Annotated in this window: 93 protein-coding genes and 1 riboswitch (2 of these 94 only partly in view); of the genes, 41 read left to right on the forward strand and 52 right to left on the reverse strand. The window is 72.6% G+C overall.

The window, feature by feature from the left end; genetic code table 11:
- Both E0F75_RS15715 and E0F75_RS15720 read right to left on the reverse strand, forming a co-directional pair.
- Positions 1-78: the 5' portion of an enhanced serine sensitivity protein SseB gene (locus E0F75_RS15715; RefSeq protein WP_187623136.1), read on the reverse strand. 663 nt of this gene lie to the left of the window's left edge; the window shows 78 of its 741 coding nt (coding positions 1-78); its start codon is at positions 76-78; its stop codon lies beyond the left edge, outside the window.
- A gap of 275 nt (positions 79-353) precedes the next feature.
- Complete coding sequence (locus E0F75_RS15720) at positions 354-1016, reverse strand: AAA family ATPase (protein WP_187623137.1); 663 nt, start codon at positions 1014-1016, stop codon at positions 354-356.
- Between the two features lie 151 nt (positions 1017-1167).
- A riboswitch (glycine riboswitch) is annotated at positions 1168-1266 on the forward strand.
- Positions 1267-1439: 173 nt separating this feature from the next.
- Here E0F75_RS15720 and gcvT point away from each other — a divergent pair.
- The 4 genes from gcvT to E0F75_RS15740 all read left to right on the forward strand — a co-directional run bounded on the left by gcvT (position 1440) and on the right by E0F75_RS15740 (position 5873).
- On the forward strand, positions 1440-2564 hold the full coding sequence (gene gcvT / locus E0F75_RS15725) for a glycine cleavage system aminomethyltransferase GcvT (protein ID WP_187623138.1): 1125 nt from the start codon (positions 1440-1442) through the stop codon (positions 2562-2564).
- 77 nt (positions 2565-2641) lie between these two features.
- Positions 2642-3019, forward strand: a complete 378-nt coding sequence (gene gcvH, locus E0F75_RS15730; protein ID WP_187623139.1) for a glycine cleavage system protein GcvH — start codon at positions 2642-2644, stop codon at positions 3017-3019.
- Between the two features lie 25 nt (positions 3020-3044).
- Positions 3045-4313, forward strand: a complete 1269-nt coding sequence (gene glyA / locus E0F75_RS15735) for a serine hydroxymethyltransferase (protein WP_206706126.1) — start codon at positions 3045-3047, stop codon at positions 4311-4313.
- Between the two features lie 189 nt (positions 4314-4502).
- Positions 4503-5873 (forward strand): L-serine ammonia-lyase, encoded by a 1371-nt coding sequence (locus E0F75_RS15740; protein ID WP_187623140.1) that lies wholly within the window; start codon positions 4503-4505, stop codon positions 5871-5873.
- Between the two features lie 114 nt (positions 5874-5987).
- On the opposite strand, the gene E0F75_RS15745 is transcribed toward E0F75_RS15740, so the two are convergent.
- Together E0F75_RS15745 and E0F75_RS15750 are read right to left on the reverse strand one after the other, a co-directional pair.
- Positions 5988-6227, reverse strand: a complete 240-nt coding sequence (locus tag E0F75_RS15745) for a hypothetical protein (RefSeq protein WP_187623141.1) — start codon at positions 6225-6227, stop codon at positions 5988-5990.
- Positions 6228-6408: 181 nt separating this feature from the next.
- Positions 6409-7731, reverse strand: a complete 1323-nt coding sequence (locus tag E0F75_RS15750) for an FAD-dependent monooxygenase (protein ID WP_187623142.1) — start codon at positions 7729-7731, stop codon at positions 6409-6411.
- Between the two features lie 220 nt (positions 7732-7951).
- Here E0F75_RS15750 and E0F75_RS15755 point away from each other — a divergent pair, with 220 nt between their 5' ends.
- Both E0F75_RS15755 and E0F75_RS15760 read left to right on the forward strand, forming a co-directional pair.
- Positions 7952-8941, forward strand: coding sequence for an ABC transporter ATP-binding protein (locus E0F75_RS15755; RefSeq protein ID WP_073912630.1), 990 nt, complete (start codon positions 7952-7954; stop codon positions 8939-8941).
- Positions 8938-9771 carry an ABC transporter permease gene (locus tag E0F75_RS15760; protein ID WP_187623143.1) on the forward strand — a complete coding sequence of 278 codons (834 nt, stop codon included), beginning with the start codon at positions 8938-8940 and terminating at the stop codon, positions 9769-9771. Before E0F75_RS15755 ends, E0F75_RS15760 begins: the two co-directional genes overlap by 4 nt.
- A gap of 79 nt (positions 9772-9850) precedes the next feature.
- Here E0F75_RS15760 and E0F75_RS15765 read toward each other — a convergent pair whose 3' ends face one another.
- The 6 genes from E0F75_RS15765 to E0F75_RS15790 are packed head-to-tail and all read right to left on the reverse strand — an operon-like array spanning position 9851 to position 20069.
- Positions 9851-10831: a thiopeptide-type bacteriocin biosynthesis protein gene (locus E0F75_RS15765; protein ID WP_229312685.1), complete on the reverse strand. Its 981-nt coding sequence runs from the start codon at positions 10829-10831 to the stop codon at positions 9851-9853.
- 12 nt (positions 10832-10843) lie between these two features.
- Positions 10844-12421 (reverse strand): nitroreductase family protein, encoded by a 1578-nt coding sequence (locus E0F75_RS15770; RefSeq protein WP_229312686.1) that lies wholly within the window; start codon positions 12419-12421, stop codon positions 10844-10846.
- On the reverse strand, positions 12418-14358 hold the full coding sequence (locus E0F75_RS15775; protein ID WP_187623144.1) for a TOMM precursor leader peptide-binding protein: 1941 nt from the start codon (positions 14356-14358) through the stop codon (positions 12418-12420). The genes E0F75_RS15770 and E0F75_RS15775 overlap by 4 nt, the downstream gene beginning before the upstream one ends.
- Positions 14348-16123: a hypothetical protein gene (locus E0F75_RS15780; RefSeq protein WP_187623145.1), complete on the reverse strand. Its 1776-nt coding sequence runs from the start codon at positions 16121-16123 to the stop codon at positions 14348-14350. The genes E0F75_RS15775 and E0F75_RS15780 overlap by 11 nt, the downstream gene beginning before the upstream one ends.
- Positions 16120-18834, reverse strand: a complete 2715-nt coding sequence (locus E0F75_RS15785) for a lantibiotic dehydratase (protein ID WP_187623146.1) — start codon at positions 18832-18834, stop codon at positions 16120-16122. Before E0F75_RS15785 ends, E0F75_RS15780 begins: the two co-directional genes overlap by 4 nt.
- Positions 18831-20069: a hypothetical protein gene (locus E0F75_RS15790; protein ID WP_229312687.1), complete on the reverse strand. Its 1239-nt coding sequence runs from the start codon at positions 20067-20069 to the stop codon at positions 18831-18833. The genes E0F75_RS15785 and E0F75_RS15790 overlap by 4 nt, the downstream gene beginning before the upstream one ends.
- A gap of 234 nt (positions 20070-20303) precedes the next feature.
- Here E0F75_RS15790 and E0F75_RS15795 point away from each other — a divergent pair, with 234 nt between their 5' ends.
- Positions 20304-20867 (forward strand): hypothetical protein, encoded by a 564-nt coding sequence (locus E0F75_RS15795; protein WP_187623147.1) that lies wholly within the window; start codon positions 20304-20306, stop codon positions 20865-20867.
- 108 nt (positions 20868-20975) lie between these two features.
- Here the strand turns inward: E0F75_RS15795 and E0F75_RS15800 are convergent, their stop codons facing one another.
- From E0F75_RS15800 to E0F75_RS15810, 3 genes are all read right to left on the reverse strand, one after another.
- Positions 20976-21146, reverse strand: a complete 171-nt coding sequence (locus tag E0F75_RS15800) for a thiazolylpeptide-type bacteriocin (protein ID WP_015036315.1) — start codon at positions 21144-21146, stop codon at positions 20976-20978.
- Between the two features lie 36 nt (positions 21147-21182).
- On the reverse strand, positions 21183-21359 hold the full coding sequence (locus tag E0F75_RS15805; protein ID WP_073912617.1) for a thiazolylpeptide-type bacteriocin: 177 nt from the start codon (positions 21357-21359) through the stop codon (positions 21183-21185).
- 142 nt (positions 21360-21501) lie between these two features.
- Positions 21502-23040, reverse strand: a complete 1539-nt coding sequence (locus tag E0F75_RS15810; RefSeq protein ID WP_229312688.1) for a SagB family peptide dehydrogenase — start codon at positions 23038-23040, stop codon at positions 21502-21504.
- Between the two features lie 449 nt (positions 23041-23489).
- Between E0F75_RS15810 and E0F75_RS15815 the strand changes: the two genes are divergently transcribed.
- From E0F75_RS15815 to E0F75_RS15830, 4 genes are all read left to right on the forward strand, one after another.
- Positions 23490-24950, forward strand: a complete 1461-nt coding sequence (locus E0F75_RS15815) for a multicopper oxidase family protein (RefSeq protein ID WP_187623148.1) — start codon at positions 23490-23492, stop codon at positions 24948-24950.
- A gap of 98 nt (positions 24951-25048) precedes the next feature.
- Positions 25049-26851: a class I adenylate-forming enzyme family protein gene (locus tag E0F75_RS15820; protein ID WP_206706127.1), complete on the forward strand. Its 1803-nt coding sequence runs from the start codon at positions 25049-25051 to the stop codon at positions 26849-26851.
- Positions 26848-27837, forward strand: a complete 990-nt coding sequence (locus tag E0F75_RS15825) for a 2-amino-3,7-dideoxy-D-threo-hept-6-ulosonate synthase (protein WP_187623149.1) — start codon at positions 26848-26850, stop codon at positions 27835-27837. Before E0F75_RS15820 ends, E0F75_RS15825 begins: the two co-directional genes overlap by 4 nt.
- A complete protein-coding gene (locus E0F75_RS15830; protein WP_187623150.1) occupies positions 27809-28924 on the forward strand; it encodes a 3-dehydroquinate synthase II family protein in 1116 nt (371 codons plus the stop codon). Before E0F75_RS15825 ends, E0F75_RS15830 begins: the two co-directional genes overlap by 29 nt.
- 95 nt (positions 28925-29019) lie before the next feature.
- On the opposite strand, the gene E0F75_RS15835 is transcribed toward E0F75_RS15830, so the two are convergent.
- Positions 29020-29625, reverse strand: a complete 606-nt coding sequence (locus E0F75_RS15835) for a response regulator transcription factor (protein WP_187623151.1) — start codon at positions 29623-29625, stop codon at positions 29020-29022.
- Between the two features lie 51 nt (positions 29626-29676).
- A complete protein-coding gene (locus E0F75_RS15840) occupies positions 29677-30204 on the reverse strand; it encodes an SDR family NAD(P)-dependent oxidoreductase (protein WP_187623152.1) in 528 nt (175 codons plus the stop codon).
- Positions 30205-30353: 149 nt separating this feature from the next.
- Between E0F75_RS15840 and E0F75_RS15845 the strand changes: the two genes are divergently transcribed.
- Positions 30354-31337: a helix-turn-helix transcriptional regulator gene (locus E0F75_RS15845; protein WP_187623153.1), complete on the forward strand. Its 984-nt coding sequence runs from the start codon at positions 30354-30356 to the stop codon at positions 31335-31337.
- 61 nt (positions 31338-31398) lie between these two features.
- On the opposite strand, the gene E0F75_RS15850 is transcribed toward E0F75_RS15845, so the two are convergent.
- The 3 genes from E0F75_RS15850 to E0F75_RS15860 all read right to left on the reverse strand — a co-directional run bounded on the left by E0F75_RS15850 (position 31399) and on the right by E0F75_RS15860 (position 32490).
- Positions 31399-31659 (reverse strand): hypothetical protein, encoded by a 261-nt coding sequence (locus E0F75_RS15850; RefSeq protein ID WP_187623154.1) that lies wholly within the window; start codon positions 31657-31659, stop codon positions 31399-31401.
- A 409-nt stretch (positions 31660-32068) separates the two neighbouring features.
- Positions 32069-32206, reverse strand: a complete 138-nt coding sequence (locus E0F75_RS15855; RefSeq protein WP_187623155.1) for a hypothetical protein — start codon at positions 32204-32206, stop codon at positions 32069-32071.
- Positions 32207-32274: 68 nt separating this feature from the next.
- Entirely contained in the window at positions 32275-32490 is a 216-nt protein-coding gene (locus tag E0F75_RS15860) for an EF-hand domain-containing protein (protein WP_187623156.1), read from the reverse strand.
- Between the two features lie 74 nt (positions 32491-32564).
- Between E0F75_RS15860 and E0F75_RS15865 the strand changes: the two genes are divergently transcribed.
- Positions 32565-33203: a GNAT family N-acetyltransferase gene (locus tag E0F75_RS15865; RefSeq protein WP_187623157.1), complete on the forward strand. Its 639-nt coding sequence runs from the start codon at positions 32565-32567 to the stop codon at positions 33201-33203.
- Positions 33204-33220: 17 nt separating this feature from the next.
- Here E0F75_RS15865 and E0F75_RS15870 read toward each other — a convergent pair whose 3' ends face one another.
- The 6 genes from E0F75_RS15870 to E0F75_RS15895 all read right to left on the reverse strand — a co-directional run bounded on the left by E0F75_RS15870 (position 33221) and on the right by E0F75_RS15895 (position 39782).
- Positions 33221-34474: a YncE family protein gene (locus E0F75_RS15870; protein ID WP_229312689.1), complete on the reverse strand. Its 1254-nt coding sequence runs from the start codon at positions 34472-34474 to the stop codon at positions 33221-33223.
- A complete protein-coding gene (locus tag E0F75_RS15875) occupies positions 34474-35238 on the reverse strand; it encodes a polysaccharide deacetylase family protein (RefSeq protein ID WP_187623158.1) in 765 nt (254 codons plus the stop codon). Before E0F75_RS15875 ends, E0F75_RS15870 begins: the two co-directional genes overlap by 1 nt.
- Positions 35239-35643: 405 nt before the next feature.
- Positions 35644-36150: an ATP-binding protein gene (locus E0F75_RS15880; protein WP_187623159.1), complete on the reverse strand. Its 507-nt coding sequence runs from the start codon at positions 36148-36150 to the stop codon at positions 35644-35646.
- Between the two features lie 79 nt (positions 36151-36229).
- A complete protein-coding gene (locus tag E0F75_RS15885) occupies positions 36230-36997 on the reverse strand; it encodes an enoyl-CoA hydratase/isomerase family protein (RefSeq protein ID WP_187623160.1) in 768 nt (255 codons plus the stop codon).
- A gap of 85 nt (positions 36998-37082) precedes the next feature.
- A complete protein-coding gene (locus E0F75_RS15890) occupies positions 37083-38348 on the reverse strand; it encodes an Ig-like domain-containing protein (protein ID WP_187623161.1) in 1266 nt (421 codons plus the stop codon).
- Positions 38349-38543: 195 nt separating this feature from the next.
- A complete protein-coding gene (locus E0F75_RS15895) occupies positions 38544-39782 on the reverse strand; it encodes an Ig-like domain-containing protein (RefSeq protein ID WP_187623162.1) in 1239 nt (412 codons plus the stop codon).
- 143 nt (positions 39783-39925) lie between these two features.
- On the opposite strand from E0F75_RS15895, the gene glgX reads away from it, so the two are divergent.
- The gene (gene glgX, locus E0F75_RS15900; protein ID WP_187623163.1) at positions 39926-42127 is read left to right on the forward strand and encodes a glycogen debranching protein GlgX; all 2202 of its coding nucleotides are present in this window, start codon (positions 39926-39928) and stop codon (positions 42125-42127) included.
- 8 nt (positions 42128-42135) lie between these two features.
- On the opposite strand, the gene E0F75_RS15905 is transcribed toward glgX, so the two are convergent.
- From E0F75_RS15905 to E0F75_RS15920, 4 genes are read right to left on the reverse strand one after another with little or no spacing between them, the layout of a single operon-like run.
- A complete protein-coding gene (locus E0F75_RS15905; RefSeq protein WP_187623164.1) occupies positions 42136-42777 on the reverse strand; it encodes a response regulator transcription factor in 642 nt (213 codons plus the stop codon).
- A complete protein-coding gene (locus E0F75_RS15910) occupies positions 42774-44072 on the reverse strand; it encodes a sensor histidine kinase (RefSeq protein WP_187623165.1) in 1299 nt (432 codons plus the stop codon). Before E0F75_RS15910 ends, E0F75_RS15905 begins: the two co-directional genes overlap by 4 nt.
- Positions 44073-44097: 25 nt before the next feature.
- Complete coding sequence (locus E0F75_RS15915; RefSeq protein ID WP_187623166.1) at positions 44098-44847, reverse strand: ABC transporter permease; 750 nt, start codon at positions 44845-44847, stop codon at positions 44098-44100.
- Complete coding sequence (locus tag E0F75_RS15920) at positions 44844-45749, reverse strand: ABC transporter ATP-binding protein (protein ID WP_187623167.1); 906 nt, start codon at positions 45747-45749, stop codon at positions 44844-44846. The genes E0F75_RS15915 and E0F75_RS15920 overlap by 4 nt, the downstream gene beginning before the upstream one ends.
- Before the next feature lie 170 nt (positions 45750-45919).
- Here E0F75_RS15920 and E0F75_RS15925 point away from each other — a divergent pair, with 170 nt between their 5' ends.
- Both E0F75_RS15925 and E0F75_RS15930 read left to right on the forward strand, forming a co-directional pair.
- Positions 45920-47764, forward strand: a complete 1845-nt coding sequence (locus E0F75_RS15925; protein WP_194480916.1) for an ABC transporter ATP-binding protein — start codon at positions 45920-45922, stop codon at positions 47762-47764.
- The gene (locus E0F75_RS15930; protein WP_187623168.1) at positions 47761-49596 is read left to right on the forward strand and encodes an ABC transporter ATP-binding protein; all 1836 of its coding nucleotides are present in this window, start codon (positions 47761-47763) and stop codon (positions 49594-49596) included. The genes E0F75_RS15925 and E0F75_RS15930 overlap by 4 nt, the downstream gene beginning before the upstream one ends.
- Positions 49597-49759: 163 nt before the next feature.
- Here E0F75_RS15930 and E0F75_RS15935 read toward each other — a convergent pair whose 3' ends face one another.
- Positions 49760-51253: an MFS transporter gene (locus E0F75_RS15935; protein ID WP_187623169.1), complete on the reverse strand. Its 1494-nt coding sequence runs from the start codon at positions 51251-51253 to the stop codon at positions 49760-49762.
- A 125-nt stretch (positions 51254-51378) separates the two neighbouring features.
- On the opposite strand from E0F75_RS15935, the gene E0F75_RS15940 reads away from it, so the two are divergent.
- The 4 genes from E0F75_RS15940 (at position 51379) to E0F75_RS15955 (ending at position 56849) form a co-directional block, all read left to right on the forward strand.
- Positions 51379-52293: a TetR/AcrR family transcriptional regulator C-terminal domain-containing protein gene (locus E0F75_RS15940; RefSeq protein ID WP_187623170.1), complete on the forward strand. Its 915-nt coding sequence runs from the start codon at positions 51379-51381 to the stop codon at positions 52291-52293.
- Between the two features lie 204 nt (positions 52294-52497).
- Positions 52498-54528 (forward strand): M4 family metallopeptidase, encoded by a 2031-nt coding sequence (locus E0F75_RS15945; RefSeq protein WP_187623171.1) that lies wholly within the window; start codon positions 52498-52500, stop codon positions 54526-54528.
- A 127-nt stretch (positions 54529-54655) separates the two neighbouring features.
- On the forward strand, positions 54656-55312 hold the full coding sequence (locus E0F75_RS15950; RefSeq protein ID WP_187623172.1) for a response regulator transcription factor: 657 nt from the start codon (positions 54656-54658) through the stop codon (positions 55310-55312).
- The gene (locus tag E0F75_RS15955) at positions 55305-56849 is read left to right on the forward strand and encodes a sensor histidine kinase (RefSeq protein ID WP_187623173.1); all 1545 of its coding nucleotides are present in this window, start codon (positions 55305-55307) and stop codon (positions 56847-56849) included. Before E0F75_RS15950 ends, E0F75_RS15955 begins: the two co-directional genes overlap by 8 nt.
- 118 nt (positions 56850-56967) lie before the next feature.
- Here the strand turns inward: E0F75_RS15955 and glgP are convergent, their stop codons facing one another.
- The 6 genes from glgP to E0F75_RS15985 form a co-directional block, all read right to left on the reverse strand.
- Positions 56968-59535, reverse strand: coding sequence for an alpha-glucan family phosphorylase (gene glgP, locus E0F75_RS15960; RefSeq protein ID WP_187623174.1), 2568 nt, complete (start codon positions 59533-59535; stop codon positions 56968-56970).
- Positions 59536-59664: 129 nt separating this feature from the next.
- Complete coding sequence (locus E0F75_RS15965; RefSeq protein WP_194480922.1) at positions 59665-61044, reverse strand: FAD-dependent monooxygenase; 1380 nt, start codon at positions 61042-61044, stop codon at positions 59665-59667.
- A 22-nt stretch (positions 61045-61066) separates the two neighbouring features.
- Positions 61067-62173 carry a monodechloroaminopyrrolnitrin synthase PrnB family protein gene (locus E0F75_RS15970; protein ID WP_187623250.1) on the reverse strand — a complete coding sequence of 369 codons (1107 nt, stop codon included), beginning with the start codon at positions 62171-62173 and terminating at the stop codon, positions 61067-61069.
- A gap of 91 nt (positions 62174-62264) precedes the next feature.
- On the reverse strand, positions 62265-63698 hold the full coding sequence (locus E0F75_RS15975; RefSeq protein ID WP_187623175.1) for an MFS transporter: 1434 nt from the start codon (positions 63696-63698) through the stop codon (positions 62265-62267).
- Positions 63695-65125, reverse strand: a complete 1431-nt coding sequence (locus E0F75_RS15980; protein ID WP_187623176.1) for a 4-hydroxyphenylacetate 3-hydroxylase family protein — start codon at positions 65123-65125, stop codon at positions 63695-63697. Before E0F75_RS15980 ends, E0F75_RS15975 begins: the two co-directional genes overlap by 4 nt.
- Positions 65126-65342: 217 nt before the next feature.
- Positions 65343-66326: an AraC family transcriptional regulator gene (locus tag E0F75_RS15985; RefSeq protein ID WP_187623177.1), complete on the reverse strand. Its 984-nt coding sequence runs from the start codon at positions 66324-66326 to the stop codon at positions 65343-65345.
- Positions 66327-66444: 118 nt separating this feature from the next.
- Between E0F75_RS15985 and E0F75_RS15990 the strand changes: the two genes are divergently transcribed.
- The 6 genes from E0F75_RS15990 to E0F75_RS16015 all read left to right on the forward strand — a co-directional run bounded on the left by E0F75_RS15990 (position 66445) and on the right by E0F75_RS16015 (position 77060).
- A complete protein-coding gene (locus E0F75_RS15990; RefSeq protein WP_187623178.1) occupies positions 66445-67371 on the forward strand; it encodes an SDR family oxidoreductase in 927 nt (308 codons plus the stop codon).
- Positions 67372-67726: 355 nt separating this feature from the next.
- Positions 67727-69712 (forward strand): alpha-1,4-glucan--maltose-1-phosphate maltosyltransferase, encoded by a 1986-nt coding sequence (locus E0F75_RS15995; RefSeq protein ID WP_229312691.1) that lies wholly within the window; start codon positions 67727-67729, stop codon positions 69710-69712.
- Positions 69709-71403: a maltose alpha-D-glucosyltransferase gene (gene treS, locus E0F75_RS16000; RefSeq protein WP_187623180.1), complete on the forward strand. Its 1695-nt coding sequence runs from the start codon at positions 69709-69711 to the stop codon at positions 71401-71403. The genes E0F75_RS15995 and treS overlap by 4 nt, the downstream gene beginning before the upstream one ends.
- Before the next feature lie 246 nt (positions 71404-71649).
- Entirely contained in the window at positions 71650-72999 is a 1350-nt protein-coding gene (locus E0F75_RS16005) for a maltokinase (protein ID WP_187623181.1), read from the forward strand.
- A gap of 664 nt (positions 73000-73663) precedes the next feature.
- Positions 73664-75946 carry a 1,4-alpha-glucan branching enzyme gene (glgB, locus tag E0F75_RS16010; RefSeq protein WP_187623182.1) on the forward strand — a complete coding sequence of 761 codons (2283 nt, stop codon included), beginning with the start codon at positions 73664-73666 and terminating at the stop codon, positions 75944-75946.
- A gap of 148 nt (positions 75947-76094) precedes the next feature.
- Positions 76095-77060: a ScbA/BarX family gamma-butyrolactone biosynthesis protein gene (locus E0F75_RS16015; RefSeq protein ID WP_187623183.1), complete on the forward strand. Its 966-nt coding sequence runs from the start codon at positions 76095-76097 to the stop codon at positions 77058-77060.
- Here the strand turns inward: E0F75_RS16015 and E0F75_RS16020 are convergent.
- From E0F75_RS16020 to E0F75_RS16035, 4 genes are all read right to left on the reverse strand, one after another.
- Positions 77035-79299: an ATP-binding domain-containing protein gene (locus E0F75_RS16020; RefSeq protein ID WP_187623184.1), complete on the reverse strand. Its 2265-nt coding sequence runs from the start codon at positions 79297-79299 to the stop codon at positions 77035-77037. The two genes, E0F75_RS16015 and E0F75_RS16020, sit on opposite strands and share 26 nt — an antisense overlap.
- A gap of 201 nt (positions 79300-79500) precedes the next feature.
- Positions 79501-79839: a co-chaperone YbbN gene (locus E0F75_RS16025; protein WP_194480924.1), complete on the reverse strand. Its 339-nt coding sequence runs from the start codon at positions 79837-79839 to the stop codon at positions 79501-79503.
- The gene (locus tag E0F75_RS16030) at positions 79836-80270 is read right to left on the reverse strand and encodes a MerR family transcriptional regulator (RefSeq protein WP_073913216.1); all 435 of its coding nucleotides are present in this window, start codon (positions 80268-80270) and stop codon (positions 79836-79838) included. Before E0F75_RS16030 ends, E0F75_RS16025 begins: the two co-directional genes overlap by 4 nt.
- 42 nt (positions 80271-80312) lie before the next feature.
- Positions 80313-80837: an Lrp/AsnC family transcriptional regulator gene (locus E0F75_RS16035; protein WP_187623185.1), complete on the reverse strand. Its 525-nt coding sequence runs from the start codon at positions 80835-80837 to the stop codon at positions 80313-80315.
- A gap of 77 nt (positions 80838-80914) precedes the next feature.
- Here E0F75_RS16035 and E0F75_RS16040 point away from each other — a divergent pair, with 77 nt between their 5' ends.
- The 4 genes from E0F75_RS16040 to E0F75_RS16055 all read left to right on the forward strand — a co-directional run bounded on the left by E0F75_RS16040 (position 80915) and on the right by E0F75_RS16055 (position 85282).
- Complete coding sequence (locus E0F75_RS16040) at positions 80915-81838, forward strand: NAD-dependent epimerase/dehydratase family protein (protein WP_187623186.1); 924 nt, start codon at positions 80915-80917, stop codon at positions 81836-81838.
- An 11-nt stretch (positions 81839-81849) separates the two neighbouring features.
- On the forward strand, positions 81850-82719 hold the full coding sequence (locus E0F75_RS16045) for an aldo/keto reductase (protein ID WP_187623252.1): 870 nt from the start codon (positions 81850-81852) through the stop codon (positions 82717-82719).
- Between the two features lie 122 nt (positions 82720-82841).
- Complete coding sequence (locus tag E0F75_RS16050) at positions 82842-84338, forward strand: glycoside hydrolase family 16 protein (protein ID WP_187623187.1); 1497 nt, start codon at positions 82842-82844, stop codon at positions 84336-84338.
- Between the two features lie 14 nt (positions 84339-84352).
- The gene (locus tag E0F75_RS16055) at positions 84353-85282 is read left to right on the forward strand and encodes a DUF1996 domain-containing protein (protein ID WP_187623188.1); all 930 of its coding nucleotides are present in this window, start codon (positions 84353-84355) and stop codon (positions 85280-85282) included.
- 109 nt (positions 85283-85391) lie between these two features.
- Here the strand turns inward: E0F75_RS16055 and E0F75_RS16060 are convergent, their stop codons facing one another.
- Positions 85392-86804 carry a cation:dicarboxylate symporter family transporter gene (locus E0F75_RS16060; RefSeq protein ID WP_187623189.1) on the reverse strand — a complete coding sequence of 471 codons (1413 nt, stop codon included), beginning with the start codon at positions 86802-86804 and terminating at the stop codon, positions 85392-85394.
- Positions 86805-87012: 208 nt separating this feature from the next.
- Between E0F75_RS16060 and E0F75_RS16065 the strand changes: the two genes are divergently transcribed.
- From E0F75_RS16065 to E0F75_RS16085, 5 genes are all read left to right on the forward strand, one after another.
- Positions 87013-88893, forward strand: a complete 1881-nt coding sequence (locus E0F75_RS16065; protein ID WP_229312693.1) for a sensor histidine kinase — start codon at positions 87013-87015, stop codon at positions 88891-88893.
- The gene (locus E0F75_RS16070) at positions 88890-89585 is read left to right on the forward strand and encodes a response regulator (RefSeq protein WP_030321204.1); all 696 of its coding nucleotides are present in this window, start codon (positions 88890-88892) and stop codon (positions 89583-89585) included. The genes E0F75_RS16065 and E0F75_RS16070 overlap by 4 nt, the downstream gene beginning before the upstream one ends.
- A 177-nt stretch (positions 89586-89762) precedes the next feature.
- Positions 89763-90374 carry a helix-turn-helix transcriptional regulator gene (locus tag E0F75_RS16075; RefSeq protein WP_229312700.1) on the forward strand — a complete coding sequence of 204 codons (612 nt, stop codon included), beginning with the start codon at positions 89763-89765 and terminating at the stop codon, positions 90372-90374.
- A gap of 78 nt (positions 90375-90452) precedes the next feature.
- Positions 90453-91193, forward strand: coding sequence for a tyrosine-protein phosphatase (locus E0F75_RS16080; protein ID WP_187623191.1), 741 nt, complete (start codon positions 90453-90455; stop codon positions 91191-91193).
- Positions 91194-91340: 147 nt separating this feature from the next.
- Positions 91341-93008, forward strand: a complete 1668-nt coding sequence (locus E0F75_RS16085; protein ID WP_187623192.1) for a serine/threonine-protein kinase — start codon at positions 91341-91343, stop codon at positions 93006-93008.
- A 95-nt stretch (positions 93009-93103) separates the two neighbouring features.
- Here the strand turns inward: E0F75_RS16085 and E0F75_RS16090 are convergent, their stop codons facing one another.
- Together E0F75_RS16090 and E0F75_RS16095 are read right to left on the reverse strand one after the other, a co-directional pair.
- Positions 93104-94234, reverse strand: a complete 1131-nt coding sequence (locus E0F75_RS16090; RefSeq protein ID WP_187623193.1) for a helix-turn-helix transcriptional regulator — start codon at positions 94232-94234, stop codon at positions 93104-93106.
- Between the two features lie 362 nt (positions 94235-94596).
- The gene (locus E0F75_RS16095; RefSeq protein ID WP_187623194.1) at positions 94597-95622 is read right to left on the reverse strand and encodes an ATP-dependent 6-phosphofructokinase; all 1026 of its coding nucleotides are present in this window, start codon (positions 95620-95622) and stop codon (positions 94597-94599) included.
- Between the two features lie 345 nt (positions 95623-95967).
- Between E0F75_RS16095 and pta the strand changes: the two genes are divergently transcribed.
- From pta to pyk, 3 genes are all read left to right on the forward strand, one after another.
- The gene (gene pta / locus E0F75_RS16100; protein WP_187623195.1) at positions 95968-98079 is read left to right on the forward strand and encodes a phosphate acetyltransferase; all 2112 of its coding nucleotides are present in this window, start codon (positions 95968-95970) and stop codon (positions 98077-98079) included.
- Positions 98076-99395 (forward strand): acetate kinase, encoded by a 1320-nt coding sequence (locus E0F75_RS16105; RefSeq protein ID WP_187623196.1) that lies wholly within the window; start codon positions 98076-98078, stop codon positions 99393-99395. Before pta ends, E0F75_RS16105 begins: the two co-directional genes overlap by 4 nt.
- 74 nt (positions 99396-99469) lie before the next feature.
- Positions 99470-100900 carry a pyruvate kinase gene (gene pyk, locus E0F75_RS16110; protein WP_187623197.1) on the forward strand — a complete coding sequence of 477 codons (1431 nt, stop codon included), beginning with the start codon at positions 99470-99472 and terminating at the stop codon, positions 100898-100900.
- Positions 100901-100989: 89 nt separating this feature from the next.
- On the opposite strand, the gene E0F75_RS16115 is transcribed toward pyk, so the two are convergent.
- From E0F75_RS16115 to E0F75_RS16130, 4 genes are all read right to left on the reverse strand, one after another.
- Positions 100990-102324: a hypothetical protein gene (locus E0F75_RS16115; RefSeq protein ID WP_187623198.1), complete on the reverse strand. Its 1335-nt coding sequence runs from the start codon at positions 102322-102324 to the stop codon at positions 100990-100992.
- Positions 102314-102901: a DUF6114 domain-containing protein gene (locus tag E0F75_RS16120; RefSeq protein ID WP_187623199.1), complete on the reverse strand. Its 588-nt coding sequence runs from the start codon at positions 102899-102901 to the stop codon at positions 102314-102316. The genes E0F75_RS16115 and E0F75_RS16120 overlap by 11 nt, the downstream gene beginning before the upstream one ends.
- A 117-nt stretch (positions 102902-103018) precedes the next feature.
- On the reverse strand, positions 103019-103702 hold the full coding sequence (locus E0F75_RS16125) for a DUF6230 family protein (RefSeq protein WP_187623200.1): 684 nt from the start codon (positions 103700-103702) through the stop codon (positions 103019-103021).
- Positions 103703-104292: 590 nt separating this feature from the next.
- Positions 104293-105270 (reverse strand): tetratricopeptide repeat protein, encoded by a 978-nt coding sequence (locus tag E0F75_RS16130; RefSeq protein WP_187623201.1) that lies wholly within the window; start codon positions 105268-105270, stop codon positions 104293-104295.
- 323 nt (positions 105271-105593) lie between these two features.
- Between E0F75_RS16130 and E0F75_RS16135 the strand changes: the two genes are divergently transcribed.
- Positions 105594-106223 (forward strand): TetR/AcrR family transcriptional regulator, encoded by a 630-nt coding sequence (locus E0F75_RS16135; RefSeq protein ID WP_187623202.1) that lies wholly within the window; start codon positions 105594-105596, stop codon positions 106221-106223.
- Positions 106224-106315: 92 nt separating this feature from the next.
- Here E0F75_RS16135 and E0F75_RS16140 read toward each other — a convergent pair whose 3' ends face one another.
- From E0F75_RS16140 to E0F75_RS16155, 4 genes are all read right to left on the reverse strand, one after another.
- On the reverse strand, positions 106316-108016 hold the full coding sequence (locus tag E0F75_RS16140; protein ID WP_187623203.1) for a methylmalonyl-CoA mutase: 1701 nt from the start codon (positions 108014-108016) through the stop codon (positions 106316-106318).
- Between the two features lie 71 nt (positions 108017-108087).
- Positions 108088-108420 carry a DUF3817 domain-containing protein gene (locus E0F75_RS16145; RefSeq protein ID WP_187623204.1) on the reverse strand — a complete coding sequence of 111 codons (333 nt, stop codon included), beginning with the start codon at positions 108418-108420 and terminating at the stop codon, positions 108088-108090.
- Positions 108421-108485: 65 nt separating this feature from the next.
- Positions 108486-108995 carry a MarR family winged helix-turn-helix transcriptional regulator gene (locus tag E0F75_RS16150; RefSeq protein ID WP_030321172.1) on the reverse strand — a complete coding sequence of 170 codons (510 nt, stop codon included), beginning with the start codon at positions 108993-108995 and terminating at the stop codon, positions 108486-108488.
- 20 nt (positions 108996-109015) lie between these two features.
- Positions 109016-110401, reverse strand: coding sequence for an MFS transporter (locus E0F75_RS16155; protein WP_187623205.1), 1386 nt, complete (start codon positions 110399-110401; stop codon positions 109016-109018).
- An 85-nt stretch (positions 110402-110486) separates the two neighbouring features.
- Between E0F75_RS16155 and E0F75_RS16160 the strand changes: the two genes are divergently transcribed.
- Positions 110487-111479 (forward strand): DUF5937 family protein, encoded by a 993-nt coding sequence (locus tag E0F75_RS16160; RefSeq protein ID WP_187623206.1) that lies wholly within the window; start codon positions 110487-110489, stop codon positions 111477-111479.
- 79 nt (positions 111480-111558) lie between these two features.
- Positions 111559-112575 carry a glycoside hydrolase family 6 protein gene (locus E0F75_RS16165; RefSeq protein ID WP_187623207.1) on the forward strand — a complete coding sequence of 339 codons (1017 nt, stop codon included), beginning with the start codon at positions 111559-111561 and terminating at the stop codon, positions 112573-112575.
- Between the two features lie 28 nt (positions 112576-112603).
- Here the strand turns inward: E0F75_RS16165 and E0F75_RS16170 are convergent, their stop codons facing one another.
- The gene (locus tag E0F75_RS16170; RefSeq protein WP_187623208.1) at positions 112604-114565 is read right to left on the reverse strand and encodes a kelch motif-containing protein; all 1962 of its coding nucleotides are present in this window, start codon (positions 114563-114565) and stop codon (positions 112604-112606) included.
- 3 nt (positions 114566-114568) lie between these two features.
- Positions 114569-115077: the 3' end of a glycosyltransferase family 2 protein gene (locus tag E0F75_RS16175; RefSeq protein ID WP_187623209.1), read on the reverse strand. Its footprint extends 1315 nt past the window's final position; the window shows 509 of its 1824 coding nt (coding positions 1316-1824); its start codon lies beyond the right edge, outside the window — the gene reads right to left on this strand; the stop codon is at positions 114569-114571.

Raw genomic sequence — 115077 nt, forward strand, 5'->3', positions numbered from 1 at the left:
GCGGGCGCCCGCCGAGGGGTTGCCGAGGGAGGCGGCAAGGACCTCTTCGAGCTCGTTGCCCGGCCACGTCACGTCCACGGTCCCGTTTCCCCTTCTCGCACGGCCTGCCGTACCGGCCGCCCCGGCAGCACCCTAACGCCGCCCCGGCGCCGCCGTGGCCAAAAGAAGGGGTACGGGCACTCCTGGGCAGGGGCGTACGTCACAGCGGCCCGCGCAGGGCCGCCCCGGCGTTCGTCGGAGCCGGCCCGCGCCCGCCCGCCCTGCGTGAGACGCAGCGGCCCGCGCAGGGCCGCCCCGGCGTTCCTCGCAGCGGCCCGCCTCGTCTCCGCCCGGCGTACGTCACGGCGCCCGCCTCAGGCCGCCTGGCGGAAGCCGATCTTCCGCAGAGTGTCCGCCGCGTCCCGGTCGAGCAGGGTCGCGGAGGCGCAGCCGTGCGGCAGCCGGCCGGACTCCGCCGCCGCGACGAGCCGGGCGACGGCCCGCCGGTGCCGGGCGAAGGCGTACGACGAGACGCCCCGGCCGCGGGCTCGCTGGCCCTCACGGGCGGTGCCGGGGTCGACGTCGAGCAGGACCAGGTGGAGGGCCCGGCCGCGGCGGCGGGCCTCCCTGGCCAGCCAGCCCCGCACCCAGGACTGGGTGCCGCAGTCGTGGACGATCACTCCGGCGCCGGATCGCAGGGCGCGGCGCAGCCCCGCGTAGTGCGCGATCCGGACCAGCGGACGGTAGACGGCGTACGGCAGGAGGCGGGGCATCCGGGCCTCCCAGCGCTCCCGGGTGTCCTGCGAGTCGATGCCGGCGCCTTCGGCGGCGCGTCGCATGAGGGTGGACTTGCCGCTGCCGGGCAGCCCGGAGACGACCACCAGGTCGCCGGCGGCGAAGGTCAGGGCGCGGGGCCCTCGGCCGCCGCGCTCGCGCAGGTCGCGCAGGAGCCGCCCGCGGCCGCGGGTCCGGGCACGGGCTCGCTGGGACGGTATGCCGGTACCCGGCGCGTAAGCGCCGGTGTGCTGGAACCTCATCGCTTCTCCCCCTGCCGGGCCTGGGAAGACCCTTGCCCACAAAGTGTAAAGAAGCGGTAATGGGACACAAGCGATGTGCCCCGCCGACCTCGCGTGCAATGATGTGCGCGCCAGGCGCGCACAGTCGCCACACAATCGCATACCGGCCGCTCGAATCCGCGCGGGAGAGTTCCGGACGCCAGGCGTGTCCGGACGCCGAAGGAGCAAGACCCTCCCTTGAATCTCTCAGGCCCCGTACCGCGTGGATGAGGCAGATCTGAAAAGCGGGACACCTGTCGTGTCCCCACCCAAGGTGCAAACCGATCTCTCGGCGACGAGATGCTCTCGGTGAACCTCTCAGGTTCCATGACAGATGGGGAGGACGTCCTCGCCCGTCATGTGTTTTCGTCACCGATCACGCCCTTGGGACCCGGGAGCCACCCCATGAGCACTGCCCCCCGTCTGACCGCCCTCGATGCCCTGCATCGTTCGCTGGGCGCGACCATGACCGACTTCGCCGGCTGGGACATGCCGCTCCGGTACGGCAGCGAGCGGGACGAGCACATCGCCGTCCGCACCAAGGCGGGTCTCTTCGACCTCTCCCACATGGGTGAGATCACCGTCACCGGCCCGCAGGCGGTCGAGCTCCTCGACCACGCCCTCGTCGGCAACATCTCCACGGTGGGCGTCGGCCGCGCCCGCTACACGATGATCTGCCAGGAGGACGGCGGCATCCTCGACGACCTGATCGTGTACCGGCTCGGCGAGACGGAGTACATGGTCGTCGCCAACGCCTCCAACGCGCAGATCGTCCTGGACGCGCTGACCGGGCGCGCGGCCGGCTTCGACGCCGAGGTCCGGGACGACCGTGACGCGTACGCCCTGATCGCGGTCCAGGGCCCGGAGTCCCCCGGCATCCTGAAGTCGCTCACCGACGCCGACCTGGACGGTCTGAAGTACTACGCCGGCCTGCCCGGCACGGTCGCCGGTGTGCCCGCGCTGATCGCCCGTACCGGCTACACCGGCGAGGACGGCTTCGAGCTGTTCCTGAAGCCCGAGCACGCCGAGGGCGTCTGGAAGGCGCTGACCGAGGCCGGCGCGCCGGTCGGTCTGATCCCCTGCGGCCTGTCCTGCCGCGACACGCTCCGCCTGGAGGCGGGCATGCCGCTGTACGGCCACGAGCTGACCACCGCGCTGACCCCCTTCGACGCGGGCCTCGGCCGGGTCGTGAAGTTCGAGAAGACGACCAACGACGGCCGTTTCGTCGGCCGTGAGGCGCTCGAGAAGGCCGCCGAGCGCGCCGAGACCGCCCCGCCGCGCAAGCTCGTCGGTCTGGTCGCCGAGGGCCGCCGGGTGCCGCGCGCCGGTTTCTCCGTCGTCAAGGACGGCGTGGTGATCGGCGAGGTCACCTCCGGAGCCCCGTCCCCGACCCTCGGAAAGCCGATCGCGATCGCGTACGTGGACGCGGCGCACGCCGAGCCCGGCACCCAGGGTGTAGGTGTGGACATCCGCGGTACCCACGAGCCGTACGAGGTCGTCGCGCTGCCGTTCTACAAGCGCCAGAAGTGACGTATCCGTCTCACTTCGCGTCTCACCCCGCAAGACCCACGTTCATCAGCACTCCCTCGATCCAGGAGAATCAGGTCATGAGCAACCCCCAGCAGCTGCGCTACACCAAGGAGCACGAGTGGCTGTCGGCCGTCGAGGACGGCGTCGCGACGGTCGGCATCACGGAGTTCGCGGCCAACGCGCTCGGTGACGTCGTCTACGCCCAGCTCCCGGCGGTCGGCGACACGGTGACCGCGGGCGAGTCCTGCGGCGAGCTGGAGTCCACCAAGTCGGTCAGCGACCTGTACGCCCCGGTGACGGGCGAGATCGTCGAGGCCAACCAGGACGTCGTGGACGACCCGTCCCTCGTGAACACCGCTCCGTTCGAGGGTGGCTGGCTGTTCAAGGTAAAGCTCACGGGCGAGCCGGAGGACCTGCTCACCGCCGACGAGTACGCCGCCTTCACCGCCGGCTGACCCGAGACCCCTAGGGATCGATTTCATGTCGCTTCTGAACACTCCCCTCCACGAGCTGGACCCGGACGTCGCCGCCGCCGTCGACGCCGAGCTCCGCCGTCAGCAGTCCACGCTCGAGATGATCGCCTCGGAGAACTTCGCTCCGGTCGCCGTCATGGAGGCGCAGGGCTCCGTCCTCACCAACAAGTACGCCGAGGGCTACCCGGGCCGCCGCTACTACGGTGGCTGCGAGCACGTCGACGTGGCCGAGCAGATCGCGATCGACCGGATCAAGGACCTGTTCGGCGCCGAGTACGCCAACGTCCAGCCGCACTCCGGTGCCTCCGCGAACCAGGCCGCCCTCTTCGCGATCGCCCAGCCGGGCGACACGATCCTGGGTCTGGACCTGGCGCACGGCGGTCACCTGACCCACGGCATGCGCCTGAACTTCTCGGGCAAGCAGTTCAACGTGGTCGCGTACCACGTGGACGAGGCCGGTCTGGTCGACATGGCCGAGGTCGAGCGCCTCGCCAAGGAGCACCGCCCCAAGGTGATCATCGCGGGCTGGTCCGCCTACCCGCGTCAGCTGGACTTCGCCGAGTTCCGCCGGATCGCGGACGAGGTCGAGGCCTACCTGTGGGTCGACATGGCCCACTTCGCGGGTCTGGTCGCGGCCGGTCTGCACCCGAACCCGGTCGAGTACGCGGACGTGGTGACCTCCACCACGCACAAGACGCTCGGCGGCCCCCGCGGCGGCATCATCCTGGCGAAGAAGGCGTTCGCGAAGAAGCTGAACTCCTCCGTCTTCCCCGGTTTCCAGGGCGGCCCGCTGGAGCACGTGATCGCGGCCAAGGCCGTCTCCTTCAAGGTCGCGGCCTCGGAGGAGTTCAAGGAGCGCCAGCAGCGCACCCTGGACGGCGCCCGCATCATCGCCGAGCGCCTGGTCCAGGACGACGTCACCGCCCATGGTGTCTCCGTCCTGTCCGGCGGTACGGACGTCCACCTGCTCCTCGTCGACCTGCGCGACAGCGAGCTGGACGGCCAGCAGGCCGAGGACCGTCTCCACGAGGTCGGCATCACGGTCAACCGGAACGCCGTTCCGAACGACCCGCGCCCGCCGATGGTCACCTCGGGTCTGCGCATCGGTACGCCGGCGCTCGCGACCCGCGGTTTCCAGGCCGATGACTTCACCGAGGTCGGCGACATCATCGCGGAGACCCTGAAGCCCGGCTTCGACGCCGACAAGGCCGCGTCGCTGAAGGCCCGGGTGACGGCGCTCGCCGACAAGCACCCGCTGTACCCCGGCCTGAAGTAATTTCGTACGCTTTTGTTCTGCGGCCGGTCTGCGGTCGTTCGTCCGGAACCTTCGGGGCACCGCGCACACTGGACAGTGAGCGCGGTGCCCCACCCCATGTCCTCGCGCCGTACCGCACGTCCTTCTTCACCGCGCTTTTCTGCTCCACCCCGGCAGACAACGGCGTCTAGCCCCCACAAGGAGTCCTCCGTGGCCATCTCGGTCTTCGACCTGTTCTCGATCGGCATCGGCCCGTCGAGCTCCCACACGGTGGGACCGATGCGCGCGGCCCGGATGTTCGCCCGCCGCCTGAAGAACGAGGGCCTGCTCGCCCACACCGCGCACGTCCGGGCGGAGCTGTACGGCTCGCTCGGCGCGACCGGCCACGGCCACGGCACCCCGAAGGCGGTCCTGCTGGGCCTGGAGGGCAGCTCGCCGCGCACGGTGAACGTGGAGACGGCGGACGACGAGGTCGAGCGGATCAAGTCGAGCGGCCGGATCAACCTGCTCGGCGCGCACGAGATCCCCTTCGACTTCGACGCCGACCTGGTCCTGCACCGGCGCAAGGCGCTGCCGTACCACGCCAACGGGATGACGATCTTCGCGTACGACGCGGAGGGCGGCCTGGTCCTGGAGAAGACGTACTACTCGGTCGGTGGCGGCTTCGTCGTCGACGAGGACGCCGTGGCCGGCGAGAACCCGATCGTCCCCGACGACACCGTTCTGAAGTACCCCTTCCGTACCGGCGACGAGCTGCTCCGCCTCGCGAAGGAGACCGGTCTGTCGATCTCCGCGATGATGCTGGAGAACGAGAAGGCCTGGCGCACCGAGGACGAGATCCGCGCGGGCCTCCTGGAGATCTGGCGGGTCATGCAGTCCTGCGTCTCGCGCGGCATGTCCCGCGAGGGCATCCTGCCCGGCGGCCTGAAGGTCCGCCGGCGCGCCGCGAACTCGGCGCGGAAGCTGCGCTCCGAGGGCGACCCGAAGGCGCACGCGATGGAGTGGATCACGCTCTACGCGATGGCCGTGAACGAGGAGAACGCGGCGGGCGGCCGGGTGGTCACCGCCCCGACGAACGGCGCCGCGGGCATCATCCCCGCCGTCCTGCACTACTACATGAACTTCGTGCCCGGCGCCGACGACGACGGCATCGTCCGCTTCATGCTGGCGGCCGGCGCGGTCGGCATGCTCTTCAAGGAGAACGCCTCGATCTCCGGCGCCGAGGTCGGCTGCCAGGGCGAGGTCGGCTCGGCCTGCTCGATGGCGGCGGGCGCCCTCGCCGAGGTCCTCGGCGGCACCCCGGAGCAGGTGGAGAACGCGGCCGAGATCGGCATGGAGCACAACCTGGGCCTGACCTGCGACCCGGTCGGCGGCCTGGTCCAGATCCCGTGCATCGAGCGGAACGGCATGGCGGCGGTCAAGGCCGTCACGGCGGCGAAGATGTCGATGCGCGGCGACGGCAGCCACCTGGTCTCCCTCGACAAGGTCATCAAGACCATGAAGGAGACCGGCGCGGACATGAGCGTGAAGTACAAGGAGACCGCCCGGGGCGGTCTCGCGGTGAACATCATCGAGTGCTGAATCGGTTTTCCGGCTGAATCGGTCGTTCAGCCGGATCGGTCGGACAGCCGAATCGGTTGTTCACGTGACGGTCCCCGGGCCGGGCAGCCGCCGCCGCCCGGGCCGGGGGCCGGATCAGTAGCGCACCCAGAGCACGTAGACGTTCGGGTGCGTCGGGCCGAAGGGCTCGCAAAGGAAGAGCGCGCCCCAGATGGGCCGGCCCGCCACGCCGGCCGCCTGGCACTCGGCGTACGAGGCGTGGTGGCTGCGGGCGTAGAAGCCGGGGCCCGCGGCCTCGGCGGAGCCGGCGGTGCCGAGCGCGAGGGCTCCGGCCGTGGCCGCGGTGGCGAGTGCGGCTGCGATGCGACGGTACATGGCATGTCCTCCTGAAAACGCCGGGATGCCCCGGCGGAGTGCGTGACGATGCGATGTGGAGCGTTGCGGTGCGATGCGGTGCGGAATGTGCCGGCTGCGCAGCCGGGACGAACGTACCGTCGCGGGCAGGGTCGCACAATAGGTCTAGGCCAATGGGCGGGGCCGGTGGCCCCGACCGTCGTCACGCCGGGGTCGGCACCACGCTCCTGCCCGTCTCGTGGGCGTACAGCATCGCCCGGTCGCGGAGGGCCGCGTGGACGGCCATGCGGGCGTCGCGGCGGCGCTGGGCCGGGCCGTCGGGCAGGTGCAGGATGCCGGCGTTGCCGCGCGAGCCGCGCTGGATCTCCGCCGTGCGGGGGATCCGGAGCGACTGGTAGCGGTCGAGCCGGGCCGCGGTCGTCGACGGCGCCGGATCGGCCAGACAGGCCGCCAGGTCCATCGCGTCCTCGACCGCCTGGTTCGCGCCCTGCGCCATGAACGGCAGCATCGGGTGGGCCGCGTCGCCGAGCAGGGTCAGCCTGCGCGAGGACCAGACGTCCAGCGGCGGCCGGTCGTGCAGCGCCCACTGGAGGGTCGTCTCCACGGCGCCCACGACGTCCGCGACCAGACCGGTCCAGCCGCCGAACACCCGGCGCAGCGCCTCGGGATCGCCCGGGACCGACCAGGACTCGCCCGGGGACTGTGCCATCGGCACCGTCGCCGCGAAGCTCAGGTACTCCCCCGCCGCGACCGGGTAGCACACGAAGTGCCCGCCCGGGCCGAGCCAGAGGCGCACCAGAGGCGCGCGGGCCGCGTCCGGGAGCCGGTCCATGGGCACCAGGCCCCGGTAGATGCCGAGCCCCGAGAACTCGGGCTCGTCGTGCCGGAACGCCTCGCGGACCGTGGAGTGGATGCCGTCGGCGCCCACCACCAGCTCCGCCCCGCGGACGGTTCCGTCCTCGAAGGCCAGCCGTACGCCGTCACCCGACGCGTCCGTCTCCCGCGCCTCGCTGAGGCGTTCGCCCAGCTTGAGGCTGCCCTCGGCGACGAGGGTGAGGAGCGCGTCGTGGAGATGCGCCCGGTGCACCGTGTAGTACGGGGCACCGAACATCTGCTCGCACTCCGCGCCGAGGGGCGTCCGGGCGATCGGCCGCCCGCTCCACCCCCGTACCTCCATGGCCTCGATCGCCACCGCCCGCTCGCGCAGGGCCGGGCCGAGGCCGAGCCGCAGCAGCGGCCTGACCGCGTTGGGCGAGAGCTGGACTCCCGCCCCCACCTCCGCGAGCCGCCGTGTCTGTTCGTACACCGTGTACGGAATTCCCATGGAGGAGAGCGCACCGGCCAGCGTCAGTCCGCCGATGCCGGCACCGACCACCGAGACGTGCGGCCGCTCCTCCGCTCCCCACTCGTCCAGATCCCCGAACCGCACCTTTGAGACCGCCTTCCGCGTCGCTGCTGTGTCGGCACCGCCGGCGTCGCCAGCCGCGGTCTCCCGCAGTCCGGCCGTCCGCCGCACCCCGAGCATGGGTCGCCCACCGGCCCCCGGCAACGCGGGTCACGCCCCCCTCTGACAACTGTCGCGGCTTCCATGACGTCCGTCACCGCCGTCCCCGCGGGCCCGGCCCGGCCCGCCGGCCCGCACCTAACGTCGAGGCTGCGCCCCGGAGTCCGTCTGCGGGCGACGACCCCACGACGTCCCACCACCACGCCGGGAGGCACACAGTGACACGAGCCGAGGGACCGCGGTGACCGCCGCGGTGGCCGTGGAAGGCCTGCAGAAGCGGTACGGCGACCACGAGGCCGTGCGCGGCGTCGACTTCAGCGTCGCCGAGGGCGAGATCTTCGCCCTGCTCGGGCCGAACGGCGCGGGCAAGACCACCACCCTGGAGATCCTGGAGGGCTTCCGGGAGCGAGACGGCGGGCGGGTCGAGGTCCTCGGCCGCGACCCCGGTGTCAAGGCCGACGGACACTGGCTGCGCGGCCAGGTCGGCCTCGTCCTCCAGGACATCGCCGTGGAGCCCTATCTGTCGGTACGGGAGACCGTGGCCCGCAACGCCGGCTACTACCCCGACCCGCGGAACGTCGACGAACTGCTCGACCTCGTCGGCCTGAACGAGAAGAAGGGCGCCAAGGTCAAGGACCTGTCCGGCGGCCAGAAGCGCCGGCTCGACCTGGCGCTCGGCGTCGTCGGCCGGCCCAAGCTGCTGTTCCTGGACGAGCCGACCACCGGCTTCGACCCGAACGCGCGCCGCGGCGCCTGGGACGTCGTGCGCAATCTGCGCGACGACGGCACCACCATCGTCCTCACCACCCACTACATGGACGAGGCGCAGGCGCTGGCCGACTCGGTCGTGGTCATCGCCGAGGGCCGGATCGTCGCCTCGGGCACCCCGGACACCCTCGGCGGCCGCGACAGCGCCCAGACCCGGATCCGCTTCGCGCTGCCGACGGGCGCCGCGCTCGCCGACGTACCCCTGCCGGTGAGCGATGTGGAGGACGGCCTGGTGACGGCCGAGACGACCGAGCCGACGGCCGCGCTGCACCGGCTGACCGGCTGGGCGCTCGACCGGGGCACGCCGCTCGACCGGCTGACCGTGGAGCAGCCCACGCTCGAGGACGTCTACCTGAGCCTGACCAGCGAGTACGTACAGCAGGAAGCCTCCTCGCCGTCGTCCGCGCGGGAGCGCAAGGCGCCCGCCGGACGAGGCCGCCGACCCGGACGGAGCCGCTCATGACCACCCTGATCCCCCCGACCGCCGAGACGACCGCCCCGGCGGCCTCGGCGACCCGCGCGGCCGCCCCGCGCGAACGGAACCCGCTGGCCCTGCTCGGCCATCAGATCCGTTACGAGCAGCTGTCGTTCTGGCGCAACCCGCAGTCGATGGTCTTCACCTTCGTGCTGCCGATCGTCATCATCGGCATCTTCGGTGCGGTGTTCAGCGGCAGCGAGGGCGAGGACTTCTTCTTCGGTCTGACCGGCATGCAGTACTACACGCCGGTGATCGCGGCCGTGTCCGTACTCGGCGCCTGCTACGGCCAGTTGGCGATCGTGCTCGCGATGCGCCGGCAGACCGGAGTCCTCAAGCGGCTGCACGCCACGCCGCTGCCCGCCTGGGTCTACTTCGCCGGTCTGCTCGTGCACTGCGTCGTCGTCAGCATCGTCGACGTCGCGCTCGTCTTCGGCATCGGCGCGCTCTACGGCGTCGACCTGCCCACCCACTGGGGCGCGGTCCTGCTGACCCTCGTCCTGGGCGCGGCGAGCTTCTGCGCGCTCGGTGTCGGCGTGGCCTCGCTGATCAAGAACTCGGAGGCGGCTCCGGCCGTCGTGCAGTTCATCCAGTTCCCGCTGGTCTTCATCTCGGGCAGCTACTTCCCGATCCACGCGGAGCTCCTCAACACCATCGCGGGCCTGCTGCCCGTGAAGCCGTTCAACGACGCCATGCTGGCGCTCTTCACCCAGGACGCCGGCTTCCAGTGGCGTGACCTGGCGGTCCTCGCCGCCTGGGGTGTCATCGGCGCCCTGATCGCCGTCCGCAGCTTCCGCTGGGACCCGCGCCCCGAGTAGGAGCCGGGCGCGCACCACGAAAAGGCCCGACCGGGAAACCGGCCGGGCCTTTCGTGATCCCCGTGGGGGGGGTCTGTGGTCAGACGTTCCGCGGTACGGGGGTGTTCTCCGGTACGGGGGTGTTCTCCGGTACGGGGAAGGCGTGGGCCAGGACCGCGTACGTGCGCAGCTCCTCCAGGAGGCTCAGGCCGAGCCGGTTGTGGAGCATGTGCGCGTGCGAGAAGAGGACCATGCCCGGGTGGGTCGGCGACTGCTCCCGGATCTCGTCCGCGTGGGCGGCGATCCGGGCGTGCCAGCCGGCGAAGGGGCCGTGGGAGCCCGGGTCGAGGGTCACCGCCCCCTCGACCCGGGTGATCGTGTCGAGAAGGGCGGCCGGGTGGCCCGCCTCGGCGGCCCAGGCGCGCCAGGCGCCGAGACCGTGGGCGTAGTAGTACGCGCGTTCCGCCGGGTCCCCGAGGGCGGCGGCGACCGCGACGGTGCCGCGCAGGGCCAGCACGGCCCGCTGCCGCTCGCTGCCCACCTTGGGCAGGGCGGCGAGGACGAGGGCGCTGGACAGGGTGAAGAGGGACTCGGCGGCGGGCATGAGGGCGCGGCCGCCGTAGCGGTCGAACTCCGGCTCGTAGACGGCCGGGTGGACGCCGGGGGGCAGCAGGGCCTTCACGGAGGTGTTCTCGCCGGTCTCGCCCGCGGCGGCAAGCCGCTCGGCCCCGCTGCGGTAGGCGGCGGGGTCGAGCGGCTCCTCGCCCGGGGAGGGCGCGCCGGCGACGGCCAGGCGCTCGGCGAGGGCGGCCTCCACGCGCGCGCGTGCGGCGGTGTCGAGGTCGCCCACGCGGAGCCGCAGGTGCGGGCCGGACTGCCAGTAGCGGATGAAGAACCACGGGGTGCCGGGGGCGAGTTCGCGGATCGTGGGGCCGATGACATCGGTGACGACCCGGTCGTGTGCCGACCGGGCCGTCGTACCGAGGTGGAGATGCCAGGCGGTCCAGTCGGTCGCCCGCGCCGTGGGCGGCGGGGGCGGGGCCGTGGCCGCCGTCGGGATCGGGGTCGGGGTCGGGGTCACGGGGACGCTCCTTCAGAGTCTGAGGTCGAGCAGCGCGCCGCCGGTGTCCTGCGGTACTCCCACGACCACGGACAGGACGATCATCTCGTCGGGGTCCAGGCCGAGGACGCGCTGGGTGGGAATCTCCTTGAAGGCCCGCACGGGGCGGGCGAAGAGGCCGGAGGCGGCGGCGGACAGGCAGAGCCCGTGCGCGGCCCAGCCGGCGGCGTGCTGGACGGCGCCCCAGCCTGCGGTCCCGAGGCGCTCGAAGAGCTCCCGGGTCCGTACGGACAGGAACACGGTGAGCGGCGCGTCGCGGATGCCGCAGCCGTTGACGGGCGAGACGCCGTAGCCGTACTGCTCCTCCAGGCGCTCGGGCGCGGTCGTGTCGGCACGCAGGAGGCGCGCGGCGCCGTCCCTGAGCCGGTGGACGCCGTCGGCCTGTCCCGCGACGCCCTGGACGACGGCGGTGACGGTCAGCGCCTCGAAGGCGATGGCGAGTTCGCGTCCGGGCGGCGGTACGGAGAGCCAGCGGGCCGCGCTGTCGAGCGCCTCGGCGGGCACCTTCCGGCGCCGGCCGCTCATGCCGTGCAGGGCGCGCGGCATGCGTCCGGAGTGGCGCCGCCACAGCAGTTCCGCCCAGTCCGGCACGGTCGCGGAGGGGCCGAGGCCCGCCGGGACGGCGGTGGTGAGCGGGGCGGGGGCGCCGTCGTACGTCTGCTCCCGGTTGACGCGGATCAGCTCGGCGAGGGCGGGGTCGGTACGGGCCAGATGGGCCGGCGGCGCGGGAACGGAGTCCGCCTCCCGGGCCTGCACTCCCCCGCCGTCGTCCAGCTCCACGACGAACGGCAGGGACCACGCCCAGGCGTCTTCCAGGCCCAGGGCGGGCAGCAGCCCGTGGGCGTCCCGCCCCGGAAGCCGGAGCCGCGCGGGCACGTCGAACAGTTCGAGCCCGAGGCTCAACGCCCGGAGTACGAAGCCGAGTTCGATGGCGATGAGCGAGCCGCGGAACCACTGGTAGGCGGGCGGCACAGTCGTGTACCGGCCGGTGAGCACGACGTTCCGGGCGGGGGCCGCCGGGGCACCGGTGAGGGCGTGCCGGTCCGGTTCGAGCAGGCGCCACGGCATGCCCGCGCCCCCGTCCACGAAGGCGTGGACGGGGAAGAGACAGCGCGGCGAGGCGTACGGCCGGTGGTCGTTGTAGGGGTTCTCGGGCTCTCTGCGCTGCGGTCCGAAGGCGGTGACGAGGGCGCGGCCGAGCCGGTCCTCGACCGGTTCGGCCGCGCCCCGGCCCCGCCCGCCGCCGGGTGGCGGCGCGGGGTAGGGCAGCGCCGCGAGCCGGTCGTGGGTGCCGAGCGGCAGGGCCAGGCGCGGGCCGCCCCCGCGCGGCGGCGGGGGCGGTACGTGCGTGTCGGGCGGCGGCTGCGGCACCCAGGTCCACGGGGGCGCCTCCGGCGCGTCGTCCCCGGCCCCGTACGCGTACCAGAGGGGCTCGCGGGCGATGCTGTTGTCGCCCTCGGGGCCGGGCAGGTCGACCGGGCCGCGCCGGGGCGGAACCCCGGCGCCGGCGTCCGTCGCGCGCGGGGCCGTCGGGGCCGTCGGGGCCGTCACGGGAACGGGTGGGGGTCGAGGGGGATCGCCCGGTGCTCCTGCCCGGTGCCGCGCAGGGCGGCGGTGAGCCGGGGCAGTCCGGCCAGCCGCTGCTGGGCGTGGCCGAAGCACATCGGGACGATGCCGGGGACGACCGCGCGGGCCACGTGGATGCCCGCGTCGGCGTGTTCGCGGCTGGTCTGGTCGACGAGCACGATCCGGTCGAGCCCGGCCCCGGCGAACAGTCCGCGGACGAAGTCCAGGGCGCCGCGCACGTCCCCGCCGGAGCCGCGCTCCATCCGGCCCGGCCAGTCGGGGAAGGCCTCGTCGAGCGTGACCCGGGGTCCGCCGAGCGCCGCGGTGGCGCGGGCGGCGGTCTCGGGCAGCGAGGAGAAGCGGACGTGGTCCTCCAGCTCCTGGACCAGCCACGGGTCCTCGACCATCGGCTCGACGGTCTCGCGGGTCCAGTCGACCGGGTTGGTGACGAGCTGGGCGACCTCGCGCAGGGCGCCGCGGATCGCGGACTGCGGGTCGGCGCCGGAGCCGGCCGAGGAGAAGGTGGCGGGGAAGGGGTTGAGCCGGTTCACCGCGAGCACCCAGACGACCGGGAGGCCGATGTCCTGGGTGGCGACGAGCAGGTGCACGTCGAAGCCGCGCGACTCCATCACCTCGATCATGGCGCGGCTGGTGGGGTCGGTGAGGGAGGAGTTCGGGATGGTCGGCAGCGGGGCGGCCCGGTGCCAGGAGAGCAGGAACGCGTCCCGCTCCGCCAGCTCGAACAGCGAGTGCAGGGCGGCCTCTTCGAGGTTGGCGCCGACGGCGCAGCCGCTGGACGACTCGTAGAAGTAGTGCTTGCGGCCGGGCGTCCCGGCGGCGCGGGCGGCCCTGCGGTCGCGGCGGTGGTTGTACTCGTACTGGTAGAAGGCGTGGTCGGCGGGGACGAGCAGGGCGCGCCCGTCGTCGAGGTCGTGGCCCCACACCCAGTCCATCGGGGTGTCCGCGTCGAACGGCGTGGCCCTGCTGGTCGGGTGGGCGAGCTGCTCGGCCGTGTACCGCCCGAGACCGGCCGGGTCGACGGCGTGCTCCGTGACCTCGGCGTACGAGCGGTGGGTGAGGACGGGGATGTCGTACGGGAAGCCCGCCAGGCGCTCGTACGCCTCCAGGATCGCCACGGGTCCGGTCTCGGCGAAGGTCCGGGCGCGGCCGTGGCCCATCGCCGGGGCGTCCGGCACCACGGCCATGCTCATCGCGAACGGGGCGCGGGACTCGCGCAGGAGCGCGCGGACGGGACCGAAGCGGTCGTCGACCAGGCGGTCCTGGAGCACCCCGCGCTCGACGAGCCGGCTCGCGGCGGTGCGGGTGCAGTCGTCCGGGAACGCGGGCCGGTCGGTCGGGGTGAGCGGCGCCGGGGTCTCCGTGCCGTCGAGCCGCTCGTACGCCGGTCCGCAGAGCGGGCAGTGGAAGCTGCGGGCGATCCGGTGCCGGCGCAGGCCGCGCGGCGAGACGGAGAAGAGTTCGCCGGGCCCGAGCGGCCGCCTCACCAGGTGCTCCAGGGTCGCCCGGAGCAGTTCGGGGAGGAGCGGCGCGCCCGGCCCGGGGGCGGTGGTCGCGTGCCGCAGGTCGCCGACGAGGGGGTGGTCGGGGACGGTGCGGTCGCGGACCTCGGCGCAGCCGGCGCAGCCCGCGTCGGTGCCGGGCCGCCAGAGCGGCCCCACGAGGACCTCGTCGCCCAGGAGGCGTACGGAGAGGTGGGCCCGGCCGGCGGCGACGGCCTCGTCGAACCGCGCCCGCTCCCAGTCGAGGTGCCAGCCGCGGTCGACCGCGACGGTTCCCTCGGGGAGGACGTCCGCGAGGACGTCGAGCGCGGAGCGCCAGGCCTCGTCGGCGGGGTGGGCGTCGAGCCCGGGGCCCCGGGCGAGGGCCGGGGCGGGGACGGGGGTGAGCGTGTCAGTGGGCATCGTGGGCCTCCACGGGGCCGTACCAGAGGGGGAGCTCGCCGAGCACGGGGTCGTGGCGGAGGGCCTCGCCCCGGTACGTGGTGGCGTTACGGGCGGCCAGTTGGGCGCGGAGGGCGTCCAGGGCGGCGCGGTCGGCGAAGAGCAGGGCGTCGGTGGAGAGCGGGTCGACGGTGCCGGGGCCGTCCACGGTCTGGAGGTGGGCGAGCGCGGTGCACAGGGCGTTCCGGGCGGCCTCCGCCGCGTCGGCGCCCCAGGCGCGGCCGAGGGTGGCGCCCTCGGCGGTCACCTCGGCGAGCCGCCAGTCGAGGCCGGGCACGCCGTGCAGCCGTACCGCGGGTTCGTGCGGCAGGAGGGCGCGGAGTCCGGCGAGGATCCGCAGGCCCTCCGCGTCGAGACCCTCGCACGCCACGCCGCCCGCGGCCGCGGCGGGAGCGCCCGCCGGGAGGGCCGCGGGCGGCACGTGCGGGGTGGCGGTCTTCGCCGGAAGGGGTGCCGTCTCCTCGGCGAGCAGGCGCAGCGCGCCGTCGAGGAGCCAGTGTTCCCTCGTGAGCCCGGCCGCCGGGGTGGGAGCCCCGGGGATGTGGGCGTGCGGACCGGCCGCCGGGGTGGGAGCCCCGGGGATGAGGGCCCGCAGGGCCTGCAGGGTGGCCGCCACGGTGGCGGTCTCCTGGTGGGCGGCCCAGGCGAGGACCGTGGTCGTGGGGCGGCCGCCGGTGCGGAGCTCGGCGGCGCGCAGGGCGAGCGGCATCTGGGGCAGGTCGGCGCCCTCGGTGAGGGCGAGCGGTCCGGTCCAGCGCGCGGCGAGCGGGGTCGCCGTCTCGCGTGCCTCGTCCGGTTCGGGCCGGGGGCCGGCGGGGGCGGTGCCGAGGGTGAGGGGACCCTCGGGGAGGGAGCCCGGCCGGCCGGTCGCGGCCGCCTGGTGGGCTCCCTCGACGGTGACCCGGTCGGAGACCAGGTCCGTCCCGTGCACGACATGGGCCTCGCCCGTGTCCGCCGTACCGGTGAGGGTGTCGATGAGGAGCTGCGCCCCGAGGGCGCCGGCGAGCGCGTCCGCCATGGGGCGGGGCGCGGGCGCGGTGGACTCGGCGGCGGCCCAGGCGCGGGCCCGGTCGTGGAACGCGGCCCGGACGGCCGGGTGTCCGGGGCCGGTGAGGGCGGGTCCGACGAGGGTGACGCCGGTGCCGCCGAGGAGGACGGGGACGACGAGGGGCGCGTCGGCGGACGGCGCCGGGCTGCCGTCGTCCTCGCGCATGTCGAGGACCGCGTCCGGGGTGGCGGCCGCCTCCTCCGTACCGGTGAGGACCGTGCCGACCCCGGCCCGGCGCAGACCGCGGACGGCCGGGCCGGTCGCGGTCGCCGGGCCGGTGACCAGGACCGTCGCGGCACGGAGCCGGGCGAAGGCCCCGTACGGGTCGTCGAGGAGGCCTTCGAGGCGGGCGAGGGACTCGGCGTGCCGCTGCCGTACGTCGGCGGGCGGTTCGGGCGCGGTGTGCGCGGCCGGGTCGAGGAGCAGTCCGTTCTCGCGGAGCCTGTCGACGAGGAGACGGACGGCGGGGCGGGCGCGTTCGGTGCCGATCTCGGCGACGAGCGCGTCCTCGTCGGTGCCGTCCTCCAGGAGCGGGACGCAGCCCTGGGCGACGGCGTGCAGGACCTCGGAGCCGCGCAGCACGAACTGGGCGCGGGCGCCGCTGAAGTAGACCCCGCCGGGGACGGGTGCGTAGTGCAGGTCGGGTCGCGTCCTGAGCGCCGCTGCGGGCATCGTCATCGCTCCTCCCCCTCGGTCGTCGGGTGGTAGGTGAAGCGGCCGCCGGCGGTCCTGCCGACCTCGACGACCCACTCGGTGGCGTGGGTGCCGTCGACGACGCCGGGCAGCGCCTCCTCCAGGTAGCTGCCGCCGCTGTCGGCGCCGCGGCGCTCCAGCATCCGGGGCAGGACGCGGGCGCCGAGCGCGCTGCTCAGGTCCACGTACTGGGGCTTCTGCTGGAGGCGCTTGGACTGGATGTCGGGGGCGCCGACGGAGAGCGGGCCCTCGTCCTCGGGGACGGTCTTGATGACGACCTCCTCGGGGACGCCGTACCTGGCGCGCCAGGCGTTGAGGGCGAGGAGCCGCTCGTGCTCCTCGGGCCCGGCGGCCAGGGCGGTGCCCAGTTCCTCTCCCCCGTACCAGCGGCGGCGGCCGATGAGGACGTCGCCGACAGCCATCCGGGGCGCGATCCGGGTGGTCGCCCGGTCCCAGGGGGTGGCGGCGTGCCAGCTGTTGGGGAGGGCGTTGAAGAGACGGCCGCTGATGGCGAGGCCGGAGGCGACGGAGAGCGGCGGCGGGAAGAGGCCGGGGTGGCCGGTGCCGAGCGGCAGGACCCGCAGCGGGGCGCCTTCGGCGTCCTCGACGCGCAGGGAGTCGGTCTCGGGGTCGTGGGCGAGCCGCAGTCCGAACCAGTCGTCGGGGGTGAGGCCGCCGGGCAGGATCGGCGTGTGGGCGTTGACGTTGAGGCGGTGCAGGCCCAGGTCCTCGGTGACGCGGGCGCCGTCGTAGCCGTACACGCGGCGTACGTGGTCGGCGAGGCGGGGCAGCGCGCGGCCGCCGAGGCGCCGGTCGGCCTCCAGGAAGCGGGCGTAGAGCATGCCGTGGCCCGGCAGGCCGTCGTTGAGGACGAGGTGGCCGTCGCCGCGCTGGAGCAGGATGCCGTAGATCAGCGGGTCGCGGCGGAAGCGTTCCGGCAGGTCGCCGGTGAGGCCGGCGACCTGCTCCGGGCTGATGCGGAGGGTGTCGTCGCCGCGCTCGACGGCCTGGCCGATGAGGGCGTGGAGCGCCTCGGTGACCTCGCGGCGCAGCTCGTAGATGCGCTCCAGGGAGCCGTCGGCGGGGCCGATGCCCTTGAGCGCGGTCGGGTCGCCGGGGCCGTCGGGGCCGTACACGGCGGCCATGGCGGCGGCGCGGCGCGAGACCTCGCCGACGACGAAGGGGGCGTTGGCGGCGAGGGGGACGTTGGCCCCGGGGCCGAAGCGCTCGACGAACGCGGCGGTCATGAGGACGCGCACGTCGTGCAGCCAGTCGAAGACGGTGAGGAGTTCGACGGCCGGGCCGAGGTCCTTCAGTGACTCCTTCCAGGGTTCCGTGGCCACCTTGAGCGGCGGCATCACGTAGTCCTCCTCGACCGTGACGTGGGCGGGGCGGCCCGCGGCGTGGCTGAGTTCGCCGAGGGCGCCGCGCAGCTCGGCCAGCGCGTCGCCGCGTTCGGCGGCGGGCGCGGCGGTGAACGCGGGCATACCGGCCTTGACGCGGTCGGTGAGCCGCTTCGTCACCGGGCGGGGGTCGTCGGGGGTGAGCAGGACGTCGTAGTCGGTGGCGCCGTCCTCGGCCTCGTGGAAGGTGCAGAGGAGGCCCTGTGCGACGGCGCCGCGGACCTTCTGGTCGGCGTCCTCGGCGGCGATGCCGGAGCGTGCGGCGACATGGGCGACGACGGACGGGAAGGGGCGGGGCCCCATGGAGACCGCGTCGAGGAGGTCTCCGGCGGGGCCGTCGAGGGAGACGGCGGCGCGGCGCATCCCCTCGGGGGCGGGCTTCAGGAAGAACAGCTTCCCGGCCGCCGGGTCGGGTGCGGAGGTCGGCGGAAGGCCGATCCACATGTCCTCGATCGCCCGGTCGGCGGGGTCGGGCAGTCCGCCGAGCACGTAGTTGAGCATCACGCGGTCGAGGCCGGGGAAGGCGGTCGCGCCGCCGAAGCCCGCCTCGTCGGGTCCGGGGGCGGCCGGGTCGGGCTCGGCGATGCCGACGGCCGTGAACCGGGCGAGCGGGCTCGTGCGGACCATGGCACGGGTGACGTACTGGATGAGGCCGCGCTCGGACTTGCGGGACTTGGAGGGCACCTTGCCGGGGGCCCGGACGGCGGCGCGGTAGCGCTCGGCCTCCTGGTGGACCTCGGGTGCGACGAGGGCGAGCGAGCGCAACAGGTCGGCGTCGCCGAGGAGTTCGGCGAGGACTCCGCGCTCGCGCTCGGCCGCGTCGGGGTAGCCGGTGACGAGCTCCTCGCGGATCCGCTCGCGCTCCTGGCGGGCTTCGAGCCAGGCGTCGATCACGGGGGTCGCGGGCTCCGGCGCCTTCTTCGGGGCCTTGCCGCTGTTCACGGCGCGGCGCAGGGCGATCAGTTCACGCCGTTCGGCGTCGTCGGTCGCGGCGCCGATCCGCTCGTACAGCTCGTCGGAGGCGGCGGCGGAGGCCTCGGCGAGGGCCTGCTCGGCGGCGGTGACGAGGACGAGCTGCCGGCGCAGTTCGGCGTCGGCGAGCCGGGCCCGGCGCAGCGGGTTGACCCGCAGGAACCAGAGGGGCTCGGGGGCGGGAGCCGCGTGCGCGGATGCCGGTACGTCCACGGGCGCGGGCGCCGGTGCGGTCGTCGTACCGGGCGTGGGTACGGTCACCGGCTCGGGCGGCGTGTCCCCGAGCGGGTCCGTGGGGATGCCGATCACGGGGGCGGTCATCGGAGGGCTCCCTCGGGGGCGGTGCCCGGAGCGGCGCTCGGGGCGGGGGCGGCGGAACTCGTGTTCCCGGCAGTGGTGTTCGCGGCGATGCGCTCGCGCCAGGAGACGCCGAGGACCTCGTCGACCGTCTCGGCGACGGCGAAGCAGGTGTAGTAGCGCTGCATCGGGGAGACGGTGAGCAGCGGCAGCTGCTCGTAGAAGAGGTTCGTGAGGAGGCGGAAGGAGGCGAACCACGGGGACGGGGCCGAGGTCACGCCGGCCTCGCCGACGGTCCGGTGGAAGTCGCTGTCGGGCTGCTCGCCCTGCGGGACGACGGTGGTGGCGCCGGGCGGCCCCATCTCGGAGCGGTCGAGCCCCGCGGTGGCGCCGTCGAGCAGGTCGAGGGTGAGGCTGCCGGCGGCGACCGCGCTCTCCAACGCACCGGCGCCGTAGGCGAGTCCGGTGCGCCAGGCCGCGGCGGCGGCGGAGACCTCGCCGCTCAGCCGCTGCTCGACGACCCGGCGGAGCGCGGGCGCGTCCTTGGCGAGGCGCTGCTGGAAGACGGGGCGTACGTCCTTGGTGGGCGCGGCCCAGGCGAGGAAGGCCTCGACGTGGGAGCGGGGCGAGAAGACCCCGTACCCGAGGCCGAGGGTGTGGGTGTCGGCGAGTGCGACGAAGGCCTCGGCGAGCCGGAGCGTGCCGGAGCCGGGCTCGCCGGCGAGGTCGTCGATCGTCCGCAGGAGCGCGGGGGTCAGGGCCCCGTGCACGACGGTACGGAAGCGGTCGAGGCGCGGGTCGCGGGCGGCGGCTCCGGAGGGTCCGCCGGTCTGCCCGCCGTCCTGGACGCCGGGCCCGATCCGCTCGACGGCGCCGTGCTCGCGCAGCGGCAGGTAGGGCGGCTGGACGGCCTCCAGGCGGCCGAACTCGCGGGCCTGGTCGAGGTAGGTCTCCTCGGTGAGGGCCCGGGGCGGGTCGAGCGGGCCGGCGTCCAGGGCCCGGGCGACGCCCTCCCAGTCGGGGCCGCCGCCCGGGACGCCGGTGGCGTCGCGGGCGAGGATGTCGACGTGCGGCCCGTGGAGCCACCCGCGGCGCAGCTGGACGGCGGGAGCGCCCGCCTCGTTCAGCGCGCGGGCGACCGGTACGACGTACCGGGCGAGCCAGGCCGGTGTGACCGGCATCCGTGTGTGCAGCCGCACTCCCGTCAGGCCGTCGGAATCCGGCTTCACGGCAGTGCGCTCCAGCGCATCAACCCCCATGCTTTCGCACCTTCCGAGAATTCGAGAACAACGTCCTTGGCTTTCTTTCACTTCCGGACGCAATCATGTGACGGGGAATTACGGGGCGATAGGGGAAAGGGATACCGGCTGACATGTGTCACCCTTTCCGTGACGCTCGGGCCATGGCTTCGTTCGAGACGGGTCCGAGTCGGACTGGCTGAAAATAGACAACGCGGTCGGATCATCGAGGAGCGTCGTTGTAAGGTCCGCGCCATGACTACGGAAACCACCGACGCCGAGTGCCTGGCACTCACGCGTAATCTGCGCCGTCGCGGCGCGATCGTCCTCGCCGTCTTCGCCCTCGTTTGGGCCTTCGCGGGCGGTTCGGGAATAGCGGCGGTGCCCGTGTCCGTCGCGGTCGGCGTCGTCGCCGCCGTCGTGACCGCCGGCGCGGTGGTGTTCGCCTTCCGGGGCACCGCGGGTCCGGTGACCCGCCTGGTCCGCCTGCCGGAGAAGTGGAACCGGGGGGTCGGCCTGGTCAACATGGCCGAGCTGGTGGCGATCTTCGCGGTGATCGCCGCGTCGAACGCCTCGGGTCACCCCGAGTTCATCCCGGTCGGGATCTGCCTGGTCGTGGGCCTGCACTTCTTCCCGCTCGCCCGCCTCTTCGACCAGGGGCAGTACAAGTGGACCGCGATCTTCCTGACGGCGGTCGCGCTGGTGGGGCTCGTCGTCCTGGCGGCCGGCACCACTGCGGAAACGATCCGCACGGTGGTGGGCCTGGGCGCGGCGATCGTGCTGTGGGCCTCGTCCTTCCACGTGGCCCTGCGCGGCTGACGGCCCGCACGCACCGGAAGCACCGAAACGCACGCGAGGATGCGCCACCCGGCCTGGGCCGGGCGGTCGCATCCTTCGTGCGTCGTGCGTTCAGCCTCGGTTACTCGGTCAGCAGGCCGAGCAGGTGGAGGAGGACGACGACGAGGTGCCGATCGAGCCGCTGGAGGCACCCATCTCCGGGAGGGCCACGCCCTGGGCGACCTCGAGGGTCTCCAGCTCCGCGACGTCGAAGTTGTCGAAGGCCGCGTCGTCGCCGTTCTTGATGTCGTCGATGCTCATGGTGTGTTTCCTTTCAGCGTTTCGGTTGGGGGATGTTCAGCAGGCGGAGCAGGTGGAGGAGCTGGAGGACGAGGTGCCGATCGAGCCGCTGGAGGCACCCATCTCCGGGAGGGCCACGCCCTGGGCGACCTCGAGGGTCTCCAGCTCGTCGACGTCGAAGTTCTCGAACGCCTTGTCCGCGTCCTGGCCCTGCTTGATGTCGTCGATGCTCATTCTGAATTCCTTTCCGAATTCTTCTCGGCAACCGTTCGGCTGCAACACCAATAATGCTGACCGACCATCCCCTGCACCAGCCTTTCCGAGCTCCGCCTGACGTTTATCACGCCCGGAATAACCGGCGTCATGTCGGAAGGGCTCAGGGGTTCTCGGGAAGGGACCACTCGGGGCTGTTGAGCATCCGCCATCCTTCCCCCGGCTCACCTGCGACGGAGTCGTCCGGGCGCCGGCTGCCGAGCAGGAAGTCGCCCACCGAGGACTCCTGGAGGTAGTCGAGGCCGAGCACCCTCGCGGACATGTCGGCATCACCGTTGCCCAGCGCGCACGGGGCGAGACCGAGGGCCGTCGCGACCAGGTACATCGTCTGGTAGAGCACGCCCGTGTGCCGGAGCGTGGTCGCGTAGGCGATGGCCCGGTACTTCCACGACATGCGCTGGAAGCGGGCCGTGACGGTGACGAGGACGTCGGGGCGCGCCTCCATGCCGGTGGCCCGGGAGGCCACGTGGAAGAGGGACTCGCGGTCGGCCTCCTCCTCGTTGCGCAGGACGAGCCGGTGACCCACGGGGTCGTAGTAGTAGATGCCGGGTGCCAGGCCCTCGCAGCGCCGCACGGTGACGTACAGCTCCAGCTCGTACCCCTGGCCGCCGCTCGGGTAGGGGCGGGAGACGACCTCGTCGCGGTCGCTGCCGGGCTCCGGCGTGTAGTGGGCGCGGACGCGGGCGACGCGGTAGAGGAACTCGCCGAGCTGGCGGGCGGTCATCTCCTGGTCGCCGTAGCCCCGGATGGACCGCCGGGTCTCGATCGCCGTGGTGAGGGACGGGTCGTGTGCGGCGATCTCCTCCCGGGTCGGCCGGTGGAGGGGCACGGAGGGGCCCTCGGGGACGGGGCGTACGGCCGGCCGGGGCTCGATGGCGCCCCGGTGGGGGTAGACGGCGCCGAACACGTCGTCGTACCGGCCGGAGCGGATGCGCGAGTGGAAGAGGAGGTCGTGGAAGTCCCACTGCCGCAGGACGGGTTCGCCGTCGGAGGCGAAGACCCCGTCCTCGTCGGCGAGTTCGGCGAATCCGGCGCCGACGAGATGGCCGAGGACATCGGTGGTGCCGGCCTCGTCGAGACCGGCGTGCGCGCCGAGGCGGGCGGGGGTGCCGGGCTCGCCGAGCGCGGCGGCCAGGGTCCGGGCGGCGGGGTCGGTGAGCACCGCCCGGAACTTGACCAGCGGCGACTCCAGGACGAGGGCGCCTTCGCGGCTGCGGCAGAAGGCGAAGCGGGAGAGCCGTACGGTCGCGCCGGCGGGGACGAGGACCGGCACATGGGCGGCGTCGCGCGCCACCGGCTCAAGACGGAGCAGCTCGCGGCTCCCGCCCCGGGCCAGGACGGCGTGGGCCACCAGGTGCCGGGCGCGGTCGAGGACCCGCTCGAACTGGACGCGCTCGGCGGGGCGAAGCCCCTCGTACAACTCCTCGGCCGGCAGGGGTCCTTCGGCGAGCCGCTCCAGGGCGGTCCGGACGCCGTCCCGGACGGGGCGGAGGGCGAGCGAGGTGGCGGGCCCGGCGAGGGTGGCGACGTCGCCGTCCCCGGGGGCGAAGAGAACGCGCACGCCTCCGGTGAACGCCGGTACGGCGAGGGCGGGTTCGAGGGGGCTCGGGCCGGTGTCCGAGGGTGTCTGCGTGGTCTGCACGGTGCCTCCGTGGGCGCGAGGATGACGGTCCGGCGCCGGGGCCGTGCGGCCCCGGAGGCCGGCGGACGGGAAGGCGCCGTACGCAGGGCAGACGCCGGGCACCACTCTCGCGCGGGGAATCGGACCCCGATCGGCGCCCGCCGGAATCGGTGACATTTCCCGGGCAGGGCGTGACGGACGGCCTTCCGCACCGTGACTCCCGTCATCCCGGAGTGCCTGATTCCCGTACCCACCGGCGGAAATGACCGAGGTCATCGATCGCGTGACAGATGCAAGAACCGGCGCGAACCCTCTCGGAGTTCCGGCCGTTCGCGCCCATGCTCGGAGAGCGAATTCATCACCGTTCCGAAGCACCGCCCGAACCACCACCCGAAGCACCGTTCCGAAGCACCGCCCGAATCTCCGTCCGAACCACCGTTCCCGGAGAACCGTCACGTTAGGAATCCGCTGTGTTCTCTCGCCGCAACGCGATACGACTCGGACTCACCGCCGGTGCCGTCGGCGCTGTCGGCGCGGCCGGCGGGGTGTTCCAGAGCCTCACCTCCGGTACGCAGGCGGTGGCCGCCGAGCCGCCCGCCGGCCCGCCCGCGGTCACCCCGTTCACCGTGCCGCTGCCCCGGCCCCGGGTTCTCGCCCCGTACCGGCGGACCCGGTCGGCCGACTACTACGCGGTCACCATGCGCAGGGCGCGGGTCGAGATCCTGCCCGGGCTGCGGACCGAGGTCCTGACGTACAACGGCACCTTCCCCGGCCCCACCATCCGGGCCCGCAGCGGGCGCACGGCCGTCGTGAAGCAGATCAACGCGCTCTCCGCGCCGACCTCGGTCCATCTGCACGGCGGGAACAACCCGCAGGACCAGGACGGCGGGATGATGGACCTGATCCAGCCGGGCCGGTCGAAGACCTACGTGTACGCCAACCGTCAGGTGGGCGCCACGCTGTGGACGCACGACCACGCCCACCACCTGGAGTCCGAGCACGTCTACCGGGGCCTTTCCGGGCTCTATCTCCTCGGCGACGAGGCCGAGGACGCGCTCGGACTGCCCTCGGGGCCGTACGAGGTGCCGCTGATCCTCCGGGACGCGCACTTCGACGCTGCGGGGCAGATGGTCTACACGATGGACGACGCGCTCAACCGCACGACCATCCTGGTCAACGGGGCCCCCTGGCCGTACATGAAGGTCAAGGCCCGCAAGTACCGCTTCCGGATGGTCAACTCCTGCAACCTGCGCATCTTCGTGATGGCGCTCTCCGACGGCAGCCCCATCATCCACGTCGGCTCGGACGGCGGGCTGCTGCCGGCGCCGGCGCCCTCGCCGGTGATCGTCCTCTCCCCCGGCGAGCGCGCCGACTTCGTCGTCGACTTCTCGCGGTACGCGCCGGGCACCCAGGTCACCCTGGCGAACATGCTGGGCCCTGGGCCGACCGAGCTCGTCGGGCAGATCATGCGCTTCGACGTCGAGGAGAAGGTGACCGACACCAGCCGGGTGCCGGACGTCCTCGCCACCCTGCCGCCGCTGCCCACGCCGACCGTGGAGCGGAGCTTCGAGCTGCGGATGGACGAGCCGGGCACGGGCCACCTCGCGTACATCAACGAGAAGACCTTCGACCACGACCGGATCGACACCGAGATCGCCTGGGGCTCCACCGAGGTGTGGACGGTGAAGAACACCAGCACGACCGTCCCGCACAACTTCCACACCCACCTGGTGCAGTTCCGGATTCTCGAACGGGACGGAATGCCGGTCTATCCGGCGGAGGCCGGCCTCAAGGACACCGTCCTCCTCTTCCCGGGGCAGACCGCGAAACTCCAGCTGACCTTCGACACCCACCGCGGGGTCTTTCCCTATCACTGCCACATGATCGACCACAGCGCCATGGGAATGATGGCGCAGATGCGCATCTCCTGAATTCCTCCGCGCCTCTGGATTCCTCCGCACAGCTGAATCGTTCCGCACCACTGAATCGTTCCGCACCACTGAACTCCTCGTTCCGGAAAGGAGGAACCATGTACGTACGCCGCATTCTCGACGCTCTCGGAAAGGACCCGGGGCGCGTGGTGATCCACCGCGCCGACGAGGCCGTCACCGCCGGCCGGCTCGCCGGCTCGGTGCGGGCCACCACGGCCCTGCTGCACTCCCGCGGCGTCCGCCCCGGTGACACCGTCGCCGTGCTGACCGGCCCCAACCGGCCCTTGATGCTCGGCGCCCGGTACGCCGTCCATCTCCTGGGCGCCACCTCCGTGTACGTACGGTCGATGAATCCCCGTACCGACACGGAGACCTTCTCGGTCGCCACCCAGGCCCAACTCCTGGAGGACCTGCGGGTGTCGGTGCTGCTCGTCGACGACGAGAGCGCCGAGCGCGGCGACTGGCTCACCCGCCGCGTCCCGGCCGTGACCGCGCTGACCGTCCCCTGGGGGGCGGCGGCCGGATCCACCGAACCGCTGCCGGCGCGACTGCCGGAGCCGCGCCCGGACGGCCTCGCGACCGTCGAGTTCACCAGCGGGAGCACCGGACGGCCGAAGATGGTCGCCCAGCGGTACGACACACGTGAGGAGCTCGTCAGCCGTCTCGCCCATGGCCTCGATCCCCGGGGACCCGCGACACTGCTGTCCGTCACGCCGATCAGCCACACGACCGCGCCGATGGCCGACGCGGTGCTCGCGAGCGGCGGACGGGTCGTACTGCACGACGAGTTCGACGCGGGCGACGTCCTGGACGCCTTCGAGCGGCACGGGGTCACCGACGTCTATCTCGCCGTCCCGCACCTCTACCGGCTCCTGGACCACCCGGCCGCGCCGCTCACCGACCTGTCGTCGCTGCGCCGCATCACCTACAGCGGCACCCCGGCGGCGCCGGCGCGGGTGGCGCGGGCCGTCGAGCTCTTCGGCGACGTGCTCATCCAGGTGTACGGGACGACGGAGGCGGGCGGCATCAGCAGCCTCAACCCGCTGGACCACCGCGAGCCCGAGCTGCTCGGCTCGGCGGGCCGTCCGTTCCCCTGGGTGCGGGTGGAGATCCGCGGCCCCGGCGGCGGCCCCCAGGTGGAGCGGGGGGTGTCGGGCGAGATCTGGATCAGCTCGCCGACGGTCACGGCCGGCTATCTCGGCGACGAGGAACGCACCGGGACCGTCTTCCGCGACGGCTGGCTGTGCACCGGCGACCTGGGGCACTGGGACCGGTACGGCTACCTCCGGCTCGACGGCCGGGTGGGCGACGTGATCAAGCACGGCGGGCTCAAGCTGGACCCGGCGGCCATCGAGGAGGCGCTGATGCGCCATCCGCAGGTGCGTCAGGCCACGGTGTTCGGGGTGCGGGACCGCGACTGGGTGGAGCAGGTGCACGCGGCCGTCGAGCTGTACTCGGGGGCCGGACAGACCTCCTGCGACCTGCGGGGATATGTGGCCGCGGCGCTGACTCCGGAGCACACTCCGGTACGCGTCTCGGTCTGGCCGCGGCTGCCGCTCACGCCCTCGGGCAAACCGGACCGCGCCTATCTGCGCTCCGTCTCGCCACCTGACCCCGCGGCGTCGGCCGCCCACGCCACCGTCGGGGGCGCCCCGCTCGCCTCCGTCACGGGCGCCCCGACCGCCGCCGTCGCCGGCGCCTCGACCGTCGCCGTCGCGGGCACCCCGGTCGCGGGCGCCCCTACCGCCACCGCCCTCCGCGGCGCCGGCGCCCCGCGCGTCGGCGGGCCGGCCCTCAGCTCCCCGCGCGGAGCCACCGCGCGGGACGACCCCGTCCGCGTGAGCGGCGCGGGTCACCAGCCCGATCACGCCTCCTCGCGAACCAGAAAGGGCGTTCCATGACCGGTTTCGGCCACTTCGCCCGGTCGCTGCGGCTACGGCGGCTCTACCGCCACAGCACGGCCGGCCTGATGATCACCCCTCTCGACCATTCGATCCACGACGGTCCCGTGGTGCCGAAGGGCACCACGCTCGACCAGCTCGCCGCCCGGATCGCGGCCGGCGGCGCCGACGCCGTCGTCGTGCACAAGGGCAGCGTCCGGCACATCAGCCCGGAGCGGTTCGCCGCGATGTCGCTGATCATCCACCTCAACGCGAGCACCAGCCAGGCGCTCGACCCCAACGCCAAGTACGTCGTCGCCGGCGTCGAGGAGGCCCTGCGCCTCGGCGCGGACGCGGTCAGCGTCCACGTCAACCTCGGCTCCGACGACGAGCGGCAGCAGATCGGCGACCTCGGCCGGATCGCCGACGCCTGCGACCGCTGGAACCTGCCGCTGCTCGCGATGGTGTACCCGCGCGGGCCGCGGATCAGCGACCCCCGGGACCCGGCGGTCGTCGCGCACGCCGTGACGATCGCCGCGGACCTGGGCGCGGACCTGGTCAAGACCGTCTTCCTCGGATCCACCGCGGAGATGCTCGACCTGACCGCGGCCTGCCCGGTGCCGGTGCTCGTCGCCGGCGGACCCGCCCTGGAGAAGGAGGAGGACGTCCTGGCGTACGTCAGGGACGCCATCGCCGGAGGGGCGGGCGGGGTGGCCATGGGCCGCAACATCTTCCAGGCCAAGGACCCGCGCGCGCTGGCGGCCAAGGTCGCGAGGATCGTGCACCACTTCCCCGAACAGCACTTCACCACCGGCCCGTTCAGCGAGTCGGGCGGCCGGGAGCGGCTTCACAGCGAACGCCTCACCCCCGACCACCTCGACGGCACACCGCTCGACGACCCGCACCACGACGACACCCATCTCGACGGCCCGTCGCTCGACGGCTCGTCTCTCGACCATCTGACAGGAGGTCCGCATCATGACGGACGCCAAACTGTGCTGGCTTGACATCCGTGAGGCCGGCGTCGCCACCGCCGCCGTCCTCGAGGAGGCCGTGCACCAGAAGATCGACGGCATCGTCGCCGCCGACCCGGCCGTCTTCGCCGGTCTGCCGCCCACCGTCCGCAAGGTCCTGCTCTTCGAGGACGGCGCCGCCACCGTGCCCGCCGACCTGGGCGAGTCCGACGTCGTGATCGTCCCCGGCCCGAAGGACGGCCGCGCCGAGCTCGAAGCGGCCCACCCGGGCGTGCAGTTCGGGCGATACGTGGAGATCGTCGACGCCGACACCCTGGAGGACGCCTGCCTGGCGGCGCGCCTTGAGGCGTGGAGCGTCCTCGACTTCCGCGACCCGACGAAGATCCCGCTGGAGATCGTCATCGCGGCGGCCTCGGGCGCGCCCGGTTCCATCGTGACGACGGCCGCCGACACCGAGGAGGCCGAGATCCTGTACGGCGTCCTGGAGCACGGCTCGGACGGTGTCCTGATGCGGGGCCGTACGGTCGGCGACGCGACGGCCCTGCGGACCGCGGCGACCGCGCACGGCGGCGAGATCTCCCTGGTCGAGCTGGAGGTCACGGCGACCACGCACATCGGCATGGGCGAGCGTGCCTGCGTCGACACCACGACCCACTTCCGCAAGGACGAGGGCATCCTGGTGGGCTCCCACTCCAAGGGCATGGTCCTGTGCGTCAGCGAGACCCACCCGCTGCCGTACATGCCGACCCGTCCGTTCCGCGTCAACGCGGGTGCCCTGCACTCCTACACCGTGGGACAGAACGGCCGCACCCACTACCTGAGCGAGCTGCACGCCGGCAGTTCCGTTCTGGCGGTCGACGTCGACGGCCGTACGCGGCCCGTCAGCGTGGGCCGGGTGAAGATCGAGACGCGTCCGCTCATCTCCATCGACGCGGTCGCGCCCAGCGGTCAGACGGTCAACCTGATCCTCCAGGACGACTGGCACGTGCGGGTCCTCGGTCCCGGCGCCTCGGTGCTCAACAGCACCGAACTCAAGCCGGGCGACCGCATCCTGGGTCACCTCCCGACGGCCGACCGTCATGTCGGCTACCCGATCAACGAGTTCTGCCTGGAGAAGTAGGAGCGCACGGAGCGCCCTGCTCCACCATGTCGTGAAGCCCCGCCCCGGCACGCCTCGTGCCGGGGCCGGCGCGCGTCCGGACTCCACCACCGCCCTCACAGCAACCCGCATTCCGCCGCGATGCGCGCCGCGTCGAACCGGTTGCGCCCGCCGAGCTTCTTGATCGCCGCCGAGGTGAGGTTCCGTACCGTCCCCGCCGCGAGGTAGAGCTCGCCCGCGATCTCCTTGACGGTCGCCCCGCCGGCGGTCAGCCGCAGCACGTCCGTCTCCCGGACGCTGAGCACCGTCTCCCCCGCCGCCGGCGTCCGCAGCAGTCCCGGGTCGACGGTGAGGCAGCCCCCCGCGACTCCCACGAGGGTGGTGATCAGCTGTGGCAGCCGGGCCGTCTTCGGTACGACTCCGAGTGCTCCGGCGGCCACCGCCCGGTCCACCACGGACGGGGTGGCCGAACCGACCATCAACGCCACTCCGCAGCTCGGATGGTGCGAGCGCACCTCGGTGGCGGCGTGCAGCGCCTTGCCTCCCATGGTGCTCTCGCCGAGCAGGAGCACCGTGGGCCGGTGCCGCTGGACGGCCGGGAGCACCGCCTCGAAGGTCGTGGCGAGCCCCACGACGTCCAGGCCGTTGGTGCCGTTCAGGGTCTCGGCGAAGGCCTCCAGGACCAGTTGGTGGTCACCGGCCACGACGACGCGAATGGACATCTCTCTCCCCGTGGTGACTTCTGTGGCGGCGGCCCTCGCGGACCGCCGGTCTCAGCGGCTGGTCGCCCGCGCCGCGTCCGCGGCCAGGCCGTCGACGACGGAACGGAGCCAGTTGCGGTCGCCGGCCGTCGTCGTGTCCGGTCCGGCCGCGCCGGCCGGGGTGTGCTCGATGTGCCGGGCGCCGGGTGGCAGCGCGGCCGCGAGGGCGGCCGACCCGGCGCGGAAGGCGCGCAGCAGTTCACCGGGGGCGTCCGGCGCCGGCAGCACAACGACGGCGGCGTTCACCGGGCCCGCGTCGGCGGCGATCTGGCCGGGCAGCCGGTCCGCCTCGGCCGGATCGCGGATGTCGATGCGGTACGGCAGGGCGAGCAGCCCCGCGTCGTTGAGCGCCTTGCAGAGGAAGGCCGCGTTGGTGGCGGCGTCGTCGCCGCGGTCCGGGTGACCGGCGCCGACGACGGCGACGATCGCCCCCGCGGCGCTCAGCCGTGTCGCGAGCTCCCGGCCGATGCCCGTGGTGGCATCGACGACGAGGACGACGAGACCGTCGAGCCGCGGCGGGGAGGAACCGGTCTGGAGCACGTGACGTCCCTTTCGAGGAGATCGTCGAACGGGTAGCGTGATGATCGTGTGAATGGGGTGAATCGGGTCGCTCGGGCGATGGAGCGCGGAACCCGGTTCGGATCTCCGCCCCGAACGACCCTGGGGCGGTACGACCATTGGGGGACACCGTGGACGAGGTCTCGTCGCTCGACCAACACACGCTGGGCGTGTACCGCGCGATCCTGTTCCACAAGGAGCACGATCCCGAGCGCCTGGCGAAACTGCTGAGCTGCACGACGGAGCAGGTGGAGGAGGCGCTCGACCTGCTGACGCGGCTCTCCCTGCTCGCGCCGTCCCGGGACAGTCCGGGCCGGATGCGCGCGGTGAACCCGTCGCTCGGTCTCAAGGTGCTGCTCCAGCGGGAGGAGCGCGAACTCGCCTCGCGGCAGCAGCGGATCGAGCAGAATCGTGCCGCCCTCGCCGCTCTCGCGGCCGAGTACACGGCATCGGGCCGGTCGGGCGGTCTCGACGGGGCGGAGCACCTCGACAACGTCGACGACATCCGTACCCGCCTGGAGGCCCTCGCCGAGTCCTGTACGCGCGAGTCGCTCGCCTTCCATCCCGGCAAGGCCCTCACGGAGGAGTCCGTCGAGGCCGGCCGGCCGCTGAACGAGCGGGCGATGGAGCGGGGCGTCCGCTTTCGGACCATCTATCTGGACAGCGTCGCGGGTGACCGGGTCACCCGGGCGCACGCCCAGTGGATGGCGGAGCGCAGCAGCGAGATCCGTACCTCGCCGACGCTTCCGATGCGGCTGCTCATCGTGGACACGGCGGCGGCGGTGGTCGCCGGGCTGCCCGGTCAGGCCCAGCCGTCCGCGCTGCTCTTCAGCAGCCAGCCGGTGGTCCTGGCCATGCGCGCCCTGTTCGAGGCCTACTGGGAGCACGCCTCCCCGCTGAACGGCCCGGGGGACGCCCTGCCCGGCGGGCTCACCCCGCAGGAGCGCAAACTGCTCCAGCTTCTGGCGAGTGGTCTCACCGACGAGGCCGTGGCGCGGGCGCTGGGCATCGGGGTGCGGACGGAGCGGCGGATCGTGGCCGACCTGATGGAGCGGCTGGGTGCGTCGAGCCGGTTCGAGGCGGGGGTGCAGGCGACCCGCCGGGAGTGGATCTGAGGCCCGGAGCGGAGCCGGAGCGGTGCGGCGGCCGTGGCGGCGGTCGTGACGTGCATGGTGGTCAGTCCCTGGGGGCGGTCGGCCAGACGAAGTCGTCCGGGATCTCGATGACGCAGGGCAGTCCGGGGAGCGTCGGGACGCAGGGGAAGTCCGGCATCTGCGGGTGCGGCGGCGTCGGCCAGACGAAGTCGTCACCGCGCTGGGCGACCGTGTTCGGGGCGGTGGGGGCGGCCTCGGCCGGGGAGGCGATCACCAGGCCGCCGAGGACGGCGGCGGCGACGGCGGCGAGGACACTGCTTGCGCGGCGGGAGCGACAGGACATGTGGGTCTCCGTTCCGGGTTCGGATGCGGTACGAGTGCGGCGTACGTGCGTGTCAGGAGGTCCTTGGCGGCCGGTGACTTTTCAGCCGTCCCGGCCGCACACCTAGAGGAAATCACCGCGGGGCCCCGGCTGTCCGCTTCCGGACAGGCCAGGAAGCTGCCTGGCAACGAGCTGCCTCACGACCTGCGGGAAAGCGCGGGGGAAGGCCCCGGCCGGACCCCCTTGTTCCGGCCAAAAGGCCAGGTGGGGGGCGCATCCGAGATCGTTCGTGCGCCGGGCCGGGATCCGGCCACGGGCATGTGGTGCAGCGAGTTGCCACCGGCACGGAGCGGCCGGGGGACGGAATCCGCCCCGCCGGACGGCCGGCGGCGGACGGGCGGGGGGCGCCGGGAAGGCGACCGGGGAACGCTCAGGGAACGATTCCGTGCGGGTCCGGCACCACGGTCAGCAGTGCCGAGACGACCACGATCGCCGCGAGGACGGCGACTGCGGCGAGGGCCGCGGCCGTCAGACGGCTCGGGGTACCGAGGGGTCCGGGAAGCGTCACCGGACGATGGTCACCGAGCCCCGGACGGGCGGCAACTCAGCGTTGCGCCGCCCGTCGGGGCGAGTGGGTCACGCCTTGTTGTAGTGCGCCCAGAACTCGTCCCAGGAGAGCACGCCGTCGCCGTTGTCGTCGCGCTGCTTGATGAGCACCTCGGCGACCGACTCGGTGACGTGGAAGTCGCCGTGCTGCGCCATGAGGCTCTTGTACTCCGCGGCGGTGATGAAACCGTCCCCGTCGGCGTCGAACGTGTTGAATGCCGTGCGTGCCGCGTCGATGTCCGCCACTGCTTCCGCCCCTTCTCGGTGCTTGTCTGACGGGGGTCAGATTAGCTGGCCCGGGTCTGCCGGATGATGGGGGTATGAGCGACGAGGTGGCACGGATCCTGGCGGCGGCGGCGCGCGGGGAGTTCCCTCCCCCGGACGGGTCGACGACGGTCGTGCCGCAGCCGGGCCCCCGGGATGCCGGGGTGCTCGCCTTCACCGCCCATTCGGTGGTCTTCACGGACGCCGACCCGGAGTGGGTGCGGGCCGCGCTCGCGGCCACGTCGAGCGACCCGCTGGCGGCCAGCATGAACCCGGGGTTCCTGATGGCGCTGATGACCCGCACCGGCCGGCACATGAACACGATCGACCTGCTCACCGTCGCCGACGCCCTGCCGGGCGCTCCCCCGCTGGAGCTCCGGGAGATCGTGGACCCGGACCACCCCCGGGTCGCGCGGGCGCTGAAGTTCCGCGACGAGGTCCGGGTGTGGGCGGCGGACGGCGGTCTCGTGGTCCTGGGCCGGGGCGTGGCGGGCCGCTGGGAGGCGGCGGTCGAGGTCGACGAGGAGGTGCGCCACCGGGGCCTGGGCCGCGCCCTGGCCACGGCGGCGCGGCACCTCACGCCGGACGCCGTGGTCTGGGCCCAGCAGTCCCCGGGCAATGCGCGCAGCGTCCGCGCCTTCCAGGCGGCGGGCTACCGCCCGGTGGCCTCGGAGGCCCTCCTGGTCGCGGGCTGACCGCCCGCTCACCGGCCCTACCGGAAGACGCCCGTGTGGCCGAGCGAGTAGCGCCCCGGCTGCGGGTAGACGGCGAGGCCGTGGGGTCCGCCGCCGACCGGGATGCGGGCCAGCTGCTTCCCGGTCGCGGTGTCGATCGCGTACACCTCGGAGTCGTAGCGGCCGGAGAGCCAGAGGACCTTGCCGTCGGCGGAGACGCCGCCCATGTCGGGGGAGCCGCCGTCCGGCAGCCACCACTTCTTCGTCAGCTTGTTCTTCTCGAAGTCGAAGACGGAGATGGAGCCCTCGCCGCGGTTGGGGACGTACATCTCGCGGGAGTCCCGGCTGACGTAGAGCCCGTGGGCGCCCTTGCCGGTGGGCAGCAGGGTCGGGGTGGTGAACTTCTCGCCGTCGAGGACCCACATGCCGTGGGCCATCATGTCGGCGATGTAGAAGGTCTTGCCGTCCGGGGAGATCTTCACGTCCTGCGGCATGGCGCCCTCGAAGGGCAGTCTCTGCTGGCCGATCACCTCCATCCGCTCGGTGTCGACCTTGAGCAGCTCGCCGGAGAACTCGCAGGAGACGACGAAGTAGCGCCCGTCGGCGGAGAAGTCGGCGTGGTTGACGCCGTAACAGCTGACCGGGACGGTCTTCCTCCGTTCCATCGTGTGCGGGTCGCGGAAGACGAGTTCGCGGTCGAGCGAGGCCATCACGACGGCGTACCTGCCGTTCGGCGTGAAGTAGAGGTTGTACGGGTCGTGGACCTCGATGGGCTTGCCGGCGACGCCGGTGGCCGGGTCGATGGGGGTGAGGGTGTGGCCCCGGTTGTTGTTGACCCAGAGGGTCTTCAGGTCCCAGGAGGGCACGACGTGCTGGGGCTGGTTGCCGACGGGGATGGTCTCGACGACCTGGTAGGTGGCCGGGTCGATGACGGAGACGGTGTTGGAGTTGGTGTTGGGGACGTAGACCCGGGAGGGGAAGTTCTTGACGACCGGCGAGAGCTTGTCGGGCCGGTCGGCGGCGTAGACGTCCTTCGGGTCGAGGACCGGTGGCATTCCGGGGAGCCCGGCGGGGGCCGCGGCGGGCTTGGGGACGGCGGGGGCGGCCTTCTTCACCGGGGCGGCGCCCTCACCCGGGTCCCCGCTGCCGCAGCCGGCGAGCGCGGCGAGGAGGGCGGCGGCGAGCAGGGTCCTGGTCCGCCTGGTGAGGGGGCGCCGTGTGAAGGGGCGCCGCGTGAGGTGTCCCTGCGGGCGGTGTCCCTGGGTGCGGTGTCTCTGCGTGCGGTGTGCCATCAGGTCAGCAGCTCCGTGGTGGTGACCGCGCGCAGGCCGCGGCGGTCGAGGTCGGCGAGGAGGAGGGGCAGCGCGGCGGCGGTGTCCGGGTAGCCGAAGTGCAGGCTGACGACGGATCCGGCGCGGACGGATCCGGTGACGTTGCGGACGACGGCGGTGGCGCCGGGCGAGGTGAAGTCGAGGGAGTCGACGTCGTACGAGAGGACGTGCGGGTATCCGGCGCGTCGGGCGGCGCGCAGGACGGCGGGGGCGGCGTGCTGGGTGCGGGAGGGACGGAACCAGGTGCCGATGGAGCCGGTGAGCCGGCGCAGCCGGGTGGCGCAGGCCTCGATCTCGGCGAGGGCCTCTGCCTCGGTCATGGCGTTGACGTCGATGTGGCGCTGGGTGTGGTTGCCGAGGTCGTGTCCGCCGTCGAGGACGCGGCGGGCCAGGTCGGGGTGCCGGTCGAGCCAGCTGCCGACGGCGAGGACGGTGACGCGGGCGCCGGCCTTCTCGGCCTGGCCGAGGAGCGTCCGGGCGAGGGCGGGGTCGCCCTGGCCGTGGAAGGTGAGCGCGACCCGCGGCCGGTCGCGGGGGCCGTGGGTGATCTCGGCGGGCTGCCCGGGGAGGCGCCGGGGGGCGGGGGCCGCGACGGGTGCGGCGGCGGGGCGGCGGGGCGCGGGCGCGGCGGGGCGGGGGGTCGTGCCGCAGGCGGTGGCGAGGGCTCCCGCGAGGGCGGCGGCCGCACCGGCCCGGAGGGCTCCGCGGCGGTCGATCGGCTTCACGCGACCATTTAAGGGCGATAGCGCCCGGTTTATTACGATTAGGCCAATTCAGGACGTTTACGGACCCACCACGCGCGTCCAGCATGCGGACGACCCCGCGGAACAATCACGGAACCGCATAGTCATTCATTGTTTGCAAGGCGAGTGCCGCACGTCACCAACGATTCACTATTAAAGTGTCCGACTTTAGTGCAGTTTGCCCCACTAGGGACTTTTGGCGGTAGGGCCACCTGTCTGCCATAGTCGGTGGCACGACCCCCATTGACCCGGGCCAGGTCGACATAGCAGCCGTGGATACACCCCCCCGTCCACGGCGCATCACACGAAAGCCCCCACGCGCCCCACTACGGCGCACGGGGGCTTCCGTGTGTCCGGAGGCGGGCATCGGAGGCGGGCAGACGAGCCTCAGGGGCGGTCGGCGACCCGCATCTCGAACCAGGTCGTCTTGCCGCGGGGCGCCAGGTCCACACCCCACCGGTCCGAGAGCTTGTCGACCAGGAAGAGCCCCCGGCCGCTCGTGTCGAGCTCGTGCACCGGCATCAGACAGGGCAGCCCGCGCGAGGGGTCCCGCACCTCGATCCGGATCCAGCCCCGCCGCCGCTGCAACCGCAGCGCGAAGACCCGCGCACCGGTGTGCCGGACCGCGTTCCCGACGAGCTCCGACACCAGGAGCACCGCGTGCTCGGCGATCTGCGGGCCGAGCGCCCACTGCCGCAGCACGACGTGCTGGGTGAGTCTGCGGGCCACCCACGCGGATTCGGGCCGGGACGGCAGCCGGACATCCTCCTCGGCCGGATTACCGTACAACTCCACTGCGTCGGCGGCCTGTTCGTCGTCCGCGGCCGGTGACCACCGCGCTGCGGCGGCGCCAGTGCGCTGCCACGGTTGTTCCCTACCCTCCAGGCCCGACATGCCCCCATCATGGCCGCACGGAGCCGATCGCGGGGGCCGTTCCGATGGAATCGGCCCCCACGAAAGGACGTCTGTCACCTCAGGCGAACTTCGCCTTCCCCGGGCCCTCCTCGACGAAGCTGCGCATCCCGTTCGTGCGGTCCTCGGTCGCGAACAGGCCCGCGAACCAGTTGCGCTCGATGGCGAGACCGGTGTCGATGTCGGCCTCCAGACCCTGGTCGATCGCCTCCTTCGCGGCCCGCAGCGCGACGGCCGGGCCCTGCGCCAGCTTGGCGGCCCAGGCGTGCGCCTGCTCGTACACCTCGGCGGCGGGGACGACCCGGTCGACCAGACCCAGCGTCAGGGCCTCGTCGGCCTTGACCATCCGGCCGGTGAAGATGAGGTCCTTGGCCTTGGAGGGGCCGACGAGCCGGGCCAGTCGCTGGGTGCCGCCGGCGCCGGGGATCAGGCCGAGCAGGATCTCCGGCTGACCGAGCTTGGCGTTGTCGGCGGCGATCCGGTAGTCGGCGCAGAGCGCGAGTTCACAGCCGCCCCCGAGGGCGTAGCCGGTGACGGCGGCGACGACCGGCTTGGGGATGCGGGCGACGGCGGTGAAGGAGTCCTGGAGGGCGCGGGAGCGCTTGACCATGGCCACGTGGTCCATGACCTGCATCTCCTTGATGTCCGCGCCCGCCGCGAACACCTTCTCGCCGCCGTAGATGATCACGGCCCGCACGTCGTCGCGGTCGGTCGCCTCCTGGGCGAGCTCGCGCAGCCGGTCCTGGGTGGCGATGTCCAGCGCGTTCATCGGGGGGCGGTCGAGGCGGATCGTGCCGACGCCATCGGCGACTTCGAGGTTCACAGTCATGGGAGGAAGGTTAGTGTCCGTTAACGCCGAGGGGCCCGGTGCTGTTGCTCACAGCACCGGGCCCCTCGGACGTTTGAGCGGTGGATTACTTGATCCACTCCGACCAGTCCATGTTCCAGCCGTTGAGGCCGTTCTCCGGCTGGATCTGCTTGTCCTTCGAGTTCTTCACGACGACCACGTCACCGATGATCGAGCGGTCGTAGAACCAGGCGGCCGGCATCGAGCTGTTGCCCGCGCCCCGGGCGTCCTGGAGGCCGACGCAGCCGTGGCTGACGTTGGCGGAGCCGAACGTGCCGGCCGAGGCCCAGTAGTTGCCGTGCACGAAGGTGCCCGAGGTGGACAGGCGCATCGCGTGCGGCACGTCCTTGATGTCGTACTCGCCACCGAAGCCGACCGTGGCCCCGTTCATGCGGGTCACCTTGTACTTCTCGCTGATGACCATCTGACCGTTGTACGTGGTCGTGGACGGCGCGCCCGCGGTGATCGGGATCGTCTTGATGATCTTGCCGTCGCGCTCGATCTTCATCGTCTTGGCGCTCGCGTCGACGGTGGAGACCTGACGGCGGCCGATGGTGAAGGTGATCGTCTTCTTCTGCTTGCCGTAGACGCCCGGGCGGCCCTCGACGCCGTCCAGGTTGAGGTGCACGGTCACCTTGGTGCCCGCGGCCCAGTAGTCCTCCGGGCGGAAGTCGAGGCGGTCGTTGCCGAACCAGTGGCCCTCGATCGGCACGGACGGCTCGGCCGTCACCTTGATGGCCTTCTCGACGGCCTCCGGGTCGGTGATGCCCCGGGTGAAGTTGATGGACACCGGCATGCCGACGCCGACGGTCGAACCGTCCTCCGGCGTGTACTGGCCGATGAAGGTGTTCTTCGGGACGAGGGTGGTGAAGGTGGTGTCCTTCGCCGACTCACGGCCCTCGGCGTCCTTCGCGATCGCGTGGACCTTGTACTGCGTGGCCGCGGCCAGGTGCGCGGTCGGCGACCAGCTGGCCCCGTCCCCCGCGATCTTGCCCTCGACCGCGGTGCCCTTGGAGTCGGCGACCGTGACCGTGGTCAGCTTGCCCTGCGCCGCGGTGACCTTGAGGACCCCGCTGGTGGCGACCGAGTCGGCGCCGTCCTTCGGAAGGATGGTCACGACCGCCTGGGAGGCCGCGTTCTCCTGCTTGCCGCCGCCCTGGGCGGCCGGTCCCTGGCCCCCCGTACCGCCGCCGTTCGCCGTCTCACCGCCGCCGCAGGCGGTGAGCACCAGAAGCAGCGCTCCCGCCGCCAGGGCCTGCAGCCTGACGCCCCCGCGTCGGCCTCGCCGCCCGGCCGCTCCGACCGATGCCCCCGATATCGGCTGCCCGTTCACTGTGGTCTTCTCCCCTCGCACGGCCCGGCACCGCCCGGCCCCACCCCCGTGCGCATTCACTCGCGCACACGGCGCTAGATAATCACACCGCAGGACACGAAAGATCCTCGTGAATGTCACCGTTCCGTCCCGATCGACCTGCTAAGACAACGAAAGAGGCCGAAAGTGCCGGGCGGTACGAGGGGGACGAGGGCGTCAGCTCAGGGCGGAGCCGGCCTTCCACCGGTTCCACTCCATGTTCCAGCCTCCGAGGCCGTTGTCGGGAGCGACCTTTCGGTCACGGGAGTTGACCACTTCCACCACGTCGCCGATGAGGGTCCGCTCGAAGAACCAGCCCGCCGGGGACTCCGCGCTGCCGCCCTTGTCGTCCCGGAGCCCGACGCAGCCGTGACTGACGTTGGCGGAGCCGAAGGTGCTCGGATCGGCCCAGTAGTTGCCGTGCAGGAAGGTGCCCGAGTCGGTGAGACGGATGGCGTGCGGCACGTCCTTGATGTCGTACTCGCCGCCGAAACCGACCGTGGCCCCGTTCATCCGGGTCACGTCGTACAGCTCGGTGACGACCATCTTCCCGTTGTACGTGGTGGTCTTCGGCGCCCCCGCGGTGATCGGCACGGTGGCGAGGACGTCGCCGTCCCGCCTGACCTCCATGGTGTGGGCGGCCGCGTCGACCAGGGACACCTGGGAGCGGCCGACGGTGAAACCGACGGTCTTGCGCTGGATGCCGTACACGCCGGGAGCTCCCTCGACGTCCCGCAGGCCGAGTTCGACGGTGACCTCGGTGCCCGGCCGCCAGTACGCGGCGGGGCGGAAGTCGAGTCGCTCCTTGCCGAACCAGTGGCCGACGACCTCCACCGGCGGCACGGAGGTGATCCGGATGGCCCGCTCGACCTCCGCCCGGTTCTCGATCGGCATGTTGAAGCCGAAGGAAACGATCATGCCGGTGCCGACAGTGGAACGGTTCTCCGGCTTGAAGTAGCCGATGAAGCGGCTCTCGGGCACCACGGTGGTGAAGGTGGTGTGCCGGGCGGAGCGGCGGCCGTGCGCGTCGAGCGCGACCGCGTCCACGCTGTACTTCGCGGCCAGCGCGAGCCGGGTCTCCGGCCGGGGCCGCCAGCGCAGCCCGTCGCCGGAGATCTCCCCGGCCACCTGGGTCCGTCTGCCGTCCTCCACCTGGACGACGGTCACCCGTTCGAGTCGCCCGCTGTCCACCTTCACCTCGACCGGGCCCTCGGCCGGCAAGCCCCGGCTGCCGTCCTCCGGGCTGACCCGGATGACGTCACCGGGGGCCCGTGCCTTGCCCGGCAGGCTGATGTCGATCCCGCCTTCACCGTCCGGCGCCGTGCAGCCCACGAGGCCCGCCAACAGTCCCGCCACCGCGAGGGCGTACCTCGCCCGCTTCCATACAAGTGTCACGCTCGGCCCAACGACAGCCACCCTCCAGGGGAAACGTGCGTGCGGGTCATGTTGGGAGCCGGGCCGTTCGGGCAGAACAGGGGGAGAACGACGCGCGGGAGCGGCGGCCGGGACGCCGCCGCTCCCCGGCGTGCGGGCCCGACGAGCCGCTGGAGGCCGGGACGGTGACGAGCGCAGCCGAGCAGGAGGCGGTACCTGACCATGCCCCGGAGCGGGCCGGGCCGCCCGTGTGGCCGGGCGCGCCGATGCCGCTCGGCGCCCGCTGCCGGGTCGGCCCCGACGGGGTGACCGGCACCAACTTCGCCCTGTGGGCCGGCGGGGCGGAGGCCGTCGAGCTGTGCCTCTTCGACCCGGACGGCACGGAGCAGCGGCTGCCGCTGACGGAGCTGACACATGAGATCTGGCACGGGTTCGTGCCGGGGATCGGGGCCGGACAGCGGTACGGCTACCGGGTGCACGGCCGCTGGGACCCGTGGACGGGGGCCCGCTGGAACCCGGCGAAGCTGCTCCTCGACCCGTACGCGCGGGCCGTCGACGGCGACTTCACGCTGCCGCCCGAGGTCTACGGACACGTCCGGGACTGGCCGCAGCAGCACGTGGCCGACACCGTCCGCGACGAGCGGGACTCGGCGCCGTACGTCCCGAAGGGGGTCGTCGTCCAGGACGACGACGACTGGTCCGACGACCGCAGGCCCAAGACGCCCTGGCAGGACTCGGTCATCTACGAGCTGCACGTGAAGGGCTTCACCAACCTCCACCCGGGCATCCCGGAGCATCTGCGGGGCACGTACGCGGGTCTGGCGCACCCGGCGGCCGTCGAGCACCTCGTACGCCTCGGGGTGACGGCGGTGGAGCTGCTGCCGGTGCACCAGTTCGCGCACGAGGACCATCTCCTCCGGCGGGGCCTGCGCAACCACTGGGGCTACAACTCCATCGGCTACTTCGCCCCGCACGCCGGCTACTCCTCCTCGGGGACGACCGGCCAGCAGGTCGGCGAGTTCAAGCGGATGGTGCGGGCGCTGCACGCGGCCGGCATCGAGGTCATCCTCGACGTCGTCTACAACCACACGGCGGAGGCGGGCGAGCTCGGCCCCACGCTCTCCCTGAAGGGCATCGACAACCGCGGCTACTACCGGCTCCAGTCCGACGCCCGCCGCTACTCGGACTACACCGGCTGCGGCAACACCCTGCACGTCGTGCAGCCGCAGGTGCTGCGGCTCATCACCGACAGCCTCCGGTACTGGGTCACGGAGATGGGCGTCGACGGCTTCCGCTTCGACCTGGCGGCCGCCCTGGCCCGTTCGATGCACGACGTCGACATGCTCTCCCCGTTCCTCGCGGTCATCGCCCAGGACCCGGTGCTCCGCCGGGTCAAACTCATCGCCGAACCGTGGGACGTGGGCAACGGCGGCTACCAGGTGGGCGCCTTCCCGCCGCTGTGGACCGAGTGGAACGACCGCTACCGGGACGCCGTACGGGACTTCTGGCGCGGCGCGCTGCCCGACGTCCGGGACCTCGGCTACCGCCTCTCCGGCTCCAGCGACCTGTACGCCTGGGGCGGGCGCCGGCCGTACGCCTCCGTCAACTTCGTCACCGCGCACGACGGCTTCACCCTGCGGGACCTCGTCACGTACGAGCGCAAGCACAACGAGGCCAACGGCGAGGGCAACCGCGACGGCACCCACGACAACCGCTCCTGGAACTGCGGGGTGGAGGGCGAGACCGACGACCCCGGCGTCAACACCCTCCGGCTCCGCCAGCAGCGCAACCTCCTCACCACCCTGCTCCTCTCCACCGGCGTCCCGATGCTCGTCGCCGGCGACGAGATGGGCCGCACCCAGGGCGGCAACAACAACGCCTACTGCCAGGACAACGCCACCGGCTGGCTCGACTGGTCCCTCCCGGACTCCCCCGGCCGGGCCCAGCTCCTCGCCCTGACGCGCCGGCTGCTCGCCCTCCGCCACGACCACCCGGTCCTGCGCCGCCGCGCCTTCTTCTCCGGCCGCCCCCAGGGCGCGGACGGGCTGCGGGACCTGGCCTGGTTCACCGCGGAGGGCGCCGAGATGACGGAACCCGACTGGTACGCGCCCACGGCCACGCTCGGTCTCTATCTGTCGGGCCGCGACATACCGGGCCGGGACGAGCGCGGCGAGCAGATCACCGACGACAGCTTCCTCGCCGTCCTCCACGCGGGCCCCCGCCCCCTGGAGTTCCGCCTGCCGGGCCCCCCGTGGGCGGAGACGTACGAACTGGTCGTGGACACGGGCCGCGAGGACCAGTCGACGCCCCCGGGCACGGAACACGCGGGCGGCGGGACGATCACGGTGGGGGCCAGGTCGATGGTGCTGCTGCGGGTACGGGCGTGAGGGGCCGCTCAGCCGCGTCCGAGGATTCCCCGGTCGTAACCGGCGGCGACCGCGGACGCGCGGTCGTTCACGAGCAGCTTGGCGTAGATGTGGGTGAGGTGGGTCTTCACGGTGGCCTCGCTGATGAAGAGCTCCGCCGCGATCGCCCGGTTCGCCGTGCCCTTCGCGACGAGCGCGAGGATCTCGGCCTCGCGGGCGGACAGCACGCGGTCGGTGACGACGGGGGCGCGGACCGCCGAGACCAGGCGGGAGGCGACGGCCGGGGAGAGGACCGTGCGGCCCTCGGCGGCGGCCCGCACCGCGGCGAACAGCTCCTCCCGGGGCGCGTCCTTGAGGAGGTAGCCCGTGGCACCCGCCTCGATCGCCGGAAGGGTGTCGGTGTCCGTGTCGTAGGTGGTGAGGACGAGGACACGGGAGCGGGCGCCGCGCCGGGTGAGTTCGGCGATGGCGTCGACGCCTCCGCCGCCGGGCATGCGCAGGTCCATGAGGACGACGTCGGGGTCGAGTTCCAGGGCGAGTTCGACTCCCCGCACGCCGTCGGGGGCCTCGCCGAGGACGCGGAAGGCGGAGCCCTCGGCGGCGAACATGCCGCGCAGGCCGTCCCGTACGACGGGGTGGTCGTCGACGATCAGCAGGGTGATATCGGTCATGGCGCCCCCAACGGTACGCGAGCGGAGATCGCCGTGCCCTCGCCCGGGGCCGTCTCCACGGCGACGGAGCCGGCGAGGCGCTCGGCGCGGGCCCGCATGCCGTCGAGGCCGAACCCTCCGCCGTCGCCCCCGCGTTCGGGCCGGGCCCGCGGGTCGAAGCCCCGGCCGTCGTCCCGTACGTCCAGGGTGATCTCGTCGCCCATGTAGGAGAGCGTGACGCCGGCCCGGGCGGCCCCGGAGTGACGGGCCGCGTTGGACAGGGCCTCCTGGGCGATCCGCAGCAGCGTGGCGGCGACCTCGTCGTGGAGCGGCTCCTCGGCCCCGGTCACGGTGAACCGGGTCTCGACACCGGTGCGTTCGGCCCACTCGGCGACCGTCTTGCGCAGCGCCTCCGGAAGGGCGTCGTGCTCCAGCGCGGCCGGGCTCAGGTTCCGCACGGAGCGGCGGGCCTCGCCGAGGCTGTGCCGGGCGAGGTCGGCGGCCCGCCGGAGGTGCGCCTCGGCGCGCTCCCGGCCGGGGGTGGCGTGCGCGGCCTGGAGCTGGGTGATGACCCCGGTGAGGCCCTGGGCGATGGTGTCGTGGATCTCGGCGGCGAGCCGCCGCCGCTCGTCGGCGATCCCGGCCTCCCGGGCCTGGAGGAGCAGCTGGGCCTGGAGGGTGGCGTTCTCGGCGAGGGCCTGTTCGAGGCGGCTGTTGGCGCGGCCGAGTTCGGCGATGGTGGCGGCGCGCTCGGCGGCCTTCTCGGCGTCCTTGGCGGCGAGGTGCGAGAAGCCCATGGCGAGGCAGGCGTTCAGGGCGAAGAGTCCGCCGAAGGCGACCCACTGCATGAGTGAGGCGGGCGGCAGTCCGCCGGACTGCGAGCCGGCCATGGTGACGGCGGTGACGAGGAGCCCGGTGTGGGCGAGACGGCGGGGCAGCAGATGAGTGGCGTCGAAGTAGCCGACGCAGGCGTAGATCGCGAAGAACGGGTTGAGCCAGGTCAACGCGAAGGCGAGGGCGGTACGGAGGACGAAGTGGACGACGGAGGCGGGCCCCGGCGCCCCCGGCACGAGAACGGGTCCGCAGTCGGACCTCTCGGGCCCCCACCCGGTGGCCGCGACCACCCGGCGGCAGCGCTGGTCCCACAGCACGTGGAGGAGGAGCGCCGCCGCCGTCAGAACACCGGCCGTCACCTTCTCCGTACGGTCCATGAACACGTCCGCCGACGCGGCGGCGATCGCCGCGGCGACGCCGAGCAGTCCGTACGGCCCCCAGCGGAAGAACTGGCGCCAGCGCTCCTCGACGGTGGTGGGCATCCCGCCGCCCCCTCTCGTTCCGCACTCATTCCCAGCGGAACCAGCGCACCGAGGCGCCGGTCAGCACGGCCGTCCACAGAGCCAGCACCCCGAGCGCCGTCCAGCCGGGCCAGCCGCCCGAGGCGGCCGCGTCGAGGGCCTCCGAGGCGGCGCCGAACGGACTGAGCCCGACGATCCGCTGCAGGGTATCCGGCATGGCCTGGACCGGCACCCAGACCCCGGCCGTGAACATGGCGGGGAAGGCGACGGCCGAGCCGACGGCGTAGGCGATGCTCTGGGTCCGGGAGACCGCGCACACGGTGGCGCCGAGGGCCAGACCGCCCGCCACGGTGAGGAGCAGGGCGAGGACGTATCCCGCGAGGTTTCCCGGCAGGGCGACGCCGAAGGCGAGCCGCCCCACCGTGATCACCAGCACCGCGGAGACCAGGGTGGCCGCGGCGTACAGCGCGATCTGGGCGGTGAGCAGCGTCGCGGGCCGGACCGGGGTGGTGGACATGCGGCGCAGGATGCCGCGTTCGCGGTAGCCGGCGAGGACCGCGGGCATGGCCTGGACCGCGGCCATGATCAGGGCGAAGAGAACGGCGACGGGGACGTAGAGGTCGATGACGCGACGGCCGCCGAGGTCCTCGGATGCCTCCCGGAAGGAAGGGATCAGACCGAGGATCACGAGCAGCACGGTCGGCGAGGCCATCACCCAGAACAAGGCGCCGGGTTCGCGGGTGAAGAGGCGGATCTCGGTCCGCAGGACGGCCACGGCAGGGCTGGTGGTACTCATCGGAGTTCGGCTCCCGTCAGGTCGAGATAGGCGTCGTCGAGGGTGGCGTCGGTGACCCGGAGCTGCCCGGCCGTGACGCCCCGGCGGGCGAGGAGGGAGACGAAGGCGGCGACGGTCTCCTCCGTGCCGCTGACGATCGTCCGGCGGTCCTTCGTCGCGACGGCGGCGGCCCCGGGCAGCGCCCGCAGCTCCGCCGGGTCGAGCGGGGTGTCGGCGGCGAAGGAGATCTCCTTGGCGGCGGCGGACCGCCCGATCAGCCCTTCCGGGGTGTCGAGCGCGGCGATCCGGCCCCGGTCGAGTACGGCGATCCGGTCGCAGAGGCGCTGCGCCTCCTCCATGAAGTGGGTGACGAGCAGGACGGTCACCCCGCTGTCCCTGATCGATTCGACGAGCTCCCAGGCCTCGCGGCGGGCCCGCGGGTCGAGGCCGGTGGTGAGCTCGTCGAGGACCACGACCCGGGGGTCGCCGAGGAGCGCGAGGGCGATGAAGACCCGCTGTCTCTGTCCGCCCGACAGCTTCCCGAACCGGGTCCCCAGGTGGGGCAGCAGCCCGAGCCGCTCGGCGAGCGCGTGCCGGTCGGCGGGCCGCTCGTAGAAGGAGGCGTACAGGTCGAGCGCCTCACGCACGGTCAGCTTGGGCTGGAGCTGGCTCTCCTGGAGCTGGACCCCGAGGACCGCGGCGACCTCGCGGCGGCTGGTCGCGGGGTCGTACCCGCAGACGCGCACCCGCCCCTCGTCGGGGGTCCGCAGCCCCTCGACGCACTCCACCGTGGTGGTCTTGCCGGCGCCGTTGGGGCCGAGGATCCCGAAGATCTCCCCCTCGCCGACGTCGAAGGAGACCCCGTCGACGACCTTCCGGCCGCCGTACGTCTTGTGCAGTCCCTGCACCTCGATCGCTGTCATGCCCCAAGGCTGTCGGCCGGGGCGCGGCACGGGTATCGGCCATCTCGCTCGTACCGGCCATCAACCGATCGGTTGATGGCCGGTACGACTCACCGGCGTCCGCGGCGTGCCTCCGCCCGACCGGAAAACAGGATGAGACGTGTCAGTGGTGAACCGTATGGTCGGGCCTGATGCCCGAGAAACCTGTCGCCCCAGAGCCCCCCGCCCCCGATTCCCCAGATTCCCCCGACGACCACGACGCCCACGGCCGCTCCGCGGTGCGGACGCTGCTCCGCCTCTGGCCGTACGTGCGGCCGGTGCGGGCGCGGTTGTTCACGGCCGCGTTCGTCGCGATCGTCGCGTCCTGTCTGTCGCTCGTCATCCCGCTCGTACTGAAGTGGCTGGTCGACGGCCCGGTCGCGGACCGGGACCCGGGCGGCGTGTGGCTGGGGGCGCTCTACCTCCTGCTGCTCGGCATCGCCGAGGCGGTGCTCTTCGGATACCGGCGGTGGCTGGTCGCCCGGCCCCTGTCGGGGGTGGAGGCGCGGATGCGGGCCGATCTGTACGGCAGGCTCCAGCGGCTCCCGATCGCCTTCCACGACCGGTGGGCCTCGGGCCAGCTTCTCTCCCGCGGCACGACCGACCTCATGCTGGTCCGGATGTTCCTGGCCTTCCCGCTGACGTTCCTGCTGGTCAACGCAGTGACGATCCTCGCGGGTTACGTCCTGCTGCTCGCCCAGGACTGGTCCCTCGGACTCGTCCTCCTCGCCCCGGTCATCCCGCTCGTCATCGTCTGCTCGATCTTCGAGGGCCGGTACGGGGTGGTCGCGCGCCGCGCCCAGGACCAGGTGGGCGATCTGACGACGGTCGTCGAGGAGAGCGTCCTCGGCATCCGCATCGTCAAGGGCTTCGGCCGCCACCGCAGCCAGGCGACGGCCTTCCGGGAGCTCTCCGGCCGACTGCGCGGCACCGAGCTCGTCAAGGCCCGGCTGCTCGCGATGATCTGGGCGGTCATCACCTTCGTACCGGAGCTGGCCATCGGTGCGGCCCTCGTCCTCGGCACGGTCCAGGTGGCGGACGGCGACCTGTCGGCGGGCACGCTCGTCGCGTTCCTTTCGACGGCCATGGCGCTGCGCTGGCCGGTGGAGTCGATCGGCTTCCTGCTGGCGATGAGCCAGGAGGCGGCGACCGCCACGGAACGGTACTTCGAGGTGATGGACGCCGAGGAGGAGCCGGACACCGCCCCGGCCACCGGGGGCAGCCGGGCCACGACGGCCGGCGGCCCGGGCGGGGTGCGCTTCGAAGGCGTGTCCTTCCGCTACCCGGACGCACCGGCGGACGCCGCGCCCGTCCTGGACGGCATCGACCTGCACATCCGCCCCGGCGAGACCCTGGCCCTGGTCGGCGGCACCGGCTCCGGCAAGACCACGCTCACCGCCCTCGTACCGAGGCTGCACGAGGCGTCGGGCGGCCGCATCCTCCTGGACGGCGAGGACATCGCCCTGATGGAGCGGGACCGGCTGCGGTCCCTGGTGTCGATGGCCTTCGAGGAGCCGACCCTCTTCTCCGCCAGCGTCGGGGAGAACGTGCTGATGGGCGCGGACGGTGCGGCGGGCGAGCCGGAACTGCACCGCGCCCTCGGCGTGGCGCAGGCCGACGGCTTCGTCCAGCGGCTGCCCGAGGGCGCCGGGACCCAGGTCGGTGAACAGGGCCTGAGCCTGTCCGGCGGACAGCGCCAGCGGCTCGCCCTCGCGAGGGCGGTCGTCGGCCGCCCCCGCTTCCTGGTCCTGGACGATCCCCTGTCCGCACTCGACGTCCACACGGAGGCCCGCGTGGAGGCGGCCCTGCGGGAGGTCCTGCGGGACACCACGGCACTCGTGGTGGCCCACCGCCCGTCGACGGTGATGCTGGCCGACCGGGTGGCGCTGCTCTCCCGGGGCCGGATCGCGGCCGTGGGCACCCATCACGAACTGCTGCGGAGCAGCGAGGAGTACGCCTGGCTGATGTCCGGCGAAGGCGAGGGCGGACCCCGATGACGGAACAGACGGAACAGACGGCACAGACGGCACAGCAGACCGGCGACCCCTTCGACCGCGACGACCTCCCGGCGCCCCCCGGAGCGACGGGCGTCCTGCTCCGCTCGCTCCTCTCGGCCCACCGCGTACGGGTCGCGGTCGCCGCCCTGGTGCTCCTCGTCAAGGAGGGCGCGGTCCAGGCCGGCCCCCTCCTCGTCGCGTACGCCATCGACGAGGGCGTCCCCGCCTTCCGCGCGGGCGACCACGGACCCGTCCTCGCGGTGGCCCTCGGCTACCTCCTCTGCGCGGCGCTCTCGGGCCTCCTCCAGTACGTCTTCGTCCGCGGCGCGGCCCGCGTCAACCAGGACGTCCTTCTCGACCTGCGCGGCCGCATCTTCCGCCACTCGCAGATCCTGAGCGTCGACTTCCACGAGCGGTACACCTCGGGCCGGCTCATCTCCCGCTCCACCACCGACGTCGAATCCCTCCGGGAGCTCCTCTCGGAGGGATTGCAGGAACTGATCGGCGTCGTCCTCTCCTTCCTCTCGATCTCCGCGATCCTCCTCTACCTCGACCTGGGCATCGGCGCCGTGGCGGTGGCGTCCTTCCTGCCCCTCGCCTTCCTCGTACGCGTCTACCGGCGACGTGCCGGAGCGGTGTACGCCGAGCGGTCCACGGCCATCGCCGGCGTCATCGTGAAGTTCGCGGAGACGATGAACGGCATCCGTCCGGTGCGGGCGTTCCGCCGGGAGCAGGTCAACAACGCCGAGTTCGCGGCGCTCAACCACCGGCACGAGCGCAGCAACGGCGACGCGCTCCTCGAGATGGCCCGCTACGTCGTGGGGTCGCGGCTCGTCGCCAACACGGCGGTCGCCGGCATGTGCCTCTGGGGCGCCTACCGGGTGGCCTCGGGCTCCCTCGAACTGGGCGTCCTGGCGGCTGCGGTCCTGTACATGCGGCGCCTGTACGACCCGATCGACCGGCTCGGCATGTTCCTCAACTCGTACGAGTCGGCGGCCGCGTCCCTCGCCAAGATCGCGGGGCTCCTGGCCCAGGAGCCCGGAGTGCCGGAGACGACGGCCCCCGCCACCCTGCCCGCCCGCACGGGCTCCCCGGGGCGCGAGGTCACCTTCGACAAGGTCCGCTTCGCCTACCGCACGGGCGGCGAGGTCCTCCCCGCCTTCGACCTGACCATCCCCGCCGGCCAGACGGTGGCGGTGGTGGGGGCGACGGGCGCGGGCAAGTCCACCCTGGCGAAGCTCCTCGCCCGCTTCTACGACCCCACGGACGGCGCGGTGCGCCTGGACGGGGTGGACCTCCGCGACCTGACCACCCCGGACCTGCGCCGGGGCATCGTCATGGTCACCCAGGAGGCGTTCCTCTTCTCGGGAACGGTCGCCGAGAACATCGCGATCGGCCGCCCTGACGCGACCCGCGAGCAGATCGAGGACGCGGCCCGCGCGATCGGGGCCCACGACTTCATCAAGGGCCTCCCGGACGGGTACGACACGGACGTACGCAAGAGGGGCGGCCGCATCTCGGCGGGCCAGCGCCAGCTGGTCGCCTTCGCGAGGGCGCTGCTCGCGGACCCTGCGGTGCTGATCCTGGACGAGGCCACCAGCTCGCTGGACGTTCCGGGAGAGCGGGCGGTGCAGCGGGCGATGGACACGGTCCTGGCGGGTCGTACGGCTGTCGTCATCGCCCACCGGCTGTCCACGGTCGAGGTCGCGGACAGGGTCCTGGTGATGGAGTCGGGGCGCGTGGTCGAGGACGGCTCGCCCTCGGACCTCGTGACGGGTGAGGGCCACTACGCGGGTCTGCACCATGCCTGGCGGGAGAGTCTGGTGGGCTGAGCCTCCACCCCGTGGGGGTGCCGTGGGGGCCGTTCCGGGGGCCGCATTCGGGACTGCATGATTTACGGCGCTTCAGGAGCAGTTGAAGCTTTGCGCCCTTGTCGCGCCACAAATCACGCTTTACGTCCCGAACGCGGCCCCCTCCACGTCCCCCACTCCTGTTTCACGGTCGCGCTTTGCGCAGCAGGACCAGCGACAGCGCGGCCGAAGCCAGCATCAGCACCGCCGCCCCGACGGCTACCGCTCCCATCGCCTCGACGAACGCGGTGCGGGCCGCTTCCGTCACCGAAGGCCCGGCTGTCAGCGCACCGCCCAGGGTCTCGCGAGCCACGGCCGGTGCGGACGCCGGCATCGCGCCGGTGTAGACCGCCGCACCCAGGGTGCCCAGGAGCGCCATGCCGAGCGCTCCGCCGAGCTCGGCTCCCGATTCGAGCACGGCGGCGGCCGAGCCGGCCCGTTCGGGCGGTGCGGCGCCGAGGGCCAGTTCGTTGGCGAGGGTCATCGCGGAGACGAGCCCGCCGGCGTAGACGGCACTGGCCACGATGACGACCCACAGGGGCGTGGCGCGGTCGATGCCGGCCAGCCAGGCGAAGCCGGCGGCGGCCACGAGGAACCCGCCGGCCATCACGTGCGCCCGGTCGGTCTTCTGGGCCAGCGCCGCGGCCGTGGGTGCGGCGGCCAGCACGCCCGCGGTCGGCACGAGGCTCCAGAGCGCCGCCTCCAACGGGCTCTGGCCCAGGACGGACTGCAGGTACTGGGTGAGGAAGACGGCGAAGCCGACCGTCGCCGCCATCGCGAGCAGGTTGGCCAGGACGGAGCCGCCGTAGGACCGGTTCCGCAGCAGAGCGAGGTCGACCATGGGGTGGGCGAGCCGCGCCTGCCGGCGGACGAACAGCAGACCGACGAGCAGCCCCACGGCCGCACCGCCCGCCGGAAGCGGCGCCCAGCCGTCCTCGGCCAGCTCCTTGACGCCGTGGATGAGCGGCAGCAGCGCGCCGAGCGAGAGGGCGGCGCTGAGGACGTCGAACCGTCCGGTGACGGCTCCCTTGGACTCGGGCAGCAGCAACGGCCCCAGGACGAGGAGGAGGGCCATGGCCGGCAGGTTGACGAGGAACACCGACCCCCACCAGAAGTGCTCCACGAGCGCGCCGCTGACCACGGGCCCGAGGGCGATGCCACTCGCCATCACCGAGGTCCACAGGGTGACGGCCTTCGCGCGCTGGGCCGGGTCGGCGAACAGCACCCGGATCAGGGCGAGCGTGGCGGGCATGAGGCAGGCCCCGGCGATGCCGAGCAGCGCACGGGCGCCGATCAGGGCGCCGGGGCTGTGCGCGTAGGCCGCGGCCACGGAGGCGGCACCGAACAGCGCCGCGCCGCCGAGCAGGACCTTGCGCCGCCCGACGCGGTCCCCGAGCGCGCCCATGGTGACGAGGAGCCCGGCGAGGACGAAGCCGTAGATGTCGAGGATCCAGAGCTGTTCGGTGGCTCCCGGCCGCAGGTCGGCGCTGATGGAGGGGATGGCGAAGTAGAGGACGGACACGTCCATGGAGACGAGGAGCAGCGGCAGCATGAGGACGCCGAGGGCCGTCCATTCACGGCGGCCGGCGCGAGCGGGACCGGGCCCGGCGGCGGGCTCCGACTGTGCGGTGAGTGTCATGGGGAGGAGGGAAGCAGCGGTGTGTGTACGGTGCCACTCCCGCCCTAGTGCACCTGGACTCTTGGGGAGGAGAGGGCAGTTCAGGGGCGTGTACGGCTCTCTTGGTGCACTAGTACGCTCCCGTCATGACGACGCAACCGCCCTACCTCGCGATCGCCGCCGAACTCCGTCGCCGGGTGCAGGTGGGTGAGTTGGGCCCGGGCGACAGGCTCCCGTCGACGCGGGCGATCACCCGCGAGTGGGGCGTGGCCATGGCGACGGCCACGAAGGCGCTCGCGGTCCTGCGCCAGGAGGGCCTGGTCCGGCCGGAGCCGGGGGTGGGCACGGTGGTCGTGCCGGCGGCGAAGGGCGCCCGGGGCGAGGGCGGGACGGCGACTCCCCTCGCCCGCGCGGAGATCGTCACCTCGGCCCTCGAACTCGCCGACACGGAAGGGCTGCACGCCCTGACGATGCGCAGGGTGGCGACGAAGCTCGGCGTCTCGACCATGGCCCTGTACCGCCACGTCCCGGGCAAGCCGGAGCTGGTCCGTCTGATGACGGACGCGGCCTGCGGCGAGGTCCCGCTCGGTCCGGTGCCGGCGCACTGGCGGACGGGCCTGGAGCAGGGGGCGCGCTGGCTGCGTGACGTGTACGCCCGGCACCCGTGGCTGGCGCACGCGATGGCCTCGTACACGCGGCCCGTGGCGACGCCGAACGCGATGGCGTACACGGAGTGGGTGCTGCGGGCCATGAGGGGCACACCGCTCACCCACACCCAGAAGCTCCACACCCATCTGACGATCTTCGCCTACGTCCAGGGGCTGTCGATGGCGGACGATCTGGAGGAGCAGGCCCGACAGGATTCGGGCATCTCTGACGGCGAGTGGATGGAACAGAACGAGCCACGATTCGACGCGATCCAATCGGGTGGCTCGTACCCGGAGTTGGCCTCGGTGACAAGCGGTGGCGGGTTCGGTCTCGATCTGCGGACGCTCTTCGAATTCGGGCTCGGGCGAACATTGGACGGCATCGCGTCCTTGATCGATGAAACGTCCGCTTAACGAACACGGCCTTACGAGCAGCGAACGATTTCCGGCCAACTTGTCGACGCGCTCCTGACAGGTCCTCGTCATTCCTGTCACTCTCTCCCCGGCTCTTCGCACCACAGTTCGCTGCTTCACCCGAACGTGCTCCACAGCTCTGCTTGCTCCGCCCGGATGGGCCGACCCAGTCCGCCGGTACCCCCCTCGCAAGAAGGAGTCTGCGTGAGATCCACGCCCAGCCGTCGCGCCACCGCGACCGGCGCTCTGATCGCTGCCGCTGCCATGCTCACCGTGAGCGTCCAGACGGGCGCCGCCACCGCGGCCGACGCCCCCTGGAGCATCGCCCCGAAGGCCCAGCAGGGCACCTCGGCGAACCCCGGCAAGCTCCCGGCCGACCTCACTCCCGCCGAGCGCACCGCGCTCATCAAGGCGGCCGACGCCGACAAGGCCGCCAAGGCCAAGGAACTCGGCCTCGGCGCCCAGGAGAAGCTGGTCGTCCGTGACGTCGTGCAGGACCGCGACGGCACGACCCACACGCGCTACGAGCGCACCTACGCCGGACTGCCCGTCCTGGGCGGCGACCTGATCGTCGCCGAGACCAAGGCCGGCGCCACCACCGGTGTCACCAAGTCCTCCCGCGCGGAGCTCAAGAACATCTCCACCTCCGCCACCCTGGCCCCGGCCGCCGCCGAGAAGCAGGCCGTCGGCCTCGCCCAGGCGGACGGCTCCGACAAGGCCAAGGCCGACCGCGCCCCGCGCAAGGTCGTCTGGGCGGCCAACGGCACCCCCGTCCTCGCGTACGAGACCGTCGTCGGCGGCCTCCAGCACGACGGCACCCCGAACGAGCTGCACGTCGTGACGGACGCGAAGACCGGCGCGAAGCTCTTCGAGTGGCAGGGCATCGAGACCGGCACCGGCAACACGCAGTACAGCGGCCAGGTGACCCTCGGCACCGCGCCCTCGTACACGCTGACCGACACCGGTCGCGGCAACCACAAGACGTACAACCTCAACGGCGGTACGTCCGGCACCGGCACGCTGTTCAGCAACACCACCGACGTGTGGGGCAACGGCACGCCGCAGAACAAGGAGACGGCGGGCGCCGACGCGCACTACGGCGCCGCGCTCACCTGGGACTACTACAAGAACGTGCACGGCCGCACCGGCATCAAGGGTGACGGCGTCGGCGCGTACTCCCGGGTCCACTACGGCAACGCGTACGTCAACGCCTTCTGGTCGGACTCCTGCTTCTGCATGACGTACGGCGACGGCGCGGGCAACGTCAAGCCGCTGACCTCCATCGACGTGGCGGCGCACGAGATGACGCACGGCGTCACCGCCAACACCGCCGGCCTGATCTACAGCGGCGAGTCCGGCGGCCTCAACGAGGCCACCTCGGACATCTTCGCGGCGGCCGTCGAGTTCTACGCCAACAACGCCCAGGACCAGGGCGACTACCTCGTCGGCGAGAAGATCGACATCCGCGGCAACGGCACCCCGCTCCGCTACATGGACAAGCCGAGCAAGGACGGCTCGTCCAAGGACGCCTGGTACTCGGGCCTCGGCGGCATCGACGTCCACTACTCCTCGGGCCCGGCGAACCACTGGTACTACCTGCTCTCCGAGGGCAGCGGCGCCAAGACCGTCAACGGCGTGAACTACGACTCGCCGACCTCCGACGGCCTGCCCGTCACCGGCATCGGCCGTGACAAGGCCTCGCTGATCTGGTTCAAGGCGCTCACCACCAAGTTCGGCTCCTCCACCAACTACGCCGGCGCCCGCACGGGCACCGTCGCGGTGGCCACCGAGCTGTACGGCGCCGGCAGCCCCGAGGTGCTCGCGGTCGAGCACGCCTGGGCCGGCATCAACGTCGGTTCCCGCCCGGGTGGCGGCGAGCCGCAGCCCGGCAAGGTCTTCGAGAACACCGCCGACGTGTCCATCCCGGACAACGGCGCCGCGGTGACCTCGACGGTCAACGTCACGGGTGTCACGGGCAACGCGCCCTCCGCCCTCAAGGTGGACGTGAACATCGTCCACACCTACCGCGGTGACCTCGTCGTCGACCTCGTCGCCCCGGACGGCTCGGTCTACAGCCTGTCCAACCGGTCCGGCGGCAGCGCCGACAACATCGTCCAGACCTTCACCGTGAACGCCTCCTCCGAGGTCGCCAACGGTGCCTGGAAGCTCCGCGTCCAGGACAAGGCCTCGATCGACACCGGCTACATCAACAGCTTCAAGCTCACCTTCCCGTAAGCCCGCGAGCGGGCCGACGGGTGAGTGAGTGACCCGAGTCACAAGTGCCGGACGCCCGGAGGGATCCTTCCCTCCGGGCGTCCGTGCGTCCCCGCCTCCGCACGGGCCCCTCCGTACCCTGGAACCCATGATCAAGGTGCTGCTGGCCGACGACGAGACGATGATCAGGGCCGGGGTGCGGGCCATCCTCGCCACCGACCCCGGGATCGAGGTGGTCGCCGAGGCCGGCGACGGCCACGAGGCCGTCGAACTCGCCCGCGAGCACCGCCCCGACGTCGTCCTCCTGGACATCCGGATGCCCCGGCTCGACGGACTCGGCGCGGCCGAGGAGCTGCGCGGGGCCGTCCCGGGCACGGCCGTCGTCATGCTCACCACCTTCTCCGAGGACGCGTACATCGCACGCGCCCTCGGCAGCGGCGTCAGCGGCTTCCTGCTCAAGTCCGGGGACCCGCGCGAACTGATCGCCGGGGTCCGGGCCGTGGCCGGCGGCGGCGCCGCCCTCTCCCCCACCGTCGCCCGCCGGGTCATCGACACCCTCGGGGGCGAACGCCTCACCCGCGCGGCCGCGGCGCGCGCCCGCCTCGACCGGCTCACCGGCCGTGAGCGGGAGGTCGTCGCCCTGCTCGGCGCCGGGCTCTCCAACCAGGAGATCGCGGACCGCATGTACGTCGTCGAGGGCACCGTCAAGGCCCATGTGAGCGCCGTGCTCGGCCGGCTCGGCCTGCGCAACCGGGTGCAGCTCGCGGTCCTCGCGTACGAGGCGGGCCTGGTGACCGATGCGTGAGGCACCGCGCGAGCCGGTCCGCGAGCGCCTCTTCGACCTCCTCCTGTGGCTGCTGCTCTGCGTACCCGTCCTGCTGAAGTCCGACCCGAACGACGGCGGCAGCTGGCCCCGGGTCGCCGTGGGCGTGGTGGTCCTCGCGGGCTGCGTCGCGATCAGCCGGAGGTGGCCGTTGGTGTCGCTCGCGGCCACGGTCGCGGCGAGCCTGCCGGCCACCCTGGAGCTGTTCACCCCCTCGTACAGCCTGGCCCTGGTCGCCTTCGGATACCTCGCGGGGCGGCGCCAGGAGCACACCCGGGCGGCGCTCTGGCTGTTCGGCGCGATCGCGGCCTCGGGCCTCGCCCTCACCTGGGTCACCCGTACCTCGCTCGGCCAGTGGTTCACCCTGCTGCTCGCGCTCGCCCTCGCCGTCGTCGCGCCCTGGCTGATCGGCCGGTACGTGCGCCAGTACGACCGCCTCGTGCAGAGCGGCTGGCAGCTGGCGGACCGGATGGAGCACGAGCAGGCGGCGGTCGCCGACCGGGAGCGGCTGCGGGAGCGGTCCCGGATCGCGGGCGACATGCACGACTCGCTCGGCCACGACCTGGCCCTGATCGCCATCCGCGCGGGCGCCCTGGAGGTCTCCCCCGACCTCGGCCCCGACCAGCAGCGGGCGGTGGGCGAGCTGCGCCGCGCGGCGGCGGACGCGACGGCCCGGCTGCGGGACATCATCGGCGTCCTGCGCGAGGAGGACGACGCGGCGCCGACGAGCCCGGCCGGCGAGACGGTCGAGGAACTGGCGGCCCGCGCCCGCGCGTCGGGGCTCACGGTCACCCTCGCCACGACACCGGTGCCCACGCTGCCGGGGATGTCGGGGCTCGCCCTGCACCGGGTCGTGCAGGAAGGTCTCACCAACGCGGCCAAGCACGCGCCCGGCGCGGCGGTCTCGCTCGCCGTCACCCCGGAGGGGGACGAGGCGGCGACGGTACGGGTCGAGGTGGTCAGCGGTCCCGGCACGGGCGGGCCCTCCCTCGGGTCCGGCTCCGGTGGCACCGGCCTCGTCGGCCTCGGCGAGCGCGTCCGCCTCGCCGGCGGCACCCTCGCCCACCGCGCCACCGAGGACGGCGGCTTCGCCCTGACCGCCGTGCTGCCCCGCAAGGCCCCCGCACCGCTGCCCGCCGCCCCCACCTCGGCCAGGGAACTGGACCTGGCGCGCCGAGAGGTCCGCAAGGGCCTGGCGCGGGCGATCTGGATCCCGCTCGCGCTCCTCGCCGCACTCGGCGCGCTGATGCTGGGGGTCGCCGCGTGGACGCAGGCCCAGTCGTACCTGGAGCCGGACGACTACGCGAGGATCCGGATCGGCCAGACGCCCGCGCAGCTCGACGAGACCGTCGACGACTGGCCCGAGCATCCGCTGGACGGCGCACCGCAGGTGGCTCCGCCGGAGCCGTCCGGGATGGACGAGTGCCGGTACTACCGCTCGACGATGCTGGCCGCCGTGCCGGTGTACCGGCTGTGCTTCGTCGCCGGGCACCTCGCCGACAAGGCCGAGGTGCCCTAGGCGCCGAGCTGCTTTGGGCCGAGATGTCCCGGGCCGAGATGTCCCGGGCCGGGGTGTCCCGGGCCGGGGTGTCCCGGGCCGGGGTGTCCCGGGCCGGGGTGCGGTCGCGGTCGCGGTCCTACCGGAGCAGCACCCCCGCGCCCTCCCCCGTCGTCTCCTCCGGCAGGGCCACCAGGCCCAGTTCCCCCGGGTGGGCGAGGAGCGGATGGGAGGGGCGGACGCGGACCGTGCAGCCGAAGGTGCCGGTGCGGTCGAGTGCCAGGGTGCCCGCGTACGGCTGCCGGCCCTCCAGGTCCGGGCCGCCCGCCGGCTTCAGCGGGACGGTACGGGTGTCGGCGAGGGTGTCGTCGGCGTCGACCCGGCCGGTGACGGCCTGCACCTCGACGTCGTCGGGGGCGAGGGCGCCGAGGGCGACCCGGACCCGGACGACCGGTGTCGCGCCGAGCTCCGCGTCGGCGAGGTCGTCCGCGAGGTCGTCGCCGACCTCGACGCGGTCGACGGTCACCTTGGGCCAGGCCTCCCGGACCCGGGCCTTCCAGGCGGCGAGGTCCCGCGCCCGCTCCGGGGTGAGCTCCCGGCGGGCGGCCGCGGCGGGGACGTAGAGCCGCTCGACGTACTCGCGGACCATGCGGTCGGCGAGCACCTTCGGGCCGAGGTCGGTGAGGGTGCGGCGGACCATCGCCGTCCAGCCGGCCGGGACGCCGTCGGGGCCCCGGTCGTAGAAGCGGGGGGCGACCCTGCGTTCGATCAGCTCGTAGAGGGCGGCGGCCTCCAGGTCGTCGCGGCGGTCCTCGTCCGCGGCGGCGGCCCCGTCGGCGGTCGGGATGGCCCAGCCGAAGTCCGGCTCGAACCACTCGTCCCACCAGCCGTCGAGGACGGAGAGGTTGAGGCAGCCGTTGAGCGCGGCCTTCATACCGCTGGTGCCGCAGGCCTCCAGGGGGCGGAGGGGGTTGTTGAGCCAGACGTCGCAGCCGGGGTAGAGGCCGCGGGCCATCGCCATGCCGTAGTCGGGCAGGAAGACGATCCGGTGCCGGACCCGGGGGTCGTCGGCGAACCGGACGAGTTCCTGCACGAGCCGCTTCCCGCCGTCGTCGGCGGGGTGCGCCTTGCCCGCGACGACGAGCTGCACCGGCCGGTCCGGGTGCAGGAGCATCGCCCGCAGCCGGTCCTTGTCCCGCAGCATGAGGGTGAGCCGCTTGTACGAGGGGACCCGGCGGGCGAAGCCGATGGTGAGGACGTCGGGGTCGAGGACGGAGTCGGTCCAGCCGAGTTCGGCGGCTGCCGCTCCGCGCTGCCGCCAGGACGCCCGCAGCCTCTCCCGTACGTCGGTCACGAGCTTTTCGCGCAGGGTGCGGCGGAGTTCCCACAGCTCGCGGTCGGCGGGGTCGGGGCCGAGCCGGCCGACCTCGGGGGCGACCCAGGTGGGGGCGTGGACGCCGTTGGTGATCGAGGTGATCGGCACCTCGCCGGCGTCGAAGCCCGGCCAGAGCCCGGCGAACATGGCCCGGCTGACGGCCCCGTGGAGGGTGGAGACGCCGTTGGCGCGCTGGGCGAGGCGCAGGCCCATGGCGGCCATGTTGAAGACGCCGGGTTCGCCGCCCAGCGGGGTCTCGTCGCCGAGCGCGAGGACCTTCCCGGTGTCGACGCCTGGCAGCGCGCCGTCCTCGCCGAGGTGGCGGGCGACCAGGGTGCGGTCGAAGCGGTCGATGCCGGCCGGGACGGGGGTGTGGGTGGTGAACACGGTCCCGGCGCGGACGGTCTCCAGGGCGCTGTCGAAGTCGAGTCCCTCGCCCTGGAGTTCGCGGATGCGTTCGAGGCCGAGGAAGCCGGCGTGGCCCTCGTTGCTGTGGAAGACCTCGGGCGCGGGGGTGCCGGTGAGCCGGGTGTACGTACGGACGGCGCGGACGCCGCCGATGCCGAGCAGCATCTCCTGGAGCAGCCGGTGCTCGCTGCCGCCGCCGTACAGCCGGTCGGTGACGCTCCGTTCGCCGGGGGCGTTCTCCTCGACGTCGGAGTCGAGCATCAGGAGGGGGACGCGGCCGACCCGCGCGATCCAGAGGTGGGCGTGCAGACTGCGCCCGCCGGGCAGGGCGAGGGTGATCCGGGCGGGGGCGCCGTCGGCCTCGCGGAGCAGGGTGACCGGCAGCTCGCCGGGGTCGAGGACGGGGTACTGCTCCTGCTGCCAGCCGTCCCGGCCGAGGGACTGGCGGAAGTAGCCGTGCCGGTAGAGCAGGCCGACGCCGATGAGCGGGACGCCGAGGTCGCTGGCGGACTTGAGGTGGTCGCCGGCGAGGATGCCGAGGCCGCCGGAGTACTGGGGCAGGGCGGCGGTGACGCCGAACTCGGGCGAGAAGTAGGCGAGGGCGGCGGGCGCACCGGTGGCCTGCCGCTGGTACCAGCGGGGGGCGTGCAGATACGTGTCGAGGTCCTCGGCGGCGGCCCGGACCCGGGCCAGGAAGTCCCGGTCGGCGGCGAGCGCGGCGAGCCGGGGGGCTTCGAGGGCGCCGAGGATCCGGACGGGGTCGGTGCCGCCGGACGTCGTGGCCGGGCCGGTGGGTTCGAGGGACTCGAAGAGGGCGCGGGTGGGTTCGTGCCAGGACCAGCGCAGGTTGTGCGCGAGCTCGGCGAGGGGTCGAAGGGTGTCGGGGAGGACGGGACGCACGGTGAATCGACGGATTGCCTTCACGCGTTCCACCTTCGCAGGCGAGTACGGAGCGGAGTGGACGCACCACGCTGTGCGTCCGTCGTTCCGCTCAGACCTTAGGGCACACCGTTCCCGCCGTGCGACGGCGCACGGGGAGCGGTGGGGCGCGTGTCAGCCGATGGCCGGGAGGGGGATCTCGTACGGGGAGCCCTGGTTGACGGTCGCCGGGTCGAAGGCGCCGGTGGCGGCGTACCGGCAGGCGATGGCGGCGAGTTCCTCGGCGGGGATGACCTCGTGGATGTCGGTGAAGCCGTGCGGGGCGCGCGCGTGCGCGAGGTCGATGACGACCTCGGGGCCCAGTCGGCGGTTGGCCCGCTGGAGCGCGGTGGTGACGGGGCGGCGGTCCCGCTCGTAGGCGGCGAGGCCGTCCTCGGGGTCGGCGTGCCGGGCGAGGGCGTGGGCGAGGGCGCGCGCGTCGACGATCGACTGGGTCGCCCCGTTGGAGCCGATCGGGTACATGGCGTGGGCGGCGTCGCCGATGAGGGTGGTGCGGCCGTGGGTCCACCGGTCGAGCGGCTCGCGGTCGACCATCGGGTACTCGTACGCGGAGTCGGCGGCGCGCAGGATGTCGGGGACGCTGACGCCGTCGAACTCCCAGCCCTCGTAGAACGGGAGGAACGTCTCGACGGGGACGGACCGGTTCCAGTCGCCGAGGAGCCGCTCCTCCCCCGCGGCCGTCCCGGCCCCGCACGTGCGCTCGGCCGGGCGGGCGAGCGCCCAGTTCACCAGGACCTCCCGGTCGGGCCCGGTCGGCCGGCCCATCGGGTAGACGACGGCCTTCTGCCGGTCGTCGCCGGCGATGAGCATGAACGAGCCCACCGCCCTCGCCGGCATCCGGGACACCCCCCGCCACACCAGCATCCCGTTCCACGGCGGCCCGCCCTCCCCCGGGTGCAGCGCCGCCCGTACCGTCGAGCGGATGCCGTCCGCGCCGACGAGCACGTCCGGTTCGAGGGAGGCGCGGCCGTGCACGGCGCCCTCCCGGTGTTCGAGCCGCAGCCGGGGCCGCCCGTCCGGCGTCGGCTCCACGCCGCTCACCCGGACCCCGGTGACCAGGGCGGCGGGGCCGAGCCTGGCCCGTACCGCGCCGGCGAGGACCTGCTGGAGGTGCCCGCGGTGGACCGACAGCTGCGGCCAGAGGTAGCCCGCGCCGAGGCCGCGCGGTTCCCGGGATATCAGCCCGCCGGAGCGGTGGTAGTAGCGCAGTTCGCGGGTGCGCAGGGCGCCCGCCTCCAGCGCGTCGAGCAGGCCGAGCGCGTCCAGTTCGCGGACGGCGTTCGGCATCAGGTTGAGCCCGGCGCCGACCGGGCGGATCGCGGGCGCCGTCTCCACGACCGTCACCCGCTCGAAGCCGGCGGCGTGCAGGGAGAGGGCGGTGGTGAGGCCGGCGATGCCGCCGCCGGCGATCACGATGTGCGGGCTCTGCCCGTAGTCCGGCGCCGGACTACGGCGGTGGACCGGGAGGAACGCGGAGGGGGTGTGGGGGGACATGACGACTGCTCCTTCGGCGCCGCTACGCGGCCGACGGCCCGACGGGGGCCCCTGCGGGACGGCGCCGCACGGTCGCGCGGCGCACCATGGTCTCGTTCTCCCTGGTCAGATCCAGGATCGAGCGCAGCAGCGCGACCGGGGCCCCGCCGCTGCCCTCCTCGTACAGCCGGGTCTCCTCGCTGTACGCCTTGCGGGCGATGCCGAGGTGCCGGGCGCGGAAGGTCTTCAGGAGGCGCAGCACCCGGCCGAGTGCCTCCGCAGACGCGGTCAGCGAGGGTGGCAGCCGGTCCGCGCCCTCCCAGCTGACGGCGGCCGACAGTTTGCTCACCGCCGAGACCCCGCCCCGGTGCCGGGTGTGGAAGGCGCGCCAGGCCGGCAGCGCGTACGGCACGGACTCCGCGAGGAAGGCCTCGTAGGCGGAGTCGGAGCGGTCGCACTGCCACAGCGTCAGATCGACCAGCCAGAGCGGCACCTGTGCGGCGGCCGGGCCGAGGTAGTCCCGGCCGTCCACCTCGACGTCCTCGAAGTAGGGGCGCAGGGTGGCCGCGAAGTACTCCGGGGACACCTGCTCCACCGTGAGGTCGATGGAGTCGACCATCGCCCGCACATGACGGGCCACCCGGTCGAGGGCGGTGGCGAAGCCCGGGTCGTACGGTTCGAGGCGGGCGACCCGGCCGCAGTCGTCGACCGCGGCGACGAGGCCGGGGAAGACCATCCGTACCGCGTCCTGGAGCCGGGCCTCCGTCGGGTCTCCGGTGTAGGAGCGGCGGCGGGGGCCGGGCGGGTTCCAGGTCGTGTAGTGGTGGACGGTGTCCCTCGGCACCATGTCGGTGCGACGGCCGAGGAGTTCGAGGACGGGCAGCGCCTCGGGCACGGCGGCGAGGGGCTGTACGCCGTGTCGTTTCAGCGAGCCGAGGAGGATGCCGAGGTCCCGCATGGCGGCGAGCGCGTGGCCGACGCTCCACTGGGCGGCCCGTTCGATGTCCGGCACCAGGGCGCGCAGCGCGACGGTGAGCGCGGCGACGTCGGCGTCGGCGTTCATCGCGGGCACGGCGGCGAGCAGGCCGTCGGCGCCGAGCGGGTCGGCGGTGCGGATGTCCTCGGTGCGGTGACGCGGGTCGCCCAACAGCACGGGGGCTCCTCTTTTTCGGGGCTCGGTTCGCCGAAGAGGCACGGCTCACTGGCCGGTGGTCGTGGGCAGTGTTCTGGTGGGGGGCGGGTCAGCGGCGGTCCGGGACTCGATGTCCGGGGGACGCTTCCGGAACCCGTCTCTGCGGGTGGAGGCGTACGGAGAGGAGTGCGGCCGCGGCGGCGAAGGCGGCGCCGGTGAGCAGGGCGGCGCGGTATCCGGAGGTCTCGGCGGCCGCGCGGGCCGCGTCGACGGCCTCCGAACGGCTCGTGGCGACGGCCACCAGGACGGCGAGGCCGAGGACGGAGCCGAACTGCTGGCTGGTGTTGACGAGTCCGGAGGCGAGTCCGGTCTCCTCGGCCGCGGCCTCCGCCGTGGCCGCCACGTTCGTGGTGACCACGACGAGCGGCAGGGCGGCGCCCAGGAGCAGGCTCGGGGCGAGGACGGTGCTCGCGAAGCCGCCGTCGGGGGTGAGGGCCAGGGCCAGCCACAGGGTCCCCGCGCACAGCAGGACGAACCCCAGGGTCATCGTCCGGTGCAGGCCGATGCGGAAGATGAGCCGGCCGGTCTGCGGGGCGACCGCGACGACGACGAGCGACAGCGGCAGCAGGCCGAGGCCGCCGCCGAGGGGCGGGTACCCGAGGACGTTCTGGAGGTAGAGGCTGACCAGGAAGAACATCGGGAACAGGGTCGTCTGGGCGAGCGCGGCCAGGGTGTTGGACAGCCGGAGCGCGGGCCGGGCCAGGACGGACGGCGGGACGAGGGGCGCGGCGGCCCGGGCCTCGACGGCGGTGAAGACGAGCAGCAGCGCGAGGCCCGCTCCCCCGGCGCCGAGGGTACGGGCGGACAGCCACCCGGCGTCGGCCGCGCCGACCAGCGCGTAGGCGACGAGTCCGATCCCGGCGGTCGCGGTGAGCGCCCCGGCGAGGTCGAAGCCGCCGTGCCGGACAGGGCCGGTGCGGCGGTCGAGGACCAGCAGGGCGAGGACGGCGAGGACGGCCGCGAGCAGGACGTTCAGCCAGAACGTGGAGCGCCAGCCGAGCAGGTCGGTGACGACGCCGCCGAGGACCGTGCCGAGGACCCCGCCGAGGCCGCCCATCGCGGCGAAGGCGCCGAGCGCCCTGTGCCGGGCGGGCCCGTCGGGGAAGAGCAGGAGGAGCAGGGCGAAGGCGGCGGCCGCGGCGAGCGCGGCGCCGACGCCCTGGGCGGCGCGGGCCGCGACGAGGGCGTCGGCACCGGGGGCGAGACCACCGGCGGCGGAGGCGACGGCGAGCAGGCCGAGGCCGCCGAGGAAGACCCGCCGGTGGCCGAGGAGGTCGGCGATCCGGCCGCCGAGGAGGAGGAGTCCGCCGAAGGTGATGAGGTAGGCGTTGGCGACCCAGGAGAGGTCCGCGGAGCCGGTGGCGAGGTCCTCGCCGACGGACGGCAGCGCGACGTTGACGATCGCGGTGTCCATGATGAGCAGCAGCTGGGTGGCGGCGAGCAGGGCGAGTGCCCCGCGCCGTGGTGCCGGTGCCGTCGTCACCGGGTCGTCCCGAGGCCGTAGCCGTCGAGACAGGCCTGGGCGAGGTTCTCGCAGTCGTCGGCTGCGCCGGCCCAGGTCTGCATGGTCAGGTAGACGTGCGGGGCGCCGTGGTAGAAGCGCTCGTACTGTTCGTGGCGTCCGGCGAACTCGGAACCGAGGGCGTCCCAGGCGAGCTTGAGGAGTTTGACGCGGTCCTCGGCGGGGTGGCCGGTGGTGCCGAAGTAGCGGCGGACCAGGGGCCCGAGTTCGGGGTGGAGGAGGTCACGGCCGCTGGCGGGCAGCTGGACGAGGGAGCCGCCCGCGAGGAGCCTGATGTCCTGGACGGCCCGCGGGTAGAGCTCGCCGGCCATGATCCGCTGGGCGAAGGAGATGTCCTGCCCGGGGCGGACGCCGCCGCGCCCGCCGTCGACCTCCTCGTACGAGGCCTCGGCGGCGAGCACGAAGGCCTTGGCCTGGGCGACCGTGCCGAGGAGCCGGCCGACGGTCTGGGTGACGGGCGGGAGGCTCTCGGTGCCGTTCGAGCGGGTGATGAGGATCGCGAGTCCGGTGAGGAACTCCAGCTTGGTCCAGAAGCGGGTCGCGGACTGGTGGACGAGGTTGAGGTAGGCGGGGGTCTGCCACCAGACGGCGCCGGTGGTGGCCGGGTCGCGGTGGGTGAGGACCCGTTCCCAGGGCACGAAGACGTCCTCGCAGACCAGCATCGCGTCGTTCTCGTCGTACCGGGAGGACAGCGGGTGGTCGAAGACGGACCGGGAGCGTTCCTCGTACGAGGTGCGGGAGATCAGCTTGAGGCCGGGGGTGTCGAGCCGTACGGCGAAGGTCAGGGCGTGCGCGAGGTCGTCGGCGGCGAGCGGCTCGATGGTGCCGACGAGGATCTCGTCGGCGAAGACGGCGCCCGTGCCGACGGTCTTGGCGCCGCGGACGACGATCCCGCCGTCCCGTTCCGCCACGACCCGCAGGGTGAGGTCCTCGCCGCCGTGCCCCGGGGGCGGGTTGCCGAGGGTGAAGGCGCAGTGCAGATCGCCCTCGGTGAGCCGGCGGTGGAAGGCGAGGGCGTGCTCGGCGCCGTCGAATGTCCCGCCGGTGAAGACGGCGGGCGCGGCGGCGAACCCGGCCGCGCCGGCGGCCATGTAGTCGGGGGTGCGGCCGAGGAAGCCGAAACCGGCCCGGGCCGTGGTGCGGAAGGCGCGGCGGCGGGCGACGAGGTCCTCGTACGAGCGGGGCACGGCGTACGCGCGGCGCACCCCGCCCTGGACGAGGACGGGGTGGTGGACGGGGTCGTCGGCGAGGTCGTAGAGCCCGGCGAAGGAGGCCGCGGTGGACCGGAAGGCGGGGTGGGCGGTGACGTCCTCGACCCGTGCCCCGTCGAGCCAGATCTCGCGCCCGTCGCGCAGCCCCTCCAGATACTCCTGCCCGGACCTCGTCACCGGTGTATCGCCTCTCCTCGGGTGTCACGGCTGTGCCGGTCCCGAGCCTGTCCGGGGCGACCCGTCCGGACAATGAGCGTCCGTCCAGGGGTCCTTAAGAACCGGCCAGGGAATCCCGAAGATGTCAGGTCGGTGGATCCGGGGCGGCGCGGACGCCCGGAGGGCACCGCCCGGACGGCCGGCCGCCGGCCGTTCCGGAGGGCCGGTCCGCCCCCCTTCAGGCGGCCCGGTCGGCTCCCGAGCGGTACTCCCCCGGGGTGACCCCGAACCATTTGCGGAAGGCGAGGTGGAAGCCGACGGCGCTCTGGTAGCCGACGCGGGCGGGCACGGCCGACTGCGGGAGGGAGGTCTCGGTGAGGAGCCGGCCGGCCTCCTGCATGCGGCGGGCGGCGAGGTACCGGGCCGGTGACTCGCCGACCAGGTCGCGGAAGGAGGCGGTGAAGGCGGAGCGGGACATGCCGACCTCCCGGGCGAGGGAGTCGATGGTCCAGGGTTCGGCGAACCGGGTGGCCATCATGACGACGGCCCGGCTGATCCCGGGGTGCCGGAGCAGCGGCAGCGAGGCCGGGTTGCCCGCGAGTTCGCGGAGCAGCGGCCGGAGCGCCAGGACCAGGGCCATCTCGAAGGCGCGCAGGGTGATGAGCCGGTCGCCGGGGCCGACGGGCCGGTCCGGGGCGGCGAGCAGCCGCAGGGTGTCGCGGAGCAGCGGCTCGCGGGCGACCTGGGGTCCGTCGAGGACGAGTGCCCAGGGCAGCGAGGTGTAGAGGCCGGTGGCGGCGCTGGCGTCGTAGTGCAGTCCGGCGCAGAGCAGCCGGCTCTCGGGGCCGCTGCCCTCGATGACGATCTCGCCGGAGGTGCCGGGATGCCGCTCGGGCAGGACGGCCTTGAGCGGGAGGCCCTGGCGGTCGGGCCGGTCGGAGAGGCGGTGCGCGGTGCCGGTCGGGAAGACGACGAGGTCGCCGGCGTGCAGTTCGACCGGGGCCTCGGCCTCGGTGGTGATCCAGCAGTCGCCCTCGACGACGTAGTGGAGGACGGCGCAGCTGCGTTCGGCGTCGCCCTCGATGGCCCAGGGGGCGCGGACGTGCCAGCGGCTGTCGAACACTCCGGTGAGCCGGAGGGGTTTGAGCAGTTCGCTCAGCAGGTCGTCCTGCTCTTCCAGCTCGGGCTGCTGTGCGTGACGGTCGGTTCCCACGATTGCCATGGACGATCCTTCAACTTCCGCCCCGGTTTGTTAATTGAACGGCCGAAGCCGTGGCGGCGAGCCTGGAAAGACGCCGACACCACAGCCGGGAAAGTCTATCGAAGGGCCTCAGACACACATGTCCAGTGAGAATCCGATGCGGGTGGCGGTCGTGGGCGCGACGGGGTTCCAGGGGGGTGCAGTGGCCCGCCTGCTCGCCGAGCGGCACCACCGGGTCCGCACCCTGACACGGCGGCCGTCGGCGGACCGGCCGCCGCTTCCGGGGGCCTCCTTCCTCGCCGGCGATCTGGGCCGGCCGGACGACGTGCGGCAGCTCTTCGAGGGGTCGACGCACGCGTTCATGACGATGCCGCTGGTGTACGAGAGCGAGCGGGTGGAGGCGTACGCGCGGAACGTCGCGGCGGCGGCCCTCGAGGCGGGCACCGAGCGGCTGGTCTTCAACGCCAACACCCGCATCCCGCTGGGTCCGACGGACGTCGCCGCCTTCGAGACGCGGCGGCTGGCGGAGCGGGTGCTGCGGGACAGCGGGGTGCCGCTGGTGGTGATCCGGCCGCCGGTGTACCTGGACAACCTGTTCTCGCCGTGGAACGGGCCGGCCCTGGTCGACGACGGTGTGCTCGCCTATCCGCTGCCTGCGGCCGCGCGGACGGCGTGGCTGTCGCACCGGGGCCTGGCCGAGGCGGCGCTCGCGGCGCTCAGCCGGGAGGACCTGGAGGGCCGGACGTTCGACATCGGCGGCGAACGCTCCCTGACGGGCGGTGAGCTCGCGGCGGCGTTCGGCCGGGGGCTCGGCCGGGCGGTGCGGTACGAGGAGCTGGATCCGGCCGCTTTCGAACGGAGCCTCGCCCAGCTGCTCGGCCCGGAGACGGCGGCCGGGGTGGCCGGGATCTACCACTTCATGGCGAGCGGCGCCGATCCGCTCCTGATGGCGGACGACGACGGCGTGTCGACGGAGGTCCTGGCCCTCGAACCGCCCCCGGTGGAGGAATGGGTGGCCCGCCAGCCCTGGCAGGTCTGGTCTTCCGACACCTCGCCGCAGCACTGACCGCGGCACTGATCCGCAGCACGGCCCGCGGCATGTCCGCCCACGCAGAACAGGCCCCGCCCCACAAGGGCGGGGTCTTTTCTTTGTCCGGGTCATGTGCTTGCCGCATCGGCTACGCCCTAGTAGTTAACAAAGCGCCTGGATTGCCCACCCGAGGACGGTGGGAAGGCTTCACCGGTAATCCTCCGAACCCTTCTCCCCGTGACCCCTGTTCATCCCTGTGGACCCCCCATCCGAGTGAACGCGGACAGGAGCGGCCATGCCCGCAACCCGTCGGCCGTCGACGGAGCTAGAAAGAGCGCACAACCACCACCCGCACCCCCGTAACCCGTCAGGTGATGCTGTGAATCCGCTCATGGGACGCATTCCCGTACTGGACGTACGCCCGCTGGTCGACTGTGGCCGGCACCCCGCGAAAGCGGTGGCCGGAGAGTCCTTCGAGGTGACGGCGACCGTCTTCCGCGAGGGCCACGACGCGGTCGCCGCCAATGTCGTGCTGCACGGCCCGTCGGGCCGCCCCGGCCCCTGGACCCCGATGCGCGAACTGGCCCCGGGAACCGACCGGTGGGGGGCCGAGGTCACCCCGGACGCCGAGGGCCTGTGGACGTACACCGTCGAGGCGTGGAGCGACCCGGTGGCCACCTGGCGCCACACGGCGAAGATCAAGATCCCGGCCGGGATCGACTCCGAACTGGTCCTCGCCGAGGGCGCCGAGTTGCACGAGAGGGCGGCGAAGGGCGTCCCGAAGAAGGGCGGCGCCCGGGAGGCCGTGCTCGCCGCCGCGGACGCGCTGCGCGACGCATCACGGCCGGCCGCGGTCCGGCTCGCGGCGGCCCTGAACCCCCGGGTCGTCGAGTCCCTCGACCGCCATCCGCTGCGCGAACTCCTCACGTCCTCCCCCACGTTGCCCCTTCAGGTGGAGCGTGAGCGCGCCCTGTTCGGCTCCTGGTACGAGCTCTTCCCGCGCTCGGAGGGCGTACGGAAGATCAAGGGCCGTACGGTTCCGGGGAACTTCCGTACCGCCGCCGAGCGGCTCCCGGCGGTGGCGGCGATGGGCTTCGACGTGGTCTACCTGCCCCCGGTGCACCCCATCGGCGAGACCCACCGCAAGGGCCCCAACAACTCCCTCTCCGCGGCGCCCAACGACGTCGGCGTGCCGTGGGCGATCGGTTCGCCGGAGGGCGGCCACGACGCGCTCCACCCGGACCTGGGGACCTTCGAGGACTTCGACGCCTTCGTGGCGCGGGCCCGGGAGCTGCGTCTGGAGATCGCCCTGGACTTCGCGCTCCAGTGCTCTCCGGACCACCCGTGGGTGGAGAAGCACCCGGAGTGGTTCCACCACCGCCCGGACGGCTCGATCGCGTACGCCGAGAACCCGCCGAAGAAGTACCAGGACATCTACCCGATCGCGTTCGACGCCGACATGGACGGGATCGTCGCGGAGACCGTGCGGATCCTCCGGCACTGGATGGACCACGGGGTGCGGATCTTCCGCGTCGACAACCCGCACACCAAGCCGGTGGTGTTCTGGGAGCGGGTGATCGGCGAGATCAACGCCGCCGACCCGGACGTGATCTTCCTGGCGGAGGCCTTCACCCGGCCGGCGATGATGCGGACGCTCGGCGCGATCGGTTTCCAGCAGTCGTACACGTACTTCACCTGGCGGAACACCAAGGAGGAGCTCACGGAGTACCTGACGGAGCTGTCCGGCGAGACGGCGGCGCAGATGCGGCCGAACTTCTTCGTGAACACCCCGGACATCCTGCACGCGTACCTCCAGGAGGGCGGCCGGCCGGCGTTCGAGGCGCGCGCGGTGCTCGCGGCGACGCTGTCCCCCTCGTGGGGCATGTACGCCGGCTACGAGCTGTGCGAGGGCACCCCGATGCGGGACGGCAGCGAGGAGTACCTCGACTCGGAGAAGTACCAACTGCGGCCGCGTGACTGGGAGTCGGAAGAGCGGGCCGGGAGGACCATCACTCCGCTGATCACCGCCCTGAACCGGATCAGGCGCCGTCACCCGGCGCTGCGCCGACTGCGGAATCTCACCTTCCATGACACGGACAACCCGCAGGTGATCGCGTACAGCAAGCGTTCGGGTTCGAACACCGTTCTGGTGGTCGTCAACCTCGACCCGCACCACACCCAGGAGGCGACACTCTCGTTGGACATGCCGGAACTCGGCCTCGACTGGCACGAGACCGTGCCGGTGCGCGACGAGCTCACCGGCGAGACCTATCACTGGGGCAGGACCAGCTACGTGCGCCTAGAGCCGGGTGTCACACCCGCGCACGTCCTCGTCCTGCGACCGTCCCCGCAGACCGGAGGGTCACCCACATCATGACTGTCAACGAGCCCGTCCCCGACACCTTCGAGGACACCCCCGCCAAGGACCGTGATCCCGACTGGTTCAAGCGGGCCGTCTTCTACGAGGTCCTCGTCCGGTCCTTCCAGGACAGCAACGGGGACGGCGTCGGCGACCTGAAGGGCATCACGTCCAAGCTGGACTACCTCCAGTGGCTGGGCGTGGACTGCCTCTGGCTGCCACCCTTCTTCAAGTCCCCGCTGAGGGACGGCGGCTACGACGTCGCCGACTACACGTCGGTGCTGCCGGAGTTCGGCGACCTGGCCGACTTCGTCGAGTTCGTCGACGCGGCCCACCAGCGCGGGATGCGCGTGGTCATCGACTTCGTCATGAACCACACGAGCGACCAGCACGAGTGGTTCCAGGAGTCGCGGCGCGACCCGGAGGGGCCGTACGGCGACTACTACGTCTGGGCCGACGACGACAAGCAGTACGCGGACGCGCGGATCATCTTCGTCGACACCGAGTCCTCGAACTGGACCTTCGACCCGGTCCGCAAGCAGTACTACTGGCACCGGTTCTTCTCGCATCAGCCCGACCTCAACTACGAGAACCCGGCGGTGCAGGAGGAGATCCTGTCCGCGCTGAAGTTCTGGCTGGACCTGGGGATCGACGGCTTCCGGCTCGACGCGGTGCCGTACCTGTACCAGCAGGAGGCCACCAACTGCGAGAACCTCCCCGCGACCCACGCCTTCCTCAAGCGGGTCCGCAAGGAGATCGACGACCACTACCCGGACACGGTGCTGCTCGCCGAGGCCAACCAGTGGCCGGAGGACGTCGTCGACTACTTCGGCGACTTCCGCTCGGGCGGCGACGAGTGCCACATGGCCTTCCACTTCCCGGTCATGCCACGGATCTTCATGGCCGTACGGCGCGAGTCGCGCTACCCGGTCTCGGAAATCCTGGCGAAGACCCCGGAGATCCCCTCCGGCTGCCAGTGGGGCATCTTCCTGCGCAACCACGACGAGCTGACGCTCGAGATGGTCACGGACGAAGAGCGCGACTACATGTACGCCGAATACGCCAAGGACCCGCGGATGCGGGCCAACATCGGCATCCGGCGCCGTCTCGCCCCGCTCCTCGACAACGACCGCAAGCAGATGGAGCTGTTCACCGCGCTGCTCTTCTCGCTGCCCGGCTCGCCGGTGCTCTACTACGGCGACGAGATCGGCATGGGCGACAACATCTGGCTGGGCGACCGGGACGGCGTCCGCACCCCGATGCAGTGGACCCCCGACCGGAACGCCGGCTTCTCCTCCTGCGACCCGGGACGGCTCTACCTGCCGGCCATCATGGACCCGGTCCACGGCTACCAGGTGACCAACGTCGAGGCGGGGATGGCCTCGCCGTCCTCGCTGCTGCACTGGACGAAGCGGATGATCGAGATCCGGAAGCAGAACCGGGCGTTCGGCACGGGGACGTACACCGAACTCCCGGCGTCCAACCCGGCGGTGCTCGCCTTCCTCCGTGAGGACGGCGACGATCTCGTCCTCTGCGTGAACAACTTCTCGCGGTTCGCGCAGCCGACCGAACTCGACCTCCGACGCTTCGACGGCACCCAGCCGGTGGAGCTGATCGGCGGGGTGACGTTCCCGGCCATCGGCCAGCTCCCCTACCTCCTGACCCTTGCGGGACACGGCTTCTACTGGTTCCGTCTCAAGAAGGGCTGACCGACGGTCAGTTCGGATTCGTCCTGGGTGGGACGGTTTCCTCCCGTCCCACTCTGGGCACTGTGACCCACACACGTTCCGCAGCACGATTCAGGTCCATACGGGCCTTCTTGCCGGGCCCATACGGATCTTCCCCTTCCGACACGTCCCGCACATCCGGACAGCCTTAGCCGCCATCCGGGACACTCTGCGCATTTGAACGCATACGACAGCCAACTGCGCGCCCCGGGGAAAGGACGCGATGCCATGCCGGAGACCGCATCCACCACCCGGGCCCCGGACGCCCTCCTTCCGTCCCTCGCCCCCCTGCTCCACGAATGGCTGCCACGGCAGCGCTGGTTCGCGGGCAAGGGCCGCCGGGTCACCGGATTCACGCTGGACGCGGCCACCGAGCTGCTGCCTCTGGACGGCCCGGGCCCCGGCCTCCTCCATCTGCTCGTACGGGTCGAACAGCCGGGCCGCCCGGCCGGTACACCCACCGACTGCTACCAACTGCTCCTGGGCGTACGGACCCAGCTCCCGCCCCGCCTCGCCCCCGCCCTGATCGGGCGGATCCGGCAGGGGCCGCTCGCCGGACGTGCCGTGTACGAAGGGCTGCGCGACCCGCGGCTCGCCGGCCTCCTCTACGAGCGACTGCGCACCCCGGGCCGGACCGGCCCCCTGCACTTCCACGCCACGACGGCGCTCCCGCCCGCCCTGGCCCCCCGCATGCTGGACGCCGAGCAGTCCAACTCGTCCCTGGTATATGGAGATTCGTTCATCCTCAAGATCTTCCGCCGGGTCAGCCCGGGGGCCAACCCGGACCTGGAGCTGCCGCTCGCCCTCGCGGGAGCGGGCTGCGCCCGCGTCCCGGCGCCGGTCGCCTGGTTCGAGAGCGGGGCGGCGACCCTGGGCGTCCTCCAGCCCTACCTGCGGGACTCCCGCGACGGATGGCGGCTCGCGCTCGACGCGCTCGCCGACGGACGGGACTTCACCGCGGAGGCGCGGGCGCTCGGCCGGGCCACGGCCGAGGTCCACCTCGCCCTCGCGGAGGCGCTGCCGACCCGTCGGCTCGGCCGCGCCGAGACCGAGCAGCTGGCGGCCGCGATGGACCGCCGGCTGCACGCGGCGGCGCAGGCGGTACCGGCGCTGCTGCCGTTCGTCCCCGGTCTGCGCGCCGTCTTCGCGGCGGCGAGCGGCACGTCCGGCAGCGGGTTCGTCCAGCGCATCCACGGCGACCTGCACCTCGGACAGACACTGCGGGGGTCCGACGGCGGCTGGGCCGTCATCGACTTCGAGGGCGAGCCGGCGAAACCGCTCGACGAACGGCGCAGCCCGCAGCCCACGGTCCGCGACGTGGCCGGCATGCTCCGCTCCTTCGACTACGCGGCCCGCACGCACCGGCCGTGGAACTCGGACTGGGCGGCGCGGAGCCGGGCGGCCTTCTGCACGGGATACGCGGAGGCCTCGGGCGCGGATCCGCGGACGGACCCGGCGCTGCTGCGCGCCTACGAGACGGACAAGGCGGTGTACGAGGTCGTGTACGAGGCCCGGCACCGGCCGGACTGGCTCCCGGTCCCCATGTCCGCCATCAAACGCCTGTCGGCCCCCCAGTGACCCGGCGACCGACACCGCCCCGGGCGCCCCCGCGCGGCCTGCGCCGGGGCCCGCGGGCGGGGGGCCTGCGCCTCACGCGGGCGCCACCTCACACGGTCGTCGCCCCCCACCTTCCGTGGGGGCCCGCGCCTCACTGCTCTTCACCCACCGCACCCTCACCCCCCGTGCGGCCTCACCCCCGGTGCCGGCACGCACGCCGCACCCGCGCCACCCCCGCCGTGTGGGCAATCGTCCCGCAGGGCGGGACGGGTGGGCACACGGGACGGCGCCCTCTGGCGGCGCCTCCGCCCCTTGCGCCTGGACCCGCACCACCAAGTGCGGTGCACAAGGGTGCGGGTCAGGGCGCAGGGAGCCTGGGCCCGGCAAGGGGCGCCGTCCGTCGTGCCCACCCGTTCCGCCCCTGGGGGTCCCCCCGGACGGAGTCTGGGGGAGGAACGAATGCCCACAACGAGGGGCGGCGGGTGGGGCGCGACCCCGGTGGGCGGGTGTCGCCTCTGCGGACGAACGTCCGCAACGCGGCGGCGCCCGCAGCAGGCACGTACCCCGCCCACCACCGGCGCGGCGGCACCCGCAGCAGCCACCTACCGCCCGTTCGGCCGAGTGTCCCGTCCCCGTACCGCACCGTTGCGCAGTCATACCCCCCGTACCCCCAGGAGGCATCCCGGTGACCGCCCGCCCCGCAGGCAAGTCGGCCCGCAGCACCACGGCAGCCAAGAAAGGCAGGACTGCCGCCAAGCCGCCCGCCCCCCGCCAGGCCCCACCGCTCGACCCGGTCGACCGGGCGCGCCTGCTCGCCGGGGAGCATCACGACCCGCACGGCGTGCTCGGCGCGCATCCGGTGCGCGGCGGCGTGGTGGTCCGGGTGCTGCGCCCGTGGGCGAAGGAGGTCACCGTCCTGGCGAAGGACAGGCGGATCCCGCTCCGGAGCGAGGGGGACGGGGTCTTCTCCGGGTTCCTGCCCCTGCTCCGCAAGGTCCCCCCGTACGAGCTGCGCGTCCGGTACGACGACGGCCCCGACGAGCTCGCCGTCCACGACCCGTACCGCTTCCTGCCCTCCCTCGGCGACCTCGACCTGCATCTGATCGGCGAGGGCCGGCACGAGGAGCTGTGGACGGCCCTCGGCTCCCACACTATGACCCACGACGGAGTCGCCGGCACCCGCTTCGCGGTCTGGGCGCCGAACGCCCGCGGCGTCCGCGTCACCGGTGACTTCACGCACTGGGACGGCACGGGGCTGCCGATGCGCTCGCTGGGTTCGACGGGCGTGTGGGAGCTGTTCGTGCCGGGGATCGGCGAGGGCGCGCTCTACAAGTACGACATCACGCGGCCCGACGGTACGCACACCGTCCGCGCGGACCCGATGGCCCGCCGTACCGAGTGCCCGCCGAACACCGCGTCGATCGTCACCTCCTCGCACTACACCTGGGACGACGCCGAGTGGATGGCGCGGCGCGGGACGCGCCCGCCCCACGAGGCGCCGATCTCCGTCTACGAGGTCCACCTCCCCTCCTGGCGGCCCGGGTTGACCTACCGCCAGCTGGCCGAGCAGCTGCCCTCGTACGTCCGCGACCTCGGCTTCACGCACGTGGAGCTGATGCCGGTCACCGAACACCCCTTCGGCGGCTCGTGGGGCTACCAGGTCACGGGCTTCTACGCGCCGACGGCCCGCATGGGCACCCCCGACGACTTCAGGTTCCTGGTGGACGCGCTGCACCGGGAGGGCATCGGGGTCCTGATGGACTGGGTGCCGGCGCACTTCCCGAAGGACGACTGGGCGCTGGCCGAGTTCGACGGGCGGCCGCTGTACGAGCACGAGGACCCGCGCCGCTCGCACCATCCCGACTGGGGGACCCTGGAGTTCGACTACGGCCGCAAGGAGGTGCGGAACTTCCTGGTGGCGAACGCCGTGTACTGGTGCCAGGAGTTCCACATCGACGGTCTGCGGGTGGACGCGGTGGCGTCGATGCTCTACCTGGACTACTCGCGGGAGCACGGCGAGTGGCTGCCGAACGAGCACGGCGGCCGGGAGAACCTGGACGCGGTGGCCTTCCTCCAGGAGATGAACGCGACGGTGTACCGGCGCTGCCCGGGGATCGTGACCTTCGCGGAGGAGTCCACGGCCTGGGACGGCGTGACGCGGGCGACGGACCAGGTGGGGCCGGGCGGCTTCGGCGGTCTGGGCTTCGGCATGAAGTGGAACATGGGCTGGATGCACGACTCGCTGGAGTACGTGCAGAAGGAGCCGGTGCACCGCAAGTACCACCACCACGAGATGACGTTCTCGATGGTGTACGCGTACAGCGAGAACTACATCCTGCCGATCTCCCACGACGAGGTGGTGCACGGCAAGCGGTCGCTGGTGTCGAAGATGCCGGGCGACTGGTGGCAGCAGCGCGCCAACCACCGCGCCTATCTGGGCTTCATGTGGGCGCACCCGGGCAAGCAACTGCTGTACATGGGGCAGGAGTTCGCACAGGGAGGCGAGTGGTCGGCGGACCACGGGCCCGACTGGTGGCTGCTCGACCCGGCGTACGGCGCGGAGCCCGACCACCGGGGTGTGCGGGATCTCGTCCGGGACCTGAACACGGTGTACCAGGCGACGCCTTCGCTCTGGGAGCGGGACACCGTGCCGGAGGGCTTCCAGTGGGTGGCCGGGGACGCGGCCGAGGACAACGTCTTCGCGTTCCTGCGCTTCGACGCGTTCGGCTCGCCGCTGCTCGCGGTCTCGAACTTCTCGCCGGTCGTCCGGCACGACTACCGGCTCGGCGTGCCGGACGCGGTGGTGGCCTGGTCGGAGGTCCTGAACACGGACGCCGGCCGGTACGGCGGCGGGGACGTGGTGGGGCGGGATCCGGTGAAGACGGAGTCGGTTCCGCACCACGGGCGTTCGGCCAGCATCCGGACGACGCTGCCGCCGCTCGCGACGGTCTGGCTGCGCCCGGCCTGAGCGGCACCGGGGTCGGTGGGGCGGGAAAGGTCACTACCTGTCCGGTAATTGATGGTCGTTCAGTTGATGGTTCACTCGTTCGGGCATCGCACCCGTTGTTCGGATATCTTCGCTCTCCAGATCAGGCCGACAGGTCAGAGGGCGGGGAATGATGCAGGACACCGTCGCGCGGAGTCTGTCGCCGCAGCTCTGCCATCGGGTGCGCGGCGAGGACACCTTCCCCGTCGAGTGGCGACCGCTCGACGGGAGGGACCGCTTCGCGGTCCGGGCCGCCTGGCCCACCGACCACCCGTTCTTCACCCCGGTCCGCCGGGGTGCGGAGCGGTGCCACGACCCGCTCCTGGTCGTGGAGACACTGCGGCAGGCCACGATGGCCCTCCTGCACTCGGTCCACGGACTTCCGCTGACCCGGCACATCCTGCTGAGCGAGATCTCCCTGACCTGTGACCCGGCGGGCCTCGCCGTCGCCGGCGACGAGCCGGTCATCGAGATCCGGTTCGTCGAACTCGCGCTGCGCGGAGATCAGTTGACCGAGATCCGGGTGGAGTGGACCGTACGGCGTGACGCGCGCGTGGTGGCCACGGGCGGCGCCCACGCCCGGTTCGCCGGTGGCGCCGCCTACCGCAGGCTGCGCGGCGGACACGTCGAGGCCGGGGTCGTCCACCCCGGACCGTGGACCCGCCGGGCCCCGGCGCCGCTCGCCGGGCGGGCGAGACCCGAGGACGTCCTCCTCTCCCCCACCGGCCGGGAGGGGGTGTGGGAACTGGTCGTCGACACCGGTCACCCCACCCTCTTCCAGCGGCCCAACGATCACATACCGGGAATGCTCTTCCTGGAGGCCGCCCGGCAGGCCGTCTCCGCCGCCGTGTGGCCCCGCCCCTTCCTGCCGGCCGCGCTGCGGATCGGCTTCGACCGGTACGCCGAGTTCCACGGCGGCCCCTGCCTGCTCCGTGCGGAGCCCATGAGCCGGGCAGGGACAGAGGGGCCCCCGAGGACGACAGGAACGGCAAGGACGGCAGGGACGGCAGGGACGCCCGACGTACCCGGGACGTTCGAGGTCACCGGGTATCAGGACGGCGCGCGGCTCTTCACCTGCGAGTTGCGGACCGGATGATCCCGAGCCGCTGGGTCGCCCGGGTCAGCGCCACGTACAGGTCGTTCGTCCCGTGCACGGCCCCGGCCACGATGCCCTCCGGGTCGACGACCAGCACCGTGTCGAACTCCAGGCCCTTCGCCTGCCGGGGGTCGAGCAGCACGAGCGGCCGGGTGAGGTCGGGAGCCGGGCCGTACGCGGCCTCCGGCAGCGCGGCGATCAGGCCGGGGTGCAGCTCCGGCGGGGCGATCACGGCGATCCTGCCCTCCTCGCGCAGCTCGGTCGCCACCGCGTCGGCGGCCTCCTTCACCGGGTGGTCCACCGTCCGGTCCCAGGGTTCCACCCCGGTGGACCGTACCGAGCTCGGCGGCTCGAACCCGGGGTCGTCGGCCCGTCGCACCTCGGTCGCGACGGCCATGATCTCGGCGGGCGTGCGGTAGTTGACGCCGAGGCGCACCAGCTCCCAGCGGTCCTCCACGTACGGGGCGAGGATCCGCTCCCAGGCGCCGACGCCGGCCGGGTCGCCGGTCTGGGCGGGGTCTCCGACCAGGGTCATCGAGCGGTTGGGGCTGCGGCGCATGAGGAGCCGCCAGGCCATCGCGGAGAGCTCCTGCGCCTCGTCGACGATGATGTGCCCGAAGGCCCAGGTGCGGTCGGCGGCGGCGCGCTCGGCGGCCGTGCGGTGGTCGGCCTCCTCGTGTCGCTCGGCGAAGCGCTCGGCGTCGATGATGTCGTGGGCCGAGAGGACCTCGGAGGCGTCCTTGTCGTGCTCCTCCTTGTCCTCGAACTCGTAGGTGCGGGAGGCGTAGGAGACGTCGAGGACGCCCTGCGCGTACTGGATCTGCTTCTGCCGTTCGGCCTCCTCGGCGGCGCGGACCGCGGAGTCGTCCTCGCCGAGGAGTTCGGCGGCCTCGTCGAGCAGCGGCACGTCGGCGGGGGTCCAGACACCGCCCCCACGACCGTCGCCCCCGTCACGGCGGATCGCCTCGATGTCGTCCGCGTCGGCGAGGTGGGTGGGTTCGGCCAGGTAGTCGGCGAGGAAGTCCTGCGGGGTGAGCGCGGGCCAGAGGGTGTCGATCGCCGCGTACACCTCGGGGTTCCCCGCGATGCCCTTGGCGAGCAGGGCGATGTCGTCGGGGCCGAGGAAGTTGGGGCCGCCGTAGGGGTCGGCGCCGATCCGGTCGGCGAGCTGTTCGGCGAGCGCGTCGAGGATCCGGAAGACGAAGTAGGGGCGGGCCAGATTGTGCGGGAGGACCGTCTCGCGGGCCTTGTGACGGGCCTCCAGGGCCATGTCCCAGTCGATGACCAGGTCGCCGTCCTCGTGCGGGACGATCAGCGGCTCGCCGCGCTCGGGGACCTGCTGGCGGTCCCGTACGGCCGCGGCGAGGGCACCGGCCATGGCGGCGGAGCCCTTGACGGCGGCGGCGCGCGGGGTGTCGGTGCCGGTGGCGCGGACGCCGGGGAACAGCTCGGCGGGGGTGGCCAGGAGGACACCGGTCTCGCCGAGCGAGGGCAGGACGTTGCCGATGTAGCCGAGGAAGGCCGGGTTGGGGCCGACGATGAGGACGGCCCGCTTGGCGAGCTGCTCGCGGTGCGCGTAGAGGAGGTAGGCGGCGCGGTGCAGGGCGACCGCCGTCTTGCCGGTGCCGGGGCCGCCCTCGACGACCAGGACCCCGCGGTGCGGGGAGCGGATGATGCCGTCCTGCTCGGCCTGGATGGTCTGCACGATGTCGTGCATCCGGCCGGTGCGGGCGGCGTCGAGGGCTGCGAGCAGCACCTCGTCGGCGTCGCGGCTCTCGTGCCCGGAGCGGGTGGCGTCACCGAGGTCGAGCACCTCGTCGTGGAGTGCCGTGACCGTCCGGCCGAGGGTGCTGATGTGCCGGCGGCGGGAGAGCCCCATCGGCTCGTACCCGGTGGCGAGGTAGAAGGGCCGGGCGACCTCGGCGCGCCAGTCCACGACCAGCGGGGTGCGGTTCGGGTCGTCCTCGCGGATGCCGAGCCGGCCGATGTGGTGGTCGCGCCCGTCCTTGAAGACGAGCCGGCCGAAACAGAGCCCGCTCTCCCCCGCGTTGAGCGCGGCGAGCAGCCCGGACTGCTCGGCGACCATGACGTCGCGTTCGAGCCGGCCCTGGTTGCCGCCGCCCCCCGGGGTACGCAGGGCCCGCTCGACGGCGGCCTCGGCCTGGTCCCTCAGATCGTCGAGTCGTGTGTAGAGATCGGTGATGAATTGCTGCTCGTTCCGAAATTCCTCGGTTGACAATTCGACTCCCGGCGCGATACAGTGCGTTTATTGAACTTCTCTGCGCCCGTGGTGTTTCCGGGCGCAGAATCCATTAATATACGCGATGAAATACCCCGACTGTCAATTGTAGTCGGGGTATTTCTGTATGCCCTGCCGAAGTGTCGGGGGCCCTCCCAGGGCCGGACGCCGCGGCCCCGGCCATGATCCGCCGGACAGGCCCTAGGCGAGGACGTCCTCCAGATCCTGCAGGAGGCGGCGCTTCGGGCGGGCGCCGACGATCGACTTCACGGGCTCGCCCGCCCGGAAGACCATGAGGGTCGGGGTCGCGAGGACCCCGAACCTCACCGTGGTCTCCGGGTTCCGGTCGACGTCGATCTCCACGATCCGGAGCCGCTCGGCCTCCTCCGCGGCGATGGCCGCGAGCACCGGCGTCAGCTGCCGGCACGGCCCGCACCACTCCGCGGTGAACTTCACCAGGACCGGCAGCTCGGCCGCCAGCACCTCCGTACCGAAGTCCGCGTCGGTGACCTCGGCCACGCCCTCCGCGTACGTCCTCATCCTTGCCTTCCCTCCGTCGTCGCAGCTTCCGTGTCCCACTCCGCACCGAGCTCGCACCGGGGTTCCGGGCCGTGCGGCAGCTCCGCCTCCGCCCGCAGCAGCTGCGCCCCCACCTCGGCGCGTACCGCCTGGAGCTGTGCGATCAGCCCGTCCAGCTCGGCGACCTTCCGCCGGTAGACGGCGATCGACGCGGGGCAGGAGTCCCCCGCCGGATGCCCGGCGCGCAGGCAGTCGACGAACGGCCGCGTCTCCTCGAGCTCGAACCCGAAGTCCTGGAGGGTCCTGATCTGCTGGAGGAGGCGCAGGTCGTCCTCGTCGTACGTGCGGTAGCCGTTCTCCGTGCGCCGGGCGGCCAGCAGACCACGGGACTCGTAGTAGCGCAGAGTCCGTGTGGTCGTTCCGGCCCGCTCGGCGAGCTCTCCGATGCGCATGTCCACGACCGTAAGCCTTGACGCCCGCGTCAAGGCAAGGAGTCAGGAGCGGGCGGGCGGCAGCAGCGGTCTCCGTTCCACCGGGGACGAGAGCACGATCGACGTCGTGGTCCGGCCGAGCGCCGACGTCTGTTCCAGGACGTCTTCGAGGTGGATGGTGTCGGTGACGGCGACCTTGAGGATCCAGCAGTCCTCGCCGACCACGTGGTGGACCTCCAGGATCTCGGGGCGCGCGATCAGTTCCAGGGTCCGCGGGTGCTTCAGGTTGTAGCCGCCGTGCGGGTTCACCCGGATGAAGGCCTGGATGCCGTAGCCGAGGCGGGCCGGGGAGACATGGGCGCCGTAGCCGGTGATCGCGCCGCTCGCCTCCAGGCGGCGGACCCGCTCGGTGACGGCCGCGGGGCTGAGCCGGACGCGGCGGCCGAGCTCGCTGAGCTTGATGCGCCCGTCGCTCTGGAGGAGGTCGACGATCTGCCGGTCGACGGCGTCGAAAACGGCCGCCGATGTTTCTTCGGTGGCCGGCCGCGAATGCCGTGGTTCCTTCGGTGTGACTGCCTGGACTCCCATGTCTCCCCCTTCAGACGGCGAACGATCAACGTAACACTTGTCCAGTGAGACAAGGGAGTTGGGACGGTGGGACGGAAATGAAGAACGTTCTGGTGATCGGCGGGAACCGGTATTTCGGAAAGCGGCTCATCGCGCTGCTCAAGGAATCCGGGCATCGGGTCGCGATCCTCAATCGGGGTTCCTCGGACGCGCCCGGGGGAATCGAGCATCTCGTCGCCGACCGCGACGACGAGGCCGCTCTGGAATCCGTTCTCGCGGGCCGTTCCTTCGACGTCGTCGTGGACCAGGTCTGCTACACCCCGCGCCAGGCGGAGATCGCCCGCCGCGTCTTCGCGGCGCGCACCCGGCGCTATGTGATGACGTCGACGGTGGAGGTGTACGAGTACGAGGACTCGGCCGCACCCGTCGCCGAGGACGCCCTCGACCTGGGCACGGTCGCCGTCGACACCGGCGCGGCCTGGGAGGACCCGGAGTTCCGCGAGGCGCACTACGGGGAGGGGAAGCGGCAGGCCGAGGCGGTCTTCGCGGGCGCGGCCGCCGAGGGTGCCGGTTCGCCGTTCGCGTGGGCGTCGGTGCGGGTGGCCCATGTGCTGGGCGGCGCCGACGACTTCACCGGCCGGCTCGACCACTATGCGCGGCGCATCCGGTCGGGCGAGCCGATCGCCGTACCGGCCGTGAACCGTCCGGCGACCTATGTGTACGTCGAGGAGATCGCCGCCTTTCTCGCCTGGGCGGCGGTCGGAGCGGACTTCACCGGCCCGGTGAACGCCCATTCCCACGGGCCGCTGACCACGGCCGAGATCTGCGCCGAGATCGAGAGGCGGGTCGGCGGCCGGACCGTCTTCCGGGAGGTGGAGGTCGGCGAGATCTCGCCTTTCTCCTTCACCCGCTCGTACGGAATGGACAACTCGCGCGCGGTCGCCCTCGGCTATTCCTTCTCCCATTCCTCCACCTGGCTCGCGGACGCCGTGGCCGAGACGATCGGCGAGGTGACGGGGTGACGCGCTACCGGATGCTGGGGGACGTACGGGTCAGGGCCGTCGGCCTCGGCACCATGCCGCTCTCCGTCGAGGGCCGGCCGGACGAGGCGCGGGCCGTGGCCACCGTGCACGCCGCCCTCGACGCGGGCGTGACCCTGCTCGACACCGCCGACTCCTACCACCCGCCGACCGGCACGCCCGGCGAGGGCGAACTGCTCGTGGCGCGGGCCCTCGCCTCGTACGGGGGCGGCGTGGACGACGTGCTCGTGGCGACGAAGGGCGGGCGGGGTCGGACGGCGGACGGCGGCTGGACCGTCGACGGCCGGCCCGAGCACCTGCGGCGGGCGGCGGAGGCGTCGGCGCGCCGGCTCGGCTCCACGCCGATCGGCCTCTACCAGCTGCACAAACCGGACCCGGCCGTCCCGTACGCCGAATCTTTGGGCGCGATACGGGAGTTGCTGGACGCGGGGACGGTCCGGCTGGCCGGGATCTCCAACGTCGACGTCGAGCAGATCCTGCTCGCCCGCGAGATCCTGGGCGACCGGCTGGTCTCGGTGCAGAACCGCTACTCACCGGCGGTCCGCACGAGTGAGGCGGAGCTGCGGCTCTGCGCGGAGCTGCGCCTGGCCTTCCTGCCGTGGAGCCCCCTGGGCGGCATCTCACGCAGCTCCCTGGACGGCACCTCCGCGCAGGAGGAGGACCCGGAGTTCGGGGCCTTCCACCGGGTGGCGCGGGCGCGGGGGGTCAGCCCGCAGCGGGTGGCCCTGGCGTGGATGCTCGCCCGCTCGGAGTCGGTCCTGCCGATCCCGGGGGCGAGTCGGCCGGAGTCGGCACGGGACTCGGCGGCGGCTACCGAACTCCTCCTGTCACCCGAGGAGTTGTCCCTACTCGCCGTTCAGTAACCGAAGGCACCGATCCCATTGACGGGGCCGCCGCCTCCCACTACAAAAGCTCGATGAGAGCGCTCTGAGAGCGCTCTCAGCATCGTGCTCACCCCGCGCGCCATCCCCCGGAGGTGGTCTCCTTGAGTTCCCCGAGCCGCGCCAGACGCACGTCCCGCACCCCCCTGCTCGCCTCGCTCCTCGTCGGCACCCTCGCCGTCGGCGCCCTCCTCGGCCTGGGCGGGGCGGGCAGCGCCGACGGCGCCGTCCCGCCCGCCCCCGGCTGGTCGCTCCAGTGGAGCGACGACTTCAACGGCCCCGACCGCGCCCTGCCGAACGGCGCCGACTGGCAGATCGACACCGGCCACGCCTACCCCGGTGGGCCCGGCAACTGGGGCACCGGAGAGATCCAGAACTACACCGCGAGCCCCGACAACCTGCGTCTCGACGGCACCGGCAACCTGCGGATCACCCCGCTCCGGGACGGTGCGGGCAACTGGACCTCGGCCCGGATCGAGACCAGGCGGGCCGACTTCAAGGCCCCCACGGGCGGGACCCTTCGCATCGAGGGCCGCATCCAGATGCCGAACGTCACCGGTGACGCGGCCCTCGGCTACTGGCCCGCGTTCTGGGCGCTCGGCTCGCCCTACCGGGGCAACTACTGGAACTGGCCCGGCATCGGCGAGTTCGACATCATGGAGAACGTCAACGGCATCAACTCCGTCTGGGGCGTACTCCACTGCGGAGTCAACCCGGGCGGTCCGTGCGGTGAGACGACGGGCATCGGCGCCAACCGGGCCTGCCCCGGCGCGAGCTGCCAGTCGGCGTTCCACACGTACCGCTTCGAGTGGGACCGCTCGACCTCCCCGAACGAGCTGCGCTGGTACGTGGACGGCCAGCTCTTCCACAGCGTGAACGAGGCCAGGGTCGGCGCCCAGACCTGGGCCGACATGACCGGCCACGCCGGGTACTTCCTGCTGCTCAACGTGGCGATGGGCGGGGCGTTCCCGGACGCGCTCGCCGGGAGGACCCCGACCGCCGCGACCGTTCCAGGGCGGCCGATGCTGGTCGACTACGTGGCGGTGTGGACGAAGGGCGGCGGCTCGACGACGCCGCCGACGACACCCCCGACCACCCCGCCCACGACGCCGCCGACCACTCCCCCGCCGTCCGGCTCCGCTCAGCTGTACCTGCGGACGGGCGGCGGCGCCGGGGACGCGGCCACGGCCACGACGGTCTCGCTGACCTCGGCGGGCGGCGCGAACCACGACGGCACCCCGGCCAACCCGCAGGTCTTCACCTCGGGGCCGATCACCCGGACGTACAACGGCGGCTCGACCCAATTCGACCTGTTCGTGGACGCCGGTACGGTCGTCGCCAACGGGCAGCAGGTGCGGGTCGGTTACGACCGTACCGGCGACGGGAGCTGGGAGCGGACGGAGACGTACCAATACTTCGCGACCGATCCCGTACCGGGCTACGAGCACTACACCCAGGCACGCGGCACGAAGTCGGTCACCGGCAGCCACGGCGACCTGACGAACGGCAGGGTCCGCGTCGAGGTGTGGAACGCGATCGGCAACGGGCCCAGCACGCTCGGCATCGGCAACCAGTCCGTCGTCCGCATCCCCTTCGGCTGAGCGGGGGCGGTGAGATGAACCGGATCCGCAGGCTGCTGGCGGGCGCGGGCGCCGTACTGGTCCTGGCCACCGCCGGGTGCACGACCGCCCGGACGGACCACTCCGGCCACGCGGCCCACCAGTACACCTACACGAAGGCCCAGCAGGCGGCGATCGTCGCCCAGGCCGCGGCCCCGCTGCGCGGCTCGGAGTTCCGCGCGGACTGCTTCTCCAGTCACCGCCGGGGCGACGACCCGATCGTGTTCCCCGGGCAGGCGGGCCGCTCGCACATCCACGAGTTCTACGGGAACAGGACGGCGAACGCCTCCTCGACGCTCCAGTCGCTGGCGGCCGGAACCACCAACTGCACCCCGCAGACGGACCTCTCCTCCTACTGGACCCCGACCCTCTACCAGAACGGCGTGCCCGTCGCCCCGGAACGCGTCACCGTCTACTACCAGGGCATCACCGACCACACGCGCGCCGTCGCGCACCCGCGCGGACTGCGCTACGTCGTCGGCAACGCCCTGGCCACCGGACCCGAGCAGAACCCGGCCGCGCGCTGGTCCTGCGTGGGCCGGCCGGAGTCCGGCCGCGACTTCATGAACTGCCCGCCGGGCACCAGGCTGGAGAACTACCTGGACTTCCCGACCTGCTGGGACGGAAGGAACCTGGACAGCCCCAACCACCGCGACCACATGGCGTACGCGGCGGGGCCCAGCTGCCCCGCGAGCCACCCCGTCCCGGTGCCGCGCCTGGAACTGCTGATCACCTGGCCGGTGAACGGCGGAGGAATGAGCCTGGCGGGCACCCGGAACGGGACGAACGTGACCGACGCGCCCGGCTACACCTTCCACGGCGACTTCCTCAACGCCTGGGACGAGGGCGAGCTGAGGCGCCGGGTCGCCGACTGCATCAACGCGGGCTACGTCTGCGGCACGGACGGGCGCCCGATCCAGCAGTGACGGGCCCGGCGCGGAGAAACGCGGGAGGGACGATCCCGGCCGCGGCTGCGGCCGGGATCGTCCCTCTCCCGAGGCCCGGATCCGGCTCAAGGCCCGGGACCCGGAGTCGTCAGACCCCCGCGCGCGCCTTCTCCTCGCCCTCCTCGGCCCGCTGATCCGGCACCGGGGCGGCAGGCCCGTGATCGTCGACCAGGGTCTTCTCGTCGAAGGGCACCCGCCCCGCAAGGACTTCGGCGACCCGCTCCTTGTCGATCTCCTTCGTCCACGTGCCGATGAGCACCGTCGCGACCGCGTTGCCCGCGAAGTTGGTCAGCGCGCGCGCCTCGCTCATGAAGCGGTCGATGCCGACGATCAGACCCACCCCGTCGACCAGGTCGGGCCGGTGCGACTGGAGGCCGCCCGCGAGGGTGGCGAGACCGGCGCCGGTGACGCCCGCCGCACCCTTCGAGGCGATGACCATGAAGACGAGGAGGGAGATCTGCTCACCGACGGAGAGCGGGTCGCCCATCGCCTCGGCGACGAAGAGCGAGGCCATCGTGAGGTAGATCGCGGTGCCGTCGAGGTTGAAGGAGTAGCCGGTCGGCACGGTGATGCCGACGACCGGCTTGCTGACACCCAGGTGCTCCATCTTCGCGATGAGCCGCGGCAGCGCGGACTCGGACGAGGAGGTGGAGAGGATCAGCAGGAACTCGCGGCCCAGGTACTTGAGGAGGGTCCAGATGTTGAGCCCGGCGACCAGCCGCAGGAGGGTCCCGAGGACCACGAACACGAAGATCGCACAGGTCAGATAGAAGCCGATCATGATGACGGCGAGAGACTTCAGCGCGTCGACACCGGTCGCGCCGACGACGGCCGCGATCGCGCCGAACGCGCCGACCGGGGCGGCCCACATGATCATGCCGAGGATGCGGAAGACGAGCCGCTGGATGTGCCCGATCCCGCGCAGGACCGGTTCGCCCGCCGCGCCCATGGCCTGGAGCGCGAAGCCGGCAAGCAGCGCGACGAGGAGGGTCTGGAGGACCTCGCCCTCGGTGAAGGCGGAGACGATGGTCTTGGGGATGATCCCGAGGAGGAAGTCCGGCGTGGACTCGCTCGCGCCCTCGGCCTGCTTGGCGCCGGCCTCGGCCAGCTCCTTGGTGAGGTGCAGCCCGGAGCCGGGCTCCAGGATGTTGCCGACGACGAGGCCGATCGCGAGTGCGACGGTCGACATGAGAAGGAAGTAGCCGAGGGCGAGACCGCCGACGGCGCCGACCTTCGCGGCCTTCCGGACCGATCCGACGCCGAGCACGATCGTGCAGAAGATGATCGGCGAGATCATCATCTTGATCAGATTGACGAAGCCGGTCCCCAGCGGCTTCAGCTCGACGGCGACGCCGGGCGCCAGGAATCCGACCGCGATGCCGAGCACCACGGCTCCGATCACGGCCAGATACAGATAGTGCGTACGGTCCCGTCTTGCGGCCACGGGGTCCTCCTCGTGCTGATGGGTGTCCACGTCCCGGTGGACTCCGAGAGCATCCATCAGCCTGTGACCGGGGTCACGGTTACGTACGTTTCGTTCACGACCGAACCGTACGGACGGGGAGGACGGGGGGGACGGATGGAGGGACGGGCGGGGGCGGACGGGGGGACGGATGGAGGGACGGACGGGGGCGGACGGGGAGGGCGGCGAGGGAACGATTCGGGAACGCAATGCGTCGGCACACCGTCCCGCGTGCACACTTACCCGCATGCGTTTCCCCCTCCCCCACCCCCGCAGCCTGGCCGGCCAGCTCTTCGCGATGCAGGTCGTGCTCGTGGCCGTCGTCGTGGCCGGGTGCGCGGTCTTCGCATACGTCACGGACCGGGCGCAGGCCGAGGAGAACGCACGGCGCCAGGCCACCGCGACCGCCGCGGCCGTCGCCGACTCCCCGTCCGTGGTCGCCGCGGCGCGGTCCGCCGACCCGACGGCCGTGCTCCAGCCGTACGCCGAGGCGCTGCGCCGCCACGCGGGCGTGGCCTTCGTCGTGATCATGGCTCCGGACGGCACGCGCTGGACCCATCCCGAGCCGGAGCAGATCGGCCGGACGTACCTCGGGCACATCGAGGAGGCGGCGGCGGGCCGGACGCACTCCGAGACCCACCTGGGGGTGCTCGGTCCTTCCGTACGGACGGTGGCGCCGGTCTTCGACGGCGGCGGCCGGGTCGTGGCGCTGGTCAGCGCGGGCATCACGATCGACAAGATCAGCGAGCAGGTGCGGGAGCAGGTCACCGCGCTGCTCGGCATGGCGGGCGCGGCGCTCGCGCTCGGCGGGGCGGGGACGTACGTGATCAACGCGCGACTGCGGCGCCACACGCACGGCATGAACGCGACGGAGCTGAGCCGGCTGCACGACTACCACGAGGCCGCGCTGCACGCGGTCCGCGAGGGGCTCGTGATGCTCGACGGGCGGCGGCGGATCGCGCTCATCAACGACGGGGCGCGGGAGCTGCTGGGCCTGGACGAGGGGGTCGTCGGCCGTCCGGCGGCGGAACTCGGCCTCCCCGCGACGCTCACCGGCGCGCTGCTGTCCTCGGAGCCGCGGGTCGACGAGACGCACCTGACGGCGGACCGGGTGCTGGTCGTCAACACCCGGCCGGTGGTGGGCGGGGAGCGGCGCGGCACGGTCGCCACGCTCCGGGACCGTACGGAACTCCAGGCGCTGTCGGGCGAGTTGGACTCGGAGCGGGGGTTCACCGAGGCGCTCCGCTCGCAGGCCCACGAGGCGGCGAACCGGCTGCACACGGTCGTGTCGCTGATCGAACTGGGCCGGGTGACGGAGGCGGTGGAGTTCGCGACGGCGGAGCTGGAACTGGCCCAGGCGCTCACGGACCGGGTCGTGGACGCCGTCGGGGAGCCGGTGCTCGCGGCGCTGCTGCTCGGCAAGGCGGCGCAGGCGAACGAGCGGGGCGTGGAGCTGGTCCTGACGGAGGACAGCCGCATCGACGACGGCCTGGTGCCGGCGGCGCTGCCGTCCCGGGACCTGGTGACGATCCTCGGCAACCTCATCGACAACGCGGTGGAGGCGGCGGGCGGCACCCCGCACGCGCGCGTGACGGTCACGGTCGCGGCGCGCACGGGAGACGGCGAGCTGCTCCTCCGGGTCGCCGACAACGGCCCCGGCGTCCGCCCGGCCGACCGCGACGCGGTCCTGGGCCGAGGCTGGACCACCCGGGGCCCGGGGCGAGGCCTGGGCCTGGCACTGGTGGGCCAGGCGGTGTGCCGCGCGGCGGGCACGCTGGACGTGGCGGACGCGGAGGGAGGCGGGGCGCGCTTCACGGTACGCCTACCGCTACCGACGCCGACGCCGACGCCCACCGGACCTGGCACGCCCACCGGGCCGAGCACCGTCCCTGGACCTGGCACGCCCACCGGGCCGAGCACCGTCCCTGGACCTGGCACGCCCACCGGGCCGAGCACCGTCCCTGGGTCGGGCCCGGCCACCGGACCAGGCACGCCCACCGGCCCTCGCCCCACCCCCCGGCCCCGCCCCGCCCCCGGGCAGGGCCCCGTCCCAGCCGACGCCCCGCCCCCCGGGTCCCGCCGCGGCGGTACCCCGCCGCCCGCCGGCTCTTCCGAGGTGGTCTCGTGAGCGCACTTCCCCTGCGGGTGCTCGTCGTCGAGGACGATCCCGTCGCCGCCGACGCCCATGCCCTCTACGCCGGGCGCGTCGACGGGTTCACCGTCGTCGGCGTCGCCCACTCCCGGGCCGCCGCCGTGCGCCTGCTCGAGCGGACGCCCGTCGATCTGATCCTGCTCGACCTCTACCTGCCCGACGGCCACGGCCTCCAGCTGTTGCGCGCGCTGCGCGCCGCCGGGCACTCCGCCGACGTCATCGCCGTGACCTCCGCCCGCGACCTGGCCATCGTCCGCGAGGGCGTCTCGCTCGGCGTCGTCCAGTACGTCCTCAAGCCCTTCGCCTTCGCGACCCTGCGGGACCGGCTCGCCCGGTACGCCGAGTTCCGTGCGACCGCCGGCGAGGCCTCCGGACAGGACGAGGTCGACCGGGCGCTCGCCACCCTCCGGGCCCCGCACCCCACCACCCTCCCCAAGGGCCTGAGCGCGCCCACCCTGGAGTCCGTCACCCGGACCCTCCGGTCCACCCCGGCCGGGCTCACCGCCGCCGAGGCCGGTGCGGCCGTCGGGATCTCCCGGATCACCGCGCGCCGCTATCTTGAGCACCTGGTGACCGAGGGCCGGGCCGTGCGCGCCCCGCAGTACGGTCAGATCGGGCGGCCGGAGCTCCAGTACCGCTGGCTCGACGGCCCCGCCCGCGGTCACTGATCGTCTTCTCTCCCACCACCTGCGGTTACCGACCGGTTCCCACGTTCCTACGACTTCACATGTTGGGGGAACGCACCGTAGCCAGCCGTCACCCTCCGCACCTACGTTGACCGGGTGCACCAACCCTCACCACCCTTCAACGCCCTGGCCGCGCGGCGCTTCCGCGAGGGTCTCGGCATGACCCCCGGTCACGTCGCGTACGGCCTGCGCGCGCAGTACGGCCTCTTCGTCACCCCCGACACCGTCGTCGCATGGGAACGCGGCCGGGCCCTCCCCAGCGAGCAGGAGCTCACCGCCCTCTCGGGCGTCCTGTGGTGCGCCCCCGCCGAGCTCATCGCCGCCGCCACCACCCTCCGCGAGCACCGGATGGCGCGCGGCCTCGCCCCCGAGGAGCTGGCCCGGCGGGTCGGCGTCTCGGCCCACGCGTACCAGCGCATGGAGGACGAGGGCCGCTGGCGCGGCACCGAACGTCAGACGGCCGCCCTCGCCGAGGTCCTCGGTCTCGGCCCGCGCGCCCTGATCACCGCCACCGGCGGCGACGAGCCCCTCGCGGAGCTGCTGCGGGACGCCGCCACCACCCACCGCTGGCAGGCGTACGTGAAACCGGCCGTGAAGATGCTGCCGCTGCCCAGACAGACCCTGGAGTACGCCCTGCAGCGGCTGCACACCGACTACCACGCACGGATGGCGGCGACCAGCAGCTGGGGCGCCTCGGCCGGCACCGGCGACGAGGGCCGCGCCTATCTCGACGACATCACCGGACACTTCTGGGCCGCCGTCGGCGCCTAGCCGGCGCCTGGTCGGATCCCGGCCGCCACCCCGCTGCCGGAGCACCGAATTCCGCATCCCGGCCCGTACATTGGCGCCGTGAGACGACACATATCCTTCGAACGACTTCACAACTTCCGTGACCTGGGCGGCTATCGAACCGCCGACGGCGGGACCGTGCGGTGGGAGACCCTCTACCGCTCCGACTCCCTCGCCAAGCTCACGGACGCCGCCCCCCACGATCTGGAGCGCTTCCGCGCGCTCGACGTGACGACGGTGATCGACCTGCGCTACCCGTGGGAGATCGCCGCCAAGGGCCGCCTCCCGGAGACCGACGGCGTCTCCTGGCACAACCTCTCCATCGAGCACCGCCCCTACGACCAGGCGGAGATCGACCCGGACCTCGACCCCTGGCGCTACCTCGCCGACCGGTTCGCCGAGGTCGCCGAGGACGGCGCGGTGGAACTCCGTACGGCCCTGGAGGTCATCGCCTCCGCCGACGGCCCGCTCGTCTTCCACTGCGCGTCCGGGAAGGACCGAACGGGGCTGCTCGCGGCCGTCGTCCTCGCCCTCCTGGGCGTTCCGGACGAGGAGATCCTCGCGGACTTCGCGCTCACCGAGCTGGCCACGGAGCGGCTGATCGCCGACTGGCGGGCCTCCCACCCCGGCCGCGAACTGCGCTGGCCGGGCTACGGCCGGGCACCCGCCGACATCATCCGGCTCTTCCTCGCGGACCTGCGCGCACGGTACGGCTCCGTGGACGCGTACGTCACCGGCCACGTCGGGCTCGACCCGGCGGTGGTGACGGCGCTCAGGGCCCGTCTCGTCGAGACGCCCTAGCGCGCGTCCTCACCGGGGTCGTCCCCGTACGGCCGACGTCCCTTCACGTACCACCGTCGTCCCGTCCCGGACCGCCGGGATCAGTAGGATCTCGGCGGACGGACGGCGCTGCGGCGCCATGGGGGCTTGTGCCGTGGGGGGCCTGTGATGAAACCGCTCGACGACTCCGAGCCGACCGAGGTCGGTCCGTACCGGCTGCTCGCCGAGCTCGGCCACGGCGGCATGGGCCGCGTGCTCCTGGGCGCGGCCCACGACGGCCGGCTCGCCGCCGTCAAACAGGTGCACGCCCGGTTCGCGTCCGACGGCGACTTCCGGGCCCGCTTCCGCCGCGAGGTCGCCGCCTCCCGCAGGGTCTCCGGTGCCTACACGGCGGCCGTGATGGACGCCGACGCGGACGCCGCCCTCCCCTGGCTCGCCTCGGTGTTCGTGACGGGGCCCTCGCTGGGGGCGGCGGTGCGGGAGACCGGTCCGCTGCCCGAGGCCGCCGCACGCCGGCTCGCCCTGGGCCTGGCGACGGCGCTGACCGAGATCCACCGGGTGGGGCTGATCCACCGCGACCTCAAGCCCGAGAACGTCCTGCTCGCGGAGGACGGGGTCCGGGTCATCGACTTCGGCATCGCGCGGGCGGTGGAGCACCCGGGCGCCGCCGAGCCGACGCAGCTGACACAGACCGGCTGGGTCATCGGCTCGCCTCCGTTCATGTCGCCCGAGCAGGCGGAGAGCCGGGAGCTCACCCCCGCGAGCGATGTGTTCTCGCTCGGCGCCATCCTCGTCCTGGCGCTGACCGGGGCGTCCCCGTTCGCCGGCGCCTCGACCTTCCAGACGCTCGCCAACGTGGTGCAGGGCGTCCCCGATCTGAGCGGGGTTCCGGCGGGGCTGCGCGGGATCGTCGAGGAGTGCCTCGCCAAGGACCCGGCCGCCCGGCCCACGCCGGCCCGGTTGATCGGGCTCCTCGGTCCGGTCCCGCCGGCCGCCCGCGTCTGGCCCCCGGCGGTCCACGCCCTGGTGGCCGACCAGCAGGCCCGTATCGGCGCGTTGCTGGGCGAGGGACCGCCCCCGGTCCCGACCTCGACCCCGGCTCCGACCCCGACCCCGACCCCGACGGTCGTCGACCCGCCCGGCCGCACGGACGTACCGGCGACGACCGCCCAGACGACCGCTCAACCGACCGCCCAGGCGGCCGCCCACCTGGCCACCTGGTCGACCGTCCGGCCGACGGCCCGACCTACCGCCCGACCGACCGCCCGGCGGGGTCGCGGGAGGACCGTCGCGCTCGTCGCCGCGGGGCTGCTCGTCGTGGCGGGGACGGGTGTCGGCGGGTACTTCCTGTTGCGGAAGGACCCGGACACGGACAAGTACCGCACGCTGCCCGCCTGCCAGGACGTGAACCTCGCACTGCCCTCGTACGGGCGGAACCCGGAGCGGGACTTCTCCGTCGCCCACGCCGACGGCCCGGAGATCCGCTGCTCCTGGACCACCGGGAAGGCCGACGAGGCTAAGGCCGAGAGCGCCGAGGTCTGGTGGAACCTCAAGACCCCCACGGGCGAACTCGGCGAGGCGACGGACCGTCAGAAGGCCGAACACGCCGCGCAGTCGGCCCGCGGCCGCATCGTGGGCCTGGACCTCGGCGACGAGGCGTACTGGGCGGTCCCCGCGAAAGGCGAGGGCGACTGCGTCCTGCACCTGCGCGACAGCAATCTCACCCTGCGCGTCTCGGTCACGCTCAAGTCCAAGGGCGACCCCGAGACGAACTGCCGGCCGGAGGCCGTCAGCGTCGCCAGAACTGCTCTCGACGTCCCGGTCCTGAGCCCCTGACCCTTTTCGTTTCCCTTTCCCTTTTCGTTTCCCTCTCCCTTTCCCTTTCCCCTTCCCGACCCCGCTCCCCCGCTCCCCCGTTCTCCCGCTCCCGCTCAGTCCCGCCGGTCGAAGGAGAAGAGCTGGCCGGCGGCGTCCGGCGTACAGGGCGCCTGGGCCAGCTTTGCCCAGGCTGCTTCGCGGTCGCCGACGACGGTGACACAGGTGCCGGGGGTGGCGGAGCCGACCGGGACGATCCGGTAGCCGAGGACCGGGCCCTCGGGAGTTCCGTACGGCTCCAGCGCGAAGGCCTCGACCCGGCTGGGGTCCCCGCACTCGGAGTCCTCGTACGCGGAGTCGGGTATCCGGCCGCCGGAGGGCATGCCGGAGCAGCCGGGGCCGAAGTCGGGGTGGTCGGAGACGATCCTCCACCGGCCGGTGCCCACCGTGGCGAGGGAGTAGAGGGGGAAGTCCGACTCCGTGCACGGCACCTGATGGACCTGCCCGGTGCGGGCGCCGCGCCGTTCGGCGAGGCAGAAGTCGGTGCCGGTCACCCGGATGCGTACGTCTCCCACGGCGGGGGCCACGGCGACGGGGGTACGGGGCGGCCGGCCCGCGGGGCCGGTGCCGCCGTCGCGGAGGAGGGCGACGACGCTGACCCCGGCGAGGACGAGCCCGGCCACGGCGACGGTGGCGACGAGCGCGCGCCGTATGCGGGACGAGGTGCTGGGAAGCGGGCCGGGAGAGGTCTCGAACGGGGTGCCGGACGCGCCGCCCTGCGACTCGGCCGCGACCTCGGCCCCGGGCCCGGGCCAGGCGGGCGGCGGACCGACCGTCTCCGCCGTATCGGGTGCCACTGGCCCCGCCGTATCGGGATCGGAAGGCACCCCCGCACCCGCACCCGCATCCCCATCCCCATCCGCGTCCGCGTCCGCGTCCACCTCGGCAGCCCCGTACGCCCCCCGTCCCGCCAGCTCCGTCCGTACCGTCCGCCACTCCTCCAGCTCGGCCTGCGTCACCCCGCAGGCGCGGACGAAGGCGGTCAGGAGTTCGTCGCGGGGCAGAGTCGCGCGGGCCAGCATGTTCGCCACGGTGGACCGGGGCAGGACGTCCCCGCGTGCCTCCGCCCTGGCCGAGAGCTCGCGGTAGGTCAGGCCCGACCAGTCCTTGAGGGCCTGGAGGCGCGCGAGGAACTCGGCGGGGGTGCGTGCCTCCCGTGGGTCAGGGGTGTGCCGCCCCGGTGTCATCCGCGCCTCTTCCCTTCGAACGAGCCCACCGAACTCCGCCGGACAGGGGTTGGGACATGTCCGGGACAGGCCCCAAGCCTTGTTGATCGCACGCTCCGGCTCAAGAGTGGAACCCGGCATTTCCAGGGGTGATGCCGGGCACAGCGGAGTGGCCCCGACCGTCCACGGGGGGACGGTCGGGGCCACTCGGGTGTGTCCGGGTCCCGACGGGAATCCGGGACGCTTCGGGACGGAGGTCCCGACGACAGGGCCCTAGGGACAGGACCGCAGGAACGAGGCCGTCGAGACAGGGCCGTAAGGACAGGCCCGTAAGGGCAGGGCCGCAAAGACGTGTCCGTGAGAGCCGGACCCCACGGACGTCTCTAGAAGACGGACTCCGCCTCGCGGATGCGGTCCTCCGGGACCGTCTTGAGGCGGGTGACCGCCTCGGCCAGCGGCACCATCTCGACGTCCGTGCCGCGCAGCGCCGTCATCCGGCCGAAGTCGCCTCGGTGCGCGGCCTCCACCGCGTGCCAGCCGAAGCGGGTCGCGAGGACCCGGTCGTACGCGGTCGGCGTGCCGCCGCGCTGGACGTGACCGAGGATGACCGGGCGGGCCTCCTTGCCGAGGCGCCGCTCCAGCTCGACGGCGAGCTGGTTGCCGATGCCCTGGAAGCGCTCGTGGCCGAACTGGTCGATCTCGCCCTTCTTGTACTCCATCGAGCCCTCGGCCGGATGGGCACCTTCGGCGACGCAGATGACGGCGAACTTCTTGCCGCGGGCGAAGCGCTCCTCGACCATCTTGACCAGGTCGTCGACCTCGAAGGGCCGCTCGGGGAGGCAGATGCCGTGCGCGCCGCCGGCCATGCCGGACTCCAGGGCGATCCAGCCGGCGTGGCGGCCCATCACCTCGACGACCATCACCCGCTGGTGGGACTCGGCGGTGGTCTTGAGGCGGTCCATGGCCTCGGTGGCGACGCCGACGGCGGTGTCGAAGCCGAAGGTGCGGTCCGTGGACGAGATGTCGTTGTCGATCGTCTTCGGGACGCCGACGACGGGCATGCCGGCGTCGGAGAGCATCCGGGCGGCGGTCAGGGTGCCTTCGCCGCCGATCGGGATGAGGACGTCGATGCCGTACTCGCGGGCCAGGTCGGGCGCGGATTCGGCGGCCTCGGCCAGCCGGTTCCGCTCCAGGCGCGCGGAGCCGAGGATGGTGCCGCCGCGGGCCAGGATGCCGCTGACGGCGTTGAGGTCGAGGGGTCGGTAGTGGCCGTCGAGGAGGCCCTTGAAGCCGTCCTCGAAGCCGATGACCTCGTCGTCGTGGCCGGTCAGCGCCCGGTGCACGACCGACCGGATCACTGCGTTCAGGCCGGGGCAGTCTCCGCCTGCGGTGAGGACTCCGATGCGCATCGTGCTGTGTCTCCTGCTCGGTCGCGTTCCTTTGTGAGCCAGAGCGATTCTCACACGCCCGGCCTGAGGGGCGCGCTCGCGGCCGCTCCGCGCGTCCCTCCCGGGGCGGTCGCGGAGGCCTTTGGTCCCGGGGTTCCGGGCCCTTCGTCCGGCGGGCGACCTAACCATCGGCGGGGGTATTGTCAAGGGGGTAATGCCGCCCTATCGGGGCTTTCTGAGCACAGCCGGTTGACGCGAGGGACGACGGCGTCGAGCGGCGTACGGGCCGCGAGCGTGCCGCGAGGGCACCGCTCGCCCCGGCTCCGTGAGTCCCGTTTTCCGCAGGACTGGACAGGAGACCACGGCGTGACGCGCAGCGTGTACGTGACCGGGATCGACCGCGGTGACGGCCGCCAGGTCGTCGAGTTGGGAGTCATGGAGCTCCTCACCCGCCAGGTGGACCGGGTGGGGGTGTTCCGGCCGCTGGTGCACGACGGTCCCGACCGGCTCTTCGACCTGCTGCGCACCCGCTACCGGCTCTCGCAGGACGCCTCGACGGTCTACGGCATGGACTACCACGAGGCCTCCGCGCTGCAGGCCGAGCGGGGCACCGACGAGCTGGTGTCGCAGTTGGTCGACCGCTTCCACGTGGTCGCCCGCGACTACGAGGTCGTCCTCGTCCTCGGCACCGACTTCGCCGCCACCCAGCTCCCCGACGAGCTGGCGCTCAACGCGCGGCTCGCCAACGAGTTCGGCGCCTCCGTCATCCCGGTCGTCGGCGGCAAGGGCCAGTCGGCGGAGTCCGTACGGTCCGAGGCGCGCAACGCCTTCCGGGCGTACGACGGGCTCGGCTGCGACGTGCTCGCGATGATCGTCAACCGGGTGGCGGGCGAGGACCGGGAGGTCATCGCCGAGCGGCTCACGGCCCGGCTGCCCGTGCCCTGCTACGTCCTGCCGGACGAGCCGGCGCTCGCCGCGCCCACCGTCGCCCAGATCAAGCACGCGCTCGGCGCCTCCGTGGTCCTCGGCGACGACGCGGGCCTCGCGCGCGACGCGCTGGACTTCGTCTTCGGCGGCGCGATGCTGCCCAACTTCCTCAACGCGCTGACCCCGGGCTGTCTGGTCGTCACCCCCGGGGACCGGGCCGACCTGGTCGTCGGGGCGCTGGCCGCGCACTCGGCCGGCACCCCGCCGATCGCCGGTGTGCTGCTCACCCTGAACGAGCGGCCCAGCGACGAGATCCTCACCCTGGCGGCCCGTCTCGCGCCGGGCACCCCGGTCATCTCCGTACCGGGCAACAGCTTCCCGACCGCCACCGAACTCTTCGCCCTCGAGGGCAAGCTGAACGCGGCCACCCCGCGCAAGGCGGAGACGGCGCTCGGCCTGTTCGAGCGGCACGTGGACACGGCCGACCTGCTCAAGCGGGTCTCGGTGGCCCGCAGCGGTCGGGTGACCCCGATGATGTTCGAGCACGAGCTCATCGAGCAGGCGCGCGCCGACCGGCGACGGGTGGTGCTCCCGGAGGGCACCGAGGAGCGGGTGCTGCGCGCCGCCGACGTGCTGCTGCGCCGTGACGTGTGCGATCTGACGCTGCTCGGCGACGTCGAGGTCATCCGCAAGAAGGCCGCAGATCTGGGCATCGCGCTCGCCGACACGCAGCTGATCGACCCGGCGACCTCGGAGCTGCGGGACTCGTTCGCCGAGAAGTACGCGGCGCTGCGGGCCCACAAGGGCGTCACCGTGGAGCTGGCGTACGACGTGGTCTCGGACGTCAACTACTTCGGCACGCTGATGGTCCAGGAGGGGCTGGCCGACGGCATGGTCTCCGGTTCGGTGCACTCCACGGCGGCGACGATCCGCCCGGCCTTCGAGATCATCAAGACCAAGCCTGGGGGCACCTCCCATAGCGAAGCTTCTGGGGGAGCTTCGATCGTCTCGTCGGTCTTCTTCATGTGCCTCGCCGACAAGGTCCTCGTGTACGGCGACTGCGCGGTCAACCCGGACCCGAACGCCGAGCAGCTCGCGGACATCGCCGTCCAGTCGGCGGCCACCGCGGCCCGCTTCGGCGTCGAGCCGCGGATAGCGATGCTCTCGTACTCGACCGGCACGTCGGGCTCCGGCGCCGACGTCGACAAGGTGCGGGAGGCGACGAAGCTGGTCCGCGAGGCGCACCCGGAGCTGCGGATCGAGGGGCCTATCCAGTACGACGCCGCCGTCGAGCCCTCGGTCGCGGCGACGAAGCTGCCGGGCTCGGAGGTGGCGGGGCAGGCGACCGTGCTGATCTTCCCGGACCTCAACACCGGCAACAACACCTACAAGGCCGTGCAGCGTTCGGCCGGCGCCGTGGCCGTCGGCCCGGTGCTCCAGGGTCTGCGCAAGCCCGTGAACGACCTCTCGCGCGGCGCGCTCGTCAGCGACATCGTCAACACGGTCGCCATCACGGCGATCCAGTCCCAGGCCCAGGAGATCCCGGCATGACCGCCCAGCCGTCACCCACCGCCGCCCGGCCCGCCGAGCTTCGCCCGGCCCCTCCCTCTCGCGTCCTGGTCCTCAACTCCGGTTCCTCGTCGGTGAAGTACCAGCTGCTCGACATGCGCGACGACAGCCGGCTCGCCCAGGGGCTCGTGGAGCGCATCGGCGAGGAGACCTCCCGGCTCGTGCACACCCCGCTCCAGGGCGGTGGGGGTGAGAAGCGCGAGAAGAACGGCCCGATCGCCGACCACGCGGCCGCGCTGAAGGCGGTCGCCGAGGAGCTGGCGGCGGACGGGCTCGGGCTCGACTCCCCCGAGCTGGCGGCGATCGGCCACCGGGTGGTGCACGGCGGGCTGCGGTTCACCGAGCCGACGGTCATCGACGACGAGGTGCTGGCGGAGATCGAGCGGCTCGTGCCGGTGGCGCCGCTGCACAACCCGGCGAACCTCACGGGCATCCGTACGGCGATGACGCTCCGCCCCGACCTGCCGCAGGTCGCGGTCTTCGACACGGCCTTCCACACGACGATGCCGGAGTCGGCGGCGCGGTACGCGATCGACGTGGAGACGGCCGACGCGTACCGGATCCGGCGGTACGGCTTCCACGGCACCTCGCACGCGTACGTGTCGCGGGAGACGGCGAAGCTGCTCGGCAAGGAGCCGGAGGAGGTGAACGTGATCGTGCTGCACCTGGGCAACGGCGCGTCCGCCTCCGCGGTGCGGGGCGGCCGGTGCGTGGACACCTCGATGGGCCTGACGCCGCTGGAGGGCCTGGTCATGGGCACCCGCTCGGGCGACATCGACCCGGCGGTCACCTTCCACCTCAAGCGGGTGGCGGGCATGGACGACAGCGAAATCGATGGCCTGCTGAACAAGAAGTCCGGCCTGGTGGGGCTCTGCGGCGACAACGACATGCGGGAGATCCGCCGCCGGATCGACGAGGGCGACGAGCGTGCGGCGCTCGCCTTCGACATCTACATCCACCGGCTCAAGAAGTACATCGGGGCGTACTACGCGGTGCTGGGCCGGGTGGACGCGGTGGCGTTCACGGCGGGGGTCGGCGAGAACGCGGCCCCGGTGCGGGAGGCTGCGATCAAGGGCCTGGAGGAGCTGGGGCTCGCGGTGGACGCGGACCTCAACGCGGTGCGGTCGGACGAGGCACGGCTGATCTCGCCGAACTACGCGCGGGTGGCGGTCGCCGTGGTGCCGACGGACGAGGAGCTGGAGATCGCCCGTCAGGCCTTCGCTCTGGTGGGCGGGGAGGCACCCGGGGAAGGGGCCGGAGAAGCACTCGGAGAAACGCTCGGAGAAGTGAACGCCTGAGCGACCCCGCGCCCATTTGTACTTTCCGCCAGTCGGAATATTCCGCAGTGAAACAAACCGATAGGATCCGCCTCATGCGCCGTTCCAAAATCGTCTGCACGCTGGGCCCCGCCGTCGACTCGTATGAGCAGCTGAAGGCTCTCATCGAGGCCGGCATGAACGTGGCCCGATTCAACTTCAGCCACGGATCCCAGGCGGAACACCAGGAGCGGTACGACCGCGTCCGGCAGGTCTCCGCGGACACCGGTCGCGCCGTCGGCGTGCTCGCCGACCTCCAGGGCCCCAAGATCCGTCTCGAGACCTTCGCCGAGGGCCCGGTCGAGCTGGTGCGCGGTGACGAGTTCACCATCACCACCGACGACGTCCCCGGTGACAAGTCCATCTGCGGCACCACCTACAAGGGCCTGCCCGGCGATGTCTCCAAGGGCGACCAGGTCCTGATCAACGACGGCAACGTCGAACTGCGGGTCGTCGAGGTCGAGGGCCCCCGGGTCAAGACCATCGTCGTCGAGGGCGGTGTCATCTCCGACCACAAGGGCATCAACCTGCCCGGCGCGGCGGTCAACGTCCCCGCCCTGTCGGAGAAGGACGTCGACGACCTCCGTTTCGCGCTCCGCATGGGCTGCGACATGGTCGCGCTCTCCTTCGTCCGTGACGCCGACGACGTCAAGGACGTCCACAAGGTGATGGACGAGGAGGGCCGCCGGGTCCCCGTCATCGCCAAGGTGGAGAAGCCGCAGGCCGTCGAGAACATGGAGGCCGTCGTCGCGGCCTTCGACGCGGTCATGGTGGCCCGTGGCGACCTCGCCGTCGAGTACCCGCTCGAGAAGGTCCCGATGGTGCAGAAGCGCCTCGTGGAGATGTGCCGCCGCAACGCCAAGCCGGTGATCGTCGCGACCCAGATGATGGAGTCGATGATCACCAACTCCCGTCCGACCCGCGCCGAGGCGAGCGACGTCGCCAACGCGATCCTGGACGGCGCGGACGCGGTCATGCTGTCGGCCGAGTCCTCGGTCGGCGCGTACCCGATCGAGACCGTGAAGACGATGTCGAAGATCGTCGCCGCGGCCGAGGAGGAGCTGCTCTCCAAGGGCCTCCAGCCCCTGGTCCCGGGCAAGAAGCCGCGTACCCAGGGCGGTTCCGTCGCCCGCGCGGCCTGCGAGATCGCCGACTTCCTGGGCGGCAAGGCCCTGGTCGCCTTCACCCAGTCCGGCGACACGGCCCGCCGCCTCTCGCGCTACCGCGTCCAGCAGCCGATCCTCGCCTTCACCACCGACGAGAACACCCGCAACCAGCTCACCCTGAGCTGGGGCGTCGAGTCCTTCGTGGTCCCGCACGTGGACAACACGGACGCGATGGTCGACCTGGTGGACGCCGAGCTCCTGAAGCTCCAGCGCCACAACGCGGGCGACACCATGATCATCACCGCCGGCTCGCCCCCCGGCGTCCCCGGCACGACGAACATGGTCCGCGTCCACCACCTCGGCGGCGGCGAGCGCGACTGACGTCACGACGAAGCCCCCGTCCGCTCGGTGCGGACGGGGGCTTCGTCGTACGGCCGGTGTGTCGTACGGCTCCTGGAGCGGTACGGGGATCAGCTGGGCTCGATCGTGTTGCGGAGGCCCGGGACCTTGAGGGTGCCGCCGAACTGTCCCGCCTGCTTCAGCTTCACCTGGGTGAAGAAGGCGAAGGGGACGTCCAGCGGGGGCGGGCTCTCCGGGCTGAAGGTGATCGGGATGATGCCGAAGAGGTTGCCCTTCAGCTCCTCCGTGTACATGGTCACCGTGCCGTTGGTGATCGTCGACGTCGAGCCCTTGTCGGACCGGACGTGGCCCGTGAGGCCCTCGGAGTGGACCGTCAGCTGGTGGAGGTCCTTGATGTCGATGCCCGTCGAGGTGAACTTCAGGGCCTTCTTGATCTTTCCGCTGCCCGTCTTGACCTCGACGATGCCGTGGTACTTGAGGCCCTTCAGGGTGAGCAGCGAGCTCTCCAGTCGCCACGGCTCGTCCGGGAGCAGCGGGATGCCCTGCTCCAGGTCGGCGGCCGCGAGCGCCTCGGGGTCCGGCTCGGGGCACGGGAACCGGGGCTTGGCGCCGTCGGGTATGGACTCGTCCTTCTTGGCGTCCAGGCCCTTGGCGCTCTCGGGCAGTTCCTGGACCTTCGCGCCCGCCTGCTCGGCGGCCTGCTCGATCTGCTTCTTCGTCTTCTCCGCGGCCGGGTCGGCGGTGGCCTTCGGAGCGGCGGTCGACGTCGGCGGAGTGGTCGCGGCCGGCTCGTCGGCGGTCGCCGGCTTGTCGGCGGGGGCCGTCGCGGAGGCGCTCGGGGCGGGTGCCTGGGTCGTCGGGGCCGCCGTGGTGGGCGTCTCCGTCGGCTTCGGGTCCGGGCCGTCGAACAGGTCCTTGAGCGCGTCGCCGACGCCCAGCGGGTCGAGCGGGTTCTTCGACTTCGTGGGCGTGGGTGTGGCCGTCGGTGTCGGCGTCGCGGTCGGCGAGGCGGTGGTCTTCGCCTCTTCCTTCGTCTGCCGCGTGGCCGCCTGCTCGGTCTCCGTCGCGGTCGGCGTCGGGCTTCCGGTGGCGGTGGGGGTCGCGGTGGCGGTGGGGGTGGCCGTCGCGGTCGCGGTCGCGGAAGGCGTCGCGGTGGGGGTGGAGGAGGGCGTCGGCTTCGCCGTCTCGGCCGGCTTCTCCGTCTCCTCCTGCGTCGGCTCGTCCGAGCGCGTCACACAGGGGCCGGGGGCGAAGGGGATGTCCTTCTCGTCGGCGAGGGCGAGCCTGGGCGTGAGGCCCATGCCCACGAACACCGCGGTCGGCATGGCGGCCAGCGCCATCGCCTTGCCCGCGGGGCCCTGGATCCTGTTCAGCAGCGACTTGCGCGGGGCCGCGTGCCGCGGGCCCTCCTTCGCGAGCGCCGACTGAGTCTCGTCACCCCGCACTGTTCCTCCCGCCCTTGGCGTCGATCGTCGTGTCGGTCAGCGGCTGCGCGCCCTCGCGCTGCTCCGGGAACACGGCCGCCACCATGGCCTCGGTCTCGGGGTCGAGGGCGGGGGCGGCCTCGTCGGAGGCCTCCGGCTGACCGTCGTGCTCTGCGTCGGCCTCTGCCTCGTCGGTCTCCTCGGCCGGCGGGGCGGGCGCCCACGCGGCGGACATACCGCCGCCGATGACCGCGAACAGATAGCCGATGATCAGGCCACCGAAGTTCGAGACCGGGATGGAGACGAGCGCCAGGACGATCGTCGCGACACCCGCGAACACCCGGACGATGGGCTGGAACCACATCGTCAGACCGAGCGTGATGAGCAGGACGCCGATGATCAGCGCGCCGGCTCCGGCGGTCGTCTGCATGGCGAGGGTGACATTGCCGAGCCGCATGTCCCCGTACGGAAGGTAGGCGATCGGCACGCCGCCGATCATGGTGAACAGTCCCGCCCAGAAGGGCCGGGTCTGTCGCCAGACCTTGAACCGGTTCTCCTTCTTGGGGACTTCGCGGGAGGCGGGGATCTCGGCGCTCATGGAACAGCTCCCTGGAAGCGGTGTTGCTGAGAAGTTGAAGGGAGGGTGCCTGGCGGGTGGGACCGCACGGGGCGGCCCCACCCTCAGGACGACCTGGTCCTCGCGGACCGGTCAGTCCTAGTAGCACTCCTTCGAGGTGCCCCGGTGCAGGGACAGGTGAAGGTCGGGGAGCTTGAACGTGCCGGCCGTGGTGGCCCACGCCTTCTGCTCCACGTTGTTCAGCGTCGCCTGCTCGGCACGCTGGCCGAAGCCGTACGGGTTGGCCTTGGTGTTGGGCTGGATGCCCGGCTTGCCCGGGGCCGGCTTGCCGTCGGGGCCGTTGTTGAGCGCGCCGGCCGCGATGCCGATGTCGATGTTGGTGAACTCGGCGTCGGCCTTGAGCTCGGAGACATCGAGGTAGATGCCCTTCGCGTAGACCTTGTCCTCGGTCTTGCCGGACTTCACGGCCGCGGTGCCGGCCTCCAGACGGAGGGTGACGTCACCGATGAACGGCACCTTCGGCGTCACGACCGACTGGCACATGTTCGTGATCCAGGCCTCGGAGAAGCCGGACACCGCCACCGGGGCGGCGAAGTCCTTGCCCTCGAGGTCCTTGCCACCATCGACGCTGCCGTACTGGACGAAGTCCGTACCGACGAGGCTGTTGGCCTTAACCTTGAATTCCTGGCCGGAGATGCTGAAGGACGCGGCGAGCGCGCCCTGGGCCAGGCCTACACCGATCGCGGCCGTCGCGGCCACACTCGGGACCATGACGACGGCGAACCGCTTCCATCTGGTCCCGCCACGAACCTGGGACTTCATGAGAATTCCTCCTTCTCGGACGTACATCTCCGGAAGGGCCCGGGGCCCGTCCTGGGATGGGAGAAGAGCTACGTCCTCGGGAAGGAGAGCGCCGAGGCGTCAGGCGGCGCGTTGCGCGTCCGAATCACCGGCGATCACCCCCGAGCGACAACCATGGGCCGCGCCTTGGCGCGCGACCTGATTGGACAGGCCCCGTTCGATGAGAGCGGGAACCCCCCTGTCCAGGACCGGTGCCGGAACACCGGTCCGCCCGGTGGGGACCCTCGCCGCGTCCCGGTTGGTTGCCGGGGTGGTGCGGTTCGGACCGAGCGTCGCCGATCGTGGTCCATTCCGGGCCCCCGCACAAGGGGGTTCGTTACTGGCTAGTAACGGGTGGATAACCACGTCATGGCGGGGCGGGGCCGGACGGGCACGGAGGGTACGTTCGCCTGGCAAGGAATGTCGGCAGATTGCCGGAAGAATGCGGACAGAACCGCAGGTTCGCTTTACTGCAAGTAACAGCGGCCGCGATTACCAAGTTTTGGTAAAGCGCGGCCGCCTTTTGTCACCCTGCTGCCAAATCGTCGGACGATCGGGCGCACCGGACGGGACTAGAACAGCACCCGTGCCAGAGCCTGCCGGGCCGCCGTGACCCGCGGGTCGTCGGCACCGATCACCTCGAAGAGCTCCAGGAGCCGCAGCCGCGCCGCGTCCCGGTCCTCGCCGACCGTGCGGCGCACGGTCTCGACGAGCCGCCCGAAGGCGTCCTGTACATGACCGCCCACCAGATCGAGGTCGGCGGCGGCGATCTGCGCGGTCACATCGGCCGGACCGTCGGCGGCGGCCTTGCGGACCGCGGCCGGGTCGAGGTCCTGCACCCGGGCGAGGAGTTCGGCCTGGGCCAGACCGAGCTTGGCCTCCGGGTTGGCCGGGTCGTCGGCGAGCACGTTCTTGTACGCCTGGACGGCGCCGGCCAGATCACCCGCGTCGAGCGCGGACATGGCCGCTTCGAGGAGCGCGTCGTAGGGACCGACGGGCTGCGCGGCCACGGCCGTACCGTCGTCGGGGCCCTCGCCGTTCGCGTCGACGACGATGCCGGTCAGACCGAAGCGCTCCTCGCCGATCTGGATCAGCTGGTCGAGGGTCTCGCGGATCTGGGCCTCGGGCACGGCGCCCTGGAAGAGCGGCAGCGCCTGACCGGCGACCACCGCGAAAACGGCCGGAATTCCCTGGATACCGAACTGCTGCATCAGCATCTGGTTGGCGTCGACGTCGATCTTCGCGAGCAGGAAGCGGCCGCTGTACTCGACGGCGAGCCGCTCCAGGAGCGGGCTCAGCTGCTTGCAGGGCTCGCACCACTCGGCCCAGAAGTCGAGGACGACCGGGACCTCGGCGGAGCGCTGGAGCACATCGCGCTCGAAGCCCGCCTCGTCGACGTCGATCACCAGGGCGGACGGGGGCACGGCGGCGGGGCCACCCTGCCGGGCGGCTGCGGCGCGTGTCTGCTCCGCCTTCGACTTGGCCTCTCCGGCCGCCTTCACCGCGGCGAGGTCGACGACGCCGCTCATGGACATGTTTCGGGGCTGCATACGTACATCCTCCCCCTTCCGCGCACGTAACCGGTAAGTCATGGCTGAACCGTGCCGTCCGCACGTCTCCCGCCGGTATGCGAGACGTGGGGCGACACGGTTCTTCGTCTTCGGTTCACACCGGGTCCCCACCCGGTGTCGTGCACCGGGTCCCCACCCGATGCCATGGTTGTCGCTCAGGCCGCTCAATGCCTTTCGCTACAGGTCGTAGCGTAACTCTCCCGGGTGAGCCGAGGGGAGGGCGCGGACCGGATCCGTACGGTGAACTGCCTCACACGCCGCCCCTCTGGCGCACTACCTACCGGCGGGTATGGTCGACGTCCATGTGTAGCCGCACCAACCGCAGCAGCCGTACCGGACGCCCCCGCTCCGCCGAGGCCGACACGGCCATCCTGGAGGCGACCCGCGCGGCCCTGGTCGAGCTGGGTTGGTCCAAGCTCACGATGGGGGACGTGGCCGGCCGGGCCGGGGTGGCCAAGACGACCCTGTACCGCCGCTGGGCCAACAAGAGCGAGCTCGTGGTCGACGCCGTCGCCGTCCTCTTCGACGAACTCGAACTGCCCGACCTCGGTTCCCTCCAGGCCGACATCGAGAACGTCGTCCTCCAGTTCGCCGCCCTCCTCGAACGCCCCGAGACCAAGACGGCCCTGATGGCGGTGGTGGCCGAGTCGACCCGCGACGAACCGCTGCGCGAGCGCATACGGGCCTCGATCGTCGACCGGCAGAAGCGGCTCGTCCTGGAGGGCCGGATGCGGGCGCAGCGGCGCGGTGAACTCCCGGCGGACCGGGACCCGGTCGCGGTGGACGCCACCGACGACCTGATCTTCGACGTGATCGCGGGCGCCGTGGTGCACCGCGCGCTGGTGAGCGCGGAGCCGGTCGACGAGCCGTGGGTGGCGCGGCTCTCGGCGCTCCTGGTGGGCGGCCTGGCGGCGGCGGCCGCCGGGGGCTGAGGCCCGCACGCCTCAGGGGCGGTACGGGAGTTCCCGTACCGCCCCTGAGGCGTGACGCGCGGCAGGGCCGGCGCGCGAGGTGTGACGGAGGATCAGAAGCCCGGGGGCTCCGTGTAGACGCCCCACTCGTCCCGCAGCGCGTTGCAGATCTCGCCGAGGGTGGCCTCCGCGCGGACGGCGTCCAGCATCGGGGCGATCATGTTCGAGCCGTCCCGGGCGGCCGTCAGCATGGCGTCGATCGAGGCGCGGACCTTGGCGTCGTCACGGCGCTCCTTGCGCTCGCCGAGGACCCGGACCTGTTCCCACTCGACCTCGTGGCTGACCCGGAGGATCTCCAGGTCGCCGGTGACGGAGCCGTGGTGGACGTTGACGCCGACGACCCGCTTGTCGCCCTTCTCCAGGGACCGCTGGTACTGGAAGGCGGACTCGGCGATCTCGCCGGTGAACCAGCCGTCCTCGATGCCGCGCAGGATGCCGGAGGTGATCGGCCCGATCGGGTGCTGCCCGTCCGGGTGGGCGCGGCGGCCGCGCTCCTTGATCTGGTCGAAGATCTTCTCGGCTTCGGCCTCGATGCGGTCGGTGAGCTGCTCGACGTACCAGGAGCCGCCCAGCGGGTCGGCGACGTTGGCGACGCCGGTCTCCTCCATCAGCACCTGCTGGGTGCGGAGCGCGATCTCGGCGGCCTGCTCGCTGGGGAGCGCGAGGGTCTCGTCGAGGGCGTTGGTGTGGAGGGAGTTGGTGCCGCCGAGGACGGCGGAGAGGGCCTCCACGGCGGTCCGTACGACGTTGTTGTACGGCTGCTGGGCGGTGAGGGAGACACCGGCGGTCTGGGTGTGGAAGCGGAGCCACTGGGCCTTGTCGGTCGTGGCGCCGTACACCTCCTTCATCCAGCGCGCCCAGATCCGGCGGGCGGCGCGGAACTTGGCGATCTCCTCGAAGAAGTCGAGGTGGGCGTCGAAGAAGAAGGAGAGACCGGGGGCGAAGACGTCCACGTCGAGGCCGCGGCTGAGGCCGAGCTCGACGTAGCCGAAGCCGTCGGCGAGGGTGTACGCGAGCTCCTGCGCGGCCGTCGCCCCGGCCTCGCGGATGTGGTAGCCGGAGACGGAGAGCGGCTTGTACGCGGGGATGCCCTGCGCGCAGTGCTCCATCAGGTCGCCGATGAGGCGCAGATGGGGCTCGGGCTCGAAGAGCCACTCCTTCTGCGCGATGTACTCCTTGAAGATGTCGGTCTGGAGCGTGCCGTTGAGCACGGCCGGGTCGACGCCCTGGCGCTCGGCGGCGACCAGGTACATGCAGAAGGCGGGCACGGCGGGGCCGGAGATCGTCATCGAGGTGGTGACGTCGCCGAGAGGGATGTCCTTGAAGAGGACCTCCATGTCGGCGGCGGAGTCGATGGCGACACCGCAGTGGCCGACCTCGCCGAGGGCGCGGGGGTCGTCGGAGTCCCGGCCCATGAGGGTGGGCATGTCGAAGGCGACGGAGAGGCCGCCGCCGCCGGCGGCCAGGATCATCTTGTAGCGCTCGTTGGTCTGCTCGGCGTTGCCGAAGCCGGCGAACTGGCGGATGGTCCAGGTCCGGCCGCGGTAGCCGGTCGCGTGGAGTCCCCGGGTGTACGGGTACTCGCCGGGCCAGCCGATGCGTTCGAAGCCCTCGTAGGTGTCGCCGGGCCGGGGCCCGTAGACGGGCTCGACGGCGTCGCCGGAGAGCGTGGTGAAGTCGGCGTCCCGCTTGCGGGCCTTGTCGTAACGGGCCTGCCAGCGACGGCGGCCTTCCTCGATGGCGTCAGCGTCCATGCTTCGAATTTACTAGGACGTCCTAGTAAATGTCGATGGGAAACCCCCGCACATCAGTGCGGGGGTCCGTGTCAGGCCTCGACCGGCTCCGGCCGGGCGCCGCTGATCAGCGGCAGGGTCTCGGCGACGACCTTGCGCTCGACGAAGAACGCGGCGAAGGGAATGGTGCCCGAGACCAGGACCCAGAGCAGCTTCCCGAACGGCCAGCGGGCCTTGGAGCCCAGGTCGAAGGCGAAGACGAGGTAGATGATGTAGAGGACACCGTGGGCCTGGGAGACCGCGAAGGTCACGTCCTCGCCCATGTCGAACCCGTACTTGAAGACCATGCAGGTGCACAGCACGAGCAGCATGACGGCGGTGATGTACGCCATGACGCGGTAACGGGTCAGCACGCTGGATTTCATGCCGTCGAGCGTAACGGCACGTTCCGGGCGATCTTCGCGCGGGTCGGCCCTCGCGGCGCGAGCGCCTACTTCTCCTCGAAGTCGTCCGCCGCGACGCGCAGCGGACGCAGCATCGCGAAGATCTCGGCGCACTCCTCCGCGTCGTACGCGCCGAGCCCGAACTCCATCTCCATCAGGTCGCGGGTGGCCGCCTCGACCACCTCGCGGCCCTTCTCCGTGATGGAGGCCAGCGTTCCGCGGCCGTCGTTCGGGTTGGGCCGCTTGTCGACGAGACCGGACCTCACGAGCCGGTCCACCGTGTTCGTCACGGACGTGGGGTGGACCATCAGCCGCTCGCCGATCTTGGACATCGGCAGCTCACCGGCCTTCGAGAAGGTGAGCAGCACCAGGGCCTCGTACCGCGCGAAGGTCAGCCCGTACGGCTTCACGACGGCGTCGACCTCCGCGAGGAGGATCTGGTGGGCGCGCATGATCGAGGTGATCGCGGCCATCGAGGGCACCGGGCCCCAGCGCTTCTGCCAGAGTTCGTCGGCGCGGGCGATGGGATCGAAGGGAAGACTGAGCGGCTTCGGCACGCGTCGACCTTACCGACTGGTCACATGCCGGTCAGCCCCGTCTCGCCTTTCGGTCGCCGACCGCCCCGCCCGGCCCCCGTCTCCCCCGTCTTCCCCGTCGCCCCGGCGGCCCGCAGCTCGGCGGCGGCGGCGAGGAGGCAGACCGTGCCGAGGACGCCCGTGCCCGCGACGACCGCGTGCACGGGGGCGAACTCGGCGGCGATCCCGGCCCCGGCCATGCCGATGCCCTGGACGGTCATCATGCCCGCGGTCATCAGGGTCATGGCCCTCCCCCGCTGCGCCTCGGGGACGGCGGCGACGAACCAGGCGTCGAGCCCGAGGGTGTACGCGCCGGTGGCGCCCGCCAGGAAGAGGGCGGCGGCCGCGAGGGGCACGCCGGGCTCGGGGGCGTACAGGAGGTAGGGCAGGACACCGGTCACGGCGAGCGGCAGCACGATCCGGGAGCGGGTGACCGCGCCGAGGAAGGACCCGGCGAACAGCTCGCCCGTGATGGTGCCGACGGGCAGCGCGCACATGAGGAGCCCGAGGGCGGCGGTGGAGACGCCGATCTCGTCGGCGTACGGGGCGGCGAGCGCCTCCGGGACGACGGCGAAGAGCGGCGGAACCCAGAACATCAGCATCAGGGCCCGCACGCGCCGGTTCCGCAGCACCGCCCAGGTGCCGGAGAACCCGCTGTCCGCGGCCCCGGACGCCCGGGCCGGACGGCGGACGGTGCCGAGCCGGAGCAGCAGCGCCGAGACGAGGAAGGTGGTGGCGGTGACGGCGAGGGCGCCGCGCGGCGGGACGACGGTGAGCAGCACCCCGCCGACGGCGAAGCCGGTGAGGAGGGCGCTCTGGGAGACGATCCGCAGCAGGGAGCGGCCGAGGACGAAGAGGTCGCCCTCGCCGAGGATGTCGGCGAGGGTCGCCATGCGGGTGCCGTTGAAGACGGGCGAGACGACGGCGATGGCGCAGCGCAGCGCGAGCAGGACGGCGACGGGGGTGGCGGGGACGACCATGAGCGCGACGCAGCCGGCGCAGAAGAGGTCGCAGACGACGAGGATCCGGCGGGGCGGGAGCCGGTCGGTGAGCCCGGCGAGCAGGGTGCCGCCGACGAGGTAGGGGAGGAAGCCGAGGGCGAAGGTGAGGGAGGAGAGGAGCGGGGAGCGGGTGAGGTCGTAGACGAGCACGGTGAGCGCGAGCTCGCTGACGACGACCCCGAGCAGCGAGAACAGATGCGCCACGAAGACGACCCGGAACTCCCGCACCCGGAAGACCGCTCGGTAACCGGGGCCGGCCGACGCCTGGCCGACGGACGCGAGGCCGGCGGGGGCGGGGGCGGACAGGGGCGGGGGCAGGGGTGCGGCGGCGGTCGGCTCCGGTCCGGTTTCGGGCAGCGTGGTGGTGGGGTCGTCGTGCTTCGGCATGGCACGCAGCGTGCCGTCGGCGACGGGGTCCGCCCTAGACTTTCGGGCCCAGACGAATCTTCCGCTCCATCCCTCCGGAGGGCCCGTGCCGTACCACCTGCGTTTCGGCGGGGCCGACCCGCTGCGGATCCGGTTCGCGATCTCCCCGCTCTGGGAGACCCACTCCGCCGTGCGGGTCCTCGCCCGGCCCGGCAAGCAGGGCTACCACCTGCCGTGGATGCGGCGGATCGCGTCCGCAGCGCGGGATCTCGACCTCGGTCCGCTGCATCTGCTGATGCCGCTGCACGGGCACAGTCCGGACTTCCTCTATCCGCCGCCGCTGGGGCCCGCCGCCGCGTTCGAGGACGAGATCGCCGCGGTACGGGAGACCGATCCGGCGCTGGTCCTGGACGACTTCGAGCGGGCGCTCGCGGACACCCCGGGGGCGGCCGGGACGGCCGAGGGGCGGCGACTGCTCGCGGATCCCGCCGGGGCGGTGCTGCGGCTCGCGGAGCTGCTCCGGGTCGCGTGGGAGGCGCTGATCGCCCCGGACTGGCCCCGGCTGCGGGCGCTTCTGGAGGCGGACGTGGCGTACCACTCGCGGCGGCTCGCGGAGGGCGGGCTCGAACGGCTTCTGGGCGAGCTGCATCCGGCCTTCGCGTGGGACGCGGGGACCGCCACGCTCGAGGTCGCGTACCACGGTGAGCACATCCGTCCGCTGGACGGGCAGGGGCTCGTCCTGATGCCGTCGGTGTTCACCTGGCCGGACGTGGTGAGCGGTTTCGATCCGCCGTGGCAGCCGACGGTGGTCTATCCGGCCCGGGGGATCGGCGGGCTGTGGTCCGAGTCCGGGGACCGTACGCCGGAGGCCCTCGGGCGGCTCCTCGGCCCGGTGCGGGCGGACGTCCTGTGCGCGCTCGCCGAGCCCATGGGGACGACGGCGCTCTCCCACCTCCTGGGCCGGGCCCCGTCCACCGTCTCCGCGCACCTCGCGGTGCTGCGGGACGCGGGGCTGCTGACCTCGCGGCGGTACGGCCACCAGGTGCTGTACGAGCGGACCCCGCTGGGGATCGCGGTGTCACAGCCCGGAACCGGCTGACCGACATGCCACGATGGCCCGGATTGTCCCGCCGTCCGTACGAAGCGCCGTGCTCGCCGTACCCGACCCTGGGGGCCGGATGTCCCGCCGCACCGTCACCGCCGTCACCCTGGCCCTCGTCTCCGCGCTGCTCCTGACCGGGTGCGGCGAGGACGGGCCCCCGAAGGGCCCCGTCGGTCCGCCGTCCACGCGCGGCGAGGCCGCGGCCCCGGCGGGCGGCTCGGCGTTCTGGGTCGACCCGGAGAGCGACGCGGCCAGGCAGGTGCGTCGGTACGAGGCGCAGGGCAGGACGGAGGACGCGAAGATCCTGAGGCGGATCGCGGACCGCCCGGTCGCGGACTGGCCGGCCGGGGACGATCCCGTGCCGGAGATCACCCGCGCGGCACGGGGTGCGGCGGCGGAGGACCGGACAGCCGTGTTCGTCGCGTACAACATCCCGCACCGCGACTGCGGCATGTACTCGGCGGGCGGCTCGCACGACGCGCGGGCCTACCGGACCTGGATCGACTCCTTCGCCACCGCGCTCGGGGAGTCCTCGGCGATCGTCGTCCTGGAGCCGGACGCGGTGCCGCACCTCGTGGACGGCTGCACCCCGGCCCAGTACCACGACGAGCGGTACCGGCTGCTCGCCGGGGCCGTCGAGCGGCTCAAGCGGCAGCCCCGCACCCGGGTCTATCTGGACGCCGGCAACCCGGCCTGGATCGACGATCCGGCCAAGCTGGTGGAGCCGCTGCGCCGGGCGGGGGTGGCCGGCGCGGACGGCTTCTCGCTGAACGTCTCCAACTTCCAGACGAACGACACCGTGAGGCGCTTCGGCGCGACGCTGTCGGGGCTGCTCGGCGGCGCCCACTTCACCGTGGACACCAGCCGCAACGGCGACGGCCCCCTCCCGGGCGACCGGGCCGAGGCCTGGTGCAATCCGCCGGGCCGGGCCCTCGGCGTACCGCCCACGGACCGGACCGGCGACGACCTGGTCGACGCGTATCTGTGGGTCAAGCGCCCCGGCGACTCGGACGGCCCGTGCCGGGGCGGGCCGGCCGCCGGCACGTGGTGGCCGGACTACGCCCTGGGCCTGGCGCGCAGGGCGAAGTCGTAGGCCACGGGGGAGGCGGAGGGAGGCGGCCTCAGCCCACCTGGATCCACTTCGCCTCGGACGGGATGCCGTTCGCGTCGGTGACGAAGAGCATGTACCAGCCGGGCGGTACGAGGGTCCGGTCCTCCGGTACGTCGACGGTGACCGTCGTCCCGTTCTGGCTCCTCGTCAGGCCGAGCTCCACCGAGCGCTGTTCGACGTCGGTGGTGTGGGTGACGGCGCTGGGCCGCATGAGCCGGGCCTTGACGATCCGGCCGGCGTCCCTGGTCTTGAAGGTGGCGCGGCCGTTCTGGTCGAGTTCCTGCGGGCCCTCCCCCAGGACGGGCCGGTCGGTGCCGGCCTTGTGGAGGTAGGGCGGGGTGAAGACCTCGACGCGCTGCTCGAAGGTGCCGAGCCTGGTGTTGTCCTTGTCGTCGAAGAGCGGGTCGGAGCCGAAGGTGGCGACCCGGCCGTCGGGCAGCAGCAGCGCCTCGGAGTGGTAGTTGCGGCCGACGGTGGGTTCGGCGGCCTCGGTGAAGGCGTTGCTCCTCGGGTCGTAGAACTGCGCCTTGAGGATGTCGCTCCCGCTGCGGCCCCGGTAGTCCTCGGATCCGCCGGTGGTGAAGACGGTGTCGTCGGGCAGCAGGACGCTGCTGAGGTAGCGGGTGCCCTGCGGGAGCGCCGGCCCGTCGGTGAAGACGGGGCTGTCCTCGGACACGTCGATGATCGAGGTGCGGGCGGTCGACCTGGACGACTCGCCGACCCCGCCGCCGCCGAGGACCATGACCTTCTGGTGCTGGGCGGGGGGCAGGATCAGGGAGGAGGAGGTCTCCAGCCGGTCAGGGTCGGTGAGCCCGCCGAGCTTGGTGAAGGAGTTCTTCCTCAGGTCCCACAGGCCCGGTTCGCGGCCCTTCTCGGCGGGGCCGTAGCCGGCGTTGGAGCCGGTGTAGAGGAGCTTGCCGCCCTTGGTGAGGAAGAGGGAGGGGTAGGTGGGGAAGTAGCGGAAGGGGCCCTTGGACCACTTCTTGGTCTCGGGGTCGTAGATCTCGTTGTCGCCGGGGACGACGTCGCCGACGTCGTTGAGTCCGGAGACGGCGAGGACCTTGCCGTCCTCGAGGGTGACGAGGGTGGGGTACCAGCGGGCGTCCTTCATGGGGGCGACCGGGATGTACTTCTCGGCCTTCGGGTCGAACTCGTAGGCGCCCTTGATGCCCTGGAAGTCCTGCTTCTCGGTGGTGAGCTTCTGCGCGAGGCCGTAGACGTCGTCGGCGGCGTCGCCCTTGAGGCCGACGACCTCGTACTGCGCCGCCTCGGTGGTGAGGGCCTGCGGTCCCTCCTTGCGGGCCTCGACGAAGACCCGGGCCTCGGCGGCGGTGATCTTGGTCTTCCAGGGCTTCATCTGCCCGCTCTCGAAGTACGAGATCTCGAACTCGCGCTTGGCCTTGGGAACGGTGACGTCGGCCCTGGAGACGTACTCGACCCCGGACGGCGAGCGGAAGACGGTGCCCTTCCTGAGGGTGACCGCCTTGTCGGGGCTCTCGTTCTTGACCCGCATGCCGCCGCCGGCCTTCTTGACCTCGCCGTCGAGGATCTCGTACCGCGCGGTGCCGCCGGCGACGAGCAGCCGGCCGTCGGGGAGCTGGGTGTGGCCGGAGCAGAAGAAGTCCACGGGGGTGGGGATCTTCTTGAAGGTGTTCTTGACGGGGTCCCAGAGGACGGTCTCGAAGGTCCCCGCGTCGAAGTTCTTCTGGCTGTTGCCGGAGCCGGCGATCAGCAGCACCTTGCCGGTGTGCAGCAGGGCCGCGTGGATGGCGTTGATCCGGTACCGGTCGGGGACCGCGACCGTGGTCCAGGAGCCGAACCGCCGCTGGTAGCCGGGCTGGGCGATCTTGTACGCGTGGTACTTCTCCTCGGCGAAGGAGACGGCGGCGGGGGCGTTGAGCGCCGCGAGGACCAGTACCGCCGCACTGCCGAACAGGGTCTTCCTGAACTTCTTCGACGGCCGGTGGGCCATGGCTCAGTTCCCTCCGGTCGTCGTGGGGGCGGAGGTGACGGGGGCGGCCGGCGGCGGGGTGGCGGCCCCCGCGACGACCTCGGCCCCTTCGCGGGCGTGGGCCGTACCGCGGGCCCGAACGCGGGCACGGGCGTGCGCGCGGACACGGAGCGCGCGCCGTGTCCTGAGGGCCGTGAAGGTCCAGAGGCCGATCGGGGCGAGCGCGATGACCAGGGCGAGGAACGCCCAGGTGCGCATGGCCGCGTGGGTGTGCCCGAAGTGGACGGAGGCCGCGAGCGAGGCGATGAGGACCGCCGCCCAGAAGAGGTGGATACGGAAGGTCATGATCCGGTCGGGGCTCGCCTCGCCGCCCTTGGGCGTGACGACGAAGCGGCCGCGGGTGCGGAGGACCGCCGAGCCGAGGGACTTGAGGTAGATCGGAGCGGAGAACGCGGACATCGCCATGCCGGCGAGGCCGCCGGAGCCCTCGGGTTCGTGGGGCGAGACGTTGTGCCGCCGGTTCCAGAGGTAGA

The organism is Streptomyces sp. CB02980, from assembly GCF_014451325.2.
Taxonomy (GTDB): Bacteria; Actinomycetota; Actinomycetes; order Streptomycetales; family Streptomycetaceae; genus Streptomyces.

What these genes read in the sequence shown, in the direction of transcription:
- E0F75_RS15955 (WP_187623173.1), top strand. Translation starts at nt 55,305, where the DNA reads ATGCGTGAGGCACCGCGCGAGCCGGTCCGCGAGCGCCTCTTCGACCTC.
- E0F75_RS16140 (WP_187623203.1), bottom strand. Translation starts at nt 108,016, where the DNA reads ATGGACGCTGACGCCATCGAGGAAGGCCGCCGTCGCTGGCAGGCCCGT.
- E0F75_RS15745 (WP_187623141.1), bottom strand. Translation starts at nt 6,227, where the DNA reads ATGTACCGTCGCATCGCAGCCGCACTCGCCACCGCGGCCACGGCCGGA.
- gcvH (WP_187623139.1), top strand. Translation starts at nt 2,642, where the DNA reads ATGAGCAACCCCCAGCAGCTGCGCTACACCAAGGAGCACGAGTGGCTG.
- E0F75_RS16155 (WP_187623205.1), bottom strand. Translation starts at nt 110,401, where the DNA reads ATGCCGAAGCACGACGACCCCACCACCACGCTGCCCGAAACCGGACCG.
- E0F75_RS15990 (WP_187623178.1), top strand. Translation starts at nt 66,445, where the DNA reads ATGTCCAGTGAGAATCCGATGCGGGTGGCGGTCGTGGGCGCGACGGGG.
- E0F75_RS15785 (WP_187623146.1), bottom strand. Translation starts at nt 18,834, where the DNA reads ATGACCGCCCCCGTGATCGGCATCCCCACGGACCCGCTCGGGGACACG.
- E0F75_RS15820 (WP_206706127.1), top strand. Translation starts at nt 25,049, where the DNA reads ATGTACGTACGCCGCATTCTCGACGCTCTCGGAAAGGACCCGGGGCGC.
- gcvT (WP_187623138.1), top strand. Translation starts at nt 1,440, where the DNA reads ATGAGCACTGCCCCCCGTCTGACCGCCCTCGATGCCCTGCATCGTTCG.
- E0F75_RS15780 (WP_187623145.1), bottom strand. Translation starts at nt 16,123, where the DNA reads ATGACGATGCCCGCAGCGGCGCTCAGGACGCGACCCGACCTGCACTAC.
- E0F75_RS15775 (WP_187623144.1), bottom strand. Translation starts at nt 14,358, where the DNA reads ATGCCCACTGACACGCTCACCCCCGTCCCCGCCCCGGCCCTCGCCCGG.
- E0F75_RS15950 (WP_187623172.1), top strand. Translation starts at nt 54,656, where the DNA reads ATGATCAAGGTGCTGCTGGCCGACGACGAGACGATGATCAGGGCCGGG.
- E0F75_RS15910 (WP_187623165.1), bottom strand. Translation starts at nt 44,072, where the DNA reads ATGCCCACCACCGTCGAGGAGCGCTGGCGCCAGTTCTTCCGCTGGGGG.
- E0F75_RS16145 (WP_187623204.1), bottom strand. Translation starts at nt 108,420, where the DNA reads ATGAAATCCAGCGTGCTGACCCGTTACCGCGTCATGGCGTACATCACC.
- E0F75_RS15790 (WP_229312687.1), bottom strand. Translation starts at nt 20,069, where the DNA reads ATGGGGGTTGATGCGCTGGAGCGCACTGCCGTGAAGCCGGATTCCGAC.
- E0F75_RS15915 (WP_187623166.1), bottom strand. Translation starts at nt 44,847, where the DNA reads ATGAGTACCACCAGCCCTGCCGTGGCCGTCCTGCGGACCGAGATCCGC.
- E0F75_RS15720 (WP_187623137.1), bottom strand. Translation starts at nt 1,016, where the DNA reads ATGAGGTTCCAGCACACCGGCGCTTACGCGCCGGGTACCGGCATACCG.
- E0F75_RS15940 (WP_187623170.1), top strand. Translation starts at nt 51,379, where the DNA reads ATGACGACGCAACCGCCCTACCTCGCGATCGCCGCCGAACTCCGTCGC.
- glyA (WP_206706126.1), top strand. Translation starts at nt 3,045, where the DNA reads ATGTCGCTTCTGAACACTCCCCTCCACGAGCTGGACCCGGACGTCGCC.
- E0F75_RS15850 (WP_187623154.1), bottom strand. Translation starts at nt 31,659, where the DNA reads ATGTCCTGTCGCTCCCGCCGCGCAAGCAGTGTCCTCGCCGCCGTCGCC.
- E0F75_RS15880 (WP_187623159.1), bottom strand. Translation starts at nt 36,150, where the DNA reads ATGTCGGGCCTGGAGGGTAGGGAACAACCGTGGCAGCGCACTGGCGCC.
- E0F75_RS15825 (WP_187623149.1), top strand. Translation starts at nt 26,848, where the DNA reads ATGACCGGTTTCGGCCACTTCGCCCGGTCGCTGCGGCTACGGCGGCTC.
- E0F75_RS15805 (WP_073912617.1), bottom strand. Translation starts at nt 21,359, where the DNA reads ATGAGCATCGACGACATCAAGCAGGGCCAGGACGCGGACAAGGCGTTC.
- E0F75_RS15925 (WP_194480916.1), top strand. Translation starts at nt 45,920, where the DNA reads ATGCCCGAGAAACCTGTCGCCCCAGAGCCCCCCGCCCCCGATTCCCCA.
- E0F75_RS16040 (WP_187623186.1), top strand. Translation starts at nt 80,915, where the DNA reads ATGAAGAACGTTCTGGTGATCGGCGGGAACCGGTATTTCGGAAAGCGG.
- E0F75_RS15760 (WP_187623143.1), top strand. Translation starts at nt 8,938, where the DNA reads ATGACCACCCTGATCCCCCCGACCGCCGAGACGACCGCCCCGGCGGCC.
- E0F75_RS15870 (WP_229312689.1), bottom strand. Translation starts at nt 34,474, where the DNA reads ATGGCACACCGCACGCAGAGACACCGCACCCAGGGACACCGCCCGCAG.
- E0F75_RS15965 (WP_194480922.1), bottom strand. Translation starts at nt 61,044, where the DNA reads ATGTCCCCCCACACCCCCTCCGCGTTCCTCCCGGTCCACCGCCGTAGT.
- E0F75_RS16055 (WP_187623188.1), top strand. Translation starts at nt 84,353, where the DNA reads ATGAACCGGATCCGCAGGCTGCTGGCGGGCGCGGGCGCCGTACTGGTC.
- E0F75_RS16090 (WP_187623193.1), bottom strand. Translation starts at nt 94,234, where the DNA reads ATGACACCGGGGCGGCACACCCCTGACCCACGGGAGGCACGCACCCCC.
- E0F75_RS16025 (WP_194480924.1), bottom strand. Translation starts at nt 79,839, where the DNA reads ATGAGGACGTACGCGGAGGGCGTGGCCGAGGTCACCGACGCGGACTTC.
- E0F75_RS16075 (WP_229312700.1), top strand. Translation starts at nt 89,763, where the DNA reads ATGACCCCCGGTCACGTCGCGTACGGCCTGCGCGCGCAGTACGGCCTC.
- E0F75_RS15935 (WP_187623169.1), bottom strand. Translation starts at nt 51,253, where the DNA reads ATGACACTCACCGCACAGTCGGAGCCCGCCGCCGGGCCCGGTCCCGCT.
- E0F75_RS16045 (WP_187623252.1), top strand. Translation starts at nt 81,850, where the DNA reads ATGCTGGGGGACGTACGGGTCAGGGCCGTCGGCCTCGGCACCATGCCG.
- E0F75_RS16095 (WP_187623194.1), bottom strand. Translation starts at nt 95,622, where the DNA reads ATGCGCATCGGAGTCCTCACCGCAGGCGGAGACTGCCCCGGCCTGAAC.
- E0F75_RS16170 (WP_187623208.1), bottom strand. Translation starts at nt 114,565, where the DNA reads ATGGCCCACCGGCCGTCGAAGAAGTTCAGGAAGACCCTGTTCGGCAGT.
- E0F75_RS16060 (WP_187623189.1), bottom strand. Translation starts at nt 86,804, where the DNA reads ATGGATGCTCTCGGAGTCCACCGGGACGTGGACACCCATCAGCACGAG.
- E0F75_RS16135 (WP_187623202.1), top strand. Translation starts at nt 105,594, where the DNA reads ATGTGTAGCCGCACCAACCGCAGCAGCCGTACCGGACGCCCCCGCTCC.
- E0F75_RS15985 (WP_187623177.1), bottom strand. Translation starts at nt 66,326, where the DNA reads ATGGCAATCGTGGGAACCGACCGTCACGCACAGCAGCCCGAGCTGGAA.
- pyk (WP_187623197.1), top strand. Translation starts at nt 99,470, where the DNA reads ATGCGCCGTTCCAAAATCGTCTGCACGCTGGGCCCCGCCGTCGACTCG.
- E0F75_RS16085 (WP_187623192.1), top strand. Translation starts at nt 91,341, where the DNA reads ATGAAACCGCTCGACGACTCCGAGCCGACCGAGGTCGGTCCGTACCGG.
- E0F75_RS15905 (WP_187623164.1), bottom strand. Translation starts at nt 42,777, where the DNA reads ATGACCGATATCACCCTGCTGATCGTCGACGACCACCCCGTCGTACGG.
- E0F75_RS16065 (WP_229312693.1), top strand. Translation starts at nt 87,013, where the DNA reads ATGCGTTTCCCCCTCCCCCACCCCCGCAGCCTGGCCGGCCAGCTCTTC.
- E0F75_RS16125 (WP_187623200.1), bottom strand. Translation starts at nt 103,702, where the DNA reads ATGAAGTCCCAGGTTCGTGGCGGGACCAGATGGAAGCGGTTCGCCGTC.
- E0F75_RS15995 (WP_229312691.1), top strand. Translation starts at nt 67,727, where the DNA reads ATGGGACGCATTCCCGTACTGGACGTACGCCCGCTGGTCGACTGTGGC.
- E0F75_RS16130 (WP_187623201.1), bottom strand. Translation starts at nt 105,270, where the DNA reads ATGCAGCCCCGAAACATGTCCATGAGCGGCGTCGTCGACCTCGCCGCG.
- E0F75_RS16005 (WP_187623181.1), top strand. Translation starts at nt 71,650, where the DNA reads ATGCCGGAGACCGCATCCACCACCCGGGCCCCGGACGCCCTCCTTCCG.
- E0F75_RS15750 (WP_187623142.1), bottom strand. Translation starts at nt 7,731, where the DNA reads ATGCTCGGGGTGCGGCGGACGGCCGGACTGCGGGAGACCGCGGCTGGC.
- E0F75_RS15800 (WP_015036315.1), bottom strand. Translation starts at nt 21,146, where the DNA reads ATGAGCATCGACGACATCAAGAACGGCGACGACGCGGCCTTCGACAAC.
- treS (WP_187623180.1), top strand. Translation starts at nt 69,709, where the DNA reads ATGACTGTCAACGAGCCCGTCCCCGACACCTTCGAGGACACCCCCGCC.
- E0F75_RS16165 (WP_187623207.1), top strand. Translation starts at nt 111,559, where the DNA reads ATGTCCCGCCGCACCGTCACCGCCGTCACCCTGGCCCTCGTCTCCGCG.
- E0F75_RS15795 (WP_187623147.1), top strand. Translation starts at nt 20,304, where the DNA reads ATGACTACGGAAACCACCGACGCCGAGTGCCTGGCACTCACGCGTAAT.
- E0F75_RS16120 (WP_187623199.1), bottom strand. Translation starts at nt 102,901, where the DNA reads ATGAGCGCCGAGATCCCCGCCTCCCGCGAAGTCCCCAAGAAGGAGAAC.
- E0F75_RS16035 (WP_187623185.1), bottom strand. Translation starts at nt 80,837, where the DNA reads ATGGGAGTCCAGGCAGTCACACCGAAGGAACCACGGCATTCGCGGCCG.
- E0F75_RS15835 (WP_187623151.1), bottom strand. Translation starts at nt 29,625, where the DNA reads ATGTCCATTCGCGTCGTCGTGGCCGGTGACCACCAACTGGTCCTGGAG.
- E0F75_RS15885 (WP_187623160.1), bottom strand. Translation starts at nt 36,997, where the DNA reads ATGACTGTGAACCTCGAAGTCGCCGATGGCGTCGGCACGATCCGCCTC.
- E0F75_RS15865 (WP_187623157.1), top strand. Translation starts at nt 32,565, where the DNA reads ATGAGCGACGAGGTGGCACGGATCCTGGCGGCGGCGGCGCGCGGGGAG.
- E0F75_RS16015 (WP_187623183.1), top strand. Translation starts at nt 76,095, where the DNA reads ATGATGCAGGACACCGTCGCGCGGAGTCTGTCGCCGCAGCTCTGCCAT.
- E0F75_RS16030 (WP_073913216.1), bottom strand. Translation starts at nt 80,270, where the DNA reads ATGCGCATCGGAGAGCTCGCCGAGCGGGCCGGAACGACCACACGGACT.
- E0F75_RS16105 (WP_187623196.1), top strand. Translation starts at nt 98,076, where the DNA reads ATGACCGCCCAGCCGTCACCCACCGCCGCCCGGCCCGCCGAGCTTCGC.
- E0F75_RS15930 (WP_187623168.1), top strand. Translation starts at nt 47,761, where the DNA reads ATGACGGAACAGACGGAACAGACGGCACAGACGGCACAGCAGACCGGC.
- E0F75_RS15920 (WP_187623167.1), bottom strand. Translation starts at nt 45,749, where the DNA reads ATGACAGCGATCGAGGTGCAGGGACTGCACAAGACGTACGGCGGCCGG.
- E0F75_RS15830 (WP_187623150.1), top strand. Translation starts at nt 27,809, where the DNA reads ATGACGGACGCCAAACTGTGCTGGCTTGACATCCGTGAGGCCGGCGTC.